Genomic DNA, 115,343 nt, shown 5'->3' on the forward strand with positions numbered 1-115,343 from the left:
GCTCCAGAAGCACCTGCCGAACGCGCGCTTCGTGGATGCGACGGCACTCGTGAACTGGCAGCGGGCCGTGAAGAGCCCCACCGAACTCGACTATATGCGCATCGCCGGCAAGATCGTGACGAAGATGCACGAGCGCATCGCCGAGGTGATCGAGCCCGGCATGCGCAAATGCGATCTTGTTGCCGAGATCTATGATGTCGGGATACGTGGCACCGACGGACATGGCGGTGATTATCCCGCGATCGTGCCGATGCTGCCCTCCGGCCCCGATGCCGTCGCGCCGCATCTCACCTGGGACGACAAGCCGATGAAGGCGGGCGAAGGCACCTTCTTCGAGATCGCCGGCTGCTACAACCGCTATCACACACCGCTGTCGCGCACGGTCTTCCTCGGCAAGCCGCCGCAGACCTTCATCGACGCTGAGAAGGCGACGCTCGAAGGTATGGAAGCCGGCCTCGAAGCGGCAAGGCCCGGCAATACCTGCGAGGACATCGCCAACGCCTATTTCGCGGTTTTGAAGAAGCACGGCATCCATAAGGACAGCCGCACCGGCTATCCGATCGGTCTCTCCTATCCGCCGGACTGGGGCGAGCGCACCATGAGCCTGCGCCCGGGAGACACGACTATTCTCGAACCCGGCATGACCTTCCATTTCATGACCGCGCTCTGGCTCGAAGACATGGGCCTCGAAATCACCGAGAGCCTTGCGATTACCGAGACCGGCTACGAACTGCTCGCAGACGTTCCGCGCAAGCTCGTCGTGAAGGACTGACCGCCATGCTCGCTCCCGATGACCTGCCCCCTTCCGCCGTCTTTTCGACCGTCGATTTCGACAAGGACGGCAAGCAGCACGGCTTCCTGCGCCTGCCCTACAGCCGCGACGAGAGCGCCTGGGGGGCGATCCTGACGCCGATCACGGTCGTGAAGAACGGCGAGGGGCCGACGGCGCTCTTCACCGGCGGCAATCACGGCGACGAATACGAAGGACCGATCGCGCTCTTCGACCTCGCGCGCTCGCTGGAGCCGGAGGCTGTCTCAGGTCGCGTCGTCATCGTGCCGGCGCTGAACTATCCGGCGTTCCGGGCGGGAACGCGGACCTCGCCGATCGACAAGGGCAATCTCAACCGGTCCTTTCCGGGCCGGCCCTACGGCAATCCCACCGAAAAGATCGCTGATTACGTCACGCGGCATCTGCTACCGATGGCCGATCTGGTGCTCGACTTTCATTCCGGCGGCAAGACGCTGGATTTCCTGCCCTTCGCCGCCGCGCACATTCTCGACGACAAGGAGCAGGAGGCCGCCTGCTTCGCGGCGGTCCGCGCCTTCGGCGCCCCCTATTCATTGCGGATGCTGGAGATCGACGCAGTCGGCATGTTCGACACGACGGCGGAGGCGATGGGTAAGACCTTCGTCACCACCGAACTCGGCGGTGGCGGTTCGACGACTGCCTATACCGTCAGCATCGCCAAGCGCGGCGTCTCGAACCTCCTGAAGCATGCCGGGATCATTTCCGGCGAACCGGAAATCGGCCCCACCACCTGGCTCGACATGCCCGACGACCGCTGCTTCACCTTTTCCGAGATCGACGGCATGATCGAGCCGCTCGTCGATCTCGGCGACGAGGTGAGAAAGGGCCAGCCGATCGCGCGCGCCTGGCCGATCGACCGGACGGGCTCCGAGCCCTACGAATTCTGGGCAAAAATGGACGGCTTTCTCGCCGCCCGGCATTTTCCCGGCCTCGTCAGGGCAGGCGACTGCATCGCGGTTCTGGCGGTCACGGACAAGGGCTGAGAACCGAACCGTCCCTCCGGGGTGTGGATGTCCGCGTCATTGAGCGGTGTTCTCTCGCAAAGTGAGGACCGTAGGCGGATGCCGCACAGCATTTCATGGCCGGAGATGACGATCATGCCGGCCTTGGCGTAAAATACTGTTCCACGACCAGAATTTGGTTTCGATGCGTCGATCCGCTCGGAACGCGATTTCTCTATCCGAGTTATCCGAACGCGGAAATAATAACAGCCGCAATCTTTGGCGGAGCGCCGCGTTGCGGCCCATGGCGACCGGTGGCCACCTACGAGCCGCTCCGAATTGGTGACTTCCTATGGCGTCCCCTCGGGCTCCGCTCAAGATCGCATGCGTTGCCTGCCTCGATGCGTCTGTCAGCGTGCACACACAAACCATCCTGCGGGCGGTTTCCTATGCACGCGAGTTCGCGCTGCCCTCGAACGTCTCCGTCACTCTGTTCGACGACAAGGCCAATGGACAACAGGCCGGCATCGCCGCGCGCCAGATCATCGCGTTTGGGCCCGACCGGATCGTGGGGCATTTCGCGTCCGCGGCAGCGAAAGCGGCGATCACCATCTATCGCGAGACACCGATCCCGTTGATCCTGCCGGCGGCGACCCATAGCAGGCTGACGGACGAGCGCTTTGTCTACCGGATATGCTGCAGCGATACGGCCTATTGCGAATGGCTCGCCAAGGCGATCGGCTGCCCTGTCGCGAAAATCGTCAGCGACGGTTCGGTCCACGGTGAAAGCATACGCTCGGGACTTTCGAAAATCCTATCGATCAACAGGCGGAGCGAGATCGAGGTATTTTCCGGTTTCTACGAAGACTCTATCAGTTACGCCGTAAGGTCGAACGCGCGGATCGTCGTTCTCACCGACGATGCCGATGCGAGATCGCTCTACGACGATCTGACGGCAGCCGGGTTCGACTGGTCGATGCGAACCGTCCTTGTCGGTGCGATCCGGGCACGCCTGTATGGCGAGGATGCAGGGCGGATCATGAAGGCGCATACCGAGCGCGAAGGCTTTCCGCCGGGGGCCTATTTCTGGGAGGCTATCGCGGCACTTCAAGCTGCGGCCCGGCCCGAGCTCGCGTGTGGCATATCGATCGATACGGTGCTTGGGCCCATTACGTTCGACGAGCATGGCGAAAGCGGGCTCGCCGATTTCGCGCTCGACGTCGTATCCGGCATTTCGGCGTAAGCATCGAACCTGCGTTGCGCGAAGAGCGCTTCGGGTACTTTCCGCACTAGGTGGACCGTGACGGCCGTCAGACCGCATAAATCGCGCCACGAGATGCACGGCGACAAAGCCGCGCCTGTCGGCGGCGTTTCCATTCATCAAAGACGCAGAGAACCAAACGCGACCTTGGGCGGAACGGATGTGAACCAGCAAGACCGCGAGACCGCCCAGCTGTCGGAATTCGGCTCCGCTCTTTCGCGAAAGAGTGTCATTCAGAGCATTGCCGAAAAGATCGCGGCCCTGATCTCCTCCGGCGATTTGTTCATAGGCAACGAACTGCCGAGCGAACGGGATATGGCTCAGGCCTGGCAGGTCAGCGGGAGTCGGTGCGCGGCGGCATCCAGATTTGATAGCACCGCGGTCTCCTCGCCGTGACCCACGGGGCGAGAACGAGCGTCATCTCCGATCATGCCGCTCAGGAGGGCGAGCTGATCACCAATGCGCAGATCAACGCCTACGATATTAAGGCTATTGACGCGGCGCGCCATCTTCGATGCGCTGAAAGCCGAAGACGGCGATGCCGCCGTGGCGGCCTTCGAGCGGCACATCGAACGGATCTAGGAGACGACGCTGCAGATCCTGTGAGCTATGACGGCAAGCGCATTGCAGACATAAGCGGGCGATGTCTGAGTGTTGCGCGTTTCTGTCCCAATCGACTGCCTGCAAATGAGTGGTCTCGGTGGCAACGGTGAAATCGGGCGTGCAGCGGATGGGTGCGTCGGCTAAAAGCTGCTCAGATCAGGAATTCGCCGCGGCGATGGACGGGTTCGCCCATGGAGATGACGCCGCAGGCGTAATCATCGCCATCATCCGCCGCCGAAGCGAGACCGTAGACGCGGATATCCTTGATCGGCAGGCCTTCCTTGGCTTCTTCGAGAAGCCTGGAGGCCGCGCCTTCGATGGCGTTGCGGGCATCGGCGAGCTTCGCCGCCAGAATTCCCACGCTTGCATCGTCGCGCAAGGTTTCCGCTTTTGCGGCTTCGATCAGGCTGGCGGCTTCCCGGATCACGTGCTCCACGGCCTCGACGGCCGTTTCGCCCAGCGGCGTTTCAAGTGCGGTCTGGCGGGCACTGATGCGTTTTGCGGTCTCGATCATCACTTCCCTCATCCCTCTCGTCCCGACTGAAAAGGCCGTAGTCGAAGGTGGCTCAAGAAATACGACACCATCAATTACTTATCACATTTCCGAGATAGCGCAAGGGCCGCGGTCTAATTAAGTCATTAATTTCAAACCGTTAGCCAGCCACGGCTATGCGGTTGATGCGTCAGAATATTGCGTGATCGCCGCGCTCGGCATGGGCCGTGCCCTCGGCCAGTTGGCGATAAAAATCGAAGAGCGTCTCTGTTCCGGTCTCCGGCGTGAGGTCTGCGTCATATTCGCCGCTCGCTGGATCGAGCACCAGCATGGACTGGGTGGCGTAGTAATGGCCGATCCTCGCGAGCTCGGCTTTTTCCGCCAGACGTGGACTGAAACGCCCGAGAAACCCAAGACCACCAGCGATCGTCGAAAGGAAGCGTGCCGGGACACGTTTGAAGGCGGGTTCTCGGCCGAGAATGCGGAAAAGCGCCTCTCCCTGCTCCTTCGGAGTGATCGCAGGTCCGGGACCGCCGATGGGAAGAATTCTGTTTTGAAGATCTTCCTCGTCGAGGCAACGGGCAATGAAACGCGCAAGATCGCCGTCGCTGATCGGTTTGCAGGCCGTGAGCTGCCCGTCGCCGAACATCAGATAGGGCTTTCCCGCCCGCACTCGTTCCATCTGGCCCGACAGCGATTTGAAGAACGCCGTCGGGCGGACGATGGACCAGATGAGCCCGGATTCGATCAACTCCGTCTCGAAGGCAAGTTTTGCGTTCTGGAAGGCAAGGAGCGGTTTCTGGACGCAGATCGCGGAAAGGAGCACGACCTGCCCGATGCCGGCTGCCTGCGCGATCTTCAGGGCATCCGAATTGGCCTGATAGTCGATCGCCCAGGCATCCGCAGGTGCTCCTGTTCGGGATGCGAGGCAGGTGACCATCACATCGAAAGCTTCGCCCCGGATTGCGTCTTCAGCGATGGAGGCCGGGTTGGTTACGTCGCCGAAGCGCAGCTCTGCTCCCACCAGGCGTCTGGCTGTTTCGTCCGGTGCCGACCTGCCGCCGACGCCGGCTCGTCTTCGCACCAGGCAGACGACCTCATGGCCGCGTTCGATAAGGGCGTGAGCCGTTGCGCGGCCAATCGTGCCCGTCGCACCAAGCAGAAGAACACGCTTTGCTGTTGGTGAGTCTGATGATTGGCGGCTCTGCATCGCAGGAGCATGGTACAGAGCGCGCCGATTTGAAAGGAGCTGTGTTTAGGCGACGCTCAGTCGAAATGGCAAATCGGCGGGCGCGGATTGCCTTTTTGCGTGACGCTGGTTCCCTCGAACCACCCGCCCCCAATTGCCATCATCTGTACCTCAATGCCGATCCAGGCATTGGTAATCTTTCCGTTTGTGCGCTTTTTTGCTTGTTCCAGGAAATGATAGCTTGGGCCCTCGCCACTGCCGCAGTCGGCGTCGGGAGCATCGGCACGAATGAGGGGGCCGAAATGCTGATCGCGAAGCTTCTGGGAGCGGCGAATGTCATCGATCTCCGGCACATCGGCGCAATCGCCTGTCAGGATCTGGAAGTTGGGAGGCGTTCTCAGGATATCATCGCTGTAAAAGGCAAGATCGCCACTACGAAGGTTTTCCGCGATAAAGCGCAAATATTCTGAATTTGCTTTTTCTGCGCTCCAGCCTCGTGTTTCCTGCACGCGATCCATGAGCGGCGAACCACCGAGGAAGCAACCGGTTTCGTTGAATTCGCTATATACATCCATGGGAGTAGTCAGCGCCTTCACCTCCGGATCGTCGATACGGATCTCGCTTCTCACTTCCGGCGGCCGGATGCGGCACAAAGCGGGCGGAAGGACAATCCAGCCGCCGGTTCTCACAGTCTCGTCGTCGCCATCGGCTTTTGAGAGCAATGCCTCGATCGCATCGTCGGAAAACCCGGCGTCTCGCGCAAGCAGTCGTGTCGACGGCCCGACAGCACAGCCTTGATTTGCGAAGAATTCGACAAGGGTTTCGCCCTTTGCCGCGTTCGCGGCGTCGGCTCCTAAAATCCAAAGAGAAGCGGCAAGGACTGCGATCCAGGTTTTCATTATGTGCCTTTTGATAATAGCAGGACCTGTCGAGATATTGCCGCTCGGTCGATCGTCCATGCTGGCGCATTACAACGCACACGCTTGCGCGATCGAATGCTGACGTCCCAAGCTTCTTCGATTTGGCTGGATACGATTTCCACCAATCCGGCCTTCTGCAGAAATGCCGTTCAACGAAGTTCGCGCTCGCGAGCACGGCAGAGCGGATGTGCTCTTTCAGTTTCTCGAGTTCGAAGTTGCGGGGAGTGTGCGAATACCGTGTCACCGATCGCCCGGCTTGCTAAATGGTGCCAGACTGCGTGTCTTCACACTCCGCAATGACTTGACCGCTGGCCAGTCGATGAAGGTGGCAATTGTTGACATAAACATATCTTTATGTGATTTCGCGGGCAGCTGACGAAAAGGGATCAATCCATGTCCGACACGACCGATAAGCTCTTCGGACCGATGACCGAAGGCCGGAATCCAGCGGAGACCCTGGAGGCCCTGAAGAAGGCCGTCTCGGAGCGCATTCTGGTGCTCGACGGTGCGATGGGAACCGAGATCCAGCTTCTGGGGCTCGGCGAAGAGGACTTTCGCGGCCACCGCTTCGGCAATTGCGAATGCCATCTGCAGGGCAATAACGACCTCCTGAACCTCACCCAACCCAAGCAGATCGAGGAAATCCACTTCAACTACGCCATGGCTGGCGCGGATATCCTTGAGACCAACACGTTCTCATCCACCTCCATCGCCCAGGCCGACTACACGATGGAGGATCAGGTCTACGAGCTGAACCGCGACGGCGCGCGGCTTGCCCGCAGAGCCTGCCTGCGCGCGGAAGACAAGGACGGCAAGCGCCGCTTCGTCGCCGGCGCGCTCGGGCCGACGAACCGCACCGCCTCGATCTCGCCGGACGTGAACAATCCGGGCTTCCGTGCCACCAGCTTCGACGAACTGCGCGAGGCCTATGGCGAACAGCTGCGCGGGCTGATGGACGGCGGCATCGATCTCGTCCTCATCGAGACGATCTTCGATACGCTCAACGCGAAGGCGGCGATCTTCGCCTGCGAGGAGATCTTCGCCAAGAAGGGCGTGACCCTGCCGATCATGATTTCGGGCACGATCACCGATCTGTCGGGCCGCACGCTGTCTGGCCAGACGCCGACCGGCTTCTGGCATTCGGTGCGCCATGCCAAGCCCTTCACCATTGGCCTCAACTGCGCCCTCGGCGCGGAGGCGATGAAGGACCATCTCGCCGAGATTTCCGGTGTCGCGGACACTTTCGTCTGCGCCTATCCGAATGCGGGTCTGCCCAACGAATTCGGCGAATACGACCAGAGCCCCGAGGCGATGGGTGCCGAGGTGGAGAAGTTCGCCAAGGACGGTCTCGTCAACATCGTCGGCGGCTGCTGCGGTTCGACGCCCGATCATATCGCGGCCGTCGCCAAGGCCGTCGCGAAACACGCACCGCGTAGGGTGCCTGAGAAGAAGCCGCTGATGCGGCTTTCGGGCCTCGAGCCCTTCACGCTGACGGAAGAGATTCCGTTCGTGAACGTCGGCGAGCGGACGAACGTCACTGGCTCGGCCCGCTTCCGCAAGCTGATCAAGGAAAACGATTACCCGACGGCGCTCGAAGTCGCCCGCCAACAGGTGGAGAACGGCGCGCAGGTGATCGACGTCAACATGGACGAGGGCCTCCTCGACTCCGAGCAGGCGATGGTCGACTACCTGAACCTCATCGCGTCCGAGCCCGACATCGCTCGGGTGCCGGTGATGATCGACTCATCCAAGTTCGAGGTGATCGAGGCCGGGCTGAAATGCGTCCAGGGCAAGGGGATCGTCAACTCGATTTCCATGAAGGAGGGCGAAGATAGCTTCCGCAAGCAGGCGCGTCTCGTGCGCGACTACGGTGCGGCGGTCGTCGTCATGGCCTTCGATGAGAAGGGCCAGGCCGACACCAAGCAACGCAAGGTCGAGATCTGCGAGCGGGCCTACAGGATCCTGACCGAGGAAGTGGGTTTCCCACCCGAAGACATCATCTTCGATCCGAATATCTTCGCGGTCGCGACGGGCATCGATGAGCATGACAATTACGGTGTCGACTTCATCGAGGCGACCCGTGAAATCCGTGAGAAGATGCCGCTCGTCCATATCTCGGGCGGCGTCTCGAATCTTTCCTTCTCGTTCCGTGGCAACGAGCCGGTGCGCGAGGCGATGCACGCGGTGTTCCTCTATCACGCCATTCAGGCGGGGATGGACATGGGCATCGTCAATGCAGGCCAGCTGATCGTCTACGACGCGATCGACGACGAGCTGCGCGAGGCCTGCGAGGATGTGATCCTCAACCGCAAGCCGAAGAACGGCGAGAGCGCGACCGAGAACCTTCTGGAGATCGCCGAGCGCTACAAGGGGCAGGGCGGTTCGAAGGGTAAGGAAAAGGACCTTTCCTGGCGCGAAAAGCCGGTGAACGAGCGTTTGTCCCATTCCCTCGTCAACGGCATCACCGAGTTCATCGAAGAGGACACCGAGGAAGCAAGGCAGCAGGCCGCGCGTCCATTGCACGTCATCGAAGGTCCGCTGATGGACGGCATGAACATCGTCGGCGACCTCTTCGGGGCCGGCAAGATGTTCCTGCCGCAGGTGGTGAAGTCTGCCCGCGTGATGAAGCAGGCGGTCGCCTATCTCAATCCGTATATGGAAGCGGAAAAGAGCGAGGAACAGGAAGCCAAGGGTAAGATCCTGATGGCGACCGTGAAGGGCGACGTCCACGATATCGGCAAGAACATCGTCGGCGTCGTTCTCGCCTGTAACAATTACGAGGTCATCGACCTCGGCGTCATGGTGCCGGCGGCGAAGATTCTGGAAGAGGCCAAGAAGAACAAGGTCGACATCATCGGCCTTTCGGGCCTCATTACCCCCTCGCTCGACGAGATGGTGAACGTCGCCTCGGAGCTTGAGAAGGAGGGCTTCGACGTGCCGCTCCTCATCGGCGGTGCGACGACCAGCCGTGTCCATACGGCCGTGAAGATCCATCCTGCCTACAAGAGAGGGCAGGCGATCCATGTGAACGACGCCTCGCGCGCCGTCGGTGTCGTCTCCGGTCTTCTCTCCAAGGAGACGCGGGGGAAGGCGATCGAGAAGGTGCGGACCGAATATGCCGAGGTCGCCGAGAAGCACGAGCGCTCCGAACGCGACAAAAAGCGCCTGACGCTCGCCGATGCGCGCGCCAACGCCATGAAGATCGACTGGAGCGGTTACGCGCCAAAACAGCCGAGTTTCACCGGCATAAAGGTCTTCGAGGAGTGGGATCTCGAAGATCTCGCCAAAACCTTCGACTGGACGCCGTTCTTCCAGTCCTGGGAGCTGAAGGGCCGCTATCCGGCGATCCTCGACGACGAGAAGCAGGGCGAGACGGCGCGCTCGCTGTTCTCCGACGCCCAGCAGATGCTGAAGAAGATCATCGACGAGAAGTGGTTCACGCCGAAGGCCGTCATCGGCTTCTGGCCGGCCAATGCCGTCGGTGACGACATCAGGCTCTTCAAAGATGAGGAGCGGACGGACGAGCTCCAGACCTTCTTCACCCTCCGCCAGCAGCTGACGCGGCGTGGTGATCGGCCGAACATCGCGCTCGCGGACTTCGTCGCCCCGAAGGACAGCGGCGTGAAGGACTATGTCGGCGGCTTCTGCGTGACGGCGGGGCTGGAAGAGGCGGAAATCTCCAAGCGCTTCGAGAATCAGAACGACGACTATAACTCGATCCTCGTGAAGGCGCTGGCCGACCGCTTCGCCGAAGCTTTCGCCGAGCGCATGCACGAGCGCGTGCGCAAGGAGTTCTGGGGCTATGCGGCCGACGAAGAACTTTCGAACGAAGACCTGATCGGCGAGAAATATGCGGGCATCCGGCCCGCGCCCGGCTATCCGGCCCAGCCGGACCACACCGAGAAGGAAACGCTGTTCGAGCTCCTGGACGCGAAGGAGAAGATCGGTGTCGAGCTGACCGAAAGCTTCGCCATGTGGCCGAGTTCGTCGGTGTCCGGTCTCTATATCGGCCATCCGGAATCGCACTATTTCGGCGTCGCCAAGGTCGAGCGGGATCAGGTGGCTGATTACGCCGAGCGCAAGGGCATGCCTGTGGAGGAGACCGAGCGCTGGCTCGGACCGATCCTCAACTACACGCCCAAGCCGAAGGCGAGCGACGAGAACGTGACCCAGGAAGCCGCCGAATAGGCGGTTTCCATCCGGCCTCGACTGGTCTAGTCGGGCGCTAACTGAGCACTTACGGCGGAGACTGACCTGTGGCGAGCGCGAATACGGCGGACATCGATCCACGCGAGATCATCGCGGCCGTAAGGGCCGGCATGGATGCGATTACCGGCCTCAAGGCAAAGGTCGACGTCGAGTATAAGGAGGACGATTCTCCCGTGACCGTCGCGGACCGCGCGGCGGAAAAGGCGATCACCTCCCATCTCGAAGCCCGCTATCAGGTGCCGATCGTTGCCGAGGAACGGTTTTCCGAAGGCCGCATGCCGGAGGTCGGTGCGGTCTTCTTCCTCGTCGACCCGCTCGACGGCACGAAGAGCTATATCGCCGGAAAGCCGGACTACACGGTCAATATCGCCGTCATCGAGAACGGTGTGCCGGTGTTCGGCTGCGTCGGCATTCCAGAGACGGGCGCCGTCTATTATGGTGGGCTTGGGCTGGAGCCGACGCTCGAACAGGACGGCAAGGCGGTGAAGCTCGGTGTGCGCGAGGCCGGCGAGACACTCGATGTCGTCGCGAGCCGAAATCACCTCAGCCAGGAAACGAAGGACTATCTCGACGGCCTTCCGGTTGCCGAGATGAAGTCGATCGGCTCTTCGCTGAAGATCTGCATGGTCGCGGAAGGCAAGGCCGATCTCTATCCGCGCTTCGGCAGGACGATGCAGTGGGATACGGCGGCGGGCGATGCGGTGCTCCGCGCGGCCGGCGGGCGCGTGGTGACCGTGACGGGTGAGCCGCTTTTCTATGGTCGGACGCACAAGCCGGGCGAGGACATCTACGCCAACGGCTTCTTCATCGCGCTCGGCGATCCGAAACTTCTCGAACGGGACGGCGTCATCGCGAAGACCTGACCGCCCTCGGTGTGAGAGCTTCAAGGCAACCCCGGGTGCTTCGGCACCAATTGCGCCAAGGTGCGGCGGGGTCGGTGCATACCCACATAAAATCGCGGTAAGCCCGTTTCATCAGCACGCAGAACTCTCTAGTCTCCTGTGCCATGACCGAATTGAAGCATCCGCTCGGAGATATGCCCCAGCCGCTCGACGCCCGTTCGCGCGAGATCTTCAAGCTCATCGTCGAAAGCTATCTCGATCAGGGAGAGCCCGTCGGCTCGCGCATGCTCTCGAAACTGCTGACGACCTCGCTCTCGCCTGCTTCGGTCCGCAACGTGATGAGCGATCTGGAATCGCTCGGCCTCATCTATTCCCCCCATATCAGCGCAGGGCGGATGCCGACCGAACTCGGCCTGCGGTTCTTCGTCGACGCATTTCTGGAGGTTGGCGATCTCGCCTCTTCGGAGCGTGAGGAGATCGAGGAGAAGGTGCGCCTCGCGGGCGATGGTCGGCCCTTCGATTCACTGCTGACCGAGGCGAGCCAGCTTCTCTCCGGCCTGTCGCGCGGGGCCGGCATCGTTCTGACGCCGACTTCCGACCTGCGGCTGAAGCATATCGAATTCATCCGCCTGGAGCCGACAAAGGCGCTTGCGGTGCTGGTCGGTGTCAACGGCGAGGTGGAGAACCGCCTGTTCGAACTGCCGGCGGGCGTGACCCATTCGCAGCTGACCGAGGCCGGCAACTTCCTCAACGCCCATGTCGCGGGCCGGACCCTCACCGAGGCACGGGCGCGGATCGACCAGCTCAAGACCGAGACGAACGCGGCGCTCGATGTCCTGTCACAGCAGCTCGTGGAGCAGGGGCTTGCTGTATGGTCCGGCGCAGGCGGCGACCAGCCTTCGCGTCTCATCGTGCGCGGCCGGGCGAACCTTCTTGAGAACGTCACGGCAGCCGATGATCTCGAACGGCTTCGCCTGCTTTTCGATGATCTGGAAACCAAGAGCGGAATGATCGAATTGCTCGGACTTGCCGAGAAGGGTGATGGCGTCCGCATCTTCATCGGCAAGGAGAACAATCTCTTTTCGCTCTCAGGTTCTTCGCTCGTCGTGGCGCCTTACGAGAAGGATGCAACCGCAGGTGGACGCGAGCGGGTGATCGGCGCGGTCGGCGTCATCGGGCCGACGCGGCTTAACTATCGGCGTATCGTGCCGATGGTCGACTATACCGCGCGTCTGGTCTCCCGGCTCCTGTCGCGGGCCTGAGCGAAGATCGATCGAGACGCGCCGTAAGGCTTGATTTTCCGGCGCGTCAATTCGATATGCGCGGTCGAGATACTGACATTTTCCGATGATCCGCGCCGCGGTCCGCCAAGTCCGGATCGGACCGGTGTGGCGTGATCGGAACGAGACAAGACCCACGAAGGACCAGTCGACGTATGATGAGCGATACCGGCAGAAGCGAATTCGCCAATCTGGAAAACGAAGACGACGAGACGCTCGCTTTCGAAGATGCCGAGGCAACCGAAGAGAGCGACGGCGTTGGCGAGCGCTACGAGGCGCGCATCATCGAGCTCGAAACGGAGAACGCCGACGTGAAGGATCGCATGCTTCGGCTCGCCGCCGACATGGAAAATCTGCGTCGCCGCACCGAGCGCGAGGTCAAGGATGCCCGCAGTTATGCGGTCACCAACTTCGCGCGCGACATGCTCTCGGTCGCCGACAATCTGCGCCGTGCGGTCGATGCGGTTCCCGAAGAGGCGCGGGCCAGCGGCGAGAACGGGCTGACGGCCTTGATCGAGGGTGTCGAGATGACCGAGCGCGGGCTGCAGGCCTCGCTCGAAAAGCACGGCGTCAAGAAACTCGATCCGGAAGGCCAGAAGTTCGACCCGAACTTCCACCAGGCGATGTTCGAGGTGCCGAATCCCGACGTTCCCAACAATACCGTGGTTCAGGTCGTGCAGGCTGGCTACGCCATCGGCGAGCGCGTGCTTCGGCCGGCTATGGTTGGCGTTGCCAAGGGCGGCCCGAAACAGTCCGCGCAGAAGCCGAACGAGCCGGCGATGGGCCATGACGAGACGACCGAGCAGACCACCGGCCAGGCGAGCGAACCCGGCAGCTCGCTGTAGTTTGTCTGGCCTTTCTGCAAATGAGGCATTGCATTCTCAAAGACTTCTGACAGCCGAGCGAATTCTCTTGTTGAGGGAATAACCTGAGCAACCGGCCCCTCATCTAAGGTCGCCGGTGTGGGCAGGGTGTAGCGCCCACGGCGATGCGAAAGAAAGCGGAAGCGGTGGTGGCGAGCCGTAGAGAAACTCTCGCGGGACGCTGCCACCACACTCCGGGGCCAGAGAATTACGCGCCGTCGTCGATGGTGACCTTCGACCTGTCGAATGCGACCGTTCCGGCGATCTCTTTTACATTGGCATGGGGCTCGTCATAGGCCCATACGGCATCTGGTGCCGCCTGGCCCTCGGCTGAAATGTTCCAGTAGCGGGCATCGCCTTTGTGGGGGCATTTCGTGGTGGTGTCGCTCTCCTTCAGGAAAGCCATGGCGACGTGGTCTTTCGGGATATAGTAGACCGGATCGTATCCCGTCTCGCGCAGGATCAGCGCATCCCTGGTGCTCGCAAGGACCGCGCCATTGAAGGTGATGTTGACCGGCATGTCGGTCTTTTCGATTGTGATCCGCTCGTTCGTATTATCCATCGCAGCATCCTCCATCCAAGGGGTTCGGCTTTCACTTTCGCAGGTCAAGCCTTGGCCTGACCCGATCGTTCCGCACCGCGACGGAATGCGGCAGCTTCTCGTTTCGGACATTTCCGGCGCTTCTCCGAAAGTCGACGGATCGGCTCACGCTCCCGCGAATGTTCGATCGCGATTGGGCGGCGTCAGAGCGAGCAGCAGCACACCCCGCGCGCCGAGGAAGATCAGCATGGCCGCCCAGAGCCCGGTATTGCCGAAGAGCGGCACGAACGAATAGGCGCAGACGACGAAGACCGCGAGCGAGGCCAGCATCATGTCGCGCATGGTGCGCGACCAGGTCGCCCCGATGAAGATGCCGTCCATGATGAAGGCGAGCGAGCCTGCAATCGGCGTGAGTGCCGCGAAGAGCAGGAACGTCTCGGCCTTTTCGCGCACGTCGGCGTCGGTCGTCAGGAAGGCGATCAGCGCCTCGCCACCGAAAAGCAAGATGGCGGAAAGGCCCCCTGCCAGCACGAAGCCCCAGAGGATCGTGAGTTTCAGGGTTTTCTCGAAGGCCGGCCGCCAGTTCGCGCCGACCGAGCGGCCGGCGAGCTGTTCCGAAGCCGTCGCCATTCCATCGAGGAAATAGCCGCCGACCAGAAAGAAATTCATCAATATTCCGTTCGCCGCCAGCGTCACGGCGCCGAACCCCGCGCCGAAGCGGGCGAATATGGTGAAAGCCGAGAGAAGGCAGAAGGAGCGGATCATGATATCGCGGTTGACCGCGATCATCCGCGTAAAACCCGTGCGGTCGAGAATCCGCTGGAGCGAGGGCTTTTCGTTCGGATCGAACCCGCGAAGGACCACGATCAGGCCCACGATCGCGCCGGCCGCCTCACCGCAGACCGTGCCCAGCGCGACACCGAAGATTCCCCAGCCGAGCACCAGGCCGAAGAGGATCGAGAGAGCGATGTTGACGCCGTTGACGACGACCTGAAGCGCCAGCCCCAGAGTGCCCCGCCCGAGCCCGAGCACATAGCCCAAGATCGCATAGTTCATCAGCGCGAAGGGCGCGGAGAACATCCTGACGAAGACATATTCGCTCACGGTCTCGGCCACAGCGTCCCCCGGCGAGACAGCGAGAAGACCCAGCCATACGACAAGCGGTTCGGCAAGAACGAGAAAGAGCCCGATGCCGAGGGCGAGGATCGCCGCGCGCCAGAAGACCGCTTGCCCCTCGCGGCCATCATCGGCGCCGAAGGCCTGCGCCGTCAGGCCGGTCGTCCCCGAACGGATGAAATTGCAGGTTGCGAAGGCGAAATCGAAGATCAGCGCGCCCACCGTCAGCCCGCCGAGGGCGACCGCATCCCCGACCCGTCCGACGACGGCGACATCGGTCAGGCCAATTAAAGGCGTCGTCAGGAAGGCGAAGGTCATCGGGATGGTGATCGCCCAGACCATGCGGTTGGTGACGGTGAAGGGCCGCGTCCGCTTCGGGGAGCCGTGAGTAGCGCCACCCATGTCGTCGATCGATCCGGCCAACGCTGTATAGTCTCCCCTCACGCGCAATCGACTGCCTTATAGCGGTCGCTACCACGGTGCGGTAGGACCATCGCGGAACGACAATCTCTGGAATGGAAAGCATGCCGATGGCGGAACAGACGCTCGATACGCGGCCGGGACAGGCCGTATACAACCGCGCGACGCTCGCCGCCTATGATGCCGTGGTCCTCGGTCTCTCGAACCATGCCATCTGGAAATGTCCGACGCGGCGTATTCAGGCGCTTTATGACCGGCACGTCTCCGAGCGCCATCTCGACGTCGGCGTCGGAACCGGCTGGTATATCGGTCACCTTAAAACGCCGCCCGAAGCGCTGCGGCTGACGCTGCTCGATCTGAACGATAAGAGCCTCCAGGCCGCAAGTCGCCGCCTATCGCGCTACCAGCCCCGCTGCGTCAAGGCGGATGTGCTCGCGCCGATCGATCTGGGCCCGGAGCGCTTCGCCTCCGTCAGCATGACCTATCTCCTCCACTGCCTGCCCGGCGACCTTCCGGCAAAGTCGCGCTGTTTCGATGCGGTTATCCCGTATCTTGAACCGGGTGGTACGCTGTTCGGCGCGACGCTCCTTTCGCAGGGAATCGAGCGCAGCGCTGCGGCTCGCGCCCTCATGGGCTTCTACAATCGCAAGGGCATCTTCTCGAACGAGGCCGACAGCCTCGTCGATCTCGACCGGGAACTCCGGCAGCGCTTCAGCGACGTGGCGATCGAGGTCGTCGGGTGTGCGGCGCTGTTCAGCGCGCGGCTCTGACCTCGCCAAGGCGCGCCGCGATGTCGCAGGAATGGCTGCAAGCATCGAAGCCCTATCTGAAGCGGCATGAGCCTGCCGATTGTTCACCATCCCGCCTTCGACGCCCATTTCGACGAAGCCCACCGCTTTCCCATGTCGAAATTCTCCCGTCTCGCGCAGATTCTCGTCGAAGACGGTCTCGACGGGCCAAACGGCTTCTATGTACCCGCGCCCGCCCTGCCGGGCTGGCTGCAGCTTGCGCACGACGCGCGCTATGTCGATCAGGTGCTGGGCGCGAACGTTCCGGCGGCAACGGAAAAGGCGATCGGTTTCGAGGTCGATCCATCTGTCGCGCTTCGCTCACGCACGGCGACCGGCGGCACCGTGCTCACGGCACGCCTTGCTCTGGGCGAGGGCCTTGCCTGCAACACGGCGGGCGGGAGCCATCACGCAAGCGCTTCAGGTGGCGCCGGATTTTCAGTGTTCAACGATGTCGCGGTGGCCGCAAAGGTATTGCTTGCCGATGGCGACGTCTCGAAAATCCTGATCGTCGACTGCGATGTCCATCAGGGCGACGGGACCGCGCGGATTTTTGCGGACGATCCGAGAGTGTTCACCTTCTCGGTTCATGGCGAAAAGAACTATCCGCCGGTCAAAGCCTCTTCGGACCTCGATGTTCCACTTCCCGACCGGACGGAAGACGCCGCCTATCTCGACGCACTGATGCCGGCGCTCAAGTCCGCCTTCGAATATTCGAAACCTGACATTGTCTTCTATAATGCCGGCGTCGACCCTCATGCCGATGATCGGCTCGGCCGTCTTTCTCTCAGCGATAACGGCCTTGCCGAGCGCGACCGGCGCGTCATCGGATTCTTTCGCGACAAGGCAATACCCGTCGCCTGCGTCATCGGCGGGGGATATTCGCGGGATATTGAGATACTGGCCCGCCGCCACACGATCGTTCACCGTATTGCACTTCAGTTCACTTGACGGCTCGACAAGAAACCGTCTAGGCGATCTATCATGTGTGATTAATCAGTGCGATATATATAACTGCACTTTTTTAATCTACTTTTTGGGTCCGAACGAGTCACTTGGTGGCGGAATGAATCTCTTGATAAATGAGCAGATCACGCTCGCGCTGTTCGACGCATCTCGCCTGCTGCGCGAAGCGTTCGAGCATACCTATCGCGACATGAAGTTGAGTTGGCCGCAGATCCGCATCATGGGGCGTCTTTATGCCCAGGAGGATATCACTCAGTCGGAGGTCGGCACACAGCTCGAAATGGATCCGATGACGATCTCGCGGCAGATCGATCGCCTCGTCGATCTCGGCTTCGTGGAGCGGCGTACCGAAGCGCGCGACCGCCGGCTTCGCAAGCTCTATCTCACACCGCAGGCGCGCGAGTTGCGGGAAGAGATCATGAATCGGGGCCAGAATGTTTTGAAACAAGCCCTGAAGGGATTCGACGAAGACCAGCAGACAGCCATTCTCTCCAAGCTGATGACGATCGCCGACAATCTCAGCGAACCGGGCCCTTACAGCGCACCCAACGCCGCGCGCCTCCAATATGGCGACAAGAAACCGGCATAGGGACAAGCCGGCCTTCCAGCGAACACTGAAAAGCGCGCTTCTCACATGCCCGCCGGGATCATTCGCCGATGGCGACGCCTTCCCGCCGCGGGTCCGCCCCGCCGATGAGGCCTTCCGGCGTCATTTCGATGATGTGCAGACCGGAATTGAGATCGCCCACGGTCACCTCGTAGCCGAGCGCGACGAGCGAAGCCGCAAGATTGGCCGCCACCGTTTCTTCCTCCACGTCGTAGGTGCCGAACCTGTTGACGAGATGGGGCAGGCTCGCCGTCTCCTGCGGGTCGAGCTCCCAGTCGATCAGCCCGATGAGCGCTTGCGCCACATAGCCGATGATTCGGCTACCGCCCGGCGATCCGACGGCATAGACGGGCCTTCCCTCCTTCATCACGATGGTCGGCGCCATTGACGAGCGCGGCCGCTTGCCCGGAGCCACGGCATTGGCGATCGGCATGCCGTCCTCGTGGGTTTCGAAGGAGAAGTCGGTGAGCTCGTTGTTGAGCAGGAAGCCGCCGACCATCAGGCGCGAGCCGAAGCCGTTTTCGATCGTCGTCGTCAGAGAGACGACGTTTCCGGCTTCGTCGGCGATCGACATATGGCTTGTCGAGGGCAGTTCGATCGAAGCATCGTCGCCCTGCAGTCGCGCATGGTCCCAGGGTGGCGAGCCGGGCACCACCGCATCTTCGGCAAGAATGCCCTCCTCTTCGATCAGCGCAGAGCGTTCCGCGAGATAGTCCTCGTCGGTGAGGCCAAGGACCGGCACCGCTACGTGATCACTGTCGGCCATGTAACGGCCCCGATCGGCGAAGGCGAGGCGGGAAGCCTCGCCGATGAGGCGCCAGCTCTCGGCATCCATGAAGCCTAAGCCGGCGAGATCGAAAGGCTCGACCAGTTTCAAAATCTGACCAACGGTGAGCGCGCCGGAGGACGGCGGGCCCATGCCGCAGACCTCGTGCTCGCGATAGGTCACACAGACCGGTGCGCGTTCGACGATCCGGTAGGTCTCAAGATCGCTGCGGGACAAGACCCCGGGATTGCCTTCGGCCTCCTGCACTGTCTCGACGATCTTGTCGGCCAGCGGTCCCCGATAAAAGGCATTCGGTCCCTGATCGGCGATCAGTTGGAGCGTCGCCGCATAGGGCACGTTGGTAAGCCTTTCACCCGCTTCGACCGCCGTTCCATCGTCGTGAAAGAAGTAGTCGCGCGTGCCGGAATAGCGCGATAACCGGTCCGCATCCTCGGCAATCGCGTTCGCCAGCCGCGGCGAAACCTCGAACCCTTCGAGGGCGAGATTGATCGCCGGCCGAAGAACGGTACGCCACGGGAGCTGGCCGTAGCGCTCGTGAGTGCTCGCCATCAGCATCACCGTGCCGGGTGTACCCACAGAGCGCCCGCCGACCACCGCATCGAAGAACTCGAGCGGATCGCCCGCTTCGTCGAGAAAGAGCTTCGGTGTCGCCAGCGCCGGGGCCGTCTCGCGCCCGTCGAACGTGGTCAGCTCTCCGGCCTCGCCGTCGAAATAGACGAGCAAGGCGCCTCCGCCGACGCCGGAGGATTGCGGCTCGACCAATCCCAGCACGAACTGGGCCGCGACCATGGCGTCGATCGCATTCCCGCCGCCACGCAGCATCGCAAGCCCTGCTTCGGCGGCCAGAGGATGGGCAGCTGCAACCATATGCCGCGCCGCGCGTGAAGCCGTCCGCTCTCCCTCTCCGGCAGAGATTGACGACGATCCGCGCTCGGGTTGCACCGTGTCACTCGCCTGATCCTGCGGAAAAGCCGGGACAGTCCCGGCAAAAAGGAGAGCGACGGCTGCGACGCGAAATCTGTGATGAAGGCGCATGGGTGGACCTTTCCGAAGCCGGCGAGAAACCGGAAAGAGGAAGCTTTATCGCGACAGGGATCGCGTCAAGGACGGAACTGGATGGATTACTTCCCGATCCCGTGAGGATTTGAACGCTTCGCCTTTCCTTCGCCGCCTCTTTGCCGATATTGTCCGCCGCAGCATCGGCGCTCGGGTCACGGGTCGAGCCCTGACCCCGCGCCGCCATTCCGAAGAGGAGGATTTCGTGTCCAGACGTTTGTTGAGTATCGCGGCCGCTTTCGTGGTCATTCCGTCGCTTGCCCTGGCGCATGGTCCGACGCGCCAGAAGACGAGCGAAAGCATCGAGATCAACGCCGCACCCGACAAGGTCTGGGCGGTTCTGGGCGATTTCACCGACATGTCCTGGCATCCGCGCGTCGAAAAGGTCGAGGCGACCGACGGCAACAACAAGGGCTCGGTTCGCACGATCACCTACAGCTCGGGCGAGACCATGGAGGAAGAGCTGTCGCGCTATGACGCCGATCGCATGCGTTTCGGCACGTTCATCGGTCACACCAATACCGAAGTCATCCCGGCGACGAATTATTCGTCCAACGTGATGGTCAAGGCAGGTGAAGGCGACAGCACCACGGAAGTAACCTGGAGCGCCGCCTTCTATCGCGGCTATCCGAACAATGATCCGCCGGCAGAGCTGAATGACGAAGCCGCCGTTGAAGGGGTCAACGCCTATATCACGGAAGGGCTCGACGGCCTGAAGCAGGCTGTCGAAGCCGGATCGTGATTCTTAAGGACATCGCGGCGCGGGCGTTCGGAACGCTGACGCTCGCAGCCGCGATATCGGCGGCCGGACCCGCTCTTTCCGGGGAGCGGGCCTTCGTCACCAATCAGGACGGTGAAACCGTTTCGATCGTCGATCTTGAGACGATGGACGTGACCGGCTCAGTCGAGATGCCGGGCAAGCCGGCGGGCATCGCGGTCTCCGATCGCTACGCCTATGTCTCGCGGCCGGAGGCGAAAGCTATCGGCGTCATCGATCTCGAAGCGGGGGAAACCCTGCCAGAGATCGATGTCGGCGGCGGACCGCTCGGCATTGCGGTCCATCCCTCCGGCAGTCCGGTCTATGTCGCCGATTGGTTCTCCCATTCCCTGCTCGTCGTCGATCCTGAGAGCCGGAAGGTGACGCAGACATTCGAGACCGGTGAATCGCCCTCAGGCGTCGCGGTCTCGGCAGACGGCGAAACGGTCGTCACGGCGGACCGGGACTCCAACCAGGTCTCCTTCATCGATACGGAGACAGGCGAGGCTGATGCCCGCGTAACGGTCGGCGAACGGCCCTTCGGCGTTACCATCTCGCCCGACCAGACTCGTGTCTATGCGGTGAATGTCGGCAGTGACGACGTCACCGTCCTCGACATGGCCTCGCACGAGACGCTCGCGACGGTGCCGGTCGGCTCCCACCCCTATGCGGCGGCCGAAGCCAACGGGCGCGTCTTCGTCACAGATCAGTACGGCGGAACACTGTCGGTTTTCGACGCCAAGACCTTCGAGCCGATCGACCAGATCGTCATCGGCGAATATCCGGAGGGCATCGAGGCGAGCGCCGACGGCCGCTTCGTCTACGTCGCCAACTGGTTCGACAACACCCTTGCCAAGGTCGATACCGAAACGCTCGACGTGACCGCGACCATCGATGTCGGGAGCGGACCGCGCGCCTTCGGAAAATTCATCGCCGGCAAGGCGACCGAAAAGGATTCGGACAAATGACACATGTTGCAACACGTGCGCCGGCGCGGCTCGCGCTGGCTCTCGCGGGTGCCGGCGCACTGATCCTTGCTCTTCCCGCATCGGGTTTCGCGCAGGGCGCTACCAGCGTTCAGCCGGGCGTGACGAACCTCCAGCCCGGCGCTCAGCCGGCGGGCGAGGCCGGCCAGGCCGGTACCTCGCAGCAATCAGACACCATGACCGCGCCGCGCTCGACCGTCGTCGGTTCGGGTGGCTCGGCGAGCCCGGTTCTTCCGGGCCAGACGCCCAGCGCCTCGACGGCGGATTATCCGACGATCGTCTCCGCCGACTACGTCTTCGGCTGCATGGCGACGAACGGCCAGACCCGCACGGCCCTCGAACAGTGTTCCTGCTCCTTCGACGTCGTCGCTTCGCTGATCTCCTACCAGGATTACATCGAAGCTTCGACCTTTCTCTCCATGGGCCAGGTGACCGGTGAGAAGGGTGTTCTCTTCAAGTCGAGTGCCCAGGCGAAGGAATCCGTCGGCGATCTCCGTCGCGCTCAGGCGGAAGCCGAAGTGCGCTGCTTCGAATAAAGCTTTCGTAGCCCGGAGACCGGCCGATGGTGGCCCATTCACTGTATGAGACCGCCGCCACGTCGGCCGGAACCGTCGCCTGGGGCCGCGAGGGCTCCGGTGCCGATCTCGTCCTTGCCCATGGCTGGCCGTGGTCCTCCTATAGCTGGCACCGGATCATCCCGGCGCTCGCCGAGCGATATCGCGTCCACTGGTACGACATGCCGGATTACGGCCGCTCGGAGATGAACCCGAACCGCCCGTCCTCGATCGATATTCAGGGCGTTGTCTTCGGCGAGATGCTCGACCATTGGGGCCTTGAGAAATCACTCGTCGTCGCTCACGATTTCGGCGGCGCAGTCACGCTGCGCGCCCATCTCCTCGGCGGTCGAGATTATGCCGGCTATGTGCTGATGAACGTCGTCGCCATGCGGCCGTGGGGCTCGACATTCTTCGAGCACGTGAAGCGACATGTCGACGCCTTCACCGGCCTTCCGCCACACATCCACGAAGCGATCGTCCGCGCCTATGTGACGAGCGCGATGGCGCGATCGATCGACAAGGCCGACATCGAGGCCCTCGTCATGCCCTGGCTTTCGGAGTCCGGCCAGACCAGCTTCTATCGCCAGTTCGCCCAGGCCGACGAGAGGTATACCGCCGAGGCCGAACCGCTTTTCGGCAGGGTCCGCTGCCCGGTCGCGATCCTCTGGGGCGTCGACGACCCCTGGATTCCCATCGCCCGCGGCCGAGCCCTCCACGAGGCAATGCCGAAGGCCGCCTTCGAAGCGCTTCCCGAAGCCGGCCATCTGCCGCAGCTCGAAGCGCCAGAGATCGTGCTTGAGGCGCTGGACCGGCATCTTCCCGCCGTCTGAGCTTCGCTCGAACTGGCGTTTTCGTGCCGATGTGTGCGGAAGCTTTGATCTGTCGGCTCCGGCGCCTCAGCCGCAATGACGAAGATCTGCTGGAAGACCAGCCGTTCATCCTTCATCGTGTATTGTCGGGACACGGCGTCGGCGTGCGGTGTGTAACCGGTCCGGTCCGGTGTGTGATCCGCAAAAGCGGAGCGCACAGCGGTCAGCGCGCCGTCGGCGCTCTCCATGATGTCGCTGCCTTCGGTATAGTCGGCGATCATGGATTTTGCCCGGCTGACCTGCGCCGTAAGGCTGGCGACGGCCTGTTCACGGAGTTCGCGGGCGATACAGCCAACCGCCTCGTATCCCCGGTTGCTATGGGGTGCTCGACTGGCGGCGTTGAAGCCGGCGAGTTGAAGGTGAAAATCCAGCCCATCGAGCTGGCTGGCCGTGACGGCGAAGAACGTGGCCGTCTCGATATGGGTGCCGAGCCCGCTCTGGAGGGCGGCACGCAGGGTCTATCCTTGCGGAAACAGCTCCTCGATCTCGCTGGCGCCCCGAACAAGCGGCATTGCATCCGCGCCGGAATCACCTTCAGTGCATCGGCGACGAGCTCGGCGCAGAATTTGGACTGTTCGAAGATGCGAGCGAGATGATCTTCGACTTCGCGCATTCTGGCGGCCTAGGTCTTGGCAAGATCATGAGCTTGGGCGATTTCGAGATCGGCGTGGATGGCGTGGAGCCCTCGCCCGCCGCCAGATAGGCGCCTTTGCCGGTGACGTTCCAGTGGTCCAGAACGCCGATGACGCTGGAGATCGCGTTGAGGCGTTCGAGCGGCATCTCCTCCGCTACGGTACCGAGTCCTGTCCTCCTTCGGCATGACGTAGACGAGTCAACTCGCTTCGTTCTGACCGAGGGTTTTCAGCACCCGCCTGGCAGAGTTCAGGAGGCCCCTCGCGCCGTCATCGCCCATGCCCGTCTCATGATGCTGAGCGCCCGGCACGCTTGATGCGTGCCCTCATGGCTTAGCTTTAAGACGCTCTAACCTTCGCAAATGCGAACACGCCGCACGAAGCGAAAATGCTAAAAAAATTGCAGCGGCTGAAATTTGGGCGCCATGCTTTTCCGCGCTTGCAAAGGAAGGCTTCGGGACGAATTGCACGACGAATCGGCGTAGTTCTAGGCGTCGCCGGGAATTTCAAGCACGCGGAGCATGTGCCTGATGTCCCAACGATCTCGACGAGACAATATCAATCTCGTCGGTGTGCGAATTTAAATGAAATGGTTCGAGGGTCGAAAATTGCCGGCCAATTGATCGCTGCGATGAAATATATTGCATTGCAAAAAGCAGGTCCGGCATCAGAATAGGGCTATGGACGCCGAGACCTCGATTCTGGTTTTCGATGAGAACAAGGTCCGCGCCGCGATCATCGAGGCGGGGCTGCGTGAGGCCGGCCATACGAAGGTCTCGACGGTCACGGAAATTCTCGGCCTTGTCAAAAGGATCGAGGCGCTTCAGCCGGACGTGATCGTCGTCGATCTCGAAAACCCGAACCGCGATCAGCTGGAGCACTTCTTCCAGGTCTCGCGGTCGGTCAAGAAGCCCATGGCGATGTTCGTCGATCGCTCCGACTCCAACGCGATCCGGGAAGCCGTCGATGCCGGCGTATCCGCCTATATCGTCGACGGCCTCAAGAAGGAGCGCGTGAAGCCGATCCTCGACATGGCGATCTCCCGCTTCAACGCGTTTCATCGCCTGAACCACGAATTGGAGCAGGCCCGTTCGCAGCTTGCCGATCGGAAGATCATCGATCAGGCCAAGGGGATCCTGATGAAGGCGAAAGGCGTGAGTGAACCCGAGGCCTATCGGCTGCTTCAGCGCAGCGCGATGAACGAGAACCGCCGCATCGCGGATGTCGCCCGCTCGCTGATCAGCGCTTCGCGGCTATTGGGGGATGTGTAGGAACATGACGAGCATCGACGAGGTTCATGCCGGCTATCTCCCGCTTCTCGACAGCGCGGTTCTCGTCGTCGCCGCGCGCTTCGGATTTGCCGAGCAGCACGGCATCGATCTTCAGATTCATCGCGAACGATCCTGGGCAGCGATCCGCGATCGCATGAGTGTCGGTCACTTCGACTGTGCTCAGATGCCTGCCCCGATGCCGATTGCCATGAGCTTGTCGCACGGGCCGTTGACGGTCCAGACGTTTGCGCCGCTCGTTCTCAATACCGGAGGAAATGCCGTCACGCTCGGCAATGATCTCGCCGCCGCGGTCGAGGACGAGGCGCCGGTCGATGCATCCCCCGCTGCCATGGGGGCCGCGCTTCGATTTGCGATCCATCGGCTGATGGAGCGCGACGGACGTGCAATGCGCTTTGCCGTCGTCCATCGGTTCTCATGCCATAACTACGATCTGCGATATTGGCTCGCGGCGTCCGGTGTTCACCCCGACAAGGACGTCGAATTCACCGTCGTCCCGCCCTCCCTGCTGCCGGAGGCGCTGGCCAGCGGTCAGATCGACGGTTTTTCGGCGGGCGAACCCTGGAACACGATTGCGGTGAGGGCTGGGGCCGGCGAGATTGCCGCGACCAAGGCGGAAATCGCACCGCTCAGCCCTGAGAAGGTGCTGGGCGTGTCGAAGTCCATGATCGGCGATCGTCTGGAAGTTCTCGAACGACTGATCGCCAGCCTGCTCGAAGCCGCTTCATGGTGCGACGACCCGAAAAATCACGGCGAACTCAGCCGGTTGCTTGCCGATCCGCGCCACATCGCCGTCGATTCCGCGCATCTTCTGCCCGGTCTTTCCGGCGAACTCGAAATCGAGCGCGGTTCGGGCCGCACGGTTCCGAATTTCCTGAAGTTCAGGCGGGCCGATGGAAACTGGCCGCATCACAGCTACTCCGAGTGGATCTACCGCCAGATGCTGCGCTGGGGCCATACGGCCGAGACGCCCGAAGCGCGGGCGATCGTCCAGGATGTCTACAGGCCGGATATTTACGCAATCGCCACGAACGGCGCGATCGGTGGTGGGCCTCTGGAGCCCGTATCCGGGACCAGCGATCCTTATGGACTATTCGACGACGGCAGATCCGACGTGTCGAGTAATTAGTCACACCAACCGCCTTGCATGCGATCGTTCTGCTTAAAATTTAATCAGAATAACCGCCAGATTAGAAAAATTGCAGAATTTGCGAAAAATCTGTTGCGGCGCGAAATACTTCACTGTAATGACGGAGTTGTGAGGCGAAGGCATTTCGACCTCACGACACGAGACGGCAGCATATGCCGTCATCGAGACATCCAATGGCGGGTGTCGTTTCGGCAAGGCTGCCGACCTTTCGAGTGTTCGCGAAACGTATCGTACAGCGTTCGCGACCGACAGGTCGGGCAGCCTTTTTTCGTCTCAGCGCAATCGACACCGGACGCGTTTTCACGCGGCTCCAGCTTACGGGGAAGTTCTGCCCAATGGCACTGCTATCGAATATCACCCGCCGCACGGTTCTCGGCACTCTCTGCGCCGCGGCGCTTTCGACGGTCTCTACCGGCGCGTTCGCCGAGATGGTCTTTCCGGAAAAGGCCGAACTCAAATTCGGCTTTATCAAGCTGACCGACATGGCGCCGCTCGCCATCGCCAAGGAGAAGCACTTCTTCGAGGACGAGGGTCTCTACGTCACCCTCGAACCGCAGGCGAACTGGAAGGTGTTGCTCGACCGGGTCATCACCGGCGAGCTCGACGGCGCGCACATGCTCGCCGGCCAGCCGCTCGCCGCGACCATCGGCTACGGCACCGAGGCCCATATCGTCACGCCCTTCTCTATGGACCTCAACGGCAACGGCATTACGGTTTCGAATGCGGTCTGGGAGGAGATGAAGACGCACATCCCGGCGGATGCGGACGGCAAGCCCCAGCATCCGATCTCGGCGGAAGCGCTGAAGCCGGTCGTCGAAAGCTACAAGGCCCAGTCGAAGCCCTTCAACATGGGCATGGTTTTCCCCGTCTCCACCCACAATTACGAGTTGCGCTACTGGCTGGCGGCGGGTGGCCTTAATCCCGGCTTCTATTCACCGTCCGACACGTCCGGCCAGATCCAGGCCGATGTCCTCCTGTCGGTGACGCCGCCGCCGCAGATGCCGGCGACAATGGAGGCCGGCACGATCCAGGGCTATTGCGTCGGCGAACCCTGGAACCAGCAGGCGGTCTTCAAGGGTATCGGCGTTCCGGTGATCACCGATCACGACATCTGGAAGAACAATCCGGAAAAGGTCTTCGGCCTGACGGCGAAATTCGTCGAGGAGAACCCGCAGACAGCGATCGCCGTCACCAAGGCGCTGATCCGCGCCGGCAAATGGCTCGACGAGAACGATGGTGCGAACCGGCAGGAAGCCGTCGAGATCCTGTCCCGGCCCGAATATGTCGGCGCGGATGCGGAAGTCATCGCGAACTCGATGACGGGCACCTTCGAGTATGAGAAGGGCGATGTGCGTCCCGCGCCGGACTTCAACATCTTCTTCAACAAGTTCGCGACCTATCCCTACTATTCGGACGCCATCTGGTACCTCACCCAGATGCGCCGCTGGGGGCAGATCGCCGAGGCCAAGCCCGACAGCTGGTACGAGGAGACGGCAAAGAGCGTCTACAAGCCGGACATCTACATGGCGGCAGCCCAGTCGCTGATCGACGACGGCATGCTAGATCCTGCTGAAGTTCCCTCCGATACGGACGGCTACAAGCCAGCCACCGGCGAGTTCATCGACGGTGTCGAATACGACGGCAAGAAGCCGAACGACTACCTCGCGAAGTTCGAGATCGGCCTCAAGGGCGAGGAAACCACCGCCAGTCTTTCGAACTGATCCCGACGAGCATCGCGCCCGCCGGCACAACCCGGCGCGGCGCCCGATGCATCCGCTTCTCAGAGCTGACGACAGGTCCACACTCCATGACCATCGCTTCCGACTATATGGGCCATGAGCCCTCCGCCGAAGAAAAGCGCGCGCTGAAGCGCGAAAAGCGCATGATGCGCATCACCCGCGCCACCGGGCCGCTGACGGCGATTGGCCTCGGCTGGTCCGTACCCCTCATGAAGATCGCGGCTGGCGACGATCCCCGCTCGAACATGAATGTTCTGTGGAAAGGCCTCATCGTGCCGATCCTCGGTATCCTGGGATTTCTCGCCGTCTGGGCTGCGCTGGCACCGACGGTTCACACCTCGCTCGGCACGGTGCCGGGGCCGGCCCAGGTCGCCGAACAGGTGGGCTCGCTCTACGGCGACTGGCAACGCACCCAGGCTGACAAGGCTGCTTTCTACGAGCGCCAGGAAGCGCGGAACCAGAAGCTGATCGAGGCCGGCTATGCTGACCGGGTCCAGACCCGGGCCTATACCGGCGCCCCGACCTATCCGGAACAGATCTTCACGTCGCTGAAGACGGTGTTCCTCGGCTTCCTGCTCGCGACCGTCATCGCGGTTCCGCTCGGCATCGCCTGCGGCCTCTCTTCGACCATCAACGGCGCGCTCAACCCGCTGATCCAGATCTTCAAGCCGGTATCGCCGCTCGCCTGGTTGCCGATCGTCACGATGATCGTTTCCGCGCTTTACGTGAATGCCTCGGACGCCATGCCGAAGTCGATGGTCGTCTCGGCGATCACCGTAACCCTCTGCTCGCTCTGGCCGACGCTGATCAACACCGCTCTTGGCGTCGCCTCGATCGACAAGGATCTCGTCAATGTGGGCAAGGTGCTTCAGCTCTCCACGACCAAGACGATCACCAAACTCGTCCTGCCGTCGGCCATGCCTTTGATCTTCACCGGGCTTCGGCTGTCGCTGGGCGTGGGCTGGATGGTGCTGATCGCAGCCGAGATGCTCGCCCAGAACCCCGGCCTCGGCAAGTTCGTCTGGGACGAGTTCCAGAACGGTTCCTCCGATTCCCTCGCCCGCATCATCGTCGCGGTCATCACGATCGGCATTGTCGGCTTCATCCTCGACCGGATCATGGCCGCCTTGCAATCCGCCTTCACCTTCTCGGCCACGCGCTGACCGGACCTGAGGAGATGACTGCCATGACCGCCGAACCGATCATCGAAATGAAGTCCGTCGCCAAGCATTACGGCGACGGGAAAGACCGCAACGATATCCTGAAGGATGTCGATCTCACTGTCAGGGAAGGGGAGTTCGTAGCGATCGTCGGATTCTCCGGCTCGGGAAAGACGACGCTGATCTCGCTGCTTGCCGGTCTCATCGAGCCCGATGCCGGCGAAGTGCTGATGCGAGGCGCTCCGGTAAAGGGTCCGGGCCCGGAACGCGGGCTCGTGTTCCAGTCCTATTCGCTGATGCCCTGGCTATCTGTCCGCGGTAACGTCGCCCTCGCGGTCGACACCGTATTTGCCAAGGAGCCGAAGGCGGCCCGTGCTGCCCGTGTCGACAAGTATATCGAGATGGTCGGCCTCTCCCATGCGACCGACCGCAAACCGGCCGAATTGTCCGGCGGCATGCGCCAGCGCGTTTCGGTGGCCCGTGCGCTCGCCATGAGCCCGGAAATTCTCCTCCTCGACGAGCCGCTCTCGGCGCTCGATGCTCTGACCCGCGCAAAACTGCAGGATGAGTTCGCCGAGATCAGCCAGGTCGAGAAGAAGACGATCGTCCTGATCACCAACGATGTGGACGAGGCAATTCTTCTCGCCGACCGCATCATTCCGCTCGATCCCGGCCCGAACGCGACGCTCGGACCTTCCTTCGACGTCACATTGGCCCGTCCCCGTGATCGGGCCGCGATGAACGCCAACGACGATTTCAAACGGCTCCGGCGGGACGTCACCAACTATCTCATGCAGAAGGGCGAGAGCGCCAGCGAAGCTGCCGGCGATGCCGTGGCGCTTCCCAATGTCATTCCTGTCGATCTCGCCTCCAAAAAGAAGCGGCCTGCGCCGGACCTGCCAGAGGCCTACAAGCGCGCCGCGCGCTCGCCGATCGAGCAGCGCTATGTCGAGTTCTTCGAGGTTCGGAAGGTCTATCCGACGCCGAAGGGCCCGCTGACGGTCGTAGACGGCTTCGACCTTCAGATGAAAAAGGGCGAGTTCGTCTCCCTCATCGGACATTCGGGCTGCGGCAAGTCGACGGTTCTCTCGATGGCCGCCGGCCTCAACGACATCTCCTCGGGCGGTATCGTGCTCGACGGCCGCGAGGTGGATTCCGCCGGCCCCGATCGCGCGGTCGTCTTCCAGGCACCGTCACTGATGCCTTGGCTGACGGCCCGCGAAAACGTCGCGCTCGGCGTCGACAGGGTCTATCCGAATGCGACTCCGGCCGAGCGCAAGGATATCGTCGAGCATTACCTCCACCGGGTTGGCCTCGGCGACGCCATGCACCGCAAGGCGGCCGATCTTTCCAACGGCATGAAGCAGCGCGTTGGCATCGCCCGCGCCTTCGCTCTCTCGCCGAAGCTGCTGCTCCTCGACGAGCCCTTCGGCATGCTCGACTCTCTGACGCGCTGGGAGCTGCAGGACGTCCTGATGGATGTCTGGAAGCGAACTCAAGTGACGACCGTCTGCGTTACCCACGATGTCGACGAGGCGATCCTTCTCGCCGACCGGGTGGTGATGATGACCAACGGCCCGAAGGCGAAGATCGGCCGGATCATGAAGGTCGACCTGCCACGACCGCGCACCCGCAAGGAACTGCTCGATCATCCCGATTACTACTTCTACCGCGAACAGCTCCTGAGCTTCCTCGAGGAGTACGAGAAGGGCGCGCACGCAGACACGAAGAAAGCCGAACCGGCGGACGAGAAGGCCGCTTCGGCAAGCGCGAAGAGGGAAGCTGCATGAGTGTCGCCCTCGCAGTCGAAAACGAGAACCGGGCCTTCGTCGAGGCGACGGAAGTCTGGGTTCCGAAAGGCGATGAACTGGTCTGGTCGAGCGGCGATTACGGCGCGCTGACGGATTTCGCCGCGGTCTCCGAAAAGCAGACCTTCAAGAAAGGAGCCGGTCTCCCTGGCAAGGCATGGGCCGAAGCTCGGCCCGTGGTGCTGAAGGCCTTCGACGGCTCCTACTTCAAGCGCTCGGACGCGGCCCGCGCCGCCGGCCTCACCAGTGCCGTCGCTGTTCCGATCTTCAATGGCAAGGAGCTGAAGGCGGTCGTTGTCGTCCTCTGCTCCGACAGCGAGGAGCGGATCGGCGCGATCGAGGTCTGGCGGGAGGAGGCGGGCGTTCTTGCCCTCGACGACGGCTATTACGGGGCCGCCAAGCATTTCGAATGGGTGTCCCAGCACACGACATTCCCGCGCGGCCAGGGTCTTCCGGGCGGCGTCTGGGCGGCGAAAACGCCAATTTTAATGCGCGATCTCGGCTCGGGCTACCGCTTCATTCGTGCTGAGAGCGCCGGCATGGCCGGACTCACCACAGGGCTTGGCCTGCCGGTCGGTTCCCCGGACGGGATCACCTATGTCCTGACGCTTCTATCGGCGCGGGGAACGCCGATCGCCCAGCGCTTCGAGCTTTGGGACGCGCGCATGGCTCGGACCGGAAGCGATAAGGAGGCGGTTCTCGCAGACGGCGTCTGCCAGCGCGGCGGTGCCCTTTGGGATCACGAGAAAGAACGACGCGTCGGCGCCTGGGAAGGCGCGATCGGTCAGGTCCTCGGCTCCGGTCTTCCGACGGTCAAGAACGACAACGCGGTTCTGACCGCCGGCTATCGGTCGATGGTGGCGGTCCCGCTCTATCGAAACGGAACGATCGCCCACGTCGTCGCCTGGTATTACTGAGGAGTTTTTATGCAGAAACTGGTCGTCATAGGTGCCGGAATGGCGTCGGGCCGGGTCCTTGAAAGACTCATCGAGGCCGATCCCGGTGCATACAAAATCACGCTTTTCAATGCTGAACCGCGTGGCAACTACAACCGCCTCATGCTCTCGCCAGTTCTGTCGGGCGAAAAGAGTTATGAGGAAATCATCACCCACAGCGACGCCTGGTATGCCGAAAATGGCGTAACCTGCCGCTTCGGTGAAAAGGTCGTCGCGATCGATCGCGAGCGAAAGGTTGTTGTCGGCGAGAAGGGCGAGGTTGCCTACGACAAGCTCGTCATCGGCACCGGCTCGGTCCCCTTCGTGATCCCGGTCGAGGGCCGCGATCTGCCGGGTGTACTCACCTATCGTGATCTCGACGATACCAACGCGATGATCGATGCCTGCGGGACGCCCGGCGCGCGGGCCGTCGTTATCGGCGGCGGGCTTCTCGGCCTCGAAGCTGCGGCAGGGCTGCGCCTTCGCGGCATGGAGGTGACCGTTCTTCACCTGCAGCCGACCCTGATGGAACGCCAGCTCGATCCGGCGGCAGGCTATCTTCTGGAGAAGTCCCTGAAGGATCGCGGCATCGAGATCCTGACCAAGGCCAACACCAAGCTGATCTATGGCGAGGACCGCGTCGAAGGCGTCGAACTCGCCGACGGCACCAAGCTTCCCGCAGATATCGTCGTTATGGCTGTCGGTATCCGGCCATCGACCCAGCTTGCCAAGGATGCTGGTCTTGAGGTCGGGCGCGGCGTCGTGGTCGGCGACGACATGCGGACCTCCGACCCGGACGTCTTCGCGCTTGGCGAATGCGTCGAGCATCGCGGTACATGCTATGGCCTCGTCGCTCCGCTCTACGACATGGCGAACGTGCTTGCCTCGCATCTTCTAGCCGAATGCGACGACGCCTATCTCGGTTCGGTTCTCTCGACCAAGCTCAAGGTCACCGGGATCGACCTCTTCTCTGCCGGCGATTTCGCCGAGGGCGAGGATCGCGAAGAGATCGTCCTGCGCGATGCCAGTGCAGGGGTCTACAAGCGGCTCGTCATCAAGGACGAGACAATCATCGGAGCCGTCCTCTACGGCGAGACCGCCGACGGTTCCTGGTTCTTCGACCTGATGAAGAAGAAGACGCCGGTCGACGAGATGCGCGATACGCTCATCTTCGGTCAGGCCTATCAGGGAGGGTCCCCCCTGGACCCTACGGCGGCCGTTGCAGCCTTGCCGGATGATGCGGAAATCTGCGGCTGCAACGGCGTTTGTAAGGGAAAGATCACCGGCACGATCACGGCCAAGGGCCTGACCTCGCTAGACGAGGTGCGTGCCCATACCAAGGCGTCGTCTTCCTGCGGCACCTGCACCGGGCTCGTCGAGCAACTCATGTCGTTGACCCTCGGCGATGCCTTCGATGCGAATGTGGTCAAGCCGATGTGCGGCTGCACGACTCTCAGCCATGACGATGTTCGCAGGCTGATTGTTGCGAAGGAAATCAAGTCCATCCCCGAGGTCATGCAGGAACTCGAATGGTCGAGTTCAAACGGCTGCGCGAAATGCCGTCCGGCGCTTAACTATTACCTCGTCGCCGATTGGCCGGACGAATACGCCGACGACTACCAGTCCCGCTTCATCAACGAGCGCGTTCACGCCAACATCCAGAAGGACGGCACCTATTCGGTCGTTCCGCGCATGTGGGGCGGGATGACGTCTTCGAGCGAGCTCCGCGCGATCGCGGATGTCTGCGACAAGTTCGAGATCCCGGCGGTCAAGGTCACCGGAGGCCAGCGCATCGACATGCTGGGGATCAAGAAGGAGGATCTACCGGCGGTCTGGGCCGATCTCGGCAAGGCCGGCTTCGTTTCGGGACAGGCCTATGCCAAGGGCCTTCGCACCGTGAAGACCTGTGTCGGGACCGACTGGTGCCGCTTCGGCACACAGGATTCGACCGGGCTCGGCATCCGCATCGAGAAGTTCATGTGGGGGTCATGGACGCCCGCCAAGGTGAAGATGGCCGTCTCCGGCTGCCCCCGGAATTGCGCTGAGGCGACCTGCAAGGATGTCGGCGTCATCTGCGTCGATTCCGGCTTCGAGATCCATTTCGCCGGGGCCGCCGGCCTCGACATCAAGGGCACCGAGGTTCTCGGTCTCGTGAAGACCGAGGACGAAGCCCTCGAACACATCGTGGCGCTCGTCCAGATGTATCGCGAGCAGGGCCACTATCTCGAGCGCATCTACAAGTGGGCCAAACGCATCGGCCTCGACGAGATCCGTCGCCAGATCATGGACGATCCCGAGATGCGGCGCGCCTATTACGACCGCTTCGTCTTCTCCCAGAAATTCGCCCAGGTCGATCCCTGGTCCGAGCGTGTATCCGGCAAGGACAAGCACGAGTTCCAGCCGATGGCGAAGCTCGAATTTGCTCAGGCTGCGGAATAGGAGGCAGGCCATGACGTTCATCGATAAGCCATGGATCACGGTCGGCCGGGTCGAGGACATTCCGCGGCTCGGCGCGCGCCGCATCGAGGCGGGTTTTGCGACCATCGGCCTCTTCCGCAATGCCGATGACGAGGTTTTCGCGATCGAGGACAAGTGCCCGCACAAAGGCGGGCCGCTCAGTCAGGGCATCGTCCATGACGGCTGCGTGACCTGTCCACTCCACAACATGGTGATCTCGCTTCGATCGGGTGAAGTGCAGGGGCCCGACGAGGGCGGAGTGCGCACGTTCCGGGTGCGTCTGACCGATGGCGAAGTGCAGCTCAGCGGCGAAGATCTGGCGAGCGCCGCCAGCATGACGGTCGCGGCCTGACATCGGGGGATGGGTGAGAGCGGGGGCGCGAAACGGATGAGGGCTCCGACCCTCGTCCGTTTCGCCTGGACAAGGATGGTTCGACCATGAAACGCGCCGACGAAGCCGACCGGACCGTCAAAACGACCTGCCCGTATTGCGGTGTCGGCTGCGGAGTGCTCGCCACCCCGCGAGCCGACGGCTCGGTGACGATCGCTGGCGATCCCGACCATCCGGCGAATTTCGGCCGCCTCTGCTCGAAGGGCTCGGCGCTCGCCGAAACGCTGGGGCTGGAAGAGCGCGTGCTTCATCCGATGATGAACGGTCGACGCGCCGATTGGGACACCGCGCTTCAGACTGCCGCCGATACCTTCAATCAAGCGATCGCGGAATACGGCCCCGATTCCGTCGCCTTCTATCTTTCCGGCCAACTTCTGACGGAGGATTACTACGTCGCGAACAAGCTGATGAAAGGCTTCATCGGCTCGGGAAATATCGATACCAATTCACGCCTCTGCATGGCTTCTTCGGTCGCCGGCCACAAGCGCGCCTTCGGCAGCGATACCGTCCCCGGCACCTATACCGATCTTGAAGAGGCCGACCTTGTCGTCCTCACCGGCTCCAATCTCGCCTGGTGCCATCCCGTGATCTATCAGCGGATAGCTGCCGCCAAAACCAAGCGGCCCGAGATGAAGGTCGTCGTCATCGATCCGCGCCGGACGGCGACCAGCGAGATCGCCGATCTCCATCTTCCCATCGCGCCTGATGGTGACGTCGCGCTGTTCTCCGGCCTTCTATACGCGCTTACGGAAAGAGGCGCGGTGCATTGCGCCTATGTCTCGCGTCATACGGAAGGATTCGTCGAGGCGCTGCGTGCGTGCCGCGCCATGCGCGTTTCGACTGTCGCCGAACTCACGGGGTTGCCCCAAGACGAAATCCTCGCCTTCTACGATCTCTTCATCCGCACCGAGAAGGTCGTCACCGTCTACAGTCAGGGCGTCAATCAGTCGACGAGCGGCACCGACAAGGTGAATGCGATCATCAACTGCCATCTGGCGACGGGCCGGATCGGCAGGCCCGGTATGGGCCCATTCTCGATCACCGGCCAGCCGAACGCCATGGGCGGACGCGAGGTGGGCGGCCTCGCCAATATGCTCGCGGCCCATATGGCGATCGAGGATGAAGCGGATCGCGCGAGGGTCGAAGCGTTCTGGAACGCGCCGAATGTCGCGACGAAGCCAGGGTTGAAGGCGGTCGAGCTCTTCGATGCGGTCCTCGATGGGCGGATCAAGGCGCTCTGGATTGCCGGCACCAATCCGGTCGTCTCGATGCCCGAGGCGGACAAGGTGAAAGCGGCGCTCGAAGCCTGCCCCTTCGTCGTCGTTTCCGACGTCGCCGCACAGACGGATACGACCGTCTTCGCGGACATCCTTTTGCCTGCTGCGGCCTGGGGCGAGAAGAACGGAACGGTGACCAATTCCGAGCGGCGCATCTCGCGCCAGCGTCCTTTTCTGTCGCTTCCCGGAGAGGCGCGCTCCGACTGGGCGATCTTCGCCGAAGTTGCGCAGCGGATGGGATATAAGGGTTTCGAATACGCGTCCGCCTCGGCCGTCTTCGACGAGCACGCCCGGCTCTCGGCCTATGAAAACGCCGGCTCTCGCGATTTCGACATCGGTGGCCTCGCTGGCTTGCCGGAAGCCGGATACGACCTGTTGAAGCCCACCCAATGGCCCGTTCCGACCGGGGCCGATTTAGTCGGCACCGAGACGCGTTTCTTCTCCGGAGGCGGATTCTATCACAGGGACGGGCGCGCCCGTTTCGTCGCGGTAAAACCGGAGAAAAAGCGCGAGAGCGCGCCTTTCCTGCTCAACACCGGGCGAGTGCGCGACCACTGGCACACCATGACCCGGACGGGTCTGTCGCCGCGCCTTTCGGCTCACATCGCCGAGCCCTTCGTGGAGATTCATCCCGAGGATGCCGACGATCTGGGTATCGCAGCTGCCGATCTCGTCGAGGTCTCTTCGCCGCGCGGGACCGCAGTGGTCCGCGCCCTCGTCACCGATCGGCAGGCAAAGGGGAATTGCTTCGTCCCCATGCACTGGACCGGACGTTACGCCCCTTCGGCGAGGATCGGGCCGCTCGCTCGCGCCGACGTCGATCCAGTTTCCGGCCAGCCGGCGCTGAAATCGAGCGTCGTCTCACTCAAACGCTTCGATGCGATTTGGCACGGATTTGCGATCCTCAGGGAAAGGCCCGATCTCGCCTCGATCGCCGGCAGTGCCGATTACGCAGCAGCGGCTCGGACCGAAAACGGCTGGCGACTGGAGCTCGCGGGCGCATCACTGCTTGCGGATCCGGACGGGTTCGCGCGCACCCTCTGTGGTGGCGCGGAGGGAGAGACAGCAGCCTATCGAGACCGGCGCACCGGGGCCGAGCGCTTCGCGGTGTTCGCCGACGGTGCTCTTCTGGGCGCTCTCTACATCTCTCCCGAACCTGTTGCTGTTTCGCGGAACTGGGCGGTGACCCAACTCGGTCTCACCGATCGTACGGGGCGCCGGCGTGCCGAACTGCTCGCAGGGCGCGGTCCAGCCGATCGCCCGGATCCGGGTTCGACCGTGTGCTCCTGCTTCTCCGTCGGGGTGAACCAGATAGCCGCGCTCGTCGCCTCGGGTGAAGCGGCCACGGTCGACGAGGTAGGTGCAGCGCTCAACGCCGGCACCAATTGCGGCTCCTGCCGCAGCGAAATCACAGGTATCATCGAGCAGTTTCGCGTTCAGGTCTCCGCTTGACGGTGCATGACCGCACGCCCGGCGGAGCGCCCACCAAGGCGTTGCTCCGGCCAATTCGAAAATTTGATAAACGAGATTTCCAGCCACGGGCGCATCGTCCGGAACGGTTGATAAGCCAATGAGACCGCCAACCTCTTCGAAGGCTACCAAAACGTAAAGCGCGATTGCTATAGCCGATAGAACGCCACGCTGAAAAAGTGATTTGATCCCCCAACACTAGCCGCGCCGATCGCGGTTTTGGAGTCTGCCATTTCCATGTGCGTATAACGCAGTCCTTTCGATAAGGACCGCCGCTAGGGTAGTCGTCTCCGGGCTTGGTGCGTCCCCCATGTAAGGGCGCAGTAGTTCGTCGCGGAGCTTGGAGTTGAAGCTCGCGCAGTAGCCGTTCTCCCATAGGCTGCCAAGCTCGATGAACGCTGTCTTCGCGCGGACTGCGACGATCCATTTCCTGGCCGCCTTCGCGGTGAATGCGCGAATCTTTTTCCGCGACCCGACCTGCCCGCGGACGATCCTTGCCGGGGCGAGGCGCTCATCCTGCCAGCGAGCCTCGGCTACTTGACGGCGCTCGTCTATCTCGCGGTCATCGGCTCCGTCGTCGGGTTCACGACCTATCTCATGCTCGTCGCGCGGATCGGATCGGCGCGGGCCGGCAATGCGAAGGTTCTCTTCCCGTCCGTCGCTCTGACAATCTCGACGCTCTTCGAGGGCGACGTATGGACGACGACCGCTTTCGCTGGTGTCCTTCTCGCAGGGCTTGGAAATGCCGTCATGTTCGCGAAGCGGTGAATGAGGGTGCCGTATCGGACACCGGCCTCAGCAGACGTGCGCTCGGGAGGTTTTCCGCCTCGCGCAAAAGCGTGCCTCGAACTCACACTGGCGGCCCTTTGAAAGAATTTCTCGCGCTTATAGCGCGGGACCGCGGTCCTGGATGCTTCGCAGATAGCGTATGATCGCGACTGCTTCCGTCGGCGAAAAGACAAATTCCGGCATGTCGCGATGTCCAGAAATCAGCCCCTCGACCAGCGCTTCCTCGAGATAGGAAACAGGATATTTCAGGGAGAGCTCGCGGAACGGCGGCGCCTCCGGATGCGGGCTCTCATCACTTAAGCCCGTCGCATGGCAGCGAGCGCAATTTTTCTCGATCAGGGCATGACCCTTATCCTCAATTCCGTCGGTCTCGGAACGCGCGGGATTGCAGAACGCGACGACAAGCGCGGCGAACGATAGAGCCATGAAAAGGGATCTCGGCAACCGGGGCATTCTGGTCTCCTCGCTGGATCTCGTCCGCCGACAATGGCACTTCTGACCACCCGCATCCTTGATCTGGATCACTGTGGCGCTGGGATGCTTGCCGATCCGGCATGAGCTGCCGCTCCGGCCCAGGGAGTCCGGTGCAGGGGGGGGGGGGCGCTCAGCGGAGGCTTTGGGTACAGGCGACGAGATCGTCGGCCTCGCGGCGGCTGAGGCTCATATCGGGCATCGCCGGATGGGGATCGTTGAGAAAGAACTTCAGCAAGGCGAGGTCATCGTCGCTCTTTTTCGTGATGGCCTAGAAGGTGAGGACGTCAGCGACGCCCGAGTGCTAATCGCGAGAGGCGATATGACAGGCCGCATGCGGCGGGCGGAAAAGGTGCGGGGCATTCGCCGACCGCGTGAAAGAAGCAGGATTTCGGCCATCTCATACCTTCTGTCCCAAAGGTCCGCGCCGACGGACAGAGCCGGCGCGGAACCGAAGCCATCTTGCAGGGCGAGACGCCGGAAAACTCCCGTGAAAAATGCGCGTTCGGCGGCGACGCCTTAATCCGGATCAATTTGCGCGCCTCGGAGGCGACAATTTCGTCGGCACCGCGTCTGGAGCTCTACGGTCGGACGGCGCCGGCTTCGGGCTATCCACTCGGCTACGGAGACCTCGAGGCGATGATCGCCGAGTGCGGCTTCGCGTCGATCATTCGAAGATCAACGGCTGGGTGCTGGTCCACGCGCCGCTGATCGAAAAGGGGCTGCGCCGGTTTCGGCCGCCTCATAGCGGTTCGATACGTTTCGACGAATGAGACATCGAAATACACGGACTGTGGCGATATCCGTGCCGCGCCATCGACACGCATGGCAACGCGATCGACTTTCTGCCGAAGGCAACAAGCGACGCAGACGCGGCGAAGCGCTTCTTCCGCAAGACATTCAAGAATGAACTGTTGCTATCGCGGACGACGATCGGCACCGAAGACGCCGCGCCATTCCGAGCTCGATCCGCTACCCGTTCGACAATCGGCTCCTGAAATCGGACCCGGTGCTCAAAGTTGCGACACGCCCATTTGAACCGGCCTGCCGCCGAGAGCGAGGGTGAGAGAGTTTTCGATATGGCGGTCGAGGGCCGCTGCGGTCGCGTCCGCATTTCTTGCCTTGAGCGCCTCGAGGATCGCCAGATGTTCGCGGATGACGCGGCTGGCATTCTCGCCGGTCACCTGGAGGCGCGATTGGACGGCCATGCGGATCTTGATGGCGGTGACCCGATAGACATTGTCGACTAGCCGATTGCCGATCGAGGCGACGAATTCGGTGTGCATCGCCCAGTCCTGTCGCTGCAGCTGGTCGAGAAAGCCGGGATCGGCGGGTCCGTCCGCTTTTGTCATAACCGCCGCCTGTTCGTGGTGCCAGCTTAGCCAAGCCTCGACCGTCTCAAGCCGGAGCCGGGCGATCATGTCGGATACGGCCGACAACTCGATCATCCGCCGCAGCTGATAGGCTTCGCGCACGAAGGCGACGTCGATGCTCGGCACCATCAGTCCCTTCTGCGGTACGGTAACGAGCAGACCCTCGGCTTCGAAGCGGGGCACGGATTCGCGAACCGAGCCTAGCGTTGCGCCGGTGGCCTCGACGAGCTCGCGCTGGGTGACAAGCTGTCCCGGCTGCAACTGGCCGGTATTGAGAAGGTCCTCGATACGCTCATAGGCGAAACGGCGGAGCGAGCCGGGTCGGCCGTTCGCGTGGGGCTCCTCCGCCGGTCGCCGAAGGGCTTCTGGCAGGCGCTCGGGCATGGTCTCTCCGTTTTCGAGTTGATGACATCTTACCAACATGTTAGTTGAGTGTCGAGGTGGCCAATCGCGCCGGGAGGGCGCGCCATCGTCGATCATCCGTCTCGGGAGGACCTTCTCACCATGCTCATCAGCCGACGTCTGCTCATCGCATCGAGCTTTGCCATTGCAAGCGCCATCTCGTTCGCGCCCACCCTTGCGAGTGCTCAGGACAAGGTGACGCTTCGCCTGTCGACGCCCGCCTCCGAAACCGACCAGCGTTCGATCGCGCTCGCCGAGGTGTTCGGTCCGGCCGTCGAGGAGTTCGCGAGCTACGAGCCACACTACAACGCGTCCCTCGTCGCCCAGGGTTCGGAGCTGGAATCCATCGCGACGGGCGATCTCGAAATGTCGATCGCGTCCGCCCAGGAACTCGCGACCTTCTTTCCCGAATTCTCGATCTTCACGGCCGGCTACGTCCACCAGAGCGCCGAGCATCAGGTCGCCGTCTTCAACAACGAGCTGATGGACCCGTTCAAGCAGAAGGTCGAGGACGAACTCGGCGTGAAGCTGCTCTCGGTCATGTATCTTGGCCAGCGGCATGTGAACCTGCGCTTCCCGAAATCCGAGCGTGACGTGCAGACGCCGGAAGACCTTTCGGGCGTCAATCTGCGCATGCCGGGCAGCGACGCATGGCAGTTCCTCGGCCGTGCGCTCGGCGCGAACCCGACGCCGATGGCCTTCACGGAAATCTACACCGCGCTCCAGACCGGCTCGGTCGACGGGCAGGACAATCCGCTGCCGACCGTGGTCGACGCCAAGTTCTACGAGGTGACCAAGCAGGTCGCGCTGACCCAGCATCTTGTCGACCTCAACTATATCGCCTTCTCCAAGGCGGTCTGGGATGGCCTGACGCCAGAACAGCAGGAAGCTGTTCAGAAGGCTGCGGACGATGCCGCCCAAGCAGGCCGCGAAGCCCAGCTCGCCAAGGAAGAGGAGCTCGTCAGTTTCCTGAAGGAACAGGGCCTCGACGTCTACGAGCCGGATCTTGCCGCCTTCCGCGAGCATGTGCAGGCCGCCTATCAGGACTCCGAATTTGCCCAGTCCTGGCCGGAGGGCGTTCTGGAAAAGATCAACGCGCTCGGCGAATAAACTGCTTTCAGACAAGGGCCTCGGGTCTTTCGACCCGGGGGCCGGTGCTTTTTCGTGTCTGACACCCGCACGGGCTATGGCGCCCTTGCGTTGCTGTCCGCACTCGATCCTTCGAGCGTAAGGATACCCTGACGATGTCGAGACCCGTTGCGAAGCTTCGCAAGGCGGCCGAGGCGGTCGCCGCGCTGTTCATGCTCCTGATGTTCGCGACCTTTATCGTGCAGGTGGCGATCCGCTACGGCGCACGGCTGGACGGGCTCGTCGAAACCCTGCCTTTCCTCGATCCGACCTATTACGGCTGGACGCTGGAATTCTGCCTTGCCCTCTGGGTCTGGCTGATCTTCTGGGGCAACGCCTTCGTGGTGCGGGACGTCGACCACGTCACCTTCGATCTTCTGTCCTCGGCTGCGCCCTGGCGGGTGCGGCGGATCTTGATCATCCTTACCGGCCTTGTCATCGCGGCGGGGCTCCTGCTGTCGATCGCGCCCACCTGGGACCGCTTCGCGATCCTCAGGCTCAAGCAGTCGGCGACCCTCGGCGATCTCTTCGGCGACTGGATCCGGATGCGCGACATCTACGTGATCTACATCCTCTTCCTCGTCGTTGTCGCGGCCCGCTATCTCTGGGCCGTCTGGCGCGCCTTTCGCAGTTCGACCGCCGATCCCTTCGAGCATCAGGACGATGTGAGCGGGGAGACCGGCCGATGAGCCTCGCCTTCCTCTACTGCCTCGTCGCGCTCTTTGCCGTCGCGGCGATGGGCGCACCGGTCGCCTATGCGATCATGATCGGCTCCTTCGTCTACCTCTATGCCGCCGGTCAGAGCATCGGCGTCGCCGGCAAGGTGCTGATGGACGGGCTCTATCAGAGCTTCATCCTGCTCGCCGTGCCGCTCTTCATCGTAGCCGCGAACATCATGAATGCGGGGACGGTGTCGGACCGGCTGCTTCGCTTCTGTGTCGCCGTGGTCGGGCGGTTCCGGGGCGGGCTCGGCCATGTGAACGTGATGGCCTCTCTGGTCTTTTCCGGCATGTCCGGCTCGGCGGTGGCGGATGCGGCGGGCATCGGCAAGATCATCATCGAGATGATGACCAAGTCCGGCCATTATACGCGCGGCTATGCCGCCGCGATCACGGCCGCGACCGCAACCATCGGGCCGATCATCCCGCCATCTATTCCGATGGTGCTCTACGCGCTCGTCTCGAACACCTCGATCGGCTATCTCTTCCTCGCTGGCATCTTTCCGGGCCTCTTGATGGGCTTCGTACTGATGGCGATGAACTACTGGATTTCCTGGCGCCGCAATTTCGATCTGGAAGATCCGGTGCCGCTGAAGGAGTTGCCGCGCACCACTTTCCGCGCCTTTCCTGCACTCATGATGCCGGTGATCCTGCTCTATGGCATCTATGGCGGCGTGACGACGCCGACGGAAGCGGCGGCGGTGGCGGCGTTCTATGCGCTCGTTCTATCAGCGGTCTTCTATCGCAGCCTGACGCTGCGCTCCTTCTACGAGATCCTCGTCACCAGCGCGCGATCCTCGGCCGCCGTCGGCCTCGTCATCGGCGGAGCGCTGATCCTCAACTACATCGTCGCCTCGGAGAACGTGCCGGCGCAGGTTGCGGATGCGCTGGTGGGGCTCGACGTCTCGCCACTCGTTTTCCTGATCGGCGTCAACATTCTGATCCTGCTGCTCGGCTGCGTGCTGGACGCCTCGACTATCATTCTCGTCATCATCCCGCTCTTCCTGCCGACCTGCCGGGAGCTGGGCATCGATCTCGTTCATTTCGGCGTTGTGGCGATCGTCAACTGCATGATCGGCCTCATCACGCCGCCCTACGGTATCCTGCTCTTCGTCATCAACGCGGTCACGCGCATTCCGCTGGTCGAGATCATCCGCGAGATCTGGCAGTTCCTGGCGGTTCTCGTCTTCGCGCTGCTGCTGCTGCTCGTCTTCCCTGACATCACTCTGTGGCTGCCGCGGCTGTTCGGTTACGACGGATAGCGACCGCGTCCCGTTCTCAATACCCTTTCAAGGACACTATCATGGCATCGCCGATCTCGGGCATCTTTCCTGTCGTCATCACGCCTTTCACCGAGGATGATCGCATCGATTTCGAGGGCTATGGCCGGCTGCTCGACTGGTATCTGGAAAATGGCGCGCAAGGGCTATTCGCGGTCTGCCAGTCCTCCGAGATGCAGGTGCTGTCGCTTGATGAGCGCGTTTCGCTCGCACGCTTCAGCGTCGAGCATGTGAAGGGCCGCGTGCCGGTGGTGGCGTCCGGGCATATCTCCGACGCTCCGGAAGACCAGAAGACGGAAATGAAGGCGATCGCCGCGACCGGCGTCGATGCCGTGGTCTTCGTCACCAACCGTCTCGCGGAGCCAAACGCTCCCGACGGCACGCTGGTGAGCCGGCTCGAAGCGCTCATCGCGGCGTTGCCGGGCGATATGCGCTTCGGCCTCTACGAATGCCCCGCGCCCTATCGCCTGCTTCTGACCGACGACGAACTGAAATGGTGCGCCGATCACGGCCGCTTCGCCTTCCTGAAAGACGTTTCCTGCGATCTCGCCACTGTGGAGCGACGGCTGGCTCTCGTGAAGGGTACGCCGCTGGCCATCAACAACGCCAACGCCGCCATCGCCTATGCCGCGATGAAGGCGGGGGGCGAGGGCTTTGCCGGCGTGATGAACAACTTCCATCCGGACCTTTATCGCTGGCTCTACGAGCATGGTACCGCTCATCCGGACCTCGCGGCGGAGGTGGACGAGTTCCTTGTTCTATCCGCAATGAGCGAGGCGATGGGCTATCCGAAGCTCGCCAAGCGCTTTCATCGCCGCATCGGCACCTTCGGTAGCGAGCATTCGCGCGTGGTGGCCTATGAGCTGGAGGAGAAACACTGGGCGATCGACGGGGTGCTGGACCATATCGTCGCCGGCGCGAAAAGACTTCGTGGGCTCATCGCGGCGCTCTGATCCGTCGACGGGCGTATTCGCCATCGGTTTTATCGCAACTTGTGCGCTTCATCGGCGGTCAGAATTGGCAGTCGGATGCGAGATTCGGGGCCGCCTAGAGGAAGGGAGGAACTGTTACCGTGGCACGGGACACAAACCTCGCCGTCGTCGGGGCCGGTCTGATCGGACGGCGCCACTGTGCGGCGATCGCGATGGCGGACGGTGTCTCGCTATCGGCCCTGGTCGATCCGGCCCCTGAGGCGAGCGGAGTGGCCTCGGCTCTGGGCGTGCCATGGTTCCGGTCACTCCCTGAGTTGATCGCGGCTGGTGCTGCCGAGGGCGTGATCCTTGCGACACCGAACACGCTTCATGCCGAGGGGACGGAGGCCTGCGTCGAGGCCGGGCTGCCGGTGCTCGTCGAAAAGCCGATCTTCACCGATCTAGGTGTCGGCCTTGCCATTCTCGATCGGGCCGAGGTGCGCGGCGTGCCGGTCGCGGTCGGGCATCATCGCCGGCACAATCCCCTGATCAAGCGGGCGCGGCAGGCGATCGAAGAGGGCGACCTCGGGCGGATCGTCGCCGTTCAGGCGACGGCCTGGTTCATGAAGCCGGAAACGTATTTCGAGGTCGACTGGCGGCGGGAGAAGGGCGCGGGGCCGGTCTATCTCAATCTCATCCACGATATCGAACTTCTTCTCCATCTCTGCGGTCCCATCTGCGACGTGAGGGCGGTCGAGTCGAATGCCGTGCGGGGCAATGACGTGGAGGAGACGGCGGTCGTTCTCCTCACCTTCGAAAACGGCGCACTTGGCACCATAAGTGCCAGCGACACCGTCGTCGCGCCGTGGAGTTGGGAACTGACCGCGCGCGAAAATCCGGCCTATCCGGCGACCGCCGAGACCTGCTACTGGATCGGCGGTACACACGGCTCGCTATCCTTGCCGAACCTCTCGCTGTGGACCAACCCTGGCGAACGATCCTGGTGGGAGCCGATCTCCGAGACGAAGCTGACCTTCGGCTTCGACGATCCGCTCGTTCTTCAGGCCGCACAGTTCGGCCGCGTCGTTCGCGACGAAGAAGCGCCACTCGTGCCCGGCCGCGACGGCCTTGCTGCACTGACGGTGATCGAAGCGATCAAGCGCGCCGCAGCGAGCGGAGAGACGATACGGCCCGCGACTCTCCTCCAGGAAGCGAAGGGCTGAGAACCGACGACCCGGCCACCGTCATTCGGGCTGGATATCGCGGAAGGCGATGTTCACCAGAGCCTGAGCCTTGATGCAGAAAGTGTGCGACAGGACCTGCAAAAAGCCGATCCGCTCCTGAAGCGCGAACGGGCTTTGTTGTTTCTGACGAGGCTGCGGAACAGCTATCGACTTTAGCGTGCCACAGTTGCCTCACCGACGGGTGCCGTCTTTGCGGTAACGCGCAATGGTGCATGTGCTGTCGCCATAAATTCGGTAGCGTTGTCGGTTCGCGGTTTGGTGGCGAGGCTGACTGCGACGAAGAGGAGCGCAGAGACCGGAAGGCCGAGAATACCTGCGTTCAGCCCGAACAGGGAATTGCCGGTCAGATACATCGCGATCACGAACAGGCCCCCGCCGACGATGGACGCGAGCGCGCCGGCGGCGGTGCCGCGCTTCCAGAAGAAGGCACCGACGATCACCGGCACAATCACGACGAGGCCGGTCGACGCTGCAACTGCGAGGACGGCGATGAGGCTGAACTCCATCGCTGCAAAGCCGAGGGCAATGAGCGAAATCACCGGAATGACGATCTTGCCGATCGCGAGCTGTCGTCTGTCGTCGCTACCGGTCTTCACGTTGGCGTAGACGTCCCGCGCCAGCATGGAGGAGAGGGTGAGGAGGATCGAATCGATCGTCGAGACGGCGGCCGCCAGGATGCCCACCATGACCGCGACACCGAGAAGCGGCGGCACGAAGTCGGAGGACAGGAGGGTCGAGGTGGCGAGATCGGCCTTTTCGAGATCCGGGAACGCGACATAGGCAGAGAAGCCCCACAACACCGAAACCAGCGTATAGACGAGGCCGAAAGCGAGGAAGATCATCAGCATCCGCCGCAGCGCGCCGAGCGAGGCCGGCATGTAGAGACGCTGCGAGACCTGCGGATTGGAGATCGCGAAGAAGAACCACGGGATCGTCAGTCCGAGGAACGTGGTGAAGGAGAACAGGCCCGGGCCCGGCACCGTCAGCATGGCCGGATCACGCTCGGCGACCGCATCGAACAGAGCTGTAAAGCCGCCGAGTTCCGCGACGACGAGGACGACGACCGCTACGGAGGCGACAATCATCAAGAGGGCCTGAAGGCTGTCTGTCCACATGACCGAGCGGATGCCGGCGATGTAGGAGAACGCGATTGCGAGAAGCGTTGCGACGACGATGCCGACACCGAACGAGATCGTGCCGCCGCTGATGCCGGAAAGTAGGTATCCCACGCCTGCCAGCTGGACCGCCGAATACGGAATAAGGAAGATGCAGCCAGCGACCGCGGCGGCCATTGCAACCCAACGGCTTCCATAGCGTGCGCCCAGCATCTCGGATGGCGTCACGAAGCCATAGGCTTTTCCGACGGCCCAGAAGCGCGGACCGAAGATTGCCACCAGCGAGACGCCTGCGAAATAGACGATTTCGAAACCGAGCGCGCCGACACCGCCCTTATAGGTAAGCCCGGCGAGGCCCACCATCATGAAAGCCGAATAGGTCGTCGCTGAGTACGAAAGGGCCGAGACGATGCCGCCCATGGCCCTGCCGCCAATGAAGTAGTCCGACATGGAGTTGGACTCGCTGGAGCGGGACATGTAGGCCACGGCGACGGAGGCGACGATATAGATCGCAACCCCTGCGAGAATGAGGGTCGTGGTCATCAGTCGTTGTCTCCGAAGCGAGCGGTCGCCATGGCGTTGAGTGCGATTACGACAAGCCCGGCAAGCGACCAGAAAAGAAAGGCACCAGTCCAGTCGGCAACGTCTCCGAGCATGCCGTAGGGCACGACGTAACAGGCGGCGATCAAGAGCAGCATCAGTCCGAAACTGAGTTTCCGTAGCATTGCGTTACCTCATCAGTTGAGCGGACCTGCCGTCCGCTGACGAAAAGTTGGAATGTCAGTCGGAGAAGACGGACTTAAGCCAGCTCAGAACATCGCCGCTATCTGTAACATCCACGTATTTCTGGCCAATGTCGTAGAGGTTGGCTTCGTGTGGTGCCGTCGCTCCGTCGGCGCAGTAATCGAACGGAACGAGTACGTTGAAGACGGCCATGTAGCTCTTGACGCGTTCGGCATCGAGACCGCTCGCCCGTTTCGACAATAACTCAGTGATGGGACAGGCAGTCGAGCCGAGCCTTATCTGCTTGGTCGCTTCGGGGCGAGGCAGGTCTATGTCGACCCGCTGGCTGCCAGCATCAACGCCTCCAGGTCGACCGAAGAAAATGGGTCAGGCCGCAATTTGCCTGATCAGGAAATCCGGCGCGCTAAATCCTTCTGTAGAGCGCAAATGCGATCTGCTCATCTGAATACCGGTTCTTCGGCTTCTCTTGGCATTCCCCTCAAGGAAATTTTGTGCCCGAAAGTTCGCATTGAAATAGAACCAGTGTCCTGGGGGCGGGAGCCTCACAGCCAAGCAGAGCGTTTCACATGCCGGCGCTTAGAGGGGGCTGTCGATCAGTCCCGGCGGCATGGTGCTGGCTGATGCGGATGGCTTGATCTTCCTTCCCCAGGAATTTGCAGAGCAGATCATCGAGGACGCGGACGACCTTGCACAGTTCGAAGCGAAGATCGGCTCGGAACTGCCGTTTGGGAGCAGTCGTGCAGACGTGTTTGGAAACAATCCGTGTTTCGCCCATATCAGGCCACGCTGGACAACTGAGGCCTGACCCATGAGCCTGATCAACTATCTTGCACCGATCCGCTTCGAGCCGGGCGCGATCAAGCATTTGCCCGAGATTCTGAGCGAACTCCAAATTTCGCGGCCTCTGATCATCAGCGACAAGGGGGTGAGCGATGCCGGTATCACGAGCCGCATCGTCGAACTGTGCCCGGCCGACGTGACCGTCTTCGTGGACGTTCCGTCCAATCCCACGGAAGAAGCCGTCCTCGCCGCGCTCGAAATCTGCCGGTCTAAGGAATGCGACGGGATTGTCGCGATCGGCGGCGGTTCGCCGATCGATCTCGCCAAGGGTGTCGCGTTGCTCGCGACCCATGCGGGAGATCTCGAACACTATGCCGCGATCTATGGCGGCATCGGCCGGATCACGCCGAAGGTCTTGCCACTGATCGCGATCCCGACGACGGCCGGCACGGGCTCGGAGGTGGGCCGCGCGGCGCTGATCACCCTGAGGGACGGACGCAAGCTCGGCTTTATCAGCGGTCATCTCATCCCGAAGACGGCGATCTGCGATCCCGAGCTGACGCTCGGCCTGCCGCCGGCGCTGACCGCCGCAACCGGCCTCGATGCGCTGTCCCATTGCGTCGAAACGCTGTTCTCGCCGCGCTTCAATCCGCCCGCCGAGGCAATCGCCCTCGACGGCGCGGGCCGGATCTGGCGCAATCTCGAGAAGGTGGTCGCCGATGGCAGCGATCTCGACGCCCGCTCGGAAATGATGATGGGGGCGCTCGAAGGCGGGCTGACCTTCCAGAAGGGGCTCGGCGCGATCCACGCGCTCAGCCACGCCCTCGGCGGACTGAAATCCCCCTCGCTCCATCATGGCACGCTGAATGCGATCCTCCTGCCGCCGGTCGTCCGGGTAAACGCCCCCCATGTCGGCGGCAAGCTCTCGCGGCTGAAGCAGGCAATGGGGCTTTCGGAGAATGCGGATCTCGAACGAGAACTCGCTGACCTCAACACTCGGCTCGGCATCGCCAAGGGGTTGCGGACGCTGGGCGTTTCGGAAGAGAATCTACCCTGGGTCGTCGAACGGGCGCTCGCAGACCACTCCCACGCCACCAATCCGGTCGATCTCAGCGCCGAGGAATATCGCGCGCTTCTCGACGAGGTGATGGTTTGATGGCCGATCAGCCCGCGAACGCGTTTCTCTGCATCGGTCTGATAGGCAACTGCTTGAGGCCCTAGCTGATCAAGGCCAGCTCTGCCGTAACGGCTTGCGGAGTGACCATTACGTCAATCTCCCGACTGCGAATGTCGTCCGGCACTCCTCCCGTGCTATCGGTCCGTTCTTCCGCCTGTTCGACGAAAGCCTACGGCTAGGACGTCGAAATGACTCGACGCCCTAAGGATGCCTGAAACGATCTTGGCCTTCGCTCACGCGAGAAAACCGCGGGCGGCGAGGTTTCGCATGAGATGGGACGTCCCGAAGCGCCAGGGCGGGCATTCGGTGGAAAGGCGCACCGTGTTGCGGAGGGTGCCGAGGGAGGGTGTGCTGATCGTCACCACGTCGCCGCGCTTGTGCGTGAAGCCCGAGCCCGGCTTGTCGCGATCCTCGATGGGCGCGAAGAGCGTGCCGAGGAAGAGGACGAAGCCGTCGGGATATTGGTGATGACCGCCGATCGTCTGGGCGACGATGTCTTCGGGATCGCGGCTGATCTCGCTCATCGAGCTTGAACCGTTCAGCGTGAAGCCGTCTTCCGCGCCTTCGACCTTGAGGGTCAGCTCTTCGCGTCTCACATCGTCAATCCCATAGCTTTCGTCGAAGAGGCGGAAGAAGGGGCCGATCGCGGACGAGGCGTTGTTGTCCTTGGCCTTGCCGAGGAGGAGGGCCGAGCGGCCTTCGACGTCGCGCAGGTTCACGTCGTTGCCGATGGTCGCACCCTTGATGCGGCCCTTGCTGTCGACGGCGAGCACGATTTCCGGCTCGGGATTGTTCCAGGCGGACATCGGGTGGAGCCCGACCGAAGCGCCCCAGCCGACCGAGGACATTGGCTGGCTCTTGGTGAAGACCTCCGCATCCGGGCCGATGCCGACCTCGAGATATTGCGACCAGATGCCTTCCTCTATGAGGACGGATTTCACCTTCGCTGCCTCCGGCGATCCGGGCTTCAGCTGGCGCAGGCTGTCGCCGATGATGCCGGTGATGCGCTGGCGGATGTCGTTCTGCAGCGACTGGTCGCCGGCGGCGGCCTCCTCGATCACGCGCTCGACCATTGAGCGGACGAAGGTGACGCCGGCGGCTTTCACCGCCTGAAGATCGCACGGGGCGAGGAGATGGAGCGTGGTCTCGCCATCGGAGGGCTCGATCGACTGGGCTGCGATCGTTTCGAGGTCGCCGAGGTCCTCACCCTCCGCACCGGCCACCACCGCCGCCGGATCGTCCTCCTCAAGGAGATCGCGCATGGTGGGTCCGGCATTGCCGGTGACGTCGATAAGCCGGCCCTCACGCACGGTGACGATCGCGGGCCCGCCCCGATCCGGCCGCCAGACGCGGCCGACCAGCGTTCCGGGTCCGGTTTCGGGCAGAAGCGTGTTCATTGGCATGTCCATGTTCTTGCGCGGCCCGCGTCCGGTCCGGTTCCCCGATCGATCGTCGGTGGGCCGTTGGATCGGCAGGCTTTGAGTCGGAGGTGTTTATGCCCCTGTTTGGACCTGCGCTTCAATGCCCGGACGCGAGGCATGAAGCTCAAGCCCGGCGGAATGCTTGGAGATAAGGGCACGCCCTTCGCTAGCGCGTCGCCCTCTCGCTTTAGGCGACTTTCGCCCGGCAGGCGCACGGGGCGCTCCGCATCGCTCAACGGATTTTACGGCATTGTGCGCTGAGAGCGTGCATCTGATGGGCGATGGAATCGGTGCCCAGAATGTGTCCGCATCGAACACCTGAACGAAGACCGACGTTCCCCAGCCGGTGGTTTTGTCGGCGCGGCCGCTGGTGAGCGCCTCCACCATCAGCGCGAGGCCGTAGCCCTTGTGGCCGCTTTCGTTACGCGTCCTCAGGCCGCCGAATTTCGTATGATCCTCACATCACGGCCCCGATCTGCCAAGGTACGAATTCGTAATTGCCGTAGCCGAGACATTCCGATTTCGTACGCTCTCCCGAAGCGACGCGAAGGATGGTCTCGAAGATCTCGCGGCCCTTATCCTCCAGCGTCTTGCCCTGAAGGATCTCGCCGCAGTCGATATCCATGTCCTCATCCATGTGGCGGTATAGCTCGCTATTGGTGGCGAGCTTCAGCGAGGGGGCGGGCTTGGCGCCGAAGGCCGATCCACGCCCGGTCGTAAAAGCGACCACATTCGCTCCGCCGGCGATCTGCCCCGTTGCCGAGACGGGATCGAAGCCGGGCGTATCCATGAAGACGAAGCCACGTGTCGTCACCGGCTCGGCATATTCGTAGACGGCGCTCAGATTGGCATTGCCACCCTTGGCCACCGCGCCGAGGGATTTCTCGAGAATGGTGGTAAGGCCACCCAGCTTGTTGCCGGGAGAGGGGTTGTTGTTCATCTCGCCGCCGGCTCGCGCCACATAGGCCTCCCACCAGCGAATGCGCTCGACGAGCTTTTCGCCGACCTCGCGCGACACCGCGCGTGCCGTCAGAAGATGTTCGGCCCCATAAATCTCCGGGGTTTCGGAGAGTATCGACGTTCCGCCATGGCGCACCAGAAGGTCGGACGCGACGCCGAGGGCCGGATTGGCGGTGAGGCCGGAATAGCCGTCCGATCCACCGCACTGCATGGCGAGGATCAGTTCGCTCGCGGGCCGCGTTTCGCGCCGGGCTGCGCCGACGATCGGCACCATCTCGCGCAGCTGATCGAGGATTGCCTCGACCGTCTTGCGCGTGCCGCCGATGCCCTGGATCATCATCGAGCGGAAGGTGTCCGATTCGCCGAGTCCGTGCTCCTTCTTCATCCGCGCGATCTGGAAGACCTCACAGCCAAGACCGACCATCAGGACGCTGCCGAAGTTGGGATGGGCCAGATAGCCGCGCAGTGTGCGTCCCAGCACCTCGAAGCCTTCGCCACTATCGGCCATGCCGCAACCGGTGCCGTGGGTGATGGCGACGAAGCCGTCTATTTCCGGATAATCGTCTGCAAGGCCGAGCCGCGCCGCCTCTTCCGCCGCAATCCGTGCGACGGAAGCCGAGCAGTTCACCGAGGTGACGATGCCGATATAGTTGCGTGTACCCGTGCGCCCGCCGGGCCGGCGATACCCCTCGAACGTCGCCAGTTCGGCATCAGGCAGCGGATCGATCGGTTTCACGGCCTCGGTGAAGCGGTAATCCCGGCCGAAATCCTTCATGACGACGTTATGCTCGTGGGCGAAGTGCCCGGCCTCGATCGGTGCTGCGGCAAAGCCGATGATCTGGCCGTATTTGCGAACCGGCTCGCCCTCCGGCACAGATGTCAGCGTGAACTTGTGGCCGCGCGGTACGCGATCCCTGATGGTCACGCCCATCTCGATATCGCCCGGCGCGAGCTTATCGAGCGCGACGGCGACATTGTCCTCGTCGTGAAGCTGAATCGCGCGGGTTGGGTTGAATGCCGTATCCATGAAATTCCCTGCCGGATGCCGCGTCTGACGGGGCATCTCGGTCGTCTTCGAATGATAAAAGATCATGCTAGCATGATAACTCGGATCGAGAGTCGGTGCATTGATGCCTCGCCATCCTTCAGTGCAATGCCGGGCCGGCTATTTTGATCGGCTCCACATGTGTTCGGCGATCGAGCCCTGTTACTCACCGAGCGAATTTGCTGAGACCGCCGTCGTCTCGGTAGGGGCGTGGCGTTTCTTTCGGCAGCGGCACGGCCACACCGATCGCGGGTGACCCCATCGCCTCGGCTCAGGCCCTTGAGCATTGCCTGCGGTTCCGTCGATACCGACGCGCACGTGATGCTCATCGGCAAGGGGATGATATGTTCAGCCTCACTCGATACCCCCTTTGTCAGGCCTCCATCATCCAATTTCGCGTTGCTCACAGAGCAAATCCAGTGCGCTGTCCACATTGCCGGCTCAGTGAAAGTTTCTCCCCTTCGGCCATGGGCCGTTGGCGACCTTCCCCTCTTCTATGTCTGTTTGGCTTCGGCGTGTTTCCGGAGCCTCGCGCAGCAGCTGGCGTAGTCTCGTGGCGGGTTTGATCCTGCGGCGGATATCCTCGACCGGGCGGCGAACCTCGTCGGCGCGGGCGAGGCTTTCGATCGGCCGGTCGCTGTCGTAGAGGACCGCCAGCAGCGGCGTCAGATCCTCTATATGGCTTGCCACGACATGGATGACGTCGTCGACATTCTGCACGCGTCCGGTGACGCCGATACAGCGGGCACCGAGCACCAGACTGCGGTATCTTTCAAAAGTCTTGGGCCAGACGACGATGTTGGCGATGCCGGTCTCGTCTTCCAGCGTCTCGAAGATCACACCCTTGGCCGAACCGGGCCGCTGGCGCACCAGAACGAGACCCGCGATCTTCGCGATGCCTCCGCTTTTCATCGCGCCGAGCCCGATATTGTCGCCGTAACCGCGCTGGCGGAGTTTATCGCGAATAAACCCCAGCGGATGGGCCTTCAGCGAAAAGGCGAGAGACTGATAGTCGATCATCACATGCTCGCCGAGCATCATCGGCGGCAGATGCGTCTCGGGCTCCTTCTGCAATTCGTGTTGATCTGCCGTGGCGAACAGGGGTAGCCGCTCGGAACTCGACAGGGGGTCGAGCGCCTTCACCGCCCAGAGCGCATCACGCCGGTCGAGCCCGATCGAGCGAAAGCAGTCGGCCTCGGCGAGCTTCTCGATGGCACGCCGTGACAGGCCGGAACGCAGCCAGAGATCGCGCACGCTGTCATAGCCCCGCCCGCGCTTTTCGACGAGCGCTCTGGCGTCCTCCTCCCCGAAGCCTTTCACCAGACGCAGACCGAGGCGAACCGCATGTGTGTTCCTCATCTCCTCTTGCATTCCCTGGAATCGCGGTGAGACGGGTTTGATCTCGGCATCCGGTTCCAGCAGGCAGTCCCATTCCGAGAAATTCACGTCGACGGCACGCATGTCGACACCATGCTCGCGCGCGTCGCGGATCAGTTGTGCGGGCGCGTAAAATCCCATCGGCTGGGAATTGAGGAGCGCCGCGCAGAACACGTCCGGATAATGGCATTTCAGCCAGCATGAGACGTAGACGAGCAGGGCGAAACTCGCCGCGTGGCTTTCCGGAAAACCATATTCGCCGAACCCTTCGATCTGGCGAAAGCAATGGTCGGCGAAATCGCGGTCATAGCCATTGGCGACCATGCCCTCGACCATCTTGGTGTGGAACGAGCCTATCGTGCCGACACGGCGAAAGGTCGCCATGGCGCGGCGCAGCTTGTCGGCCTCGCCCGGCGAGAAGTTCGCGGCCACGATGGCGATCGACATCGCCTGCTCCTGAAACAGCGGGACACCGAGCGTCTTCTTCAAAACCTTCTCCAGTTCTTTGCTCGGATAGGTCACGTCTTCCTTCTTCTGGCGCCTTCGCAAATAGGGATGCACCATATTGCCCTGGATCGGACCGGGTCGGACGATAGCCACTTCAATGACGAGGTCGTAATAGCAGCGCGGACGAAGGCGGGGCAGCATCGACATCTGCGCGCGGCTCTCGATCTGGAAGACACCCACCGTATCGGCCTTGCAGATCATGTCGTAGGTGGCGGTATCCCCGTCGGGGAGAGAGGAAAGTGTCTCCTGGCAACCGTAATGCCGCTTCAGAAAATCGAACGCCTTGCGGATGCAGGTGAGCATGCCAAGCGCCAGAACATCGATCTTCAGCATGTTCAGGCTTTCCAGATCGTCCTTGTCCCACGCGACGATGGTGCGGTCCTCCATGGCCGCGTTCTCGATCGGGATCAGCGAGGACAGGCGGTCGCGCGTGATGACGAAGCCGCCGACATGCTGCGACAGATGGCGTGGAAAGCCGATGATCTGCCGGGCGAGATCGAGCATCTGCTTTAAATGCTTGTCGGCTGGATCGAGCCCTGCGCGGCGGGCGTCCTCGTCATGGATTTCGCGCGACCAGTTCCCCCATTTGACGCCGGCGATTGCGGCGATGGTGTCTTCGCTGAGGCCGAAGACCTTGCCGACTTCGCGGATGGCAGAGCGGGCGCGGTAGGTGATCACGGTCGCCGCGAGCCCGGCATTCTCACGCCCGTATTTGGCGTAAATGTACTGGATCACCTCCTCGCGGCGCTCGTGCTCGAAATCGACATCGATATCGGGCGGTTCGCCGCGCTCCTCGGAAATGAAGCGCTCGAACAGGAGATTGACCTTGGATGGGTCCACTTCGGTGATGCCGAGGCAGTAGCAGATCACGGAATTGGCCGCCGACCCGCGTCCCTGGCACAGGATGTTCTGGGAGCGGGCGAAGCGCACGATGTCATAGACGGTCAGGAAGTAAGGGGCGTAATCGAGCTTCTTGATCAGCGCGGTTTCGTGGGCGACGGCATCCAGTACCTTAGGCGGTGCGCCGTCCGGAAACCGGCGCTTCAAGCCGATCTCCGTCAGCCTTTCCAGGGCGCTCTGCGCATGCAACGCCTCGCCGCCGAGTTCCTCGAACACCGGGGCGTCGGGATACTGGTAGGCCAGCTCGTCCAGCGAGAAAACCAGCTTGCTGACAAGGCGCAGCGTTTCGCGGATCGCTTCCTCATAGCCCTTGAAAGCCACGACGGTTTCCGCAGGCGAGCGAAGCCGCCGCTCGGCATTGATTTCGAGTCGGGTTCCTATGCTTTTCAGCGTCTCGCCCTCGCGGATGCAGGTGAGCACATCCTGAAGCGGGCGGCGGGCCGGATTATGGTAAAGCGCATCACCGAGAGCCAGAAGCGGAACGCCATGCCGCGCGGCGATCTCGGCGGTCCGCGCCATGTCTCGCTGGTCATGCGGGCCATAGGCGCGGACGAGGCCGCAATAAAGCGTCTTTCCAAAGCGTGGCGCGAGGGCCGCAAGGCAGGTCTCCAACGCATCGGCGGCACCTGTCAGAGGATGCACGGCCATGAAAAGCCCGTCGCCATAGGTCAGAAGGTCGTCGAGGCCGATATGGCATTCGCCCTTCGGCGCGCGGCGTTTGCCCAGACTGAGAAGTTCGCAGAGCTGGCCCCAGCCCCTCCGGTCCACCGGCCAGACGAATATGTCTGGCGTTGCGTCCTGAAAGACCAGCCGGCAACCGGGCACGAATTGAAGGCCCGCTTCCTTCGCGGCCATGTGCCCGCGCACCAGCCCGGCGACGGAATTGCGGTCGGTCAGGCCGAGCGCGGGAAGTCCGAGCACCTTTGCTTCCGCCACCATTTCCTCGGCATGGGAGGCGCCGCGCAGGAAGGAGAAATTGCTGGCCGCCGCGAGTTCTGCATAGCCATCGCGTCCCGCTGTTTGCGAGCCCGCTTCAGGAAACATCCCCGTCATGCGAACAAGCCTTGCACGTACCAGACGGGCCGCCCGGTCTCGCGCTCGTAAAGCCCCTGCCGGAACAGCCAGAAGCGATGGCCACCAGCCGTCTCCAGTCGGAAATAGTCGCGTGTCGGCGCGGCGCGGCCATCCACCCACCATTCGCAGGCGATCCGTTCCGGTCCCTCGGCGCGTGTGACCTCGTAGAGCACCTTGCGCCAGCGGAACTTCAAGGGTGGACCTTCGGGGAGTTCGGCCACCACCTCGGCGCCCTCGGGGCGTTCGAAAAGGACGATCGGTCGGATAGCCGGATCGGTCACGACCGCATCACTCGCTTGAGACAGATTCCGGCGCAACGCCGGCTCCAACCCGTAGCGCCGCTCGGGAATATGCGTATCCGCCGACACGAAGACCTCCACCCGGTCCGGTCCGAGACGCGCCGAGAGCTTGTCGATCAACGGATTGAGCGCTTCGGCGGGAGGGGCGTCCGCCACCATGTCGTCCTGAGTGGCATCGAAGGGATCGGTTCTCGAGACCGACAGACGGATGACGTCGAAGCCGAAACCGGCGTCCCACTCGTCGTGCAGGGCGGCGATGCGCTCGTCGAACAGACGCGCCATCGCCGCGGGATCACGCATCGGCGCCGATGTCTCGACGGAAAGGCCGGAGACATGGCCGTCGCAGCGAAACAGCGCGAGTTCGGCCCGGCGCATGCCCATACCTCCTCGCTCCAGGGGCTCGACCAGGCGGACGCAGAGCGAGCGTATCACCCCCTTGATCGCCTCGTCCTGGACGATGGGATCGAAGAAGCGCCTTTCGGCGATCAGGTTGACCGGCGGCGACAGGGGCGAAAGAGCCTCTCCGACATCGCCCAATGCCTGATCGAGCCGTTGAAACACGGATGTGCCGAACCGGGCGGTCAGTGCCGCACGTGGAATGGAGAAGAGGCAGCCGATGGTCTTGAGGCCGAGGCGGGCGAGTTCGCGCACCTGCGCCGCATCCAGTCTCAGGGCCGAGAGCGGTAGAGCTTCGAGCCTCTCCCGGTGGCGGCCCGGCGGTGCGATCGCGTGATCATGATGGCGCGTCAGCGCCCAGGCGGCGCCGGCGGTGTCGGCGAGCGCGATGGAGGCGCAAAAGCCCTGTGCGTTGAGACGAACCGCCAGATCCTTTGTCAGATCTTCCTCGCCGCCGAAGAGATGGGCACAACCGCTGATATCGAGGAACAGCGTGTGGTCCTGTCCGAACGCCACGAACGGCGTGTAGCGCTCGCACCAGTGCGCGAGGTGGCGCAGCAGTTGCCGATCGGCCTCGTCGTCCTGCGGCACGCAATCGAGGTCCGGCCGGATCGCGCGCGCATCGCTCAGCGATTGGCCTGCCTGAATGCCGGCAAGATCGGCGAGGGGTTCGACCGCGACCACGCGCAGCGCCCGCATATGCTGACCGGTGATCACGATCGGAGGACCATCAGGACGCCCGGTCAAGCGCCACGATGCGCCCCAGCGCATCCGCGCGATCCGTTCGACCCGCAGATGCGGCAGACGGCAGGCGAGGATGCGTTGACGCGACACCGTATTCGACATGCTCCAGGCTCCTCGTTTGCGGGTTCCAGGCTACCTTCCACCGGCCGGTTTCGCCGTTGCGGTTGCGTTCCAGTTGAAGCGTGAGACTCATCGGGCCGAGGCTGCGGGCGAAATGGTCGTGCGGGGCCGAGATGGCCGGTTCCACACACCAGCGCGTCGCCGCGCTCGATGCCTCCTCCACCCCTTCCTGCCTTAGAAGGAACAGCGGCACCCCGCTCTCCTTCGCGCGCATCGTCAGCTTGCGGCTGACCGAGAGATCGAGCGCCTTCGGATTGCCCCGGACATGCAGGATCACGGCGCCGAGCCCCGCGGTTCTGACGGCCTCGCCCGCCGCCCAAAGGGTGTCGCGCAAGTGGATCGGGCGCACATGAACGAGGCGTCCGGCGGCGACGCCGAAGCTCTTCATCCCGTCAGGGAAAACCCGGCCGCCATCGATCAGCGCCGAGGTGTCACGCAGCCACAGAATCGGCGCCGACGGTCGTTCGCGGCTCAAAAGTGCGAATGCCAGTCCGTAGAGACAGGCAACGTCCCGTGAGGCCTTGCAGCGCAATTCATGCAGGCCGTTCCGAACCAGACCGCCACCGAGACAGGCGTCGATTTCGGAAACGCCAAACCCTATGCGCCCGTCTCCGGCCGCAGTCATCGAGGGATGGCTACGCGCCGTTTCAATGGCGGCAATCGAGCGCTGTAACGCAGCTTTCGTGGCGGCGAGGTCGGTCATGGCAAAGGCGCATTTGTTCACTTTATGTTCTAGATAAGACTCAAGCCGGAGAAAGAGTCAATTCGGCTCGTGGAGTCTGAAAGCGACCGCTTGAAAGGGCCAAACGACGCAGCGATTGAACCGCTTGGGAGGCCTGAGAAGCGTGAGCAAGCCGGTCATCAGCAATCCTGGGGCTTCTATGGCGCGCCAATAAATGCGGAGAGCAATTTCGTATGGATCGGCCAATGCCGCAGGCTCGCGAAGGACTTCGGGAAGGCAAAAACGAGTGTCGAGGTCTGGATCCATTTCGAACAGATCAAACTGCTCACGTGCCGGCTTGCAAGCGACTGTTATGTCTGACCGCGTTTCGAGGGCGCAGTAGCAGGCCTTTCACCTTATCAAGTCCGTTCCTCAAAAGTCCGAGACGCGGCCCCAGACGCTGCGGTCGAAACGCGACAGTGCGTAGTGCCGATATTCGACGCTCGGTCCCTCTCTGGTGACGAGATCGGCCACGAGGCGTCCGGCGCCGGGGCCGATTCCAAAGCCGTGGCCGGAGAACCCGGCGGCCAGAACGAAGCCCTCCGGTCCAACGCCGTCATCGATGACCGGAACGCCGTCGGGCGTCGAATCGATGTAACCGGCCCAGCTCGCCTGGACGGGAATGGTCGTCAGCTCGGGCAGCAACCGGCGGGCGCGCGTCAGGATCGTCTCGATGGCGCGAGCGGATGGAAGCGGATCAAGCACGCGCATCCGCTCCATCGGCGTCGGCCGGTCGAGCGCCCAGCGCTTCAGCGTTTCGTGTCCTGCCGCAAGGCCCGACAGATTGCCCGGCTCGAGCACGCGCCACCGCTTGGCGAACATCGGCAGAAATCGTCTGGCGAAACGCAGCTGCTGGAACGTGGGATCGAGGCTCGCCATGCCCGATACGGCGAGCGTGTATCCGCCGTCGCCGCGCCGCGTCACCGACACGTCAGCCGTGTGCAGCGCGTTCGGGATGCCCTTCGCGCCCGGCATAAGTGATAAGATCGAAGAGCGTACCGACGACTGCGGGAAGGTGATCCCGATTTGCCGGCAAAAGGACGAGGACCACGCGCCACCGGCATGAACGACCCGCTTTGTGCGGATCGTGCCGTTTTCCGTTACAACCGCGCTGATGCGCCCCCCCTCGGTCTCGATCCCGCGCGCCGCGCAAAATTGGTGGATCGTGCCGCCGTTCTTGACGACCCCCCTTGCGATCAGCGGTGCCGCGCGCGCGGGATCGGCGATCCCATCGCTCGGTGAGAAAACTCCGCCCTTCCAAGGCTTGCCCGTGGCCGCGCCACGCATCGTCGCTTCATCCGGACCCAGCATATGCGTCGTCACGCCATAGGTCGCGGCGAAGTCCCGCCATTTCGCCCAGCCGGCAAGCTCGGCTTCGTTGTCTGAAAGATAAAGGAGGCCGCACCGACGGAACCCGAGATCCTCGCCGATCTCCTCCGCGATCTCCTCCCACAGTGCCAGGCTCTGGGTGGCCATGGGCAATTCGCGTGCGTCGCGGTTCTGTTGGCGGCACCATCCCCAGTTCCGGCTGGATTGTTCGGCGCCGATGCGGCCTTTCTCCACAAGCGCGACCTTAAGGCCCCGGCGGGCCATGAAATAGGCCGAGCAGACGCCAACGATGCCGCCGCCGATCACAACCGCCTCCGCGGCGTCAGGCAGGTGTTCCGACGAGGGAACGACGAAAAGGGGGGCGGGCATGGGTGAACTCCTGGATTTCGACCGTCGATTAGCTCCGAACTGGCGAGCGAAAGATGCCAAAGCGATCCGCGTTCGGCATTTCCTGCGGCACTCGTCGGTACGTCCGGCCGTTGATTTAACGGCGAACACGAGATTGCGCCTTACGTCTTGCGCAGAACGGGCCCACGCTCGCGGTTTAGTCTGCCGCGCTTACGGAAGACGGCGACCACGGCTACGCGCGTGAAACTCGACATGATCGATGTGAAGAATCCGTGCGGTCGATCCGGCGCATAAGTGGCAGATCGCCTTTGCTCTTGGGCATTGCCTCGTAGTAGATCGCGCCGCGATTGATCTTCAGCTCACGGGCCTCGGCCGCGAGCGGAAGGGCGTGGGACCGGTCGATCATCGCTTTGCGCTCGGCAACCGTCCGATTCTGTCGAGCGCTTTCTCGGGCTACGGATCCCTCGAAATAAAAAAATCATCCGCCAGCGTCAGCTCCCCGATCTTGGCGTGAAGCATCTTCACATCGGCCGCCTTCTCTAGAAAGGGAGCGCGCCATTGGCCGATCTGGTTCTGGTGGATGTCATACTGCTGCGAAAGCTCCGCTCGCGTTCATCGCGCTTGCGCGGGCCACGTGTCCCGCTACCGCTCTTCACTCTCGCCTCGTACGGCGGCAAGCGCCACCTTCGCCTTGAATGCGGGGCTGTGATTGCGGCGGAGTCTCTTCGTCATCGTCTCTTCTCACCGCGACCATCCTGGCCAACCTCAGGCAGACAATCCGTTTATCCCGCTGTTCAAAAATCCGGGGCCACCTCTATCAAGTTCGACAAAGGGAATCGGCGAGCATCTCATATCCTTCCGATGGGGTCAGCCGAGTGCCTGTGCTGCAAGAGCGAAGAGCTGTGCGCCGCTCTTTGGCGATGCTGGTGGAGGAGAGCCGAGCGTCATCGCCACGCCGCCGCCGACATGGACGAGTCCTTGCCCGATAAGCCAAGGGGCGATGCCCATCGAAGCTGCCGTGTCGATCCTGACGAATTGGCCCCGGCGGCTATGAAGATGACCTGCGATGAGCCGTTTGGCGGTCGCCGCGTCTGGCGCCACCACCGGGCCGATAACCGCGCCGCGACCGAAAGGCCGGCAGGCGGCATAGGCCACAACATCGCCCCGGTCGCCGCGTTCAACGAGGGCCTCGCCGACGCTGTGAATGCGATCGAGAAGGGTGGAGCGATCTCCGCCGAAGGCACTGAGGTCGAGCTCGGCGATCGCCTGCCAGTCGTCGGCAGCGGCATTCTCGATGCCTTCTGGTGCCGCGACGTCGGTAGCCTCACCCTGATGCTGGAGGATCCGTTCGGCTTCCACAAAGCCGAGCTTGGCGTAGAGCGGCAGTCCAGCCTCGGTCGCCACCAGCCGCATCTGGCGCTCGCCGGCTAACTCCATGATCCGTTCGACAATGCGCCGACCGAGGCCCCGACCGCGCATCTTGGCATCGACGACGATCATGTTGAGCATCGCGGCGTCCTCGCCGTAGCGCGTGCAGAAGGCGGTGCCGACAACTTTTCCATCGGACATCGCGACAAAACCCTGCGAAATCTCGGCGATCAACGCCCAGTCCTCCGCCCGGTGCGGCCAGCCTTCTGCGCATGAGAGCGCGACAGCGGCGGTAATATCGGCGGAGCTGAAAGGGCGGATCTGCGGCAGGGGCATTGCGAGTTCTATCTTCAAAACCCTGAAGCCAAAACTCGTCTGGCCCACCGTCCTTGAGACCGGCTCCAAGGCAAACGCTGCAGTCGGCCGCTATATCGACGGCTTCTAAAATCCTGGCCGCCGACATTATACGCTCGACTTCCTGAAGCCCGCTTCAGTTCGAGAGGCAGGCGGCAAGGAACGAACAATGCGCTCCGCGTTCCCGAATAAAATCCGTTGGCCGACAAGCGTTTCGCAGTGCCGGAGCCCGCAGGCTGAAATGTCGTCAGCGAGCGGATTATAGAAACCCGCCCGCTTCATCTAACATCAAGCTTCGTTCGGCCTCAGACGTAGGCGGAGCGGTCCTTGTTGGTTTCGAGGAGCGCCGAGCGGAGCTTTTCGAGGGCACGGGTCTCGATCTGGCGGACGCGTTCCTTGGAGATGCCGAGCTTGGTGCCGAGGGCTTCGAGGGTAGCCCCGTCGTCCTGCAGGCGGCGCTCGCGGATGATTTTCAATTCGCGTTCGGAGAGAACGTCGAGCGCATTGGTGAGCCAGGTCACGCGGCGCTCATCGTCGATCGAGACCGAAACCGTTTCGTCGGGGAGGGGATCGTCGGCGACGAGGAAATCCTGGCGGTCGGCGCTGCCGGATTCATCGTCGAGGAGAGGGGCGTTGAGGGAGGAATCTGGTCCCGAAAGACGCGAGTCCATGAGGGCAACGTCGCTTTCGGAGACTTTCAGTGCGCCGGCGATCTCGCGATACATGGCGTTGCCGCTGATCGGCTCGGCACCCTGGCTAAGGCGGGCGCGCAGTCGGCGAAGATTGAAGAAGAGGGCTTTTTGCGCGGATGACGTTCCGCCGCGGACGATCGACCAGTTTCTAAGGATGTAGTCCTGGATCGAGGCGCGGATCCACCAGGTGGCGTATGTGGAGAAACGAACTTCGCGTTCCGGCTCGAAGCGGGCGGCCGCCTCCAGGAGACCCACATGGCCCTCCTGGATGAGGTCGTTCATCGCCAATCCGAAATGGCGGAACTTCGAGGCCATGGAGATAACGAGGCGCATATGCGCCGATGTAATTTTGTGGAGAGCTTGCTGATCCCGGTTTTCCTTCCACCGGACGGCGAGTTCATATTCTTCTTCGCGCTCAAGATAGGGCGCCGCCATGGCAGCTCGGATCATCGTGCGGCGAGCGGATTGAGACTTCATATTATCCCTCCGGTGAAGCGTTCCAGGCTTTTTGGCCAACCGCGCTGCGTCGTTCACGTAGCGCTCCGGTGATGACGTAATGTGCCATGCGTGGAAAACGTTCCCAAAGGTGGAAACTTTTTTACGAAATGTAGAGGGAGGTGTGCGTGGGGCAAGAGAATAGAAGGCGAGGTGCGTTAATTTTTGTCGCACAAAACGAACGAGGCTCTTCTTCGCCGGGGCGGAGCCTGTTGTTCGAACTCGTCGATTCCACCGCTTCAAAGGCCGCAATAGCGGCACGAAGCGTAGCAGATTGGCTAGACCATGCCGTAAAGCGTGAGTGCAATCAACCCCGGATTCCGGTTCGGCGGGCGCTGCGCCTGGCCCGTCAGAACGGTGGGAGTAAACAATCCCCCCTCGCCAAGGACGGATAAGCATTTCAATCCGCCACGATTTTCGCTGCCGGGTTTTGCCGCTGCAGGGCCCATTAAAAAAGCCGGCCTCACGAAAAGGCCGGCTTCACGATTTGCGGAGATTGCCTGAGCGGCGGCTCCAGGCCAGCCCTGATCAGGCCGCCTCGTCCTTGGCCGCTTCGTCGTTGTCGGCAGCGGTGTCGTCGCCGGCATCCTCTTCCGCGTCGTCGGCATCAGCCTTGGGCCCGCGCTTCGGACCCTTATTGAGGTTTTCCTCGATAAGGCGGACGGCCTCGGTCTCGGATACCTCGTTGACGGCGGCGAGCTCGCGCGCCATGCGGCCGAGTGCGGCCTCATAGAGCTGGCGCTCGGAATAGGACTGCTCCGGCTGGGTGTCGGCGCGATAGAGATCGCGGACCACCTCCGCGATCTGGATCAGATCGCCGGAATTGATCTTGGCATCGTATTCCTGGGCCCGCCGGCTCCACATGGTCTTCTTCACGCGGGCGCGGCCCTGCACGACCTTGAGGGCGCGATCGACGAAATCGGTTTCCGAAAGCTTGCGCATGCCGACCGACTTGGCCTTGGCCACCGGTACCTTGAGGCGCATCTTGTCCTTCTCGAAATCGACGACGTAGAGTTCGAGCTTCATCCCCGCAACTTCCTGCTCTTCGATCGCGACGATCTTGCCGACGCCATGCGCCGGATAGACGATGCTCTCGCCGGACTTGAAGCCCTTGCTTGCGGGCGCCTTCTTTGGGCTACTCATACGCTTTCAAACTCCTTCTTGTGTCGGGCCGCTACAGCCGCTAGACACGTCACGGCGAACATGCCGCCGGTTTGATTCAAATCCGCCATCATGGCGAATCGACCTTGGATGCGCTGGACGTGGAGGCATGCCGCAAAACGACGATGGCTCCTGGACCGAGCTCAAAATCGTCGTCGTTTCGGATGGTTCTGCCGGCGCCCCTTTTTGCGCACGATGCGGTGCAAAAATTCGAACTGCCCGACCGTCCTTTCATATTACCCCAAAACACCCGAAATCTCAAGATTAAAGTGATTCCCGTGAGGAATTCGGCGGGCATGGAATGCCTTTCGTTTGCGGGAGCACTGCAATTCAGTGCGCTGCAGCATAAGCTGCCCTGAGTTTCCCACTTTTCCTTCCCTTTCGTCATCGAGGATTCGATCCTCGCCCTCGCTGGCGACGACACTGCGTTTGAATTGACCGGCAGCGAAACACTCGCTACCTCGACACCATGACGATCAAGCCGCTCATTATTCTGCCCGATCCGGTGCTGCGGAAAGTCTCCGACCCCGTCGCACGGGTCGATGACGACCTCAAACGCTTCGCCGACGACATGCTGGAGACGATGTACGAGGCTCCCGGTATTGGGCTTGCCGCGATCCAGGTAGGCGAGCCCTTGAGGATGCTGACGATCGACATCTCGAAGGAAGACGAGGAGAAGGAGCCGCGGGTTTATCTCAACCCGGAGGTCGTCTCGCGTTCCGACGATTTCAGCGTCTATGAGGAAGGCTGCCTCTCGATCCCGGAGTATTTCGCTGAAGTGGAGCGGCCAGCGTGCGTGACCGTTCGCTATCTGGGGCTCGACGGCGAGATGCACGAGGAGGAGGCCGATGGCCTGCTCGCCACCTGCCTGCAGCACGAGATCGACCACCTCAACGGCGTCCTCTTCATCGATTATCTCTCCAAGCTGAAGCGCGACATGGTGATCAAGAAGTTCACCAAGGCCGCCAAGACGAGGCGCGTGATGGCCTGACCGTCCAACGGACGTCCGGTCGCGCTACTCGACGATCCGGCAGATGCGCAGAGCCTCGTCGTCGCTCCAGTCCTCGAACGGTATGCGCGCGGCCTCGAAGGTGACCGCCTCTCCGTTCAGAACACCTTTGCCCGAGAAGAAGTTGAGGTCGCAGCTTACCGGCTCATCATCCTGCAGCTTGTCATAGGCATCATGGGTGAAGCCGGCGACGCGGAAACGGCCATCCCTGTAGGCGAGCGTTACCTTCTGTTCCCACGCATGGCGGCCGATGCCGATATTCTCGGTCTCGATCCTTAGCGAACCGCTGGACATTGCGGTGAGGCGCGGCACCTGGCCGGCCATCAACGGCCGTGCGCCCCAGGCCGCTCCCCGGCGATGAAGGGCGAGGCCGAGCTTGCCGGGCGGCGTCTCTTCGCCTGCGCCTTCGAGGAAGATGTAGAGGTCGGAGTCGATGGCATCCTCGTCCGAGGAAAGGACGATCATCGCCGCATCGGGCGCGCCATTGCCGTCGAAATCGCCGGTCGCGACCGCGACGATGTCGTCGGGCGCGAAGGTGCCGGCACCCCCTTGCGCGAGGGCCGGACGGAGGAGCGAGGCGACACAACCGAGAGCGAATATGAGCGCAGCAAAGCGGGCGATCGGGAGCGGCATCTGTTTTGATCCTCTGTGGAGAAAGACCGCGCGACTGGCGTCGCGCAGTCGAATCTACGCTCATCCTTCACCGGAAAACGCGAAAGTGAAAGCCGTCCCTTGCTCACGGGCCGACCTCGGGCGTAGAAATCGCAGAAAGAGAAGGAATGGGCGCTGTCCTGGCCGGCCCACCGTTCACTCATCCAATCGATGACACGACAGCTCTCCGCAGCGTTTCGGCACTTTGCCGCGACCAGGAGCACAGCCATGGGACACGCCGCCCGATGACGACGCCTTCGACTGCCAGCGCCTCTTCCGAAACACGCCTCGCCACCATTCTCGCGATCTCCGCCGGTTGCCTGATCGCTCTTCTCACCTTCGGCCCGCGTTCGGCGGTCGGCTTCTTCCAGCTGCCGATGATCACCGACCGCAGCTGGACGCGCGAGGACTTCGCGCTCGCCATTGCGATCCAGAATCTCTTCTGGGGGGCGGGCCAGCCGATTTTCGGCGCTATCGCCGACAAGTTCGGCACGGCGAAGGTTCTCGTTCTCTCCGGGATACTCTACGCCTCCGGCCTCGCGCTGACCGCGATCGGCGAGGCTCCGATCTGGCTCATCATCGGGCAGGGGCTGCTCGTTGGCCTCGGCGTCGCGGCCGGCTCGTTCGGCATCGTACTCGCGGCCTTTGCGCGGCGCGTGACGCCCGAGCAGCGCAGCTTCGTCTTCGGTCTCGGCACGGCGGCGGGCTCGGCCGGCATGTTCATCTTCGCGCCTTTCACGCGCGGGCTGATCGACGCCTTCGGCTGGGTCGACGCGCTCTTCATCATGGCCGGCACCATGCTGATCATTCCGCTCCTTGCCATCGCGCTGAGGGGCGCGCCCAAGGTGGGATCGGCGCTCTCGACGAACGAGATCGAGCAGACCATGGGAGAGGCCCTGCGCGAAGCCTTCGCGACGCGCAGCTACGTGCTGCTGACAAGCGGCTTCTTCGTCTGCGGTTTCCAGGTGGCCTTCATCACCGCGCATTATCCGGCCTTCCTCGCCGACCGGGGGATCGATCCCTATTGGGCGGTGGTCGGCATGGCGCTGATCGGCTTCTTCAACATCATCGGATCGCTGGGCTCGGGTGTGATCGGACAGCGCAGCCCCAAACCCGCCCTCCTCGCCCTGATCTATATCGGGCGCTCGATCGCGGTGACGGCGTTCCTTCTCATGCCGATCACGCCGACGAGCGTCGTCATCTTCTCGATGGTCATGGGTGTTCTCTGGCTCTCCACCGTGCCGCCGACAAACGCGCTCGTCGCGATCATGTTCGGCACGAAATATCTCGGGCTCCTGGGTGGGGCGGTGTTTTTCTCTCACCAGGTCGGCTCATTCCTCGGCGTCTGGCTGGGCGGCTATCTGCGCGAGACCTACGGAAGCTATGATCCCGTCTGGTGGCTCGGCGTCGCTCTCGGCATTTTCGCGGCGATCGTCCATTGGCCGATCGAGGAAAAGGCGGCGCCGAGACTGAATCCGGCGAGCTGAACATATGCTGGCGAATGGTTGAAGGGCATGGAGATAAGAGCCGTCGGACCGCTTTGATCGCTACTTTGATCGTCGTCGGATCGGGTGCTCTCTGGGGCTTTTATTGGTATCCTGTCCGTCGGCTCGACGCATTCGGGATGAGCGGGGCCTGGGGTTCGCTTGCGATCGTCTCCTCCGCCGCGATGCTGCTTCTCCCCGTCGCTGTCCGGCGGCGGCACTGCCTCATGCGTGCGGGCCTGCCGGCAGTGGCGTCGATCGCGATCGGCGGGGCGGCCTTCGCCTTCTATTCCGTCGGTTTCGTCTACGGCCGGGTCGCGATCATCATCCTGCTCTTCTTCCTGACACCGGTCTGGAGCACGTTGATTGGCCGCTTCGTCATGGGATGGCCGATAACGGGGCTGCGCATCGCGGCGATCGCCACAGGGCTCGCAGGTCTCGGTATCATGCTCGGGGCGGAAGGTGAGGTTCCGATCCCGCGCGGCACGGGGGAATGGCTGGCGCTCGTCTCCGGCATCCTCTGGTCGATTGCGACGACAGGCATGCGAGCGAATGCGCCGCTCGGCCCTGCGGAATCGGCCTTTGTCTTCGCCCTAGGGGCAACCATCGGCGCGACTCTTCTCGCACCCGCGCTCGAACCGTTCCCGTCCGACATCAATGGTGATGAAGTCGTTATGGCGATTGGATGGGCTGTCTTCGCCGGAGTTCTCTGGTGGGCCCTCTCCATGGCGGCTCTCATCTGGGCGGCGTCGCGGCTGGAGCCCGCGCGTGTCGGCATTCTCCTGATGGCGGAGGTCCTCGTCGGCGCGCTTTCCGCCGCATGGATCGCGGGCGAAGCGCTTGGCACCCTGGAACTTGCGGGTGGGGCGCTGGTGCTGATCGCCGGTATTCTGGAAGTTTGGCCGAGGAAAGAGGAGCTTCAGCCGTCGTCGGGGTGATAGCGGAGCAGCACTTCGCGCACCGCTTTGGGGATCGCGCACGATTTGTGGGACCTGGCCTCCACAAACACCTCGACAGTCCGATAAATCGCGTGGACCTCGCCCGTGCGGTACGTCCCGAGTGTCAGCTCCAGCGTGACACTCTTGCCGCCGATGCGGGCGATCATGCCATTGATCCACGTGCAGTCGCCGGCAAGCAGCTCCTGGCGGAATTCGGTCTCAGCCTTCAACGTGACCGTGTGGATGCCGTGGCTTTCCGTCAGCGCTCTCATACTGAGCCCCGTCTTTTCCCAGAAGAGAAACGAGGCGTCGTCGAAGACTGGCGCGTACCAGCGCACGTTCATGTGCCCGAACTGGTCGAGATGCCATGGATGGACGACCGAGCCGCCAAGATCGATGCCGCTGCTTCCGGTGTTTTCCGACATTGTCATCCTCCCCAATCGTCTGAGGACAAGCCTAACCTGAAGCGCTCGCCGCCGAAACGAAGCTTGTCCGTGCGAGCGGTTCGTCGAGGCCGCGCGGCTCGTAGACGTGGCGGGCGAGGAAATAGCGGGTGAGGGCAAAGCCGGTTTTCAGGGTTTCGCCATCTGCCGCGCGATCGGTCTCGGTGAGAAAAGCGGGGAGGGCGAGAAGTTTATCGCGATAGGGTTCGCCCGGTTCGCGGCTTACCGCGCGGCCGCTCTTCGGCGAAACGTAGATGAGATTGTCTCTCGTTCCGGTTGCTGCGCATTGCGCCAGATCGAGACCGAAGCCGAGTTCTTCCAGAACCGCAAGCTCGAAGCGGAGCATGAGTTCACCTGCTGTCAGGCGATCCGCATTCAGATTTTCCAGAAGCACGATCAGCCCGTCATGCAGACGCGGATGCGGGTCGCGCTCGGGGAGAAGTCGCAGATGGCTCGCCGCGAGCTGCACGCCGTGGAGCCCGACGGCGCTCTCCATCAGCCCGCCCGCGCGGGAAAGGACGGGCTCAAGCGCGAAGGCCCCCATATGCTCGTCGAGCCGCGCCCGCCAATGCGCCATCACCGAATTGCCGGGCTGAAGCACTGGCCGCATCGACTTTGACCGCCCGCCACGCACGAGACCCAAATGTCGCCCACGCGATCGTGTCATCAGTTCGGCGATGACGCTGGTCTCGCCGTGCCGGCGGACACCGAGAACGATGCCTTCCTCACGCCATTCCATGGGCTGCCGCCCTTATTGCTGCACGATCTCGCGCGTCGCGTCGAAGGCGATGTCCTTGTTGCGCTCCATGATGTAGCGCAGGTCCCAGTCGTCGCGGCAGAGATAGACCGGCCGGTCGTCGCGGTCGCGGACGATCTGGTTGGTGTTGTCCTTGATGAACTGCTTGAGCGTCTGCTCGTTCGCGCAGCGGATCCAGCGCGCGACATTGTACTGCACCGGCTCGAAGGTGACATCCGCCTTGTACTCGCCCGAGATGCGAGAGGCGAGAACGTCCAGCTGCAGCGGCCCGACGACGCCGACGATCCAGTCCGATCCGATGGTCGGTCGGAACACCTGGACGAGGCCCTCCTGCGCAAGGTCTTCGAGCCCCCGGCGCAGCTGCTTCATTTTCATCGTATCTTCGAGGCGCACGCGGCGCAGCACTTCCGGCGCGAAGGCGGGAAGGCCGGTGAAGCGGAAGGTCTCTCCCTCGGTCAGCGTGTCGCCCACCTGGAGGGTGCCGTGGTTCGGAATACCGATCACGTCGCCGGCATAGGCTTCCTCGGTAAGCGAGCGCTCCTGCGCCACGAAATAGATCGGATTCGACACTGCGATCGCCTTGCCCGAGCGCACATGGTCGAGCTTCATGCCGCGCTTGAAATGGCCCGAGCAGAACCGAACGAAGGCGACGCGGTCCCGGTGCTTGGGGTCCATGTTCGCCTGCACCTTGAACACGAAGCCGGAGACCTTTTCACCCGATGGATCGATCGGACCCTTGTCGGAGGGCTGCGGCCGCGGCTCGGGCGCATGGGCGGCGATGAGGTCCATCAGCCGGTCGACGGCGAAGTTTTCGAGCGCGGAGCCGAAGACCACCGGCGTCAGATGGCCGTCACGATAGCTCTGGGCGTCGAAACTGGCATAGCCTTCCGCCGCGAGCTCGGCCGCCTCGCGAAAGCCGGAATAGGTGTCGGCTCCGAGAGCCTGTTCCAGCGCCGGATCATCAAGCCCATCGTCGAAATGCTTGGTTCCGTCGCCCTTTGCCGAGATGAAATCGTGTTCGGCGAGATCGTACACGCCTTTGAAGAGCCCGCCCTGACCCACCGGCCAGACCATGGGCGCGACGTCCATCGCGAGCTGCTCCTCGATCTCGTCGAGGAGTTCGAACGGATCGCGGCCCTCGCGGTCGATCTTGTTGACGAAGGTGATGATGGGGATGTCGCGCAGGCGGCAGATCTCGAAGAGCTTGCGCGTCTGGCCCTCGATGCCCTTTGCCGCGTCGATCACCATGATCGCGGAGTCGACGGCAGTCAGTGTCCGATAGGTGTCCTCGGAAAAGTCGCTATGGCCCGGCGTATCGAGGAGGTTGAAGTTGATGCCGTCCTTCTGGAACGTCATCACCGAGGAGGTGACCGAGATGCCGCGATCCTTCTCGATGCCCATCCAATCGGATTTCGCCCGCGCCTTGTTGCCCTTGGCGCGCACCGCGCCCGCCATCTCGATCGCGCCACCGGTGAGCAGCAGCTTTTCCGTCAGCGTCGTCTTACCGGCGTCCGGATGCGAGATGATCGCGAAGGTTCGGCGGTTGGAAAAGCTGAACTTTGCGGAAGCCGCAGGGATCGGCTTTTCTTCGGCCTCGAGGGCAAGGCTGCTCATGGCGGGCTTTCTTCAGGTGCTCGAACGTCGATAAGCGCCCTTCTCGCCAAGAAAAACGGCGCATCTGTGGGGCGGTATCACGCATCAATGTACGATGACTCGCATGTCGCACAAGCCGCCGTCTTGCGAAACAGGCCAGATGAGGCTTTTCCTGATTCCCGATTCGTTCCGATTCGGCTCTTGCGGAACACAATAAGAACATATAGGCTTGTTCAGGATTTGTTTTGGAGGCGCCGAGACGCATGCTGACGCGCAAGCAGCACGAACTTCTCAAATTTATCGACGCTCGGCTCAACGAGACCGGTGTTCCGCCGTCCTTCGACGAAATGAAGGACGCGCTGGAGTTGAAGTCGAAATCGGGCATCCATCGCCTGATCACCGCGCTGGAAGAGCGCGGCTTCATCCGCCGGCTGCCGAATCGGGCACGAGCTCTCGAAGTCCTCAAGCTCCCGGATGCGATGCGCAGGCCGGAGCCGCAACAGCCTGCCCAGCGCGGCTTCAAGCCAAGCGTCATCGAGGGTTCGAAAGGCCAGCCGGCGAAGCCGCGCGGCGGTTCGGAAGACGGCGCAGCGAACGAAAATATCTCGATTCCGGTCATGGGCCGGATTGCTGCCGGTGTTCCGATCTCGGCGATCCAGCACAACACCCATTCGATCTCGATCCCGCCCGACATGATCATGGGCGGTGAGCACTATGCCCTTGAGGTGAAGGGCGACTCGATGGTCGAGGCGGGCATTCTCGACGGCGATACGGTTGTGATCCGCCGCGGCGACACCGCCATTCCCGGCGAGATCGTCGTGGCCCTCGTCGATGACGAGGAGGCGACGCTCAAACGCTTCCGCAAGAAGGGCGACACGATCGCGCTGGAAGCGGCAAATCCAGCCTATGAGACGCGGATCTTCGGCGCCGACCGGGTGCGTGTGCAGGGTAAGCTCGTCGGGCTGATCCGGCGGTACTGATCTCGGGCTGAGCGGCACGCTACTTAGCTTCGGCCGACGGAGATGCGTCGGCGGTTGTCGAATTGGTTGGCGGCTGCTCGTCCTCTGCCTCTGGCTTACGCCAGTATTCCGGCCAGGGCGCATGGCGGTGGTGGTTCCAATCGCCGGGATCTTCGGGAACGGAGCGGCTGACTTCGATCTGGCCCGTCTCAGGATTGCGTGAGATCGCCAGTGAGCCGGTCCGCCGCAGCGTCCTAAGCGTTACGAGATAGGCGCCCGAACGACATTCCCGGGTCCGGGCCGCCCGTGCGACAAACGCGATCTCCCCGCCGTCGCAGGCCTCGCCAAGCAGGCGATAGTCTGTCGTATAGGCAACGGAAATTCCGCTTCGCGTGGTAAACCGGCAGAGCTTCGCTTCGCAGTCTTCGAGGCCGGGTACAACGCCGCGGTGTTCTGTTTCAACCGTACGGTAGGCGTGGTCCCATTGATCGGAGACGAAGCCATTGGGCCGCGCCTTCGAATAGGCAATCGATCCGCCATCGAGGAGCGCGAAGGTCTTGCCGTCTTCGAAGATCAGCAATTCCGGTGGACCGGCGCGTTGGGCGGCGAGGGCGAGACCGCTCGCCAGAACCGGAAGGGCCAGCCATCGCAATCGCCCGACCGGTAGACAGAAGGCGAGGAGCGCTGCCGTCAGGACGAGCAATGCAGCCGGCTGGACGAGCCCCGTTCCGTAATCGGGCAGGCGGTTTGCAAGGTCGGATGCGATCGCAATGAGGAATTCGAGGCCGAGCCCGACGATCGCGAATGCAACGGCGTCGAGCCCGAATGGCATGAGGATGACCCCGACAAGCGCCATCGGCATGATCAGCAGTGCGAAGAGCGGCATGACGATGAGATTGGCGACCAGCCCGAAGGGTGCAAAGCGCTGGAAGTGGAAGACCGCGTAAGGCGCGGTCGCCAGGCCGGCGATCAGCGCCGTCGCGGCTGTGCCGACGAAGAAGATGAGGATCGCGCGCGCCGCACCGTCCTTGATCTCGCGTGAGCGTCCGCTCCGATATCGGCTGAAGGCACTATAGACGCCGACAAGGCCGACGGTGGCGGCAAAGCTCATCTGGAAGCTGGCGGTCATCACGGCGTGCGGCGTCCATGCCAGAATGAGGATGGCGGCGATGGAGACGTTGCGCATGGTGATCGCAGGCCGGTCGAAGAGGACGGCGAGCAGCATGACGAGGAGCATGAGATAGGCGCGCTCGGTGGCGACGCTCGAACCGGAGAGGACGAGATAGAAGGTCGAGACGCCAATGGCGCCGACGGCTGCGATCTTCTTCACCGGCCAGACCAGGGCGAGGGAGCCGGCGAAGACCAGGGTTCGACGTATCGAGACCATGGCGAAGCCGGCGACGAGCGCGACGTGGAGGCCGGAAATCGCGAGAATATGCGCAAGGCCGGTCGCGCGCAGAGCCTCGCTGGTCTCTTCATCGATCCCGTCGCGCTGGCCGGTGACGAGCGCGGCGGCGACGGCACCGGGCTGGCCGGGAATGAGCGAGCGGATGCGGTCGGTCACCGTTCCGCGCAGATCGGCGACGGCGATCTGGAAGCGTTCGCCGACCGTCAGCGGCGTATCGTCCTTGCCCACCTCGGACTGCGGTTTCGGGATTCCGAGGGAAAAGCCATAGGCGCCGAGGCCATCGAAATAAGGAACGAAGGCGAAATCGTAGCTGCCGGGAAAGGCCGGGCCGGAGGGCGGACGCAGGCGGACAAGCCCCTCGTATCGGTCGCCCGGCCGCATGATGTCGTGCTCTCCTGCAACCACGATCCGCACGCGCTCGGGCGGTCGGGAAAGGACCGGGCGTTCGCTCGAGCGGATATCGACGAGATAGCGAGAGCGGTTCCGGTCATCTTTTTCATGGCTGGCGACGCGTCCGCCGATGAAGACGGTCGCTTCGCCGGAGAAAATCGTCGTGTCCGTGCGCCAGAGCTCGAACTGGGCGAGAAGCAGCCCGGCGAGCAAGCTTGTCAGGATGAGGATCAATGTCGGCCGGGCTGCCGATCTTAAGAGGTGGTTCGAGAGAAGTGCGACTGACAGAAACGCGGCCACAAGCGTGATCGCCGCCGTTCCTGCGCCGAAGCCGAAAACTGCGACCGCGCCGGCGGCCATGGCGACCGGGATGAGATGAAACGTCGTCCGGTAGGCTTTTTCACGCTCCCATTCGGATGCAAGCCATGTTCCAAAGGCCGGAAATGCTTGGAATATCCCGAATGCTGACGCCCCGACAAAGCGCTGCCGGACCCGTGAGGAAAAAAGCGCGAAGCGTTCGCGCCAGCCGGAGGCGAGGTCCTGGTCTGCCGGTTCGCTCAACTCCCGCCTGTCCATTCCTTGTTTCGTGGATAGGCTATGGTACACACCCGCCGAAAAGACGCGATCGAAAAATCGAGCGTTTTGCTATCTGAAATGAATGGAGAAGACATGACGGACGGCGTCGTCACCCGTTTTGCGCCCTCGCCCACCGGATTTCTTCATATCGGCGGAGCGCGGACCGCGCTGTTCAACTGGCTCTATGCTCGTGCGAAGGGCGGCAAAATGCTGCTGCGCATCGAGGATACCGATCGCGAGCGCTCGACGCACGAGGCGGTCGACGCGATCATCGAAGGCCTGAAATGGATGGGCCTCGAAGCCGATGGCGAGCCGGTGTCGCAGTTCGCCAATGGCGACCGGCATCGCGCGGTGGCGGAAGAACTGCTCGCCAAGGGGCAGGCCTATAAATGCTATGCCAGCCAGGAAGAACTCGCCGAGATGCGCGAGAAGGCCAAAGCCGAGAAGCGCCCCCCGCGCTATGACGGGCGCTGGCGCGACCGCGACCCGTCCGAGGCTCCGGCCGGTGTCGATCCGGTCATACGGCTAAAGGCGCCGCTCGACGGCGAGACGATCGTCGACGATCAGGTGCAGGGGCGCGTGCGGTTCAACAACAAGGAGCTCGACGATTTCGTGCTCCTGCGCTCGGACGGATCGCCCACCTATATGCTCGCCGTCGTCGTCGACGACCACGACATGGGCGTCACCCACATCATCCGCGGCGACGATCACCTCACCAACGGCGCGCGGCAGGCCCTGATCTACAAGGCGATGGGCTGGGATGTGCCGGTGATGGCGCATATCCCGCTGATCCATGGGCCGGACGGCGCCAAACTGTCCAAGCGTCATGGCGCCCTCGGCATCGAGGCTTATCGCGCCATGGGCTATCTGCCGGTGGCCTTGCGCAACTATCTGGTCCGGCTCGGATGGGCTCATGGTGACGACGAGATCATCTCGACCGAGGACATGATTTCCTGGTTCGACGTTTCGGAGATCAACAAGGGCGCGGCGCGGTTCGACTTCAAGAAGCTCGAAGCGCTGAACGGTTGGTGGATCCGCCAGTCCGGCGACGAGGCCTTGACCGACCAGCTGATGGCCGAACGCGACGTTCTGCCGAACGGCGATCTCTTGAAGGGCGCACCGTATGGCGCGGTGCGGGAAAAATTGCTGGCGGCGATGCCCGGACTCAAGGAGCGCGCCAAGACGCTCGTGGAGCTGACCGACAGCGCGACATACCTCTTCGCCCAGCGTCCGCTTCCTCTGGAGGATAAGGCCGAGACGATCCTGTCCGATGGCGGACGCGAGACAATCTCGGAACTGACGCCGCGCCTTGAAGCGGTGTCGGAGTGGGCGGTCGAGCCGCTAGAGGCCGAAGTGCGGGCGTTTGCCGAGGAGAAGGGCCTGAAGCTCGGCAAGGCAGCGCAGCCGCTGCGTGCAGCGCTGACCGGTCGGTCCACTTCGCCGGGCGTGTTCGACGTCTTGGCGGTTCTCGGCCGAGAGGAGTCGCTCGCACGGCTGAAGGACCAGTTTCCCAGCTAATGGAAACGCTTTCGCGATTCCGGCTTGATGATTTATACCGCAGTGCAAGGCCCCAACTTGTTCCGTCCGCACGGATGAAGTAGGCAGAGCAATTAAAACCTTGTGCGCTGCAAAAATCCTTGGATTGAAAAGCGGCTGAGAACGGAAGGGGAAAAAAAGATGACGGACCAATCCGCCAAATTCACGATGGGATCCGAGACGGCCGACCTGCCTCGCCGCTCGGGAACGATCGGCCCCGAAGTCGTCGACGTCACCCAGCTCTACAAGGACACGGGTCTCTTCACCTTCGATCCGGGCTTTTCCTCGACCGCCTCGTGCGAATCGAAGATCACCTATATCGACGGTGACAACGGCATTCTCCTTCACCGCGGCTATTCGATCGATGAACTCGCCGAGAAGGGCGACTATCTCGAGACCTGTTATCTGCTGCTTTACGGCGAGCTGCCGACGGCCCGCGAGAAAGAAGACTTCGTCTACCGCGTGACCCGCCATACCATGGTTCACGAGCAGATGAACCGGTTCTTCACTGGCTTCCGGCGCGACGCCCATCCGATGGCCGTCATGGTCGCCTGTGTCGGCGCGCTGTCTGCATTCTATCATGACTCGACGGATATCGCCGATCCGCACCAGCGGATGATCGCGTCCCTGCGCATGATCGCGAAGATGCCGACGATCGCGGCGATGGCTTACAAGTACCACATCGGCCAGCCTTTCGTTTATCCGCGCAACGATCTCGATTATGCGGAAAACTTCCTGCACATGTGCTTCGCGGTGCCGTGCGAGCCCTATGAGATCAATCCCGTTCTCGCGCGTGCGATGGATCGCATCTTCACGCTGCACGCCGACCACGAGCAGAACGCCTCGACCTCGACGGTGCGTCTGGCAGGCTCATCGGGCGCAAACCCGTTCGCCTGCATCGCGGCTGGTGTCGCCTGCCTCTGGGGTCCGGCCCATGGCGGCGCGAACGAGGCGGCTCTCAACATGCTGATGGAAATCGGTACGGCGGACCGCATTCCGGAATTCATCGATCGCGCGAAGGACAAGAACGATCCGTTCCGCCTGATGGGCTTCGGCCACCGGGTCTATAAGAACTACGATCCGCGCGCGAAGATCATGCAGAAGACCTGTCATGAAGTCCTCGACGAGCTCGGCGTACGCGACGATCCGCTTCTCGAAGTCGCGATGGAGCTGGAGCGCATCGCGCTGACCGATCAGTACTTCATCGACAAGAAGCTCTATCCGAACGTCGACTTCTATTCCGGCATCACGCTGAAGGCCCTCGGTTTCCCAACCGCGATGTTCACGGTGCTTTTCGCCGTCGCGCGCACCGTCGGCTGGATCGCCCAGTGGAAGGAAATGATCGAGGATCCCAAGCAGCGCATCGGCCGTCCGCGCCAACTCTACACCGGCGCGGCGCAGCGCGAATATGCGCCGGTCGATACGCGCGACTGATCAAGCGTCTGGCTCGCTCGAACGCGGGACCTGATATCAGACATTATCGACGGGTCGGGCTCATGGTCCGGCCCGTTTTGTGTTTGGCGGGGTGCGATCAGAGAACCGGAGGTCTCAGATGCGCGGCCTTCAGCGCCAGGCTGCCGCGGCCATCGGCGCCTGTCTTGCGATAGATCGTCCGTATCTGCGTGCGCGCCGTATGGGGCGAGACGCCTCGAATATCGGCGATCGTTGGCACCGTATGGCCCTTGAGGATCAGCCCCACGACCTCCGTTTCGGCTGGAGACAGCCCGTGCAGGGTAGCCAGATGTCGTGGATCGACGGTCGGCGGATCGTTCGGATCGATGATGGTGACGAGCGCACCGGCAAATCCCCTCGTCATCTCGCGGGCACCATCGCGCATGGGCGAAATCTCGATAAGGAGAGGTTCACTCGTGCCGACGGGCGGACTCAGCAGGACCTCATGGGCGGTACGATTCAGTCGATTGGCGGCGTCACCGGCCGACTGGATCGCGCGTTCGATCTGTCGGGTCCGGCTCTCGTCACGCGTCCTGATACGGTTCCTTGGGCAAAGGCCTATGCCGCCGTGCCGATCCATCACCGCTCTGGCCATTTCGTTGACGAGAACGATTTCGCCTGCGGCGTTTGCGAGCATGACCCCTACCGAGAGACGGTCGAGCACCCCCAGTACTGCCTGATAGCGGGCGACCAACCCGCTGACAAAGCGGCGCAGGCCAAGCGAGGCCGAGAGATGAGGCGTCAGGAATCGGAGAACGGAATGGGCAGAGAGTTCGACGGCTTCGTTTCGCTGCGCGCAATGGACCAGAACTCCGGCGCGCCATCCGTCGTTCGCCCTCAGCGGGGCAGCGTAGCGCGCGCGGGTGCCGAAATGTTCCAGCAGAAACCGCTGGTCGTCCCGCCCGTGAAGCGCTTTCTCGCTCCAGGTGCTGGTATCGGTCCAGATATCTCCGTCTTTCAACCCAAGCAGGGTCCGTTCGGCCTCTTCCTCGTAGTGGCGAAAGCGTTCGAGCCATATCGAAGCCAGATGAAAACGATCGGAAAATGAGCTTGAGATCCGATCCGGCTGATAGATATCGTCAAAGCCGGAAATGCCGAAGATGGCGGCTCCGGTCGCGCTCTCGACCGAGGCCGCTATACCGTCCAGCGTCTCTTGCCATCCATCCGTAACGGACGTCATGTCGTAGAGCGCCGGCAGGGTGGCGTAGGTCAGATCCGGGATCGCATGGTGCTCGCTTGCCATTGAAGACTGTCGGCTCCCTCCCGAAGCAAGAAGAATCAATGATTTCATGGTGCATGCTTCGCAGCGGAAACCAAGCCTGCAATTTCAATTTTGCATCAATAAAACCATATTTTCGATAGCATTCAGCGAGATCTGCACCCGCAAGACTTTGGTCGCGTCGCCGGTATTTCAGTCCGAAGAGACATATTGCATCCGAGGAATGCGGGCCTGGCAATTGCCGTAGGCCTGTTCCACCGTCACAACGACGACGGCCTGGGCAAGGGGCCAGACAGCCTTGATGTCAGCGCTCGCCCGCTCGATCCGGGCCTTCCCGTTCACCCGGGCGCGGCGCTGATTTTCGAAATCGATGAAGAGCATCCCGATATGCGGGTTCACCAGAATATTGCCCAGACTGTTGTAGAGGCCGTTGCCCGAATAGTCGGGAAAGAGGAGATGGTGGGGGTCGACGACGCGGACAGCCGGAAGCGGCTCGCCCGAAGCGTCATGTTCGCATCCCCGAAAGCTCGAATCGCAATGGCCTTCCGCATTCGACGTCGCGATGAAGAACATGGACTGTTCTTCGATGAAATGGGCGAGCGGTTCGCTGATCGCCGGCCGCATCATCGCCCTTAGATTGCTCTCGTGCCAATGATACCGGCTCGGAAACCACTCACGCATGTCAAGTTCGCCGGAATGGCCGAGTGCATTGTCCGGAATCGGTTCAACGGCGCGATTCTTGATGTGGCTCGCCATCCGAAGCCCCTGCAGCCTGAAAGAAGATGCCGGGAGTATAAACAAACGGTCGTTCGTATTCAACTTTCAGATGCGTGATGTCGCTTATAAAGATCGGGTCGCGACATCGAATTGTTGTCGCAGGGCGAAAAAGCTGGTTTTTGGGAATACCTCACTTTCCAGAAGCGGCGGACCTTTGGGCTGGATCAGCGGAAACAGCTTTCCGCCTCGATCTGGCCGGCGAGCGCGGCCCGTGCGGAAAGAAGCTCCCGCTCTGCTTCGACGGTGCGCAGAGCCAGCTTCTTCTCGGTCACGCTGGCCCAACGCCAGTCGCCCATGGTGGCGTCGAGCAGGCGTCTGGCTTCGGGATCGGGAACATCCATCGCCAGCCCGTCCGCCCGCTCCAGGATAGAAGTCTTGATCGCCTGAACGGCAGCATCCCCCCGTTCCAGGACCAGGTAGAGCGTCGCACCTTCGACCTTGATGACGCATTCGCGGGTAAACCGTTCTGCGATGTCCTCGTCGAGGCCCTGCTTGAGGCATTGCACGAAGAAGCTGCTGATATCGTCGAAGAAGGCCTGAACGGCGGACCGCAGCTCGTAGGGCATGCCGCTATAGCTGTAGGCGAGCTGAAAGCCGACGCAGCGACGGCCTTCCGTCAGCGTCTCGACCAGGCAGTTGAGGGCGCGTTCGAAATCCTTGCGCCAGTCGCCGGTGTTTTCGAGATCGGTGAAAATTTCGGCATAGGTGAGGGCAAGTATCTCGGATACGAGTTCGCCCTTGTTCTTGACGTGGGCGTAGAGACTTCCCTTGAGAAGGCCGACGCGATCGGCGACGTCCTTCATGGACGTGCCGGCATATCCTTTCTCACGTATCAGATCGCGCGATGCCACAATGATTTGCTCGCGTGAGGACTTGACCATGCCCGATCTCCGTAAACGATCGGTTGTTTTTATTGCACAGATCTTGAGTCTGCAAGCAACGCAATCGCTCGCGGCCCGACATTTGCGGTAGCAGCCCCCGTGAAAGCTCAGCTTGTGCGTTTTGGAAGTGTTCTATCGCGGGACGAGGGACCGTTTGCGCTCCAACCGTGTTTACGCGCCACGACCGGGCCGTCTGATCAGCATTGCTCCCTCGGCACCCGGACGACGAGACCGTCATATTCGGGTCTGAGCGTGATCTGGCAGGCGAGGCGGGAGCTTTCGTTCGCCTCGAAGGCCATTTCCAGCATGTCTTCCTCGATTTCGCTGCGCGGCGACAGGTTCGCCTGCCAGTCTTCATCGACATAGACCATGCAGGTGGTGCAGGAGCAGGCGCCGCCACATGACGCTTCGATCCCTTCGATGCCGTTTCGTACGGCGACCTCCATGAGGCTGATGCCTGGCTCGGCATCGATGGTCCTGATCTCGCCCGAAGGTTCGTGGAGCGTGACGTGAATCATGTCTTCGGTTCCTCGAAAGACTGTGCGCAAAGGCTTTCGCACCGGCTGCCAGCTCGGCGCGGATTTGGTTTGGTTCAGCGGGCATCGCGCCATTCGCCGGACTTCAGCATGCGCGGCGGAGCGCGAGATCTTCTGTTTCGGGAGGATGTTGTGGAGCGGGTGGCGCCGTTCGAAGGGATTGCGGGCTTGCCAGAATCGCGAGCTCCGGCTTCATCGTCGGGACACTGCCAATTGCAGGAGGTAGCTGGTTCATCCGCGCCGGGCGCTCGCAAAATCGGACGAACGCGCCGAGGTCCCGAAAGCGCAGATATATGTTGCCCCGTTCGAGCGCCCCGAGCGTTTGGCCGATCGGTTCGCGATAGCGATGACCGGGGTAAATCCGGCAGTTCGGCGAAAGTGTTCCGCGAAGGTGATTAATGGAGCGGAATAACGCCGCAGTGTCGCCGCCGCCGTTTTGTGGGTTCGACAATCCGCAACCTTCGGAAAAGAGCGTGTCGCCTGTAAACAGACAGCCGCCGATCCGGTATGAGATCGAGCCCGCCGTGTGGCCCGGCGTCGCCAGCGCATCGACGGTGATCGAGCCAAAGCGGAGTGTCTGGCTCCCTTCGAGACGGATTAGACGCTCGCAGTCGAAGCCGAAATGATCCGCATCCGCCCCTGACATATGGACAGGGCAGTCGGTGACCTTCGAGATAGCCGGTGCCGCATTCGTATGATCGCGGTGGCCGTGGGTCAGGAGAACGGCGGCCGGCCGCAGGCCTATCGCTGCGAGAGAATCCGAGAGAAACGACGGTTCCCAGCCCGGATCGATCACGACGGCGTCGCTCGATGCGCCGTCTGCCACGACATAAGCATAGTTGGCGAAGCCGACCCTGCCCGCCTTGAGCGCTATAAGCGACAGGTCGGGACCTGGACCTTTTTCATCCGGGCGGATCGGCTCGAAATCGCCGGCGGCGGGCGTTTCAGGCATGCTCGCGCAGCTCCGCCCTTGCCGTCTCAAGGCAGGTTGCGAACTGTTCTCGAAGTACGGCCTTCTGGACCTTGCCCATGGCATTGCGCGGCATGGTGTCGATCGCGATGTAGCGGACCGGGCGCTTGAAGGCTTCGAGTCTTGCGGCGACGTCTCTTTCGACCCTTGCCGTATCGATAAGGGCGCCCGGCTTGGCGACGAGGATCGCGACCGGAGCGGCGCTTCCATCATGTGTAGGCACGCTGATCACCGCGCTCTCGGCGACAGACGGGTCCTCGTCGACGATCTCCTCTACCTCCTTGGGCAGCACCGTGCCGTCTGCCGTGAACACGGCATCCTTCACGCGGCAGAGGACGCTGAGATAGCCGTCCGCGTCGTAGCGGCCGAAATCGCCGGAGATGAAAAAGCCGTCTTCGGTGTGGTCCTCGGCGGTTTTCTCCGGCTTGTTCCAGTATTCGCGGAAGAGGTTCGGGCCCCTGATCTCGATCATCCCGACGCCGGTGTTCGGAACAGGCTCTCCGGTCTTCACATCTGTGATCCGCACCGTGACACCGGGCAGCGGGAAGCCGACAGTGTTCGGCTTCCGCTCCTCATCATAGGGATTGGAGGCGATCATGCTGCATTCGGTCATGCCATAGCGCTCGATGATCGTCTTGCCGGTCCGCTCGCGCCAGGCGCGGTGGGTCTGGGGCAGCATAGGGGCGGAGCCCGAGATGAAGACGCGCATGTTTTTCGCCGTCTCTCCGAGCTCCGGCGCCTCCAGAAGCTGCATGTAGAAGGGCGGCACTCCCATCAGTGCGGTTGAGACCGGCATTTCCTTCAGCACCGAATTCGCATCGAAGCGCGGCAGGTAGCGACACGAGCCGCCGCTCGCGAGGACGACGTTGGTCGCGGTGAAAAGGCCGTGCAGATGGAAGATCGGCAGGGCGTGGATGAGCACGTCCTCGCGGCTGAATTTCCAGGACGAGACCAGCGCTTCGGCGTTCGACCAGAGCGAATGGTGTGTGTGGACCGCGCCCTTCGGCTTGCCCGTCGTGCCGGAGGTGTAGAGGATCGCGGCGATGTCCGAAGCTTCCCGCGTGGCGGTTTCATATCCCGATTTGGCCTGGTCGCGCGCTTCGACGAGCGTTCCGGTCTCGTCCGCATCGAGCGTGAAGACCGACGCACCAAACTGATCGGCTTCCCGCGTCATCCTCGCAAAGTCGGACGTCCCGCAGACAATCGCCTTCGGCGTCACGTCGCCGAGGAAATAGGGCATGTCGTCGATCGGAAGGCCGGGATTGATGGGCACGTAGACGACGCCGGCGACAAGGCAGCCGAAATAGAGTTCCAGCGAAACCGCCGATTTCGGCGCATAGACGAGAACGCTGTCGCCGGGCTTCAAACCTTCGTTCGCGAGAACCTGCGCGATCCTTTCGGCATTTGCGAAGAACCGCGCATAGGCAATGTGCTGGCCAGTCTCCGGCAGGACGAGGAAATCTGAATCGCGGTTCTCCGCTGATCCTGCCGAGAGGCGCGAGGCGAGATAGTTGGCGTCATACATAGCTCGGCTCCTTTTGAGGCTCGGTCTCAAGCTTGGTGGGCGATGCGATGGAAAGCTGATGGGCGAGCCGGTCGTAGCCGAGGCCGAAACAGGCCGAGTAAAGCGGCTCGCCGGCTTCGGTCCGGATATCGCAGGCTTTGGAAAAAGCGCGCAGATGCAGATTGACCGAACCGACCGCGATGCCGCCGATCACGAATTCGGATTTGAGGTTCTGGTCTTCCTGGAACTTCTGCTTGTAGTCCTTGGCGTTGAAGAAAGGATCGGTCGCTGCTTCCACCTCGACGACAAGCCCCATCCCCCTCAGCAGACCAGCGACCTCTTCCTTCACGCGTGCCGTCCAGGCCGACGCTTCCTCCGCCGTCGGGGCGAAGAGGATGTATTCGCGCATCATGAAGGCGATCTGCCGCGTGCCCTCGCGATAATACTCCTCGCATCGGAAGCAGAGGTTCTTGTGCGTGATCATCGTGCGCTTCGGCAGACGTGCGCCCTGCTTGCCGTGGAAAACCGGATAGCAGCAGGTGGGAGAGAGCAGATATTCCTCGTCCGCCTGCACGGCGTTCGACAGGGAAAAGCCGTGTTGCGGAAAGGATTTCAGATAATTGCCGGCGAGAACGAACGCTTTCGGCAGAAGAGGGGCATAGCGTTCGTCCGCAGCGCCTTCGAAGCAGGGGAGAGACGAGAGCGCCGCGTCGAACGCGGCTTCGCGCGTTCCCTCGATCGCCATCCGGGCCATGCTCATCAGACCGTCTCCGACGCGAGATAGGCGTCCATGATGGCCGCGGGCGTCTTGATCTGATCGAGATCGAGCTCTTCGAGCGGAATGCTCCGGCCGGTCCGGTCTTCGATATAGGCCAGAAGCTTCGCAATGTTCATGCTGTCGATGATGCCGCTCTCGATGAGTTCGGTGCCCGGCTCGATCGCACTGGTCGGCTGGTCGCTGAGGGTGACGATTTTTGCGATCAAATTGTACATTGAGAGGTCCTTCGCGTAGCGGTTTCGAGACAACAGAAAGTCGTTGAAGTAAGTTCGAGAGAAATTACTTCTTGAAGGCAGTTTTTATTTGAGGGTGAAGGCTTGGCAGTCTTTCCAGGCGCGCGAGGGTGCCCGGCTGTCAGCCGATTTTCCAACGTTTCTAGAGCTTCGACCTGTCCTTGATTGGCGTCTTGTCCCAGAGCAATTTGCTACGAAACGATCGTTTGGGAGTCAATACCATAGATTGTGTAGGTTGAAAATTTTTCGCGCAAAAATCGAAAGTAGCCTCTTTATTGGTGCAAAATGTTTCGATATGAAACGAACGGGCACGAAATCACAACGGCTCGTTTGCGGTCAGGTTGTAATCTCGCATGCGCCCTAGCGTATCATCGAAAAGCAGGACAGACCGAGGTTCGGCCTAGCGGTTTGCCGCCTCCGATGGCGGATCAAGATGACGGAAAGGAAATACTATGGCTGATCGCCGCGAACCCATTTTCGTCGACGGCTTCGAGGAGAGCGTTGCCGTTCTGAGAAGCGGTCAGTTTCGGACCGACCATCCCTTCCGTGCGACCCGGCAGCTCTTTGGGCCGACGGTGCTCGACGTCGAGGGCAAGGGCCATGTCGTGCGCAAGCGCAGCTGGCTTCAGGATTTCTCCCGGCGCGCCATGTCCTCCGAGCCCTATCGCGCCATCATCGAGAAAAGCCTGGACGAGGGCTTTGCCGATGCGAAAGCCCATGACGATCTGATGCGCCTTGCCGTCTACGTGCCGAACCGCGTGATCTTACTCTTACTCGGCTGCGAGGACATCGATCCGATGGAGCACCATGCGAAGGTGCGCCCGGCGATCGCCTATCTGGAGACCAATGTGAAAGGTCCGGGCGTCCCGGAGTCCAAGGCCTATCTGCGGAGCGAGCTCTTCGCGCGGGCTGAGGGCCTCTTCGCGGGACTGGAGCCGAAGGAGCGGGAGGCCGAACTATCGCTGCTCGCCGTCGCCGGCTCCGAGACGACGACGGTTGCGTTGAAGTGCTTGCTCACGCTCTGGGGCGAGGATCACGAGCGGTTCGTTCGCGAATGCTCAGAGATGGGCGTCGAAGCGTTCAATCTTGGGCTGCTGCGCAGCGATCCCCCGCTTGGTCTCGCAACGCGCTATTGCAGCGCCGACACCACGATCGGCGAGACGACATTCGAAAAGGGCGATATCGTCCATGTGGATCTGGTGAAGAGCAATGGTGGTTGCCCCGTGCCCCATGGCAGCACCGGCTTCGACCTCACCTTCGGCCAGGGCAAGCACAGCTGCCCTGGTCATCTTCTTGCGAAAGCCGAACTCGCGCTTCTGACGGAGAAGCTGCTTGAGATGGACCGAAGCTCGATCGTTCTCGAACGAACCGCGGCAATGTCGCGGCCCGCGAACTTCCGCCATCCCTCGGGGATCGCGCTGCGCTTTTCGGCAGAGGCGCGCTCGGTCGCCTGAGCCTCGTTCAGCTCTAAAGGCCGAGACGCATGCGTTCGGCCTTTTCCATCGCGCGGCGTACGGTGACAGCCTGGCTCTCGCCGGCATCGACGTCGTCCCAGGTCAGCATCGCGCCCTCGGCGACGTCGCCCTTCAGTGTCATGCCGTGGGCAAGGCCGATCGGCAGGCCCTTGTTGCGCAAGGAATCCTCGGCGCGGGCGATGCGGCCCCAGACGGTGTAGCCGCCTTCGCCGTCGAGCCTGTCGCCGGGTTTCAGTGCCTTTTTGGCGACCGCCACCACATCCGAGACGAGCGTGTTGGTGCGGCCGGTCGGCTCGCCGCGCAACGCGGCGCTCGCGACCGAAACCGGCAGTTCGAGGCCGATGAGGTGTGAGGGCCGGAAGAGCGTCGCATAGCGGCCGGACGTATCGGTGACGACCTGATATTCCTTGAAGCAGCGCCGCACATAGTCCGCGCCCCGGCCCGCCTCGTCCATCGCCTCGAAGGTGACATAGACGCCCCAGCGCAGATCGCCGAAGACGTGCCGGCCGTCGCGTTCGACGCTGGAGACGCATTCGACCATGCCGGCCTCTTCCAGCATGCCGCCCGCACTGACGGGTTTGAGCACATTGGCGAGATCGTGGGTGCCGGCGGGCGGGAATTTCAGCCCGTCCTTCGGAGCAAGGAGATGGGCGGCGTTGGAGATCGCGGCCATTTCCAGCGCCGATTTCGTGCCGTCGAGGAAAGAGTTGAACATCTGCGGGTTCATGCCGCCGGCTTTGGCCTCCTCCGGCTTCAGGCCGTAATGGGTCCAAACCGTATCGGGTGTCGAGGCGGCGTATTCGGGCAGATATTTCGTGCCCTTGCCGGCGGCTACGATCCTAAAGCCGCATGTCCGCGCCCAGTCGATCATCTCGCAGACGAGAGCCGGCTGGTCGCCGTAGGCCATGGAATAGACGAGGCCCGCTTCGTCGAACTTCTTGACGAGATAGGGCCCTGCGAGAACGTCCGCCTCGACATTGACCATGACAATATGCCGGCCTTCCTCAGCGGCCAGCAGGGCGTGGCGGATGCCGGCGGCAGGGCTTCCCGTCGCGTCGATCACGACGTCGAGGCCGGAGGCCTTGATGAGGGCTTCATAGTCCTCGGTGATCATCGTCCGCCCGGTCGAGAGCGCATCCTCAAAACTGGCGGCGAGAACGGAGTCGACGTCCCATCCGGTGTTGGTCAGCGCCTCTTTCGCGCGTGCCTCCGAGAGATCGGCGATGCCGTAGAGATGCATGCCCGGCACGTGCCGCACCTGGCTGAGGAACATCGAGCCGAATTTGCCGGAGCCGATCAGCCCGACGCGGATCGGCTTGCCGGCGTCCTGCCGGGACTTGAGCTTGCTGTAGAGATTCATGGATGCCGGCCCTCCCTGCCGTCGTCTTTCTTCGTTCTGGTCAAAAGACGATGGACTGAATATCAGTTCCGAACCTCCGTGAAGAGACCTTTGTGACCCTCCGCGTCGCAGTCCGTCCGTCCGCTCGTTCACCCAGAACCTTTTGGCTTGCCCCGCCGCTGGAAGTGCACCGGAAAGGCGGCGATCGGTCAGTCTTCGGAGGTCGTTGATTCGGCGTCGAGCCGCCTCAGGCGGTGGGCGTGGAGGCCCGTGGCGAGTGCGATCGCCACGGCGACCATCCGAACGACGGAGAGCGAAAGGATAGCATAGGCAATCCCGCGCCAGCCGGCTTCGGCGAAGGCATTGGGCAAGAGCACTGCGCCGAAAAGCAGGAGAACCAGAAGGTTCAGGAACTGGCCTTCCGTCTATCCGAAATTTTCCACCGCTTCGAGCAGATGGAGCGCAGGCGCCTCGATTAATCTATCCGAGGCGCACTGCTGCGCGTTTCGCGATCAGCGGTCCCGCTTCGCGAGCGTCCGCAGCCGCAGCGCGTTCAACCGAATGAAGCCGGCCGCGTCCTTCTGGTCGTATGCGCCGTGATCGTCCTCGAAGGTGACGAGGGCGTCGTTATAGAGGGATTTCGCGCTCTCACGGCCCTCGACGATGACATTGCCCTTGTAGAGCTTCAGGCGCACCGTGCCTTCCACATGCTCCTGGCTCTTATCGATCGCCGCCTGGAGCATTTCGCGCTCCGGCGAGAACCAGAAGCCGTTATAGATGAGCTCGGCATATTGCGGCATGAGCTGATCCTTCAGGTGCATTGCGCCGCGATCGAGCGTGATCGATTCGATCGCCCGGTGCGCGGCGAGAAGGATCGTACCGCCCGGCGTCTCGTAGATGCCACGCGATTTCATGCCGACGAAGCGGTTTTCGACCAGATCCAGCCGGCCGATGCCGTTGTCGCGGCCGAGATCGTTGAGCGCGGCGAGAAGCTCGTGCGGCTTCATCGTCTGGCCGTCGATCGAGACCGGATCGCCCTTTTCGAACCCGATGGTGATCGTCGTCGGCGTGTCCGGCGCTTCCTCGGGGCTCACCGTGCGCATGAAGACGTAAGGCGGCGCACCCTCGTTCGGGTCCTCTAGCACCTTGCCCTCGGAGGAGGAGTGGAGAAGGTTGGCGTCGACCGAGAACGGGGCCTCGCCGCGCTTGTCCTTTGTCACGGTGATCTGGTTCTTTTCGGCGAAATCCAGAAGCTCCGTGCGTGACTTGAACTTCCAGTCGCGCCAGGGCGCGATCACCTTGATGTCCGGGTCGAGCGCATAGGCCGAAAGCTCGAAGCGCACCTGGTCGTTGCCCTTGCCGGTCGCGCCGTGGGCAATGGCGTCAGCCCCGGTCTCGCGGGCAATCTCAACGAGGCGCTTGGAGATCAGCGGCCGGGCGATCGAGGTGCCGAGAAGGTAAGTGCCTTCGTAGACGGCGTTCGCGCGGAACATCGGGAAGACGAAGTCGCGGCAGAACTCTTCGCGCACGTCCTCGATATAGATGTCCTTCACGCCGGCCCGCTCGGCCTTTTCGCGGGCGGGCCCAAGCTCCTCGCCCTGGCCGAGATCGGCGGTGAAGGTCACGACTTCAGCGCCGAGTTCGGTCTGGAGCCATTTCAGGATGATGGAGGTGTCGAGCCCGCCGGAATAGGCGAGCACGACCTTCTTGACGTCGCGGGGGAGGGCCATCGGAGTTCTTTCAAGGCGTGTTGTCTTTGCTGCGCTCTATAGCCAAGGATCGTCGGCCCGAGAACCACTCGGAGCGGATTTATTGAGCTTCCACCATCGTCGGAAGCGAAGCAGAAATCTGGTGGTCTACGAAATCATCAGACGCAGTTCGTAACGGAGAATGGTCTATACCCAGCGATCCCGCCAGGCGCCGAGCTAATCGGTCGTGCCGCTCTTTTAATAGGTCGAGCGTCCAGTCCGCATGCGGCGCAAGCTCCTGCATTTGCGCATAGGTTGTGCGGGTTGGAGAACTAGCGCCGTCAAGCCCAAAATATTGAGCTTTCTTTTGCGGGAACGGATTTCGAGATGCACTTGAGTTTTTACTTCCGGACAGGAGTACCAAGTTGCCAAGCCGGTGGGTCCAGAATTGTCTCTCGGCCTCGGAAAATTGTGTCCATTCTTCGTTGCGTGGATTTTGAGGCAGGATATGCTCAACGGTAGGATTTTTGTTTGAAGTGACTTTCTGGTCTGACAATATCCAGTCTAACCGAACCAAGGCTGCACGCACTGCACCACGCGACGTATGGTTATAGAAATCGCCATTTATGGTAGTCCAAACGCTGATTTTCTCGATGTCGGTTGCAGACATCAAATCGTCGACAAAAGCGATATCTCTTTCGCCTTGAACATAGCCTTCGATCGAATGTATGCACTCTGCATAGCGCCTGCGGCGTTGAGTGTCGTACATTCTTGCCAGCTGCATGCGCCAAGCAAGCTTCTCGATCTTGTCCATTATTTCCGCAAGCACCTGAGGCCTATTCCCCAGCTCATCAAGAGCGTACAGAGCGAGGGGTAACCAATCTCTGTTCGGCAGTAATTTCAAACGTGAAAGCGCTTCAATAATCCCGTCCTTCGAAGGCACTCCGTCGAGAGTATTGATGGATTTCGAGCGTAGTAGAGCAAACTCAAAATGGGTGGCAAATCGATCCAAATAATTGAGGACAAAGTCTTGTGGACTGGCGAAATATCCTACGGAACTGGCGAACAGGCGCTGATAGGCGTCAGAAAGGTTTTGCCTAAGTTTTTCTCGATCTGAGATGAACTGAAATGCGGCGAGTAGTTCTTCGAGCTCATTTCGCCCAATCTCTGTTTCTATATCTCGCCACTTAGCTGCTAGTGGCTCTTTTTGATGGGCGTCAACACGGTTGAGCAGGTCCGCCTTTATGATATCGGCGTTTGACAGAGCCATCCCGCGGTCATTCAGAACTCGAAATATCCGGAGAGCTGCATCCTGGGTCTCAACGCGAACTGTCACCATCTTGCAGTGTATGCGAAGATAAACGGAGAACCGCTCGCGTGTTTTCCGGCTCCATTTTCTAATTTCGCTTAATATACTAAAATAATTATCCTGAATATTACGCTGAGCGTCAGTTTGCGGTGTTCTTAAACTATTTCTTTTCTCGGGCGGGCATTGGACTTGCTTATTTAGAAAATCATGATCCTCAGTATGCTGGCGAAGCCTTATTGTTTCGTTCATTACCCCTTCAGCGGGATTTGGCGGGACGAGAACACATTTTCCATCGGCAATTTTGTATTGTTCGTCTTCATGGCAATCGCGAAGCGCCGCTAGGAGAAGTGTGAGCGTCGTTAAACGCTGTTGACCATCCACCACATCAGCTTCGGGGGAGCCTTCCTGTTTTATTAAAACTGTACTTCCTAAAAAATACTCAGTTTCCTGTCCGGGAAACGTACTTTCCATTGCCTCCTTCACGTCTGCGAGCAGCTGTAGGGTTTCAACAGTCGTCCATGCGTATGGCCGTTGGAAATAAGGTATGAGAAATTGATAGCTCCCATCAAAGATTTTTCCGATTGCAGTCTCGCTAGCGCGAATCATGTTATCTCTCCTCACAACTTTTAATCGTGATAGTGCCGCTAAAATGATCTAGCAACGGGCAAATTGATCACTCTTTGTTCGTTCCGACCGAATTAACGGGTTCGCTCAAGCATTTCGGCCGTGGTAGTACAAAGATCGTAACGCGATAGTGTCGGATGACATATGAGCCGCATCATTTGTCGATCCGGACTAACCATTTGCTCACAGGCCGCTTCATTAGCCGACCGCTGGTTCCTGACCGCCGTCTTCCAGCAGCTCCTCCAGCGCCGGCATCAGTTCCTCGCGGAACGACCGTTCGGAGAACGGGCCGGTTTGTTTGTAGACGATGCGGCCGTCCGTCGAGACGAGAAAGCTTTCCGGCACGCCGTAGACGCCCCAGTCGATCGTCGCCGCGCCCTTCTGATCGACGCCGATTGCGTCATACGGGTTGCCAAGGGACTCAAGGAAGCCGCGCGCATTGGCGGGCTTGTCCTTGTAGTTGATCGCGACGATGTCGAGCCGCTCGTCTTTCGCAAGCTCCATCAGCAGCGGGTGTTCCTGCCGGCAGGGCCCGCACCAGGAGGCGAAGACGTTGACGAGCATCGGCTTGTCGTGCGGCGCGCTCATGTCGAGGCCGGGGATCGGCTCGCCGCCCGCCGTCCGCATCTCTTCGAGGGCCGGGAGAACGGTCTTCGGCGCCGGCTTGTCGATCAGGACGGACGGGATTTCCGTGATGTCGCGTCCGAGCTGGTTCTGGTGAAGGGCGTAGAAGAAAAGCCCCGCGAGCCCGGCAAAGAGAAGGAGCGGGAGGGCGACGAGGAAGCCGCGCTTGGTGCCGGAGGGTTTGGCGTTCTGCGTTTCGCTTTCGCTCATCGGATCAGATCCCTTCCGCCGCGGCTGAGCGCTTCATGTCCGAGCGACGACGGATGCCGCGCGCTTCGAGATCGGCGAGCGCCCGCTTCTGGGCACGGGAGTCGAGCGCGATCCAGAGGACGAGGCCGATGATGGCAAGCGCCGAAAAGCCATAGGCCGCGAGGATGAAGCCTGCATAATCGCCGCTCATGCCGGCACCTCCGCCTTCGATCGCTCGGCCTTGCGGGCTGCCAGCCGCGACAGGGCCTCGACGCGCCGGCGCAGGATTTCCGTGCGCATGGCCGTGAGATGCATGGCGAAGAAGAGCAGCGAGAAGCCGACCGCCGAGAGAAGCAGCGGTGTCAGGAATTCGGCCGGCATGGACGGCCCATCGGCGCGCATCACGCTGGCTGGCTGATGCAGCGTGTTCCACCAGTCGACCGAAAACTTGATGATCGGGATGTTCACCCAGCCGACGAGAACGAGGATCGCGGCGGGTTTCGCCGCCTTGCCGGGCTCGTCCAACGCGCGGGTGAGGGCGATCAGCCCGAGATACATGATGAGAAGCACGAAGACCGAAGTGAGCCGCGCATCCCATACCCACCACGTGCCCCACATGGGCCGGCCCCAGATGGAGCCGGTGAGAAGAGCGAGCACGGTGAAGACCGCGCCAATGGGGGCGGCCGCCTTGATCGAGACGTCGGCCAGCGGATGGCGCCAGACCAGCGTGCCGAGCGCCGAGATCGCCATCACCGTCCAGATCATCATACAGAGCCAGGCAAACGGCACGTGGATGAACATGATCCGCACCGTCGCGCCCTGCTGGTAGTCCTCCGGCGCTAGGAAACCGAGCGTGAGCCCGGCGAGGATCGCGAGGGCGGCCAGTGCATAGAGCCATGGCTGGATCTTGCCCGACAGCTCCAGAAAGCGCGTCGGGTTGGCGAGGATGGCGAAGCGGCCGGGCCGGCCTGTGGCGACATTGCTCATGAGACTCGTTCTAGCCTTTCCTCAAAAGCCCCGCAAACGCAAAAGCCTGCGACGAAGCGCCGAAAACCACTCGGCTTTCGCAGGAGACAGGTAGCGGAGGACTTGGCGGATTTGGGGCCGCTGACGGGGATGTGACTCCGGTCAATGTGCCAGGCGAGGCGGATGGGTCACCGTAATTGGCCGTGTTTTCGGCGCGAGAACCAGACAATACAGCTCTACAATTGTGGTCCGGGAGACGAGCGTCCTTCCCTTGCGGTTCGTCATCCTTGTAAGGGGATTAAGGATGACGGAAGAGAGTGTGACGATGGGGCCGTATCTCGGCGGCGGCCGCGACAGTGTGGGGAGTCGCGCGAACGCCTTACCGCGTTCGGGCGATCTTCAGGAGTTCGTCGCAATCAACCACCTCTTCCAGACGCGCGGCGATCTCGTCGAGGGCGTCTTCGACGCCGGCGCGGTAGCTAAGACCGCTGGCGCGAAGCCCGAGCCGCGTGAGGAGATCGCGGCGGAAGGCATCATTGGCGAAGATGCCGTGGAGATAGCTGCCGAAGACCCTGCCGTCGGCGCTGGTCGCGCCGTCGGGCGTTCCGTCGATCCGGCAGACCGGGCGAGCGCAGTCTCGGCCGGTGGTCGTGCCGAGATGGATTTCGTAACCTTCCAGGGCCTCGCCGGCCAGCGTCGTCGCCGACCCCTCGCGGACAGTCTTTTCCGGGGCGAGCACGGTCTCGATGTCGAGGAGGCCGAGACCTTCGGCTTCACCCGCCGGCCCCTCGATGCCGTGCGGATCGGCGACGCGCTTGCCCAGCATCTGATAGCCGCCGCACAGGCCGACCACATGGCCGCCTTTCGCCAGATGGCGGCGGAGATCGCGGTCCCAGCCATTCGCGCGAAAGGCATCGAGATCGGCGATCGTCGATTTCGAGCCGGGGATGAGGATGAGATCGGCGTTTTCGGGCAGTGGCTCGCCCGGCGCGACGAAAATGAGCGAGACGCCGGTCTCGTGAGCCAGCGGATCGCAGTCGTCGAAATTGGCGATCCGGCCGAGGCGCGGTACGGCGACGACGAGATCGCCTGGCCGGCTTTCCCGCTTCGCCAGTTTCTCCAGAGCGACGGAATCCTCGGCCGGCAAGCGGTTCGCGGCGGGAAGGAAGGGCACGACGCCGAGCGAAGGCCAGCCGGTGAAGCCGGTGATCGCAGTGAGACCATCGTCGAAGAGGGAGACGTCGCCCCGGAACTTGTTGATGAGGAAGCCGGCGATCATTTTGGCGTCCGCCCCGGGAAGGATCGTGTGGGTGCCGACGATGGAGGCGATGACGCCGCCCCGGTCGATATCGCCAGTCAGGATCACCGGCACGTTGGCGGCCGTCGCAAAGCCCATATTGGCGATGTCGTTCGCACGAAGATTGATCTCGGCGGGCGAGCCCGCGCCCTCGGCTATGACGAGATCGGCCTCTTCGGAAAGGGCTTCGAAGCTTTCGAGAACGGTCTTGAGGAACTCGCCCTTCAGCGCCTGATAGTCTCGCCCCTTCGCGCTGCCCGCCATCCGGCCGTTGAGAACGATCTGGCTGCCGGTCTCCGACTGGGGCTTCAGGAGCACGGGGTTCATCCACGTCGTTGCCGGCGTGTGGCAGGCGAGCGCCTGAACCCATTGCGCCCTGCCGATCTCGCCGAATTCGGCGGTGCCGGGAATGCGCGCGACGGCGGCGTTGTTCGACATGTTCTGCGGCTTGAAGGGCCGCACGGTCAGCCCGCGCCGGGTAAACAGCCGGCAGAGCCCCGCCACCAGCACGGACTTGCCGACATCCGAGCCCGTGCCCTGCAGCATGATGGCGGGTGTCTTGGTCATGCCTTGCGGCTTAGCCGATGAGCAGCTTAGTCGCCAGCGCCAGACAGGTGACGACGAGAAGCGGGCGGATCAGCTTCGAGCCGAAGCGCATGGCTGTTGCCGCGCCGAGCCGGGCGCCGAGGAACTGCGCGACGCCCATGGCGAGCCCGACGCTCCAGATCACCGCACCGCCCGCGACGAAGATCGCCAGCGAGCCGATATTGGAGGCGAAGTTCAGAAGCTTGGTGTGCGCCGTCGCCTTGAGGACGCCATAGCCGGCGAGGGTAACGAAGGCGATCATGAAGAAGGAGCCGGTGCCGGGGCCGAACAGCCCGTCATAAGCCCCGATCAGCGGTACGGCGAAGCCGATGAAGAGGGCGGGCGAAATCCGCCGTTCCCGGTCGAGATCGTTCAGCCCCGGCCGCACCGCGAAGAAGATCGCGACGGCAATCAAGAGGAAGGGGAGGCCGATCTCCAAGACATCCGTCGGCACCACGAAGGCCGCAAGCGCCCCGCCGATCGATCCCAGCGCGGAGGCAAGAGCCGCCGGCCACTGCTTTTTGAGGTCCACATGCCCCTTCGCCGCATAGGCGATCGTCGCCGAACCCGAGCCGAACATGCCCTGCACCTTGTTGGTGCCGAGCACGGTGAGCGGGTCCATGCCGGAGAGAAGCAGCGCAGGGATGGTGATCAGCCCCCCGCCGCCGGCCACGGCATCGATATAACCGGCGAGAAACGCCGCCGCGACGAGTAGGAGAAGGATGTCGATAGGCATGGAAGGGCTTTGGCGGAGAGAGGCGGAAAGCGCAAGCGAGAGGTTTCCCCTAAACCCGCAGAGTCACGACATACAGCACCGCGCGCCCGGCAGGCGAACGCGTGATGTGAATGGTCAGCTTTTCGGCGGTTCAGCGGAGGCGGGCGATCGTTTCGGTCAGGCTTGTTTCGGCGATTTCGATCTCCGAGGTCGCTGACTCGATGCCGGAGAGGGCCTCCGCGATTTCGGTTTCCGTCCGGTCCAGCGAGTCGAGATAGCGCTGGCGCAGCGTGCTCTGCTCGACGCTCCTGACATTCTCGCGCAGGCGCTCCTGCTCGCGGGTGAGGCGCTCATAACGCTCTGAGAGGTCATTGCGACGGGCCTCTGCCTGCCGGATCGTCTCCAGTACGCCTGCCGCTTCTTCGAGAACGGCCCTGTCTTCGGGGTCGATCGTCGGTGAGGTCCGGCTGATCTGCGCGAAAATCTCTTCAACCTGATTACGGTCGATCGCGATGGTGCGGCGGAGCAGCTCGCGCTCGACGATCTCGACTCGCGCCGTCCCGTCGGTCGCGGGCACCGATACCCGCAGGCTGTCGGCGTTGCGCTCGACCTCTCCATTGGCACTGACGAGGTCGGAGCCGGTTCGGGCGTGCTCGACGTCGAAGATATCGATCGTGTCGGGCAGCGCCGCCTCGTAGAGAGTGCGCGTCGTGTTCGTCGTTTCAAGGGAAAGGACGCCGCCCGCGAAGGCGAGATCGAGTTCGTTGCCGGTCTGCTGGCGATCCTCCGTGACGGTTACCCCTTGCGCGGCCGCATAGGGCAGGAGCCGGGTCTCGTCCGCCGCAAGGCCGGTGAAGGGCGCATCGCCGGCAAATCCGCCTTCGTCGAGAACCGAGACGAGGCCCGGCGCGAGCGGACGGTCGGCGGTAATCCTGGCGGCGAGCAGAACGGTGCCCGAGCGTGCTGGCTGGTAGAGCGCCCGGATCTCCGGTTCGACGGGGAGATCGATATAGATGACGTTCGCCGTACGCCCGGCCGGCAGGTCGACGGGCCGGGGCATCTGATAGCGCACATTGGCGAGGCCGACGACCTCGCCGGCCGTCTCCGCAGCTCCCGATATCTCGGCCATCGGAGCCGGCGCGATTTGGCTCATCTCGGCATCGGCCGAGGCGCCCCCGACCGATTGAAGCGCCGCAAACGAGCGTTTCATCCTCTCGAAACCTTCGTCGGCTTCCACTTCGGGCCGTTCGCCGATGAGATCGGGCGCAGCCGGGCGGCCGATCCGGCGCGGTTCCAGGAGATTGCGCTGATAGGCGACCGGGGACCCTGTGGAGAGGACGAGATCGACGCCGTTCCAGTCGTAACCGGTCACATTCTCGAAGGTCGCCCAGCCCTGAAGCCGGCCCTCGTCGAGAAGCAGCCGCCAGGAATTCTTCCAGGCTGGCGCCTCGGTGACATAGGAGAGGCCGACATCACGCGGGCCACTGGCCGCAAGCTCGATCTCGAAACTGCGGCGGTCGTCGTTCGCCGTTCCCGCGACGCCTGCCTCGGCCAGCCGCCTTGCGTCGCTCGCATCGAAGGAGACCGAAACGCCCGGATAGAGAACGACCTCCGCGACGTGGTCTTCGGTGAGGATCAGCGCCACTGGCCGCTCGATCACATTACGGTCGACCACTTCTTCGCGCTCGGTGACGGCCATCACCTGCCCGGTGACCTCGCTCCTCTCGGTCTTGATCGTTACCTCTTCGCCGGTCAGCGCTTCGAGGAGGTGCTTCGTGCTGTCCGGCAGGCCTCCGGCGAAGGGCGTGTCGCGCAGGGTTTCGGATGAAGTCGAGGGCGTGTCGGTGTAAAGGCCCACTACGCCGCCGGCAGGGTCCTGGACGATCAGCGAGGCCAGAACGTCGTCGGCATCGGCCTTCGGCACCTCGAAGGTGACGCGGTCGCTGGTAGCTTCGGCGGTCAACGTGTATTTGGCAAGACCCGATTGGCCGAGATCGATTTTGGTGATCCGCGTTTCCTGAGCATCGGCCGGAGCGGTTCCGATCACGGTCGCGGCCAGAAGCATGGAGGTCGTGCGAAGGTTCATTCTGCATCTCTCTGAGGATCAGGATCGGGCGCCGTTCGAAACCCGCCTCCCCATTTTTTGGTGCTCGTTTCTCGGGCGTCGTGAGCGAAGCGGACGATTCTTGTATAGCCCAGGTCGAAACCTTCCGAACTGGGGCCAAAACCCTTTTTTCGGTTGCATGCGTTCGTGAAATCCCTGCCGACTTGGGTCGGTGCAGGATCTGTCGGCAGCGCCACCCAGCGCTTGGCCGTGGGGCTTTCTGGAACCAGCTATCACCGCGCCGCGCACGAACCGTCAATCTTCGCGCGAAAGCGCACGGTCATGGGCCTCGACGACCGCTTCTGCGAAGGCCTTGAGATCGGGAAGGCGCGCCGTTGTCGGGCGGAAGACGAGGACGAGGCGGCGGAAGGGGGCAGGGTCCTGGAACGGCAGGATGGCGATGCCGCCACCGCGCGTTTCGTCCGTGACGGCGATCTTGGGGATAAGAGTCGCCCCGAGGCCGCCGGCCACCATGCGCAGTACCGTCGTAAGGCTCGTTGCGCCGAGGGTTGCGAGTTCGTGGCCACCGGCAAGCCGGCAGACATCGAGCGCCTGGGAGCGCAGGCAGTGACCTTCTTCAAGAAGGATGATCCGCTCATTGCCGAGAAGCGCCGGGGGAAACGGATCGGGAAGTCGGTCGGCTATGGCGGCGGGAGCGGCCAGCAGGAAGGGATCGTCGAAAAGCGGCAGCGCTTCCAGCCCCTGTTCCTCCAGCGGTAGCGCCACGATCGCGCAGTCGATTTCCCCGCGGTTGAGGTCGGTGAGTAGACGATCGGTGACGCTCTCACGCACCTCGCAGTCGAGGTCGGGATAGTGGTCGGCGAGATGCTCAAGAAGATGCGGCAGGAGATAGGGTGCGACGGTCGCGATCATGCCGACGCGCATCCGGCCCGAAAGCGTCGCCTTGCCGCGCGCAGCGAAACCTTCGAGGTCGTTGACCTCGGCGAGAATGCGCTTGACCCGTTCGCCGACGAGTTCGCCGTCGGCTGTCAGCGCCACGCCGCCCGACATGCGCGAAAACAGTGTCGTTCCGAAGAACGCCTCCATCTGTGCGATCTGCGCCGAGAGAGCCGGCTGGCTGATGTGGAGGATCTTCGCCGCACGCCCGAAATGCAGCGTGCGGGCGAGGGTTTCGAAATAGCGGATTTGGCGAAGCGTCAGCATGCCTGATAAGATAATCCTATAACGTCTTCCATCAAATACGATTGGCTCTTATCGGCCAGCCTGTCCATATTGGAATTGGAACAATTCCAGCCGGCGGGCGTCATGCCCCGCAATCGGCAATAAACAAGGAGGCCGCAATGGCTGAACGCAACACCCTGAGAACCTCGGCGGGCGCGCCTTGGCCGAACAATCAGGACTCTCTGTCGGCCGGCGAACGTGGTCCGCTTCTCCTGCAGGATTACCAGCTGATCGAGAAGCTCGCGCACCAGAACCGCGAGCGTATCCCCGAGCGCACCGTCCATGCCAAGGGCTGGGGCGCCCACGGCAGACTGGTGATCACTGAGGACATTTCGAAATACACCAAGGCGAAGTGCCTGCAGAAAGGCGCCGAGACGCCGATGCTGGCCCGTTTCTCGACCGTTGCCGGCGAGTCCGGTGCTGCCGACCACGAGCGCGACGTTCGCGGTTTCGCGCTGAAGTTCTATACCGAGGACGGTAACTGGGACATGGTCGGCAACAACACGCCGATCTTCTTCGTGCGTGACCCTTACAAGTTCGCCGACTTCATCCACACCCAGAAGCGTCATCCGAAGACGAACATGCGTTCGCCGACGGCGATGTTCGACTTCTGGAGCCTGTCGCCGGAAGCGGTGCATCAGGTAACGATCCTGATGTCGGATCGCGGCCTGCCGCAGTCGCCGATGAACATGAACGGCTACGGTTCGCACACCTTCTCGCTGATCAACGATAAGAATGAGCGGGTCTGGGTGAAATTCCACTACAAGACCGAGCAGGGGCACGACTTCTACACCAATGCGGAAGCCGAGAAGATCATCGGTCGCACGCGTGAAGGCTACCAGGAGCGCCTCTTCAATTCGATCGAGGAAGGCAAGTATCCGCGCTGGAAGTTCCAGATTCAGGTGATGACGGAAGAGCAGGCGCGTGAGTGCGAGTTCAATCCGTTCGACCTCACCAAGGTCTGGCCGCATGCCGATTATCCGATGATCGACGTCGGCTTTTTCGAGCTGAACCGGAATGCGGACAATTACTTCGCGGAGATCGAGAACGCCGCGTTCTCGCCGTCGAACATCGTTCCGGGCATTTCGTGGTCGCCAGACAAGATGCTCCAGGCGCGCATCTTCTCCTATGCGGACGCACACCGTTATCGCCTCGGCACGCATTACGAGACGATCCCGGTCAATCAGCCGAGAATTCCCGTCCACAACTACCATAAGGACGGCGAAATGAACATGTATGGTGGTGTGCGCACCGGCAACGAGAACGCCTATTACGAGCCGAACTCGTTCGCAGATCAGGGTGCGGCGGTCGAGGATCGCTCGGCGCAGGAACCGCCGCTCGCGCTCTTCGGTGATGCCGATCGGTTCGATCACAAGATTTACGACGATTACGCCCAGTGCCGCGATCTCGTGATGAAGGTGATGAACGAGGAGCAGCGCCAGCGCCTCTATCAGAACATGGGCGGCGCCGTCGCTGGCGTCACCGTCGATGCGATCGTCGAGCGCTGGCTCGGCCACCTCAAGCAGGTTCATCCCGACTACGAGGCGGGCGTGCGCAAGGCCATCGAGGAAGCGCGTGCGAGCGACGAGTACCAGCCGAACTCGCATCCGGTGACCGACGACACGCCGCAGGTAACCGGCGGCGATGCCGGCAAGGACCAGGCACAGGTCGCAGCCGAGTAATCGGCACGACCGGAGTTCTGAAATGACGAAGGGCCGGGGCGGAAACGCCTCGGCCCTTTTTGATTGGACTATCGATGTGCCGATTGGCTCTTCGGGTCGCGCGCAGTGATGTGCGCGCCACTGCCTCCGGCTATTTCTTCTTCGGAGCCGCTTCGTTCTTGGCCGACATCGCCTGCTTCAGTGCGGAGCTGAGGGCATCGAACGGCTTCTCGTGCGCACCGTCGCCGGGGCGTTGGGTGAGGAAGTCGTAGATGTGCGGTACAAGATCGACGGCCTGATCCAGCGTCTGGTCGGACCCACGCTGATAGCCGCCGAGAAGGCGCAGATCCCGCGTATCCTCGAAGCGTGACGTCATGGCCCTGAGGCGCGTCACGAGCTCGCGTTCGCTGCCGCGCCAGGCCTTTTCGGCAAGACGCGAGATCGATTTCAGATAGTCGACGGCCGGGAAGCGCCCCTGTTCGGCGATCTCTCGATCGAGCACGATATGGCCGTCCAGTGTGCCGCGAATGGCGTCGGCAACCGGGTCGTTGTGGTCGTCGCCGTCGACGAGGACAGCGTAGATGCCGGTGATCGTCCCGGAGTTTTCGGCGCCGGTACCGGCCCGCTCCAGAAGCTGCGGCAGTTCGGAGAAGACGCTCGGCGGATAGCCGCGGGAGACCGGCGGCTCGCCGGCCGAAAGCGCGACATCGCGTGCGGCGTGGGCGTAACGCGTCACCGAGTCGACGATCAGGAGGACATCGTCGCCCTGATCGCGGAAATGTTCGGCAACGGCGGTCGCGGTGCGCGGTGCGAGACGGCGCATCATCGGGCTTTCGTCACCGGTGGCGACAATGGTGACGACCTTTTCGAGTTCGCCGGCCATCACCTCTTCGAGGAATTCGCGCACTTCGCGACCGCGCTCGCCGACGAGCGCCACGACAACGGTGTCGAATCCCTTTGACTGGGAGAGCATGCCCATCAGTGTCGACTTGCCGACGCCGGAGCCTGCGAAAATGCCGAGGCGCTGGCCCTTGACCAGCGGCGTGAAGATATCGACGACCGAAACGCCGGTGGGTACGGATTCGGAGAGCCGTGCCCGCTTCAGCGCCGATAGCGGCTGGGCATCAACGGGGCGCTTCTCGTCGCCCTGAAGGATCGGACCCTTGTCGTCCTGCGGCCGGCAGAAGGCGTCGAGCACGCGGCCGCGCCAGCTGGCATCCGGCGTGATGGAGAACGGGCCGACCTTGATGGCACTCGAACCGACACCGCGATTGAAGCGGTTGGTGTAAGGTTTGACGGTCAGGCTGTCGGCATCGATGCGCACAACCTCGCCGAGTTCGTCGCGTTCATCGCCCGGGCATGAGATGCAGTCGCCAAGCCGGACGAAGGGCGACAGCCCCGCGACCCGAAATGATTGAGGGGCGACGTCGACGATCTTGCCGGAAATGTCGATCAGAGGCGCCGACAGGGCGCTCAGGACTTCACTCTGTTCGTGCATCAGCTGGCTCCGAGGGTTTTGATCGCCTCAGAGAGGGACCTGTCATTGCTTTGGACGACGTTCGCGGCGCTCTCGAAGGCGCGCTGGAGGGCGATCAGCCGGGTCATTTCCTGCACCGGATTGACGTTCGCCTCTTCCACATAGCCCTGGACCACGTTGTCGGAGAGGAATTCGACGACCGGCGTCGCAGGCACGTCCGAGACGACGCCCGAGGTGTCGGCCCGCGTCGTGTTCGCACCCTGCGGAATGCGGAAAAGCCCGATTGCCGCGACCTGCTGGCCGTTCTGATGGATCATGCCGTCGCCGCCGACGGTGAGCGGTCCGCCGGCCGGATCGACCTGAAGAGCCTGCCCCCCGACATCGAGAAGCGGGCGTCCGGTCACGGTCTGCACCATGCCTTCGGCGGTGATCTCCATGCGTCCGTCGCGGGTGTAGACCATGCCGTTATCGCCCTGATAGGCGAAGAATGCCTCGCCCCTGACCGCAAGATCGAGGGGATTGCCGGTCTGGGTGAGGGCGCCGCTCTTGTTGGAGAGATAGGTCTCGCCCTTCGTCACGAAGGCGACCGGGTCCGGCGCGGTGCGCGACAGCAGCTCCTCGAACCGGACTTCTTCGGCGCGAAAGCCGACGGTGCGGGCATTGGCGATGTTGTGGGCCAGCGTCTCGAGACGCTTTTCCATTGCGAGCTGGCCGGACAAGGCGACCGGGAGAGAGGTTTCCATACGGCTTCCTAGAATCCAGTATTGCGATTGGTCTGGAGGGTCATGAGCATGTCGCCATTCACGCCGCCGCTCCCTCCGCCGCCGCCCATGAGCTGCAGCGCGGGGCTTGTCGGCGCGACGGTCGAATTGTTGGCGTCCCAAAGGGCGGTAAAGCGCTGGAGCAGTTCGCCGACCTTTTCCGGATCCTTCAGATCTTCGAGATTCGGCAGGGCCTTTCGGAAGAGATCGGCCTGCTTTTCGATATCCATCGAACCGGTTTCCTCGGGGATCGAAAAGGCGGTCTGCATCACCTTGAGCAGTGCCGGTTCGGCGAGAAGCCCGTAATAGCTGGTGATCGAGTCAGCCTTGCGCTCGAAGTAAAGTGCCAGACGCGCGCCTTCGCTCTTCGTGCCGGTATTTTCCTCCAGCGTCTGCCGGACATATCTGTCGACGATCCCCTGCTGAGTGCGATCGAAGGCGAGGGCGGTATCGCCGTAGCGATGGAAATTGAAGACTTCGGCGAATTCCTTGTAGCGATCGTCGGTAAGCTGGTTCGCGAACGCTTCCTTGCTGTCGACGCCCTCTTCCATGACCTTGCGCATGAATGCCTTGGCATAGGTCATGTCCTCCAGCCCCATCGCCTTCATGGCATAGCGATAGACACGATCGTTCGAGAGGAACTCGTCGATCGAGGTGATCTTGCCGACTTCCTCGAGATATTGCTGGCTCGCCCGCTCCACCGTCGGATCCTGCGCAGTCCGTTCCAGTGATGCCGGCAGGTCGCGGCTCACGAGGCGATAGCTTAGGGATGCGTCCAGCATGGCTGTTCAAGGGTCCGTCAATGAGGCCGGTTCGTCGTCTTGGCGGCACAATGCGCCGGACTCCCTTGCGTCAGCCTTTCAGACGGACGGGCGTTTCGCTTCAAAAGAGAGACATCGGTCCGATCGCAGGCGAACTTCAAGCTCCGCACAAGCGGCTGTCCGTACCGCTCTATCCGGTCAACTGCTTGGGACTTGGATGAAATGGGTATTCTAATTGGTATGGTGGTCGTGTTGGGCTGCCTACTTGGTGGCTTCGTCGCCATGGGCGGCCATCTCGACGTTCTCGTCCAACCCTTCGAATACGTGATCATCTGCGGATCATCCTTCGGCACCTTCCTCGTCGCCAACCCGCCCAAGGTCATCAAGGACTGCGGCAAGGCGATCGGCGAGGCGTTCAAGAACGCCGTTCCCCAACAGAAGGACTATCTGGAGATCCTCAGCCTGCTGCACGCCCTGATGCGCGAGATGCGGTCGAAGTCCCGCTCCGAGGTCGAGGCTCACGTCGATGCGCCCGAGGAATCGACCATCTTCCAGGCTTATCCGACGATCCTCAAGGACAAGCAGAAGGTGAGCTTCATCTGCGACTACGTCCGGCTCATCATCGTCGGGTCCGCGCGCAGCCACGAAATCGAGGCGCTCATGGAGGAGGAGATCGAGACGATCACGCACGACTCGATGAAGCCGAAGGCCGCCTTGCAGGACGTTGCCGACGGATTGCCGGCCCTCGGTATCGTCGCCGCCGTTCTCGGCGTCATCAAGGCCATGGGCGCGCTCGACCAGTCGCCGGAGATTCTCGGCGGGCTCATCGCCGCGGCTCTCGTCGGCACCTTCGCCGGCGTGTTCTTCTCTTATGGCGTCATGGGACCGATCGCCTCCAAGGTGAAGAGCGTGCGCGAGAAGAAGTGCCGGACCTATATCGTGATCAAGTCGACCCTGATCGCCTACATGAACGGCGCCATGCCCCAGGTTGCCATCGAATACGGCCGCAAGACGATTTCGGCATACGACCGTCCGACGATCGACCAGGTCGAAGCCGAGACGATCGGCGGCGGAGCGGGCGCATGACCGAAGTATTCGGCTCGAGCGAACACCGGCCCAAAGCCGAGGGAAGTGAATAATGTCCGACACACGCAACGCAACGGGTTCGAGCGATATCGGCGAACGGCTGAAGTCGGCCGCGGAGATCGACCCGTCCAAGCTGTACCGCCTGATCGCGCTTGCCGAGGAAACCGCCGAGGAACTGACGCTCGGCCTCAACGGTCTTTCGGTCAATAAACTCGCTGTCAGTTTCCGCGAGTTCGAGATCGGGCGCGGCGCCGAGAATGCGGGTGATGACGAAGACGGCGTCATTTTCGGCGTGCTCAATTCCAAGCGTTTCGCTCGCCCGGCCTATCTCGTGGCGCCGAATGCGCTCGCCGATGTCTGCATCTCCGCCTTCTTCGGCGCCGCGCCCGCCGGTACGCCGGGTCAACGGGCGCTCACCGATCTCGACCGTTCCCTCGTCAGGACGACCTTCGAGACCCTCGTCGAGTCCTTTGCCTCTTCCTTCGCACCGATCGATCGGGCCGCCTTCGAGGCTGGAGGGTTGATCAAGCGCGAGGACCTGGACGAGCTTCTCGGCGGCGAAAACGCCGGCCGCTATCTGGCCATCGGCTTCGATATTTTCCGCGCCGCCGACAAGGCCGCGGCAAAGAACGAGGCCGAGCCGATCACGACTTTGACGATGGCGCTTCCTGTTTCCTATCTGGCGCCTCATCGTCGTATCCTGTCCGAGCCGGTGCCGACGCCGCAGCCTTCGCTGGACGAAACATGGTCCGAGGCGATGGTCCGGAACTTCGAGAAGTCCGGCCTCCATCTGGAAGCCGTTCTCGCCCGCAAGAAGGTTCCGCTTTCGGATGTCGCCCGTTTCCGCGTCGGTCAGACGATTCCCCTCGACGTACTGGTGAGCGAGATGATTACGCTCGAATGCGAGGGCAAGCCGGTCTTCAAATCCCAGGTTGGCTTCTCGCGCGGATCCTATGTTGCGCGGTTCGAGGAAGCGATCGAACCGACGCAGGAATTCATCGATGACATCCTATCTGATTGATCTCGTCCTGATGGTCGCGCTCGTCGTGACCGCGCTCAGAAGCGGACGAATGTACAAAGAGCTGAAGTCTCTGCGGGAGTCCGAACACGGTCTTGCAGCGGCGCTCGAACAGTCGGAAGCTTCCCTGAACAAGGCGGCGGAAGCCGTGATCGCGCTCAAATACGAGGGAATTTCAACGCTTCAGGCCCTCGAAGCTGAGCGACTGCGTGCGGCCGAGGCGAGCGCGCGGCTCGCCGATCTCGTGGATCGCGCCGATTTCCACACCGGCGGCGTGTCGACACCTGGGGCTCAGACACCCTTCAGTCGAAAAAATTAACAAATCGATACCAAGCGGCAGCTTCGGATAAGTTCGCCTCATTACACATCGGAAGACGCTCCGGAATGACCTCCGAGCGATGCAAGCAATGCCAGACGGAGAATGATACTCCATGATCGATCCGAACGACCTCGAAGGCGGCGACCTCGAATTCAACGCCGAACTTTACGCGGATGACGATGCGGGAGAGGATGACGGGATCGGTCCCGACTTCCGGGGTGCCGACAAGATGGACCTCGACCTCGTGCTCGACGTCTCCGTCACCATGCAGGTGGTCCTGGGTACGGCGCGCATGAGCGTGGCCGAACTCCTCAAGCTCAACCGCGGATCGATCGTCAAGCTCGACACGAAGGTGGGCGATCCGATCGACGTCGTCGTCAACGGCCGGGTCATCGCGCGCGGCGAAATCGTCGTGCTCGATCAGGAAGATCAACAATTCGGTGTTACGCTGACCGAGGTCGCGACCCCCGGATCGAACTTGAACGCGAAGAAGGCAAAGGCGGCCTGATCGCGTCATGAACAGCCTTGCGAGTTACTCAGAAGAGCTGAACGCAGCTCCATTGCGGGGAGGGGCACGGGCAGCCGTCCTTCTCCTGGCATTGGGTCCGGGCGGCGCTTCGCGGCTTCTGAAGCATATGGCGCCCGACGAGATCATGTCTCTCAAGGAGGCCGCGGCCTCGCTCGAGAACGTCTCGTCCGAACAGATCAACGAGGTCGTCGAGGATTTCGCTTCGACGTTCAAGGGCGGGCCGATCTTCCCCGGTCCCGGCCAGCAGATGTCCGATCTCCTGCGCAACGCCCTTGGTGAAACCCAGTACGAGTCCCTGTTTCCTTCGGAAGAGCCATTCTCGATCCAGGACATGTTTGCGAACGCTCCGCGCGATGTGTGGGACGCGGTCGCCGACATGGACGTCGGTACTCTCGCAAAGAAACTTTCCGCCGAGCATCCGCACATCATCGCGCTCGTCCTCTCGAAGGTGCCGAGCGAAGCTGCGGTGGTGATCGTGCGCGCCTTCGAACCGGCGCTCAAGAACGACGTCATGAAGCGCATGCTCCAGATCAAGCCGCTTGCCGGCCCGATCGAGGATCTCTTTGAGACCCATGTGCGCGAAACCTATCTGGTTACCGGTGACGGACAGTCCGGCGAGAGCCGTCATCTCGTTCTCGCGAATGTCGTCAATCTTCTCGCCAAGCAAGAGAGCACCGAGCTCATCGAGTTCATCGAGAGCGATCAGCCGGACGAAGCCGTCGAGCTCCGCAAGCTGCTCTTCGCCTTCGACGATATTCCCGGCATGCCGGCAAAGTCGCGGCTCACGCTGTTCGACGGCATCCAGGCCGATACGGTCATCATGGCGCTGCGCGGCGCTTCGGATGGAATCAGGGAGGCGGTGCTTTCCGCTCAAGGCGCGAGAGCCCGCCGCATGATCGAATCCGAACTCAGCCAGGAATCGAACGCGACCAAGGATGCGATCGAAGCGGCCCGCCGCGATATCGCGTCCCGCGCGCTGGAAATGGCCGGTGCCGGTACGATCATCCTGCGCGAAGGCGACGAAGAGCAGGCGGAGTAATCCATGGAGTGAGCGGCTGGTTACGGCCGCTTAACCATGCCCCTTCATCGAAACGAAACCTAAATACGGGCTAATCGGCTGTGGCGGAGAGCGAAGATCGTTCCCAAAAGACGGAACAGCCGACCGAGAAGAAGATTCGCGATACGATCGAGAAGGGCAACCTTCCGACATCGCGTGAAGCTCCGGTCCTGGCGTCTTTTCTGGCGATTTCAGCGTTCATTGCCCTGCAGGCCCGCGAGTCCGGTTATCGCCTTCTCACGACCTTGCAGACGACGTTCGACAATCCTCTCCAATGGGAATTGGAGACAAGCCGGGACGCACTGCATGTTCTTAGCGTGCTCAGCACCGAAGCTGCGGCCTTCATTCTGCCGGCAGCGCTCTTTTTATGCATCGGCGGGATTCTCGCGTCCGTCCTCCAGAATCCGCCTCAGATCAACTTCGAGCGAATCAGGCCGAAAGGTTCGAACATTTCGCCGGCCTCCGGCTTCAAGCGCATTTTCGGCCCGCGCGGTCTGACGGAGTTCGCCAAGGCCGTGTTCAAGTTCCTCATGATAGGCATCGTCGTCGGCACACTTATCGTTTCCAATCTGGGAACGATGGTCCAGACCATGCTGGCCGACCCGGTTCAGCTTCCCGAACTGGTACTCGACCTCGCGATGAAGCTGCTGTCCGGCGTTTCGATCGCCACCATCGTGCTGGTAGCGGCCGACATCGCCATGACGCGCATCCACTGGCGGCGCGACATCATGATGTCGAAGCAGGATATCAAGGACGAAAATAAACAGGCTGAAGGCGACCCTATGGTCAAGCAGCGGCAGAAACAGATCGCCCGCGAGCGCTCCAAGAAGCGCATGATGGCGGCCGTGCCGAGTGCGACCCTCGTCATCGCCAACCCGACCCACTACGCGATCGCCCTGCGCTATACCCGCGAGGAGGGCGGTGCGCCGATGGTGGTTGCCAAGGGAACCGATCTGATCGCCCTGAAGATCCGCGAAATCGCTGAAGAAAAAGAGATACCCGTCATCGAGGACAAGCTCCTCGCAAGATCAATGTATGATCATGTCCACATCGATCAGATGATTCCGCCCGAATTCTTCAAGGCGGTGGCGGAGATCATCTATTATCTTCACACCCGGGAGGGCTCGAAGGTCGGCGTCGCAGTCGCTTGATGAAGTGACACCGGCCTCACCGACGCGCCTGACGGGCACGCCCGAGAGAGGCACCGCGGATGCCGGCATTCATCTCCGATCTGGAACGAGCGGACCCGGCGCTGGCGGTAAGGCGGGATGCCGTCCGCTCTCAGGGAGAGTGCCGCCTCCATGCTTGATGTGAAAAAGCGCGCTTCCCTCACCCGCGAGAAGCTGCTCGCCGATGCCATTCGCGAATTCGTCGCCGAGTTGCGCCTCGTCGATGTGGCCGACTATGTCGCCTATCTCCGCTTCGAGAAATTCGCCAATATTGAAGACATCGTCGATTCGAGTGCCGAGCTGACCCTCAAGCCCGGCGTGCTGCGCTTTGCCAATTCCGGCGATGTGAACATTTCCTGGGGCACCAAGCCGATCGTGGCGCTGGCGCTCGAGTTCCAGCATGACGGTGTCACGGCCCATTTCCGCCTGGAACTGAGCGCCTCCACCGCTGCCGTCGATATCACCTATGTCGATCTTCCCGGCCCCTCCGGCGGCGAAGCCTCCGACACGGAACGCTTCGAACGGGCACTGAGCGACGCGCGGCTCGCCAGACCTGCCACCATGGAAGATGCGCAGGGCTAGCGGACGCTTATCGCAACATCAGACATCGGTATCGAACGCCTGATGGCGAAGCGAACGTGCCTTTAAGCGGGTCACCAAAGCTTCTCTAGCGATCAGCGACCGTTCGCCTTTCTCCATTCCTCGAATTTGGCGAGATGCTCGTCTTTCGTTCGCGGATAGAGCCCGATGATGGTTTCCCCGGCCTTCACCCGTTCGACGACGAAGTCCTCGTAGACCGTCATTTCGGCCGCTTCGTCGGCAAGCTCGTCGGCGAGATGGGCCGGGATGACGATGACGCAGTCGTCGTCGCCGACGATGATGTCGCCGGGAAAGACCGGCGCGTCGCCGCAGCCGATCGGCTCGTTGATGGCGATCGCCTCGTTGAGCGTCAGATTGGTCGGGCTCGACGGACGCGTGTGATAGGCCGGCATGTCGAGATCGCCGATCGTGGCGGCATCGCGAAAGCCGCCATCCGTGACGACGCCGGCTCCGCCACGCACCATAAGCCTCGTGATCAGGATATCGCCGGCGGAGGCCGCGCGGGCATCCTTGCGGCTGTCCATAACGAGGACATGGCCCTCGGGGCAGGTCTCGATTGCGACGCGCTGGGGATGCTCCGGATTGCGGAACTCGACCAGCTGATTGCGATCCTCCCGCGCCGGCATATAGCGCAGAGTGAAAGCCGGCCCCACCATGTTGCGGCCCTTCGCCTTCACCGGATGAACGCCCTGGATCACCTGCGAACGCAGGCCGCGCTTGTAGAGCGCGGTTGCAAGCGTCGCGACGGAAACGCCCATCAGCTTGTCTCGGGTTTCGGACTTCACAGGATTGATGCTCCTTCGTGGCGATCGGAATGCGAAAATCCTGCCCAGTGGTTCAATCATGGATCATTCAGGGCGGGCAGGCGTGATGGGAACCGGGACAGGTGACCGCCTGTCCCGGCCAATGCGTGTCAAAGAGGGCTGACACCACGGGTATTCACGGTCACGGCATACAGCGAGTGACTGCTCGCCATGAACAGCCGGTTGCCATGCCGGCCACCGAAGCAGAGATTGGCGCAGCGCTCGGGAAGCCGGATATGCCCGATGGCCTCGCCGGCAGGGTTGAACACCATGACTCCGTCGAGCGCTTCCGAATCGCCCTCGGGAGCTCCGCTGCTCCCCCAGCCGCACCACAGATTGTTGTCGACGTCGCAAGCGATGCCATCGAGCGCGCCGTAATTCATCGCTTCGATATGCTTGCGTTTGTTCGTAAGCTCACCATCGATGCCGACATCGAAGGCCCAGACGAGACGGTTCGGCTTCGCGCGCCCCTCGACAACGTAGAGCGTCCGGCCGTCAGGAGAGAGGGCGATTCCATTCGGCCCCTGAAGTTCACGAACGGCGAGGGTCAGCTCGCCCTCTGGTGTGATGCGGTAGACACCCTGGAAATCCAGTTCCTGCTCGGCCTTCTCGCCCTCGTAGAAATTGGAAATCTGGAACGGCGGATCGGTGAACCAGATCGAACCGTCCGATCCGGTGACGATATCGTTCGGGGAATTGAGCTTCTTTCCTTCGAAGTTGTCGGCGAGAACGGTGATCGAGCCATCGAACTCCGTGCGGGTAACGCGGCGCATGCCACCCTCGCAGGTGAGGAGCCGGCCCTGCTTGTCGCGCCCGTTGCCGTTGGACCAGCCGGAGGGTTCGCGGAACGCCGACGCCTCGCCCGTCACCTCGTCCCAGCGTATGAGACGGTTGTTCGGGATGTCGCTAAAGATCAGATAGCGGCCATCGCCGACATAGGTTGGCCCCTCGGCCCAGTCGAAGCCGGTGGCAAGGCGCTCGACGCTGCTGTTGAAGACCCGGTAGCCGGCAAATTCCGGCTTGAGGATCTCGACGGCCGGATCGGGATAGCGCAGTGAAGGCTCCCAGTCCGCCAGCGCGCGTCCCGTCGTCATCGCCGCTGCTGCCGCGATGCTCCCTCCCAGAACAGCGCGGCGGTTCATCGATAACTTCCTCTCACTCATGATTTCTCCTCCTCGAGAATCAGGTTTCAGATAAGGGCATTCTCCGTCAGGAAGACATGAAGCCGGTCCTGCTGCGCCTCGCTCAGCGGCCAGGCGGACGGTGGACGGGTCGGACCGCAATCGAGACCCTGCGCGAGAAGCGCGGCCTTCACGCCGGTGACATTGGTTCCGTTCAGCTCCTCGGCGCGGATGTCCTCGAAGGCGCGCATGCCGGCGATCAGAGCCTGAGCCTCGTCGTAGTTCGAGGTTTCCAGCGCCTTGTGGATCGCCACCGAGCGCTCGGGCCAGACATTGATGAGCCCGGAGGTGAAGCCCCGCGCGCCGACGGCCGTGAAGGGCGGAGCCCAGACTTCGGCAAGACCGCCGACCCAGGTGATATCGGGACCGCAAGCCTCGATCGCCTTGGCGAGATTCATCGGGTTCGGGGTCGCCCATTTGACGCCCTTGACGCCGGGCAGGGCGCAGAGTTCGGCGATCGCTTTCGTGCCGATCGCATCGTTGCGCAGATAAAGCATGATCGGCAGGCCGCCCGAGGCGTCCGACACGGCCTTCACATAATCGACGGTGCCGCTCGGGGCGACGAAGGGGTCGGGCGGCTGATGGATCATCAGCGCGGCCGCGCCCGCATCGGCAGAGGCCTTCGCCAAGCGGCAGGCGTCGCGAATGCCGCGCCCGACGCCGGCAAGCAGCGGCGCGCGGCCATCGACGAGGTTCGCCACTTCGCGAACCATGGTGCAGGCCTCGTCGGTGGTCAGCGCGTAGAACTCGCCGGTATTGCCGTTGACGACGGGCATGTGGACGCCGGCGGAGAGGGCACGGTCGAGGATCGGCGTCAGCTTGTCCGGCGCGATCTCGCCGTCGGCATCGTAAGGCGTGACGAGAATGCCGGAGATGCCGGCGAGCGCGGCGTCGAGATCATGGGCCATAAGTCGGGCTCCTCTGGTCAGAAGATGTCGGGTTCGGCGGCGGCCTCGCCGAAACCGCGTTCGAGGAAATCGAAATCACAGCCCTTGTCGGCCTGGGTGACATGCTTGGAGAACATCCAGCCCCAGCCCCGCTGATAGCGCGGCTCGGGGGCTTTCCATTCGGCCCTGCGCCGGGCGATTTCCGCCTCGTCGACGAGCATGTCGAGGCGCCGGTTCGGCAGGTCGAGGCGCACCGTATCGCCGGTCTTCAGAAGCGCGAGCGGCCCGCCGACAAAGCTTTCCGGCGCGGCGTGAAGCACGCAGGCGCCGTAGGAGGTGCCGGACATGCGCGCGTCCGAAATCCGCAGCATGTCCCTATGGCCCTGTTTGATGAGCGCCTTCGGGATCGGCAGCATGCCCCATTCGGGAAAGCCAGGGCCACCGAGCGGGCCGGCGTTTCTGAGGACCATGACATGATCCGGCGTCACGTCGAGGTTCTCGTCGTCGACGGCCTTCTTCATCTCCGGATACGAATCGAAGACGAGCGCCGGGCCCTCGTGGACATAGTATTTCGGATCGCAGGCCGCCGGCTTGATCACCGCGCCGTCGGGACAGAGATTGCCGCGCAGGAGGGCGAGCGAACCCTCCTTGTAGACCGGGTTCGACAGTGGGCGGATGACGTCGTCGTTATAGACCTCCGCGCCCTCGATGGTCTCGCCGAGCGTCTTGCCGGATACGGTGATGGCGGAGAGGTCGAGCATCGCCTCCATCTGCTTCATCAGCGCGCGAAGGCCCCCGGCGTAGTAGAAGTCCTCCATCAGGTAGTCCTTGCCGGAGGGGCGGACATTCGCGATCAGCGGCGTTGTGCGGCCCAGCGCGTCGAGATCGTCGAGGGTGAGTTCGACGCCGGCGCGCCGCGCCATCGCGATGAGGTGGACGACGGCGTTGGTCGAGCAACCGGTCGCCATCGCGACCTTGGCGGCATTCTGAATGGCTGCCTCGCTCAGGATATCGCTCGGCTTCAGGTCTTCCCAGACCATTTCGACGATGCGCCGACCGCATTCGCCAGCCATGCGCTGATGGCCGGAATCGACGGCCGGGATCGAAGATGCGCCGGGCAGAGTCATGCCCAGCGCGTCGGCGATCGACATCATGGTGGCGGCCGTGCCCATGGTCATGCAGGTGCCGGCGGAGCGAGCGATGCCGCCCTGGACGCCCACCCACTCTTCATCCGTCACATTGCCGGCGCGCCGTTCGTCCCAGTATTTCCAGGCATCCGAGCCCGAGCCGAGGATGCGGCCCGCATAATTGCCGCGCAGCATCGGCCCAGCAGGCAGGAAGATCGCCGGCACATTCGCGGTGATCGCGCCCATCAGGAGGCCCGGCGTGGTCTTGTCACATCCGCCCATCAGGACGACGCCGTCCAGCGGATGGCAGCGGATCATCTCCTCGGTCTCCATCGCCAGCATGTTGCGATAGAGCATGGAGGTCGGCTTGGTGAAGCTCTCGTCGACCGACAATGTCGGGAGTTCGACGGCAAAGCCGCCCGCCGCGAGAATCCCGCGCCGAACGTTCTCGACGCGCTCGGGAAAATGGCCGTGGCAGGAGTTCAGCTCGGACCAGGTCGAGAGGATGCCGATGATCGGCTTGTCCCGGAAATCCACTTCCGAATGGCCGAGCTGCATGAGGCGCGATCGATGGCCGAAGGAGCGCAGATCGTCGGGCGCGAACCAGCGCGCGGACCGAAGGTCGGCCGGGGTTTTCCGCTCGCGCGAGCCTGCCATGATTGCCTCCCAATGCTCGAGTTTCGTTTGTGTATGCGCTTCCATTCGATGAAGTCAACACAAGAGAAAGTCTTTCGCATCGCAGCATTAAATACATTCTGGCGGGCGATCAGCTACGGTTGACAGCAGAGGAAGAGCCGTGGCACTTAATGAAAGCGTATTCATAGCGCGTTGCGGCTTCGTGGAGGATTTGAAGCGTGACGCCATCGCCCGCCCGCCGTGGCGTGCTTCGTTTCCAAGGGAGGAATCCAATGACCTTTACCCGCAGGCTCGTGCTCGCCGCGATCGGCGCGAGCGCTCTCACCGCGACATCTTTCGCTGCGTCTGCCCAGGAGCTGCCGGGCAATGTGCGCCTCGTCATCGGTTCCAGCTCGACGGGCGGCGACACCTATCAGTCCGCCTCCCTCGTCGCCGACGCGCTGTCGAAAGAGCTCGGCATCAACGTCAAGGTCGACGCGGTCGGTGCGACGGAAGCCTTCAAGGCGGTCGGCCGCGATCCGCGCGGCACCACGCTGATGCTCCATCACGACCAGTCCTATCTCGGCGAACTCTATGGCCAGAAAGGCTATGAGGACATCTTCGAGGCCTACAAGATCGGCCCCACGGTCGCGATCAATCCGGGCAATGCCTACCTCGCCGGCAAGGGCTCGAAATACAAGTCGATGGAAGAGATCTTCGCGGCCGCCGCGAACGGCGAGCAGGTTCGCGTCGCGATCCAGCCCGGCGGCGTTTCCGAGATCGGCTTCTCGGCCATGAAGAACGCCGCGCGCCTCAACAAGGAAGGCTCCGAGGAAAACATCGTCGCCGTCAACACCGGCGATCAGGCGAGCAAGAACCAGGCGCTCTGGGACAATCTCGCCGACGTCATCAACGGCTCGATCCAGGCGAACGAGCAGTTCACCCAGCTTCCCGAGGATGACCAGAAGGCGATGCAGTTCGTCTGGATAACGGCAACGCCCGACGCCCTCGAACAGGCCCCGGAAGCCGGCATGGGCAACCTCACCCGCGACGACATGCTGAAATTTGCCTCCCCGGAGGTCTCCGTGCCCCTCAAGGAGGGCGAGGACTTCACCTTCGACAAGGAATTCTTCTTTATCTACAACAAGGACATGGACGACGCGATCGTGAAGCAGATCGACGACGCCCTGACCGCGGTCTACGACAAGGGCGAACTCCAGAAGGAGCAGGCCAAGGCGTTCTTCACGCCCGATTTCCGGCCCTCCGCGGAAGCCGTCGAGCATCTGAAGGAAAAGAACGATACCTACGCCGAGGTGATCGGCCAGATCTCCGGCGAAGGCGCGAACTGACGCCTTCCGGGTGAGAAATGACGGGCGCGGTCCGGCTTTGAGGCCGGGCCGGTTCCTGCGCCGCCCGCCCAATGCGCGGAAATCCCGTGCCCTTCGACACTGAGCGCCTGCGGCCCCGCGCGATTGTCAATCGCTCTGCGC

At 62.4% G+C, this 115,343-nt stretch carries 102 protein-coding genes and 2 pseudogenes (1 of these 104 only partly in view); 50 read left to right on the forward strand and 54 right to left on the reverse strand.

What is annotated here, in order from left to right; all coding sequences use genetic code 11:
- The 4 genes from doeA to ABRA89_RS00820 all read left to right on the forward strand — a co-directional run.
- A protein-coding gene (gene doeA, locus ABRA89_RS00805) for an ectoine hydrolase DoeA (RefSeq protein ID WP_349939548.1) crosses the window boundary here: on the forward strand, positions 1-772 show its 3' portion. The gene continues 410 nt to the left of window position 1, outside the view; the window shows 772 of its 1,182 coding nt (coding positions 411-1,182); its start codon lies off the left edge, out of view; its stop codon occupies positions 770-772.
- A gap of 5 nt (positions 773-777) precedes the next feature.
- The gene (gene doeB, locus ABRA89_RS00810) at positions 778-1,791 is read left to right on the forward strand and encodes a N(2)-acetyl-L-2,4-diaminobutanoate deacetylase DoeB (RefSeq protein WP_349939549.1); all 1,014 of its coding nucleotides are present in this window, start codon (positions 778-780) and stop codon (positions 1,789-1,791) included.
- 373 nt (positions 1,792-2,164) lie between these two features.
- Positions 2,165-2,992: a type 1 periplasmic-binding domain-containing protein gene (locus tag ABRA89_RS00815; protein ID WP_349939550.1), complete on the forward strand. Its 828-nt coding sequence runs from the start codon at positions 2,165-2,167 to the stop codon at positions 2,990-2,992.
- Between the two features lie 180 nt (positions 2,993-3,172).
- Positions 3,173-3,406 (forward strand): hypothetical protein, encoded by a 234-nt coding sequence (locus ABRA89_RS00820; protein WP_349939551.1) that lies wholly within the window; start codon positions 3,173-3,175, stop codon positions 3,404-3,406.
- Between the two features lie 358 nt (positions 3,407-3,764).
- Here ABRA89_RS00820 and ABRA89_RS00825 read toward each other — a convergent pair whose 3' ends face one another.
- The 3 genes from ABRA89_RS00825 to ABRA89_RS00835 form a co-directional block, all read right to left on the reverse strand.
- Positions 3,765-4,127 carry a hypothetical protein gene (locus ABRA89_RS00825; RefSeq protein WP_349939552.1) on the reverse strand — a complete coding sequence of 121 codons (363 nt, stop codon included), beginning with the start codon at positions 4,125-4,127 and terminating at the stop codon, positions 3,765-3,767.
- A 169-nt stretch (positions 4,128-4,296) separates the two neighbouring features.
- Positions 4,297-5,316, reverse strand: coding sequence for an NAD(P)H-binding protein (locus ABRA89_RS00830; protein ID WP_463671228.1), 1,020 nt, complete (start codon positions 5,314-5,316; stop codon positions 4,297-4,299).
- 56 nt (positions 5,317-5,372) lie between these two features.
- Entirely contained in the window at positions 5,373-6,254 is an 882-nt protein-coding gene (locus ABRA89_RS00835) for a hypothetical protein (RefSeq protein ID WP_349939553.1), read from the reverse strand.
- A gap of 354 nt (positions 6,255-6,608) precedes the next feature.
- Here ABRA89_RS00835 and metH point away from each other — a divergent pair, with 354 nt between their 5' ends.
- From metH to grpE, 4 genes are all read left to right on the forward strand, one after another.
- Positions 6,609-10,403 (forward strand): methionine synthase, encoded by a 3,795-nt coding sequence (gene metH, locus ABRA89_RS00840; protein ID WP_349939554.1) that lies wholly within the window; start codon positions 6,609-6,611, stop codon positions 10,401-10,403.
- 68 nt (positions 10,404-10,471) lie between these two features.
- Positions 10,472-11,287 carry a 3'(2'),5'-bisphosphate nucleotidase CysQ gene (gene cysQ, locus ABRA89_RS00845; RefSeq protein ID WP_349939555.1) on the forward strand — a complete coding sequence of 272 codons (816 nt, stop codon included), beginning with the start codon at positions 10,472-10,474 and terminating at the stop codon, positions 11,285-11,287.
- Positions 11,288-11,430: 143 nt separating this feature from the next.
- Entirely contained in the window at positions 11,431-12,528 is a 1,098-nt protein-coding gene (gene hrcA, locus ABRA89_RS00850; RefSeq protein WP_349939556.1) for a heat-inducible transcriptional repressor HrcA, read from the forward strand.
- A gap of 176 nt (positions 12,529-12,704) precedes the next feature.
- Positions 12,705-13,391 (forward strand): nucleotide exchange factor GrpE, encoded by a 687-nt coding sequence (gene grpE / locus ABRA89_RS00855; protein WP_463671241.1) that lies wholly within the window; start codon positions 12,705-12,707, stop codon positions 13,389-13,391.
- 226 nt (positions 13,392-13,617) lie between these two features.
- Here the strand turns inward: grpE and ABRA89_RS00860 are convergent, their stop codons facing one another.
- Both ABRA89_RS00860 and ABRA89_RS00865 read right to left on the reverse strand, forming a co-directional pair.
- Positions 13,618-13,971: a DUF427 domain-containing protein gene (locus tag ABRA89_RS00860; protein ID WP_349939558.1), complete on the reverse strand. Its 354-nt coding sequence runs from the start codon at positions 13,969-13,971 to the stop codon at positions 13,618-13,620.
- Positions 13,972-14,115: 144 nt separating this feature from the next.
- A complete protein-coding gene (locus tag ABRA89_RS00865) occupies positions 14,116-15,468 on the reverse strand; it encodes an MATE family efflux transporter (RefSeq protein WP_349939960.1) in 1,353 nt (450 codons plus the stop codon).
- Between the two features lie 128 nt (positions 15,469-15,596).
- Here ABRA89_RS00865 and ABRA89_RS00870 point away from each other — a divergent pair, with 128 nt between their 5' ends.
- From ABRA89_RS00870 to ABRA89_RS00880, 3 genes are all read left to right on the forward strand, one after another.
- Positions 15,597-16,256 (forward strand): class I SAM-dependent methyltransferase, encoded by a 660-nt coding sequence (locus tag ABRA89_RS00870; RefSeq protein WP_349939559.1) that lies wholly within the window; start codon positions 15,597-15,599, stop codon positions 16,254-16,256.
- 66 nt (positions 16,257-16,322) lie between these two features.
- Positions 16,323-17,225, forward strand: a complete 903-nt coding sequence (locus ABRA89_RS00875; protein WP_349939560.1) for a histone deacetylase family protein — start codon at positions 16,323-16,325, stop codon at positions 17,223-17,225.
- A gap of 115 nt (positions 17,226-17,340) precedes the next feature.
- Positions 17,341-17,829, forward strand: coding sequence for a MarR family winged helix-turn-helix transcriptional regulator (locus ABRA89_RS00880; RefSeq protein WP_349939561.1), 489 nt, complete (start codon positions 17,341-17,343; stop codon positions 17,827-17,829).
- A 58-nt stretch (positions 17,830-17,887) separates the two neighbouring features.
- Here ABRA89_RS00880 and ggt read toward each other — a convergent pair whose 3' ends face one another.
- Positions 17,888-19,669, reverse strand: coding sequence for a gamma-glutamyltransferase (ggt, locus tag ABRA89_RS00885; protein ID WP_349939562.1), 1,782 nt, complete (start codon positions 19,667-19,669; stop codon positions 17,888-17,890).
- A gap of 226 nt (positions 19,670-19,895) precedes the next feature.
- On the opposite strand from ggt, the gene ABRA89_RS00890 reads away from it, so the two are divergent.
- The 4 genes from ABRA89_RS00890 to ABRA89_RS00905 are packed head-to-tail and all read left to right on the forward strand — an operon-like array spanning position 19,896 to position 22,820.
- Positions 19,896-20,432 carry an SRPBCC family protein gene (locus ABRA89_RS00890; RefSeq protein WP_349939563.1) on the forward strand — a complete coding sequence of 179 codons (537 nt, stop codon included), beginning with the start codon at positions 19,896-19,898 and terminating at the stop codon, positions 20,430-20,432.
- Positions 20,429-21,415 (forward strand): beta-propeller fold lactonase family protein, encoded by a 987-nt coding sequence (locus ABRA89_RS00895; RefSeq protein ID WP_349939564.1) that lies wholly within the window; start codon positions 20,429-20,431, stop codon positions 21,413-21,415. Before ABRA89_RS00890 ends, ABRA89_RS00895 begins: the two co-directional genes overlap by 4 nt.
- A complete protein-coding gene (locus tag ABRA89_RS20385) occupies positions 21,412-21,969 on the forward strand; it encodes a hypothetical protein (protein WP_463671229.1) in 558 nt (185 codons plus the stop codon). The genes ABRA89_RS00895 and ABRA89_RS20385 overlap by 4 nt, the downstream gene beginning before the upstream one ends.
- A 26-nt stretch (positions 21,970-21,995) precedes the next feature.
- Positions 21,996-22,820 (forward strand): alpha/beta fold hydrolase, encoded by an 825-nt coding sequence (locus ABRA89_RS00905; protein ID WP_349939565.1) that lies wholly within the window; start codon positions 21,996-21,998, stop codon positions 22,818-22,820.
- Positions 22,821-23,393: 573 nt separating this feature from the next.
- Here ABRA89_RS00905 and ABRA89_RS00910 read toward each other — a convergent pair.
- Entirely contained in the window at positions 23,394-23,639 is a 246-nt protein-coding gene (locus ABRA89_RS00910) for a hypothetical protein (protein ID WP_349939566.1), read from the reverse strand.
- Positions 23,640-24,171: 532 nt separating this feature from the next.
- Here ABRA89_RS00910 and ABRA89_RS00915 point away from each other — a divergent pair.
- The 9 genes from ABRA89_RS00915 (at position 24,172) to ABRA89_RS00955 (ending at position 37,149) form a co-directional block, all read left to right on the forward strand.
- Positions 24,172-24,762 carry an ANTAR domain-containing response regulator gene (locus tag ABRA89_RS00915; RefSeq protein ID WP_349939567.1) on the forward strand — a complete coding sequence of 197 codons (591 nt, stop codon included), beginning with the start codon at positions 24,172-24,174 and terminating at the stop codon, positions 24,760-24,762.
- A 4-nt stretch (positions 24,763-24,766) separates the two neighbouring features.
- The gene (locus ABRA89_RS00920) at positions 24,767-25,909 is read left to right on the forward strand and encodes a CmpA/NrtA family ABC transporter substrate-binding protein (RefSeq protein WP_349939568.1); all 1,143 of its coding nucleotides are present in this window, start codon (positions 24,767-24,769) and stop codon (positions 25,907-25,909) included.
- Between the two features lie 356 nt (positions 25,910-26,265).
- Positions 26,266-27,651 carry a CmpA/NrtA family ABC transporter substrate-binding protein gene (locus ABRA89_RS00925; protein WP_349939569.1) on the forward strand — a complete coding sequence of 462 codons (1,386 nt, stop codon included), beginning with the start codon at positions 26,266-26,268 and terminating at the stop codon, positions 27,649-27,651.
- A gap of 86 nt (positions 27,652-27,737) precedes the next feature.
- The gene (locus ABRA89_RS00930; protein WP_349939570.1) at positions 27,738-28,832 is read left to right on the forward strand and encodes an ABC transporter permease; all 1,095 of its coding nucleotides are present in this window, start codon (positions 27,738-27,740) and stop codon (positions 28,830-28,832) included.
- Positions 28,833-28,855: 23 nt separating this feature from the next.
- Positions 28,856-30,619 carry an ABC transporter ATP-binding protein gene (locus ABRA89_RS00935; RefSeq protein ID WP_349939571.1) on the forward strand — a complete coding sequence of 588 codons (1,764 nt, stop codon included), beginning with the start codon at positions 28,856-28,858 and terminating at the stop codon, positions 30,617-30,619.
- Complete coding sequence (locus ABRA89_RS00940; RefSeq protein WP_349939572.1) at positions 30,616-31,554, forward strand: GAF domain-containing protein; 939 nt, start codon at positions 30,616-30,618, stop codon at positions 31,552-31,554. Before ABRA89_RS00935 ends, ABRA89_RS00940 begins: the two co-directional genes overlap by 4 nt.
- A gap of 9 nt (positions 31,555-31,563) precedes the next feature.
- On the forward strand, positions 31,564-34,011 hold the full coding sequence (nirB, locus tag ABRA89_RS00945) for a nitrite reductase large subunit NirB (RefSeq protein ID WP_349939573.1): 2,448 nt from the start codon (positions 31,564-31,566) through the stop codon (positions 34,009-34,011).
- 10 nt (positions 34,012-34,021) lie between these two features.
- Positions 34,022-34,381 carry a nitrite reductase small subunit NirD gene (nirD, locus tag ABRA89_RS00950; RefSeq protein ID WP_349939574.1) on the forward strand — a complete coding sequence of 120 codons (360 nt, stop codon included), beginning with the start codon at positions 34,022-34,024 and terminating at the stop codon, positions 34,379-34,381.
- Positions 34,382-34,467: 86 nt separating this feature from the next.
- Positions 34,468-37,149: a nitrate reductase gene (locus tag ABRA89_RS00955; protein WP_349939575.1), complete on the forward strand. Its 2,682-nt coding sequence runs from the start codon at positions 34,468-34,470 to the stop codon at positions 37,147-37,149.
- A gap of 339 nt (positions 37,150-37,488) precedes the next feature.
- Here ABRA89_RS00955 and ABRA89_RS00960 read toward each other — a convergent pair.
- Positions 37,489-37,617, reverse strand: a pseudogene (locus ABRA89_RS00960) (integrase core domain-containing protein); the annotation flags it as partial.
- An 87-nt stretch (positions 37,618-37,704) separates the two neighbouring features.
- On the opposite strand from ABRA89_RS00960, the gene ABRA89_RS00965 reads away from it, so the two are divergent.
- Positions 37,705-37,935, forward strand: coding sequence for a hypothetical protein (locus tag ABRA89_RS00965; RefSeq protein WP_349939576.1), 231 nt, complete (start codon positions 37,705-37,707; stop codon positions 37,933-37,935).
- Between the two features lie 117 nt (positions 37,936-38,052).
- On the opposite strand, the gene ABRA89_RS00970 is transcribed toward ABRA89_RS00965, so the two are convergent.
- The gene (locus tag ABRA89_RS00970) at positions 38,053-38,382 is read right to left on the reverse strand and encodes a c-type cytochrome (RefSeq protein ID WP_349939577.1); all 330 of its coding nucleotides are present in this window, start codon (positions 38,380-38,382) and stop codon (positions 38,053-38,055) included.
- Positions 38,383-38,889: 507 nt separating this feature from the next.
- On the opposite strand from ABRA89_RS00970, the gene ABRA89_RS20390 reads away from it, so the two are divergent.
- Together ABRA89_RS20390 and ABRA89_RS20395 are read left to right on the forward strand one after the other, a co-directional pair.
- Entirely contained in the window at positions 38,890-39,138 is a 249-nt protein-coding gene (locus ABRA89_RS20390) for a hypothetical protein (RefSeq protein WP_463671230.1), read from the forward strand.
- An 80-nt stretch (positions 39,139-39,218) separates the two neighbouring features.
- On the forward strand, positions 39,219-39,425 hold the full coding sequence (locus tag ABRA89_RS20395; RefSeq protein WP_463671242.1) for a DDE-type integrase/transposase/recombinase: 207 nt from the start codon (positions 39,219-39,221) through the stop codon (positions 39,423-39,425).
- Between the two features lie 15 nt (positions 39,426-39,440).
- Here ABRA89_RS20395 and ABRA89_RS00980 read toward each other — a convergent pair whose 3' ends face one another.
- Positions 39,441-40,184: a GntR family transcriptional regulator gene (locus tag ABRA89_RS00980; RefSeq protein ID WP_349939578.1), complete on the reverse strand. Its 744-nt coding sequence runs from the start codon at positions 40,182-40,184 to the stop codon at positions 39,441-39,443.
- A 120-nt stretch (positions 40,185-40,304) separates the two neighbouring features.
- On the opposite strand from ABRA89_RS00980, the gene dctP reads away from it, so the two are divergent.
- From dctP to ABRA89_RS01005, 5 genes are all read left to right on the forward strand, one after another.
- The gene (gene dctP / locus ABRA89_RS00985; protein WP_349939579.1) at positions 40,305-41,312 is read left to right on the forward strand and encodes a TRAP transporter substrate-binding protein DctP; all 1,008 of its coding nucleotides are present in this window, start codon (positions 40,305-40,307) and stop codon (positions 41,310-41,312) included.
- A 134-nt stretch (positions 41,313-41,446) separates the two neighbouring features.
- A complete protein-coding gene (locus tag ABRA89_RS00990; protein WP_349939580.1) occupies positions 41,447-42,019 on the forward strand; it encodes a TRAP transporter small permease in 573 nt (190 codons plus the stop codon).
- Entirely contained in the window at positions 42,016-43,311 is a 1,296-nt protein-coding gene (locus ABRA89_RS00995; RefSeq protein ID WP_349939581.1) for a TRAP transporter large permease, read from the forward strand. Before ABRA89_RS00990 ends, ABRA89_RS00995 begins: the two co-directional genes overlap by 4 nt.
- A gap of 41 nt (positions 43,312-43,352) precedes the next feature.
- A complete protein-coding gene (locus tag ABRA89_RS01000; RefSeq protein WP_349939582.1) occupies positions 43,353-44,282 on the forward strand; it encodes a dihydrodipicolinate synthase family protein in 930 nt (309 codons plus the stop codon).
- Positions 44,283-44,401: 119 nt separating this feature from the next.
- Positions 44,402-45,463 (forward strand): Gfo/Idh/MocA family protein, encoded by a 1,062-nt coding sequence (locus ABRA89_RS01005; protein WP_349939583.1) that lies wholly within the window; start codon positions 44,402-44,404, stop codon positions 45,461-45,463.
- A gap of 173 nt (positions 45,464-45,636) precedes the next feature.
- Here the strand turns inward: ABRA89_RS01005 and ABRA89_RS01010 are convergent, their stop codons facing one another.
- Genes ABRA89_RS01010 through ABRA89_RS01020 form a run of 3 tightly spaced genes read right to left on the reverse strand, consistent with a single transcriptional unit; the run spans position 45,637 to position 47,583 of the window.
- Positions 45,637-47,142 (reverse strand): sodium:solute symporter family protein, encoded by a 1,506-nt coding sequence (locus ABRA89_RS01010; RefSeq protein ID WP_349939584.1) that lies wholly within the window; start codon positions 47,140-47,142, stop codon positions 45,637-45,639.
- On the reverse strand, positions 47,142-47,324 hold the full coding sequence (locus ABRA89_RS01015) for a hypothetical protein (RefSeq protein ID WP_349939585.1): 183 nt from the start codon (positions 47,322-47,324) through the stop codon (positions 47,142-47,144). Before ABRA89_RS01015 ends, ABRA89_RS01010 begins: the two co-directional genes overlap by 1 nt.
- 55 nt (positions 47,325-47,379) lie before the next feature.
- Positions 47,380-47,583 (reverse strand): cysteine hydrolase family protein, encoded by a 204-nt coding sequence (locus ABRA89_RS01020; RefSeq protein WP_349939586.1) that lies wholly within the window; start codon positions 47,581-47,583, stop codon positions 47,380-47,382.
- Between the two features lie 367 nt (positions 47,584-47,950).
- Between ABRA89_RS01020 and ABRA89_RS01025 the strand changes: the two genes are divergently transcribed.
- Positions 47,951-48,148 (forward strand): RraA family protein, encoded by a 198-nt coding sequence (locus tag ABRA89_RS01025; RefSeq protein ID WP_349939587.1) that lies wholly within the window; start codon positions 47,951-47,953, stop codon positions 48,146-48,148.
- Between the two features lie 3 nt (positions 48,149-48,151).
- Positions 48,152-49,279 (forward strand): iron-containing alcohol dehydrogenase, encoded by a 1,128-nt coding sequence (locus ABRA89_RS01030; protein ID WP_349939588.1) that lies wholly within the window; start codon positions 48,152-48,154, stop codon positions 49,277-49,279.
- A 254-nt stretch (positions 49,280-49,533) separates the two neighbouring features.
- Here the strand turns inward: ABRA89_RS01030 and ABRA89_RS01035 are convergent, their stop codons facing one another.
- From ABRA89_RS01035 to ABRA89_RS01080, 10 genes and pseudogenes are all read right to left on the reverse strand, one after another.
- Positions 49,534-50,703 carry a fumarylacetoacetate hydrolase family protein gene (locus tag ABRA89_RS01035; protein WP_349939589.1) on the reverse strand — a complete coding sequence of 390 codons (1,170 nt, stop codon included), beginning with the start codon at positions 50,701-50,703 and terminating at the stop codon, positions 49,534-49,536.
- Between the two features lie 475 nt (positions 50,704-51,178).
- Complete coding sequence (locus tag ABRA89_RS01040) at positions 51,179-52,708, reverse strand: UxaA family hydrolase (protein WP_349939590.1); 1,530 nt, start codon at positions 52,706-52,708, stop codon at positions 51,179-51,181.
- A 459-nt stretch (positions 52,709-53,167) separates the two neighbouring features.
- Positions 53,168-56,563: an error-prone DNA polymerase gene (locus ABRA89_RS01045; RefSeq protein WP_349939591.1), complete on the reverse strand. Its 3,396-nt coding sequence runs from the start codon at positions 56,561-56,563 to the stop codon at positions 53,168-53,170.
- Positions 56,560-58,125 carry a Y-family DNA polymerase gene (locus ABRA89_RS01050; RefSeq protein WP_349939592.1) on the reverse strand — a complete coding sequence of 522 codons (1,566 nt, stop codon included), beginning with the start codon at positions 58,123-58,125 and terminating at the stop codon, positions 56,560-56,562. The genes ABRA89_RS01045 and ABRA89_RS01050 overlap by 4 nt, the downstream gene beginning before the upstream one ends.
- Positions 58,010-58,846, reverse strand: a complete 837-nt coding sequence (locus ABRA89_RS01055) for an ImuA family protein (protein ID WP_349939593.1) — start codon at positions 58,844-58,846, stop codon at positions 58,010-58,012. The genes ABRA89_RS01050 and ABRA89_RS01055 overlap by 116 nt, the downstream gene beginning before the upstream one ends.
- A gap of 390 nt (positions 58,847-59,236) precedes the next feature.
- Positions 59,237-60,562 carry an NAD(P)/FAD-dependent oxidoreductase gene (locus ABRA89_RS01060; RefSeq protein ID WP_349939594.1) on the reverse strand — a complete coding sequence of 442 codons (1,326 nt, stop codon included), beginning with the start codon at positions 60,560-60,562 and terminating at the stop codon, positions 59,237-59,239.
- 256 nt (positions 60,563-60,818) lie between these two features.
- Positions 60,819-61,273, reverse strand: a pseudogene (locus tag ABRA89_RS01065) (transposase); the annotation flags it as partial.
- A 135-nt stretch (positions 61,274-61,408) separates the two neighbouring features.
- The gene (locus ABRA89_RS01070; protein WP_349939595.1) at positions 61,409-62,245 is read right to left on the reverse strand and encodes a GNAT family N-acetyltransferase; all 837 of its coding nucleotides are present in this window, start codon (positions 62,243-62,245) and stop codon (positions 61,409-61,411) included.
- Between the two features lie 323 nt (positions 62,246-62,568).
- Positions 62,569-63,432, reverse strand: coding sequence for an RNA polymerase factor sigma-32 (locus tag ABRA89_RS01075; protein ID WP_349939596.1), 864 nt, complete (start codon positions 63,430-63,432; stop codon positions 62,569-62,571).
- Between the two features lie 546 nt (positions 63,433-63,978).
- Positions 63,979-64,593 (reverse strand): CarD family transcriptional regulator, encoded by a 615-nt coding sequence (locus ABRA89_RS01080; protein ID WP_349939597.1) that lies wholly within the window; start codon positions 64,591-64,593, stop codon positions 63,979-63,981.
- 487 nt (positions 64,594-65,080) lie between these two features.
- Here ABRA89_RS01080 and def point away from each other — a divergent pair, with 487 nt between their 5' ends.
- Positions 65,081-65,602 carry a peptide deformylase gene (def, locus tag ABRA89_RS01085; RefSeq protein ID WP_349939598.1) on the forward strand — a complete coding sequence of 174 codons (522 nt, stop codon included), beginning with the start codon at positions 65,081-65,083 and terminating at the stop codon, positions 65,600-65,602.
- A 24-nt stretch (positions 65,603-65,626) separates the two neighbouring features.
- On the opposite strand, the gene ABRA89_RS01090 is transcribed toward def, so the two are convergent.
- A complete protein-coding gene (locus tag ABRA89_RS01090; RefSeq protein WP_349939599.1) occupies positions 65,627-66,253 on the reverse strand; it encodes a hypothetical protein in 627 nt (208 codons plus the stop codon).
- A gap of 263 nt (positions 66,254-66,516) precedes the next feature.
- On the opposite strand from ABRA89_RS01090, the gene ABRA89_RS01095 reads away from it, so the two are divergent.
- Together ABRA89_RS01095 and ABRA89_RS01100 are read left to right on the forward strand one after the other, a co-directional pair.
- Positions 66,517-67,758, forward strand: coding sequence for an MFS transporter (locus tag ABRA89_RS01095; RefSeq protein WP_349939962.1), 1,242 nt, complete (start codon positions 66,517-66,519; stop codon positions 67,756-67,758).
- Positions 67,759-67,811: 53 nt separating this feature from the next.
- Positions 67,812-68,693 (forward strand): DMT family transporter, encoded by an 882-nt coding sequence (locus ABRA89_RS01100; protein ID WP_349939600.1) that lies wholly within the window; start codon positions 67,812-67,814, stop codon positions 68,691-68,693.
- Here the strand turns inward: ABRA89_RS01100 and ABRA89_RS01105 are convergent.
- Genes ABRA89_RS01105 through ABRA89_RS01115 form a run of 3 tightly spaced genes read right to left on the reverse strand, consistent with a single transcriptional unit; the run spans position 68,675 to position 71,507 of the window.
- A complete protein-coding gene (locus tag ABRA89_RS01105) occupies positions 68,675-69,118 on the reverse strand; it encodes an acyl-CoA thioesterase (RefSeq protein ID WP_349939601.1) in 444 nt (147 codons plus the stop codon). The genes ABRA89_RS01100 and ABRA89_RS01105 overlap by 19 nt on opposite strands.
- Before the next feature lie 31 nt (positions 69,119-69,149).
- On the reverse strand, positions 69,150-69,875 hold the full coding sequence (gene recO / locus ABRA89_RS01110; protein ID WP_349939602.1) for a DNA repair protein RecO: 726 nt from the start codon (positions 69,873-69,875) through the stop codon (positions 69,150-69,152).
- Between the two features lie 12 nt (positions 69,876-69,887).
- Positions 69,888-71,507, reverse strand: coding sequence for a peptide chain release factor 3 (locus tag ABRA89_RS01115; RefSeq protein WP_349939603.1), 1,620 nt, complete (start codon positions 71,505-71,507; stop codon positions 69,888-69,890).
- A gap of 242 nt (positions 71,508-71,749) precedes the next feature.
- On the opposite strand from ABRA89_RS01115, the gene lexA reads away from it, so the two are divergent.
- A complete protein-coding gene (gene lexA / locus ABRA89_RS01120) occupies positions 71,750-72,466 on the forward strand; it encodes a transcriptional repressor LexA (RefSeq protein ID WP_349939604.1) in 717 nt (238 codons plus the stop codon).
- 19 nt (positions 72,467-72,485) lie between these two features.
- On the opposite strand, the gene ABRA89_RS01125 is transcribed toward lexA, so the two are convergent.
- Positions 72,486-74,804 (reverse strand): ComEC/Rec2 family competence protein, encoded by a 2,319-nt coding sequence (locus tag ABRA89_RS01125; RefSeq protein WP_349939605.1) that lies wholly within the window; start codon positions 74,802-74,804, stop codon positions 72,486-72,488.
- A 108-nt stretch (positions 74,805-74,912) separates the two neighbouring features.
- Between ABRA89_RS01125 and gltX the strand changes: the two genes are divergently transcribed.
- Positions 74,913-76,337, forward strand: a complete 1,425-nt coding sequence (gene gltX / locus ABRA89_RS01130) for a glutamate--tRNA ligase (RefSeq protein ID WP_349939606.1) — start codon at positions 74,913-74,915, stop codon at positions 76,335-76,337.
- A gap of 159 nt (positions 76,338-76,496) precedes the next feature.
- A complete protein-coding gene (gltA, locus tag ABRA89_RS01135) occupies positions 76,497-77,789 on the forward strand; it encodes a citrate synthase (RefSeq protein WP_349939607.1) in 1,293 nt (430 codons plus the stop codon).
- Between the two features lie 97 nt (positions 77,790-77,886).
- On the opposite strand, the gene ABRA89_RS01140 is transcribed toward gltA, so the two are convergent.
- From ABRA89_RS01140 to ABRA89_RS01175, 8 genes are all read right to left on the reverse strand, one after another.
- Complete coding sequence (locus ABRA89_RS01140; RefSeq protein ID WP_349939608.1) at positions 77,887-79,050, reverse strand: helix-turn-helix transcriptional regulator; 1,164 nt, start codon at positions 79,048-79,050, stop codon at positions 77,887-77,889.
- Positions 79,051-79,218: 168 nt separating this feature from the next.
- Positions 79,219-79,782: a pyridoxamine 5'-phosphate oxidase family protein gene (locus ABRA89_RS01145; protein ID WP_349939609.1), complete on the reverse strand. Its 564-nt coding sequence runs from the start codon at positions 79,780-79,782 to the stop codon at positions 79,219-79,221.
- Positions 79,783-79,967: 185 nt separating this feature from the next.
- Positions 79,968-80,684, reverse strand: a complete 717-nt coding sequence (locus ABRA89_RS01150) for a TetR/AcrR family transcriptional regulator (RefSeq protein WP_349939610.1) — start codon at positions 80,682-80,684, stop codon at positions 79,968-79,970.
- A 197-nt stretch (positions 80,685-80,881) separates the two neighbouring features.
- The gene (locus tag ABRA89_RS01155) at positions 80,882-81,202 is read right to left on the reverse strand and encodes a 2Fe-2S iron-sulfur cluster-binding protein (RefSeq protein ID WP_349939611.1); all 321 of its coding nucleotides are present in this window, start codon (positions 81,200-81,202) and stop codon (positions 80,882-80,884) included.
- A gap of 103 nt (positions 81,203-81,305) precedes the next feature.
- Positions 81,306-82,172, reverse strand: a complete 867-nt coding sequence (locus ABRA89_RS01160; protein WP_349939612.1) for an MBL fold metallo-hydrolase — start codon at positions 82,170-82,172, stop codon at positions 81,306-81,308.
- Positions 82,165-83,715, reverse strand: a complete 1,551-nt coding sequence (locus ABRA89_RS01165; protein ID WP_349939613.1) for an AMP-binding protein — start codon at positions 83,713-83,715, stop codon at positions 82,165-82,167. Before ABRA89_RS01165 ends, ABRA89_RS01160 begins: the two co-directional genes overlap by 8 nt.
- Positions 83,708-84,454, reverse strand: coding sequence for a class-II aminoacyl-tRNA synthetase family protein (locus ABRA89_RS01170; RefSeq protein WP_349939614.1), 747 nt, complete (start codon positions 84,452-84,454; stop codon positions 83,708-83,710). Before ABRA89_RS01170 ends, ABRA89_RS01165 begins: the two co-directional genes overlap by 8 nt.
- The gene (locus tag ABRA89_RS01175; protein WP_349939615.1) at positions 84,454-84,687 is read right to left on the reverse strand and encodes a phosphopantetheine-binding protein; all 234 of its coding nucleotides are present in this window, start codon (positions 84,685-84,687) and stop codon (positions 84,454-84,456) included. The genes ABRA89_RS01170 and ABRA89_RS01175 overlap by 1 nt, the downstream gene beginning before the upstream one ends.
- A gap of 470 nt (positions 84,688-85,157) precedes the next feature.
- Between ABRA89_RS01175 and ABRA89_RS01180 the strand changes: the two genes are divergently transcribed.
- The gene (locus ABRA89_RS01180; protein WP_349939616.1) at positions 85,158-86,159 is read left to right on the forward strand and encodes a cytochrome P450 family protein; all 1,002 of its coding nucleotides are present in this window, start codon (positions 85,158-85,160) and stop codon (positions 86,157-86,159) included.
- Positions 86,160-86,172: 13 nt separating this feature from the next.
- On the opposite strand, the gene ABRA89_RS01185 is transcribed toward ABRA89_RS01180, so the two are convergent.
- From ABRA89_RS01185 to ABRA89_RS01235, 11 genes are all read right to left on the reverse strand, one after another.
- The gene (locus tag ABRA89_RS01185; RefSeq protein WP_349939617.1) at positions 86,173-87,540 is read right to left on the reverse strand and encodes an NAD(P)H-dependent oxidoreductase; all 1,368 of its coding nucleotides are present in this window, start codon (positions 87,538-87,540) and stop codon (positions 86,173-86,175) included.
- A 188-nt stretch (positions 87,541-87,728) separates the two neighbouring features.
- Positions 87,729-87,890, reverse strand: a complete 162-nt coding sequence (locus ABRA89_RS01190; RefSeq protein WP_349939618.1) for a hypothetical protein — start codon at positions 87,888-87,890, stop codon at positions 87,729-87,731.
- Positions 87,891-88,031: 141 nt separating this feature from the next.
- Positions 88,032-89,249, reverse strand: a complete 1,218-nt coding sequence (locus tag ABRA89_RS01195) for an argininosuccinate synthase (RefSeq protein WP_349939619.1) — start codon at positions 89,247-89,249, stop codon at positions 88,032-88,034.
- 79 nt (positions 89,250-89,328) lie between these two features.
- Positions 89,329-91,122: a DUF262 domain-containing protein gene (locus tag ABRA89_RS01200; RefSeq protein WP_349939620.1), complete on the reverse strand. Its 1,794-nt coding sequence runs from the start codon at positions 91,120-91,122 to the stop codon at positions 89,329-89,331.
- 216 nt (positions 91,123-91,338) lie between these two features.
- Positions 91,339-91,974, reverse strand: coding sequence for a DsbE family thiol:disulfide interchange protein (locus tag ABRA89_RS01205; RefSeq protein WP_349939621.1), 636 nt, complete (start codon positions 91,972-91,974; stop codon positions 91,339-91,341).
- 4 nt (positions 91,975-91,978) lie between these two features.
- Positions 91,979-92,164: a heme exporter protein CcmD gene (gene ccmD, locus ABRA89_RS01210; RefSeq protein WP_349939622.1), complete on the reverse strand. Its 186-nt coding sequence runs from the start codon at positions 92,162-92,164 to the stop codon at positions 91,979-91,981.
- The gene (locus ABRA89_RS01215; protein WP_349939623.1) at positions 92,161-92,940 is read right to left on the reverse strand and encodes a heme ABC transporter permease; all 780 of its coding nucleotides are present in this window, start codon (positions 92,938-92,940) and stop codon (positions 92,161-92,163) included. Before ABRA89_RS01215 ends, ccmD begins: the two co-directional genes overlap by 4 nt.
- Before the next feature lie 358 nt (positions 92,941-93,298).
- Positions 93,299-94,783 (reverse strand): cobyric acid synthase, encoded by a 1,485-nt coding sequence (locus ABRA89_RS01220; RefSeq protein WP_349939624.1) that lies wholly within the window; start codon positions 94,781-94,783, stop codon positions 93,299-93,301.
- Between the two features lie 10 nt (positions 94,784-94,793).
- On the reverse strand, positions 94,794-95,537 hold the full coding sequence (locus ABRA89_RS01225; RefSeq protein ID WP_349939625.1) for a TSUP family transporter: 744 nt from the start codon (positions 95,535-95,537) through the stop codon (positions 94,794-94,796).
- A 130-nt stretch (positions 95,538-95,667) separates the two neighbouring features.
- Positions 95,668-97,602: a DUF4139 domain-containing protein gene (locus ABRA89_RS01230; protein WP_349939626.1), complete on the reverse strand. Its 1,935-nt coding sequence runs from the start codon at positions 97,600-97,602 to the stop codon at positions 95,668-95,670.
- Between the two features lie 273 nt (positions 97,603-97,875).
- Positions 97,876-98,784, reverse strand: coding sequence for a hydrogen peroxide-inducible genes activator (locus ABRA89_RS01235; protein WP_349939627.1), 909 nt, complete (start codon positions 98,782-98,784; stop codon positions 97,876-97,878).
- 137 nt (positions 98,785-98,921) lie between these two features.
- On the opposite strand from ABRA89_RS01235, the gene ABRA89_RS01240 reads away from it, so the two are divergent.
- Complete coding sequence (locus tag ABRA89_RS01240; protein ID WP_349939628.1) at positions 98,922-100,484, forward strand: catalase; 1,563 nt, start codon at positions 98,922-98,924, stop codon at positions 100,482-100,484.
- A gap of 130 nt (positions 100,485-100,614) precedes the next feature.
- On the opposite strand, the gene fliI is transcribed toward ABRA89_RS01240, so the two are convergent.
- The 3 genes from fliI to ABRA89_RS01255 are packed head-to-tail and all read right to left on the reverse strand — an operon-like array spanning position 100,615 to position 103,483.
- Entirely contained in the window at positions 100,615-101,961 is a 1,347-nt protein-coding gene (fliI, locus tag ABRA89_RS01245) for a flagellar protein export ATPase FliI (protein ID WP_349939629.1), read from the reverse strand.
- Positions 101,961-102,683 (reverse strand): flagellar basal-body rod protein FlgF, encoded by a 723-nt coding sequence (gene flgF, locus ABRA89_RS01250; RefSeq protein WP_349939630.1) that lies wholly within the window; start codon positions 102,681-102,683, stop codon positions 101,961-101,963. The genes fliI and flgF overlap by 1 nt, the downstream gene beginning before the upstream one ends.
- An 8-nt stretch (positions 102,684-102,691) precedes the next feature.
- Entirely contained in the window at positions 102,692-103,483 is a 792-nt protein-coding gene (locus ABRA89_RS01255; RefSeq protein ID WP_349939631.1) for a DUF1217 domain-containing protein, read from the reverse strand.
- Positions 103,484-103,684: 201 nt separating this feature from the next.
- Between ABRA89_RS01255 and motA the strand changes: the two genes are divergently transcribed.
- The 7 genes from motA to ABRA89_RS01290 all read left to right on the forward strand — a co-directional run bounded on the left by motA (position 103,685) and on the right by ABRA89_RS01290 (position 109,222).
- Complete coding sequence (gene motA, locus ABRA89_RS01260; RefSeq protein WP_349939632.1) at positions 103,685-104,548, forward strand: flagellar motor stator protein MotA; 864 nt, start codon at positions 103,685-103,687, stop codon at positions 104,546-104,548.
- A gap of 52 nt (positions 104,549-104,600) precedes the next feature.
- The gene (locus ABRA89_RS01265; protein WP_349939633.1) at positions 104,601-105,569 is read left to right on the forward strand and encodes a FliM/FliN family flagellar motor switch protein; all 969 of its coding nucleotides are present in this window, start codon (positions 104,601-104,603) and stop codon (positions 105,567-105,569) included.
- The gene (locus ABRA89_RS01270; RefSeq protein ID WP_349939634.1) at positions 105,550-105,885 is read left to right on the forward strand and encodes a hypothetical protein; all 336 of its coding nucleotides are present in this window, start codon (positions 105,550-105,552) and stop codon (positions 105,883-105,885) included. The genes ABRA89_RS01265 and ABRA89_RS01270 overlap by 20 nt, the downstream gene beginning before the upstream one ends.
- 112 nt (positions 105,886-105,997) lie before the next feature.
- Positions 105,998-106,393 (forward strand): flagellar motor switch protein FliN, encoded by a 396-nt coding sequence (gene fliN, locus ABRA89_RS01275; RefSeq protein WP_349939635.1) that lies wholly within the window; start codon positions 105,998-106,000, stop codon positions 106,391-106,393.
- 7 nt (positions 106,394-106,400) lie between these two features.
- Positions 106,401-107,453, forward strand: a complete 1,053-nt coding sequence (locus ABRA89_RS01280) for a FliG C-terminal domain-containing protein (protein WP_349939636.1) — start codon at positions 106,401-106,403, stop codon at positions 107,451-107,453.
- An 80-nt stretch (positions 107,454-107,533) separates the two neighbouring features.
- Positions 107,534-108,622: a flagellar biosynthesis protein FlhB gene (flhB, locus tag ABRA89_RS01285; protein ID WP_349939637.1), complete on the forward strand. Its 1,089-nt coding sequence runs from the start codon at positions 107,534-107,536 to the stop codon at positions 108,620-108,622.
- Positions 108,623-108,772: 150 nt separating this feature from the next.
- Entirely contained in the window at positions 108,773-109,222 is a 450-nt protein-coding gene (locus tag ABRA89_RS01290; protein ID WP_349939638.1) for a hypothetical protein, read from the forward strand.
- A 92-nt stretch (positions 109,223-109,314) separates the two neighbouring features.
- Here the strand turns inward: ABRA89_RS01290 and ABRA89_RS01295 are convergent, their stop codons facing one another.
- The 4 genes from ABRA89_RS01295 to araD all read right to left on the reverse strand — a co-directional run bounded on the left by ABRA89_RS01295 (position 109,315) and on the right by araD (position 113,895).
- The gene (locus tag ABRA89_RS01295; RefSeq protein ID WP_349939639.1) at positions 109,315-110,025 is read right to left on the reverse strand and encodes a ribonuclease activity regulator RraA; all 711 of its coding nucleotides are present in this window, start codon (positions 110,023-110,025) and stop codon (positions 109,315-109,317) included.
- 128 nt (positions 110,026-110,153) lie between these two features.
- Complete coding sequence (locus ABRA89_RS01300) at positions 110,154-111,137, reverse strand: SMP-30/gluconolactonase/LRE family protein (protein ID WP_349939963.1); 984 nt, start codon at positions 111,135-111,137, stop codon at positions 110,154-110,156.
- Positions 111,138-111,232: 95 nt separating this feature from the next.
- Positions 111,233-112,132, reverse strand: a complete 900-nt coding sequence (locus tag ABRA89_RS01305; RefSeq protein ID WP_349939640.1) for a dihydrodipicolinate synthase family protein — start codon at positions 112,130-112,132, stop codon at positions 111,233-111,235.
- A gap of 17 nt (positions 112,133-112,149) precedes the next feature.
- Positions 112,150-113,895, reverse strand: coding sequence for an L-arabinonate dehydratase (gene araD / locus ABRA89_RS01310; protein ID WP_349939641.1), 1,746 nt, complete (start codon positions 113,893-113,895; stop codon positions 112,150-112,152).
- 251 nt (positions 113,896-114,146) lie between these two features.
- Between araD and ABRA89_RS01315 the strand changes: the two genes are divergently transcribed.
- On the forward strand, positions 114,147-115,202 hold the full coding sequence (locus ABRA89_RS01315; RefSeq protein WP_349939642.1) for an ABC transporter substrate-binding protein: 1,056 nt from the start codon (positions 114,147-114,149) through the stop codon (positions 115,200-115,202).
- The last annotated feature ends 141 nt before the right edge of the window (positions 115,203-115,343 follow it).

The organism is Fulvimarina thalattae (assembly GCF_040239565.1).
Classification (GTDB): Bacteria; Pseudomonadota; Alphaproteobacteria; order Rhizobiales; family Rhizobiaceae; genus Fulvimarina.

Coding starts and splice junctions, on each gene's coding strand:
- doeB (WP_349939549.1), top strand. CDS start 778: ATGCTCGCTCCCGATGACCTGCCCCCTTCCGCCGTCTTTTCGACCGTC.
- ABRA89_RS00825 (WP_349939552.1), bottom strand. CDS start 4,127: ATGATCGAGACCGCAAAACGCATCAGTGCCCGCCAGACCGCACTTGAA.
- ABRA89_RS00830 (WP_463671228.1), bottom strand. CDS start 5,316: ATGCAGAGCCGCCAATCATCAGACTCACCAACAGCAAAGCGTGTTCTT.
- ABRA89_RS00835 (WP_349939553.1), bottom strand. CDS start 6,254: ATGGACGATCGACCGAGCGGCAATATCTCGACAGGTCCTGCTATTATC.
- metH (WP_349939554.1), top strand. CDS start 6,609: ATGTCCGACACGACCGATAAGCTCTTCGGACCGATGACCGAAGGCCGG.
- hrcA (WP_349939556.1), top strand. CDS start 11,431: ATGACCGAATTGAAGCATCCGCTCGGAGATATGCCCCAGCCGCTCGAC.
- grpE (WP_463671241.1), top strand. CDS start 12,705: ATGAGCGATACCGGCAGAAGCGAATTCGCCAATCTGGAAAACGAAGAC.
- ABRA89_RS00860 (WP_349939558.1), bottom strand. CDS start 13,971: ATGGATAATACGAACGAGCGGATCACAATCGAAAAGACCGACATGCCG.
- ABRA89_RS00865 (WP_349939960.1), bottom strand. CDS start 15,468: ATGGGTGGCGCTACTCACGGCTCCCCGAAGCGGACGCGGCCCTTCACC.
- ABRA89_RS00870 (WP_349939559.1), top strand. CDS start 15,597: ATGGCGGAACAGACGCTCGATACGCGGCCGGGACAGGCCGTATACAAC.
- ABRA89_RS00875 (WP_349939560.1), top strand. CDS start 16,323: ATGAGCCTGCCGATTGTTCACCATCCCGCCTTCGACGCCCATTTCGAC.
- ABRA89_RS00880 (WP_349939561.1), top strand. CDS start 17,341: ATGAATCTCTTGATAAATGAGCAGATCACGCTCGCGCTGTTCGACGCA.
- ggt (WP_349939562.1), bottom strand. CDS start 19,669: ATGCGCCTTCATCACAGATTTCGCGTCGCAGCCGTCGCTCTCCTTTTT.
- ABRA89_RS20385 (WP_463671229.1), top strand. CDS start 21,412: ATGACACATGTTGCAACACGTGCGCCGGCGCGGCTCGCGCTGGCTCTC.
- ABRA89_RS00905 (WP_349939565.1), top strand. CDS start 21,996: ATGGTGGCCCATTCACTGTATGAGACCGCCGCCACGTCGGCCGGAACC.
- ABRA89_RS00910 (WP_349939566.1), bottom strand. CDS start 23,639: ATGCCGCTCGAACGCCTCAACGCGATCTCCAGCGTCATCGGCGTTCTG.
- ABRA89_RS00915 (WP_349939567.1), top strand. CDS start 24,172: ATGGACGCCGAGACCTCGATTCTGGTTTTCGATGAGAACAAGGTCCGC.
- ABRA89_RS00920 (WP_349939568.1), top strand. CDS start 24,767: ATGACGAGCATCGACGAGGTTCATGCCGGCTATCTCCCGCTTCTCGAC.
- ABRA89_RS00925 (WP_349939569.1), top strand. CDS start 26,266: ATGGCACTGCTATCGAATATCACCCGCCGCACGGTTCTCGGCACTCTC.
- ABRA89_RS00930 (WP_349939570.1), top strand. CDS start 27,738: ATGACCATCGCTTCCGACTATATGGGCCATGAGCCCTCCGCCGAAGAA.
- ABRA89_RS00935 (WP_349939571.1), top strand. CDS start 28,856: ATGACCGCCGAACCGATCATCGAAATGAAGTCCGTCGCCAAGCATTAC.
- ABRA89_RS00940 (WP_349939572.1), top strand. CDS start 30,616: ATGAGTGTCGCCCTCGCAGTCGAAAACGAGAACCGGGCCTTCGTCGAG.
- nirB (WP_349939573.1), top strand. CDS start 31,564: ATGCAGAAACTGGTCGTCATAGGTGCCGGAATGGCGTCGGGCCGGGTC.
- nirD (WP_349939574.1), top strand. CDS start 34,022: ATGACGTTCATCGATAAGCCATGGATCACGGTCGGCCGGGTCGAGGAC.
- ABRA89_RS00955 (WP_349939575.1), top strand. CDS start 34,468: ATGAAACGCGCCGACGAAGCCGACCGGACCGTCAAAACGACCTGCCCG.
- ABRA89_RS00970 (WP_349939577.1), bottom strand. CDS start 38,382: ATGGCTCTATCGTTCGCCGCGCTTGTCGTCGCGTTCTGCAATCCCGCG.
- ABRA89_RS00980 (WP_349939578.1), bottom strand. CDS start 40,184: ATGCCCGAGCGCCTGCCAGAAGCCCTTCGGCGACCGGCGGAGGAGCCC.
- dctP (WP_349939579.1), top strand. CDS start 40,305: ATGCTCATCAGCCGACGTCTGCTCATCGCATCGAGCTTTGCCATTGCA.
- ABRA89_RS00990 (WP_349939580.1), top strand. CDS start 41,447: ATGTCGAGACCCGTTGCGAAGCTTCGCAAGGCGGCCGAGGCGGTCGCC.
- ABRA89_RS00995 (WP_349939581.1), top strand. CDS start 42,016: ATGAGCCTCGCCTTCCTCTACTGCCTCGTCGCGCTCTTTGCCGTCGCG.
- ABRA89_RS01000 (WP_349939582.1), top strand. CDS start 43,353: ATGGCATCGCCGATCTCGGGCATCTTTCCTGTCGTCATCACGCCTTTC.
- ABRA89_RS01010 (WP_349939584.1), bottom strand. CDS start 47,142: ATGACCACGACCCTCATTCTCGCAGGGGTTGCGATCTATATCGTCGCC.
- ABRA89_RS01015 (WP_349939585.1), bottom strand. CDS start 47,324: ATGCTACGGAAACTCAGTTTCGGACTGATGCTGCTCTTGATCGCCGCC.
- ABRA89_RS01025 (WP_349939587.1), top strand. CDS start 47,951: ATGGTGCTGGCTGATGCGGATGGCTTGATCTTCCTTCCCCAGGAATTT.
- ABRA89_RS01030 (WP_349939588.1), top strand. CDS start 48,152: ATGAGCCTGATCAACTATCTTGCACCGATCCGCTTCGAGCCGGGCGCG.
- ABRA89_RS01035 (WP_349939589.1), bottom strand. CDS start 50,703: ATGCCAATGAACACGCTTCTGCCCGAAACCGGACCCGGAACGCTGGTC.
- ABRA89_RS01040 (WP_349939590.1), bottom strand. CDS start 52,708: ATGGATACGGCATTCAACCCAACCCGCGCGATTCAGCTTCACGACGAG.
- ABRA89_RS01045 (WP_349939591.1), bottom strand. CDS start 56,563: ATGACGGGGATGTTTCCTGAAGCGGGCTCGCAAACAGCGGGACGCGAT.
- ABRA89_RS01050 (WP_349939592.1), bottom strand. CDS start 58,125: ATGTCGAATACGGTGTCGCGTCAACGCATCCTCGCCTGCCGTCTGCCG.
- ABRA89_RS01055 (WP_349939593.1), bottom strand. CDS start 58,846: ATGACCGACCTCGCCGCCACGAAAGCTGCGTTACAGCGCTCGATTGCC.
- ABRA89_RS01060 (WP_349939594.1), bottom strand. CDS start 60,562: ATGCCCGCCCCCCTTTTCGTCGTTCCCTCGTCGGAACACCTGCCTGAC.
- ABRA89_RS01070 (WP_349939595.1), bottom strand. CDS start 62,245: ATGCCCCTGCCGCAGATCCGCCCTTTCAGCTCCGCCGATATTACCGCC.
- ABRA89_RS01075 (WP_349939596.1), bottom strand. CDS start 63,432: ATGAAGTCTCAATCCGCTCGCCGCACGATGATCCGAGCTGCCATGGCG.
- ABRA89_RS01080 (WP_349939597.1), bottom strand. CDS start 64,593: ATGAGTAGCCCAAAGAAGGCGCCCGCAAGCAAGGGCTTCAAGTCCGGC.
- def (WP_349939598.1), top strand. CDS start 65,081: ATGACGATCAAGCCGCTCATTATTCTGCCCGATCCGGTGCTGCGGAAA.
- ABRA89_RS01090 (WP_349939599.1), bottom strand. CDS start 66,253: ATGCCGCTCCCGATCGCCCGCTTTGCTGCGCTCATATTCGCTCTCGGT.
- ABRA89_RS01095 (WP_349939962.1), top strand. CDS start 66,517: ATGACGACGCCTTCGACTGCCAGCGCCTCTTCCGAAACACGCCTCGCC.
- ABRA89_RS01105 (WP_349939601.1), bottom strand. CDS start 69,118: ATGTCGGAAAACACCGGAAGCAGCGGCATCGATCTTGGCGGCTCGGTC.
- recO (WP_349939602.1), bottom strand. CDS start 69,875: ATGGAATGGCGTGAGGAAGGCATCGTTCTCGGTGTCCGCCGGCACGGC.
- ABRA89_RS01115 (WP_349939603.1), bottom strand. CDS start 71,507: ATGAGCAGCCTTGCCCTCGAGGCCGAAGAAAAGCCGATCCCTGCGGCT.
- lexA (WP_349939604.1), top strand. CDS start 71,750: ATGCTGACGCGCAAGCAGCACGAACTTCTCAAATTTATCGACGCTCGG.
- gltX (WP_349939606.1), top strand. CDS start 74,913: ATGACGGACGGCGTCGTCACCCGTTTTGCGCCCTCGCCCACCGGATTT.
- gltA (WP_349939607.1), top strand. CDS start 76,497: ATGACGGACCAATCCGCCAAATTCACGATGGGATCCGAGACGGCCGAC.
- ABRA89_RS01140 (WP_349939608.1), bottom strand. CDS start 79,050: ATGGCAAGCGAGCACCATGCGATCCCGGATCTGACCTACGCCACCCTG.
- ABRA89_RS01145 (WP_349939609.1), bottom strand. CDS start 79,782: ATGGCGAGCCACATCAAGAATCGCGCCGTTGAACCGATTCCGGACAAT.
- ABRA89_RS01150 (WP_349939610.1), bottom strand. CDS start 80,684: ATGGTCAAGTCCTCACGCGAGCAAATCATTGTGGCATCGCGCGATCTG.
- ABRA89_RS01155 (WP_349939611.1), bottom strand. CDS start 81,202: ATGATTCACGTCACGCTCCACGAACCTTCGGGCGAGATCAGGACCATC.
- ABRA89_RS01160 (WP_349939612.1), bottom strand. CDS start 82,172: ATGCCTGAAACGCCCGCCGCCGGCGATTTCGAGCCGATCCGCCCGGAT.
- ABRA89_RS01165 (WP_349939613.1), bottom strand. CDS start 83,715: ATGTATGACGCCAACTATCTCGCCTCGCGCCTCTCGGCAGGATCAGCG.
- ABRA89_RS01170 (WP_349939614.1), bottom strand. CDS start 84,454: ATGAGCATGGCCCGGATGGCGATCGAGGGAACGCGCGAAGCCGCGTTC.
- ABRA89_RS01175 (WP_349939615.1), bottom strand. CDS start 84,687: ATGTACAATTTGATCGCAAAAATCGTCACCCTCAGCGACCAGCCGACC.
- ABRA89_RS01180 (WP_349939616.1), top strand. CDS start 85,158: ATGGCTGATCGCCGCGAACCCATTTTCGTCGACGGCTTCGAGGAGAGC.
- ABRA89_RS01185 (WP_349939617.1), bottom strand. CDS start 87,540: ATGAATCTCTACAGCAAGCTCAAGTCCCGGCAGGACGCCGGCAAGCCG.
- ABRA89_RS01195 (WP_349939619.1), bottom strand. CDS start 89,249: ATGGCCCTCCCCCGCGACGTCAAGAAGGTCGTGCTCGCCTATTCCGGC.
- ABRA89_RS01200 (WP_349939620.1), bottom strand. CDS start 91,122: ATGATTCGCGCTAGCGAGACTGCAATCGGAAAAATCTTTGATGGGAGC.
- ABRA89_RS01205 (WP_349939621.1), bottom strand. CDS start 91,974: ATGAGCGAAAGCGAAACGCAGAACGCCAAACCCTCCGGCACCAAGCGC.
- ccmD (WP_349939622.1), bottom strand. CDS start 92,164: ATGAGCGGCGATTATGCAGGCTTCATCCTCGCGGCCTATGGCTTTTCG.
- ABRA89_RS01215 (WP_349939623.1), bottom strand. CDS start 92,940: ATGAGCAATGTCGCCACAGGCCGGCCCGGCCGCTTCGCCATCCTCGCC.
- ABRA89_RS01220 (WP_349939624.1), bottom strand. CDS start 94,783: ATGACCAAGACACCCGCCATCATGCTGCAGGGCACGGGCTCGGATGTC.
- ABRA89_RS01225 (WP_349939625.1), bottom strand. CDS start 95,537: ATGCCTATCGACATCCTTCTCCTACTCGTCGCGGCGGCGTTTCTCGCC.
- ABRA89_RS01230 (WP_349939626.1), bottom strand. CDS start 97,602: ATGAACCTTCGCACGACCTCCATGCTTCTGGCCGCGACCGTGATCGGA.
- ABRA89_RS01235 (WP_349939627.1), bottom strand. CDS start 98,784: ATGCTGACGCTTCGCCAAATCCGCTATTTCGAAACCCTCGCCCGCACG.
- ABRA89_RS01240 (WP_349939628.1), top strand. CDS start 98,922: ATGGCTGAACGCAACACCCTGAGAACCTCGGCGGGCGCGCCTTGGCCG.
- fliI (WP_349939629.1), bottom strand. CDS start 101,961: ATGCACGAACAGAGTGAAGTCCTGAGCGCCCTGTCGGCGCCTCTGATC.
- flgF (WP_349939630.1), bottom strand. CDS start 102,683: ATGGAAACCTCTCTCCCGGTCGCCTTGTCCGGCCAGCTCGCAATGGAA.
- ABRA89_RS01255 (WP_349939631.1), bottom strand. CDS start 103,483: ATGCTGGACGCATCCCTAAGCTATCGCCTCGTGAGCCGCGACCTGCCG.
- motA (WP_349939632.1), top strand. CDS start 103,685: ATGGGTATTCTAATTGGTATGGTGGTCGTGTTGGGCTGCCTACTTGGT.
- ABRA89_RS01265 (WP_349939633.1), top strand. CDS start 104,601: ATGTCCGACACACGCAACGCAACGGGTTCGAGCGATATCGGCGAACGG.
- ABRA89_RS01270 (WP_349939634.1), top strand. CDS start 105,550: ATGACATCCTATCTGATTGATCTCGTCCTGATGGTCGCGCTCGTCGTG.
- fliN (WP_349939635.1), top strand. CDS start 105,998: ATGATCGATCCGAACGACCTCGAAGGCGGCGACCTCGAATTCAACGCC.
- ABRA89_RS01280 (WP_349939636.1), top strand. CDS start 106,401: ATGAACAGCCTTGCGAGTTACTCAGAAGAGCTGAACGCAGCTCCATTG.
- ABRA89_RS01290 (WP_349939638.1), top strand. CDS start 108,773: ATGCTTGATGTGAAAAAGCGCGCTTCCCTCACCCGCGAGAAGCTGCTC.
- ABRA89_RS01300 (WP_349939963.1), bottom strand. CDS start 111,137: ATGACGACGGGACGCGCGCTGGCGGACTGGGAGCCTTCACTGCGCTAT.
- ABRA89_RS01305 (WP_349939640.1), bottom strand. CDS start 112,132: ATGGCCCATGATCTCGACGCCGCGCTCGCCGGCATCTCCGGCATTCTC.
- araD (WP_349939641.1), bottom strand. CDS start 113,895: ATGGCAGGCTCGCGCGAGCGGAAAACCCCGGCCGACCTTCGGTCCGCG.
- ABRA89_RS01315 (WP_349939642.1), top strand. CDS start 114,147: ATGACCTTTACCCGCAGGCTCGTGCTCGCCGCGATCGGCGCGAGCGCT.